98 protein-coding genes, 2 tRNA genes and 4 pseudogenes (1 of these 104 cut by a window edge) are annotated in these 114,988 nt (G+C 69.6%); 52 read left to right on the top strand and 52 right to left on the bottom strand.

Annotation, left to right across the window (positions count from 1 at the left end; all coding sequences use genetic code 11):
• From gnd to dnaA, 3 genes are all read right to left on the bottom strand, one after another.
• Positions 1–270 carry the 5' portion of a phosphogluconate dehydrogenase (NAD(+)-dependent, decarboxylating) gene (gene gnd / locus ACZ5SK_RS09595; RefSeq protein WP_334578676.1) on the bottom strand. It extends 606 nt beyond the left edge of the window, so the window shows 270 of its 876 coding nt (coding positions 1–270); its start codon is at positions 268–270; the stop codon falls past the left edge of the window.
• 215 nt (positions 271–485) lie between these two features.
• A complete protein-coding gene (dnaN, locus tag ACZ5SK_RS09590; protein WP_079661164.1) occupies positions 486–1,616 on the bottom strand; it encodes a DNA polymerase III subunit beta in 1,131 nt (376 codons plus the stop codon).
• Between the two features lie 924 nt (positions 1,617–2,540).
• Entirely contained in the window at positions 2,541–4,523 is a 1,983-nt protein-coding gene (gene dnaA, locus ACZ5SK_RS09585; protein WP_468417770.1) for a chromosomal replication initiator protein DnaA, read from the bottom strand.
• Between the two features lie 377 nt (positions 4,524–4,900).
• On the opposite strand from dnaA, the gene rpmH reads away from it, so the two are divergent.
• The 9 genes from rpmH to ACZ5SK_RS09540 all read left to right on the top strand — a co-directional run bounded on the left by rpmH (position 4,901) and on the right by ACZ5SK_RS09540 (position 11,791).
• Entirely contained in the window at positions 4,901–5,038 is a 138-nt protein-coding gene (rpmH, locus tag ACZ5SK_RS09580; protein WP_005482975.1) for a 50S ribosomal protein L34, read from the top strand.
• A gap of 21 nt (positions 5,039–5,059) precedes the next feature.
• On the top strand, positions 5,060–5,431 hold the full coding sequence (gene rnpA / locus ACZ5SK_RS09575) for a ribonuclease P protein component (protein ID WP_079661167.1): 372 nt from the start codon (positions 5,060–5,062) through the stop codon (positions 5,429–5,431).
• Positions 5,428–5,781, top strand: coding sequence for a membrane protein insertion efficiency factor YidD (gene yidD, locus ACZ5SK_RS09570; protein WP_334578674.1), 354 nt, complete (start codon positions 5,428–5,430; stop codon positions 5,779–5,781). Before rnpA ends, yidD begins: the two co-directional genes overlap by 4 nt.
• 3 nt (positions 5,782–5,784) lie before the next feature.
• Positions 5,785–7,062 carry a membrane protein insertase YidC gene (gene yidC, locus ACZ5SK_RS09565; RefSeq protein WP_334578673.1) on the top strand — a complete coding sequence of 426 codons (1,278 nt, stop codon included), beginning with the start codon at positions 5,785–5,787 and terminating at the stop codon, positions 7,060–7,062.
• Positions 7,063–7,077: 15 nt separating this feature from the next.
• Positions 7,078–7,590, top strand: a complete 513-nt coding sequence (locus ACZ5SK_RS09560) for a Jag family protein (protein ID WP_334578672.1) — start codon at positions 7,078–7,080, stop codon at positions 7,588–7,590.
• A 117-nt stretch (positions 7,591–7,707) separates the two neighbouring features.
• On the top strand, positions 7,708–8,424 hold the full coding sequence (rsmG, locus tag ACZ5SK_RS09555; RefSeq protein WP_334578671.1) for a 16S rRNA (guanine(527)-N(7))-methyltransferase RsmG: 717 nt from the start codon (positions 7,708–7,710) through the stop codon (positions 8,422–8,424).
• A 249-nt stretch (positions 8,425–8,673) separates the two neighbouring features.
• On the top strand, positions 8,674–9,747 hold the full coding sequence (locus ACZ5SK_RS09550; protein ID WP_319338153.1) for an AAA family ATPase: 1,074 nt from the start codon (positions 8,674–8,676) through the stop codon (positions 9,745–9,747).
• Positions 9,744–10,844: a ParB/RepB/Spo0J family partition protein gene (locus tag ACZ5SK_RS09545; RefSeq protein WP_334578670.1), complete on the top strand. Its 1,101-nt coding sequence runs from the start codon at positions 9,744–9,746 to the stop codon at positions 10,842–10,844. Before ACZ5SK_RS09550 ends, ACZ5SK_RS09545 begins: the two co-directional genes overlap by 4 nt.
• A gap of 329 nt (positions 10,845–11,173) precedes the next feature.
• A complete protein-coding gene (locus ACZ5SK_RS09540) occupies positions 11,174–11,791 on the top strand; it encodes a GNAT family N-acetyltransferase (protein WP_079661174.1) in 618 nt (205 codons plus the stop codon).
• 95 nt (positions 11,792–11,886) lie between these two features.
• Here the strand turns inward: ACZ5SK_RS09540 and trxA are convergent, their stop codons facing one another.
• The 7 genes from trxA to ACZ5SK_RS09505 all read right to left on the bottom strand — a co-directional run bounded on the left by trxA (position 11,887) and on the right by ACZ5SK_RS09505 (position 21,694).
• A complete protein-coding gene (gene trxA, locus ACZ5SK_RS09535) occupies positions 11,887–12,219 on the bottom strand; it encodes a thioredoxin (protein WP_079661175.1) in 333 nt (110 codons plus the stop codon).
• 41 nt (positions 12,220–12,260) lie between these two features.
• Positions 12,261–13,229 carry a thioredoxin-disulfide reductase gene (gene trxB, locus ACZ5SK_RS09530; protein WP_079661176.1) on the bottom strand — a complete coding sequence of 323 codons (969 nt, stop codon included), beginning with the start codon at positions 13,227–13,229 and terminating at the stop codon, positions 12,261–12,263.
• 178 nt (positions 13,230–13,407) lie between these two features.
• Positions 13,408–14,307, bottom strand: coding sequence for an anti-sigma factor family protein (locus tag ACZ5SK_RS09525; RefSeq protein ID WP_468575674.1), 900 nt, complete (start codon positions 14,305–14,307; stop codon positions 13,408–13,410).
• Entirely contained in the window at positions 14,304–15,035 is a 732-nt protein-coding gene (sigM, locus tag ACZ5SK_RS09520) for an RNA polymerase sigma factor SigM (RefSeq protein WP_468575672.1), read from the bottom strand. Before sigM ends, ACZ5SK_RS09525 begins: the two co-directional genes overlap by 4 nt.
• A 27-nt stretch (positions 15,036–15,062) precedes the next feature.
• Positions 15,063–16,781 (bottom strand): protein kinase family protein, encoded by a 1,719-nt coding sequence (locus ACZ5SK_RS09515; RefSeq protein WP_334578667.1) that lies wholly within the window; start codon positions 16,779–16,781, stop codon positions 15,063–15,065.
• Positions 16,782–16,919: 138 nt separating this feature from the next.
• Positions 16,920–19,226, bottom strand: coding sequence for a murein biosynthesis integral membrane protein MurJ (gene murJ, locus ACZ5SK_RS09510; protein WP_468575671.1), 2,307 nt, complete (start codon positions 19,224–19,226; stop codon positions 16,920–16,922).
• Between the two features lie 44 nt (positions 19,227–19,270).
• A complete protein-coding gene (locus ACZ5SK_RS09505) occupies positions 19,271–21,694 on the bottom strand; it encodes a DUF6049 family protein (RefSeq protein ID WP_334578665.1) in 2,424 nt (807 codons plus the stop codon).
• A gap of 258 nt (positions 21,695–21,952) precedes the next feature.
• On the opposite strand from ACZ5SK_RS09505, the gene ACZ5SK_RS09500 reads away from it, so the two are divergent.
• Positions 21,953–23,419: a CCA tRNA nucleotidyltransferase gene (locus tag ACZ5SK_RS09500; protein ID WP_079661182.1), complete on the top strand. Its 1,467-nt coding sequence runs from the start codon at positions 21,953–21,955 to the stop codon at positions 23,417–23,419.
• A gap of 110 nt (positions 23,420–23,529) precedes the next feature.
• On the opposite strand, the gene ACZ5SK_RS09495 is transcribed toward ACZ5SK_RS09500, so the two are convergent.
• From ACZ5SK_RS09495 to ACZ5SK_RS09480, 4 genes are all read right to left on the bottom strand, one after another.
• Complete coding sequence (locus ACZ5SK_RS09495; RefSeq protein WP_334578664.1) at positions 23,530–24,048, bottom strand: LppU/SCO3897 family protein; 519 nt, start codon at positions 24,046–24,048, stop codon at positions 23,530–23,532.
• Positions 24,049–24,176: 128 nt separating this feature from the next.
• On the bottom strand, positions 24,177–25,439 hold the full coding sequence (locus ACZ5SK_RS09490; protein WP_334578663.1) for an MFS transporter: 1,263 nt from the start codon (positions 25,437–25,439) through the stop codon (positions 24,177–24,179).
• 96 nt (positions 25,440–25,535) lie between these two features.
• Positions 25,536–26,618: an inositol-3-phosphate synthase gene (locus tag ACZ5SK_RS09485; protein WP_334578662.1), complete on the bottom strand. Its 1,083-nt coding sequence runs from the start codon at positions 26,616–26,618 to the stop codon at positions 25,536–25,538.
• A 44-nt stretch (positions 26,619–26,662) separates the two neighbouring features.
• Entirely contained in the window at positions 26,663–27,346 is a 684-nt protein-coding gene (locus ACZ5SK_RS09480) for a PadR family transcriptional regulator (RefSeq protein ID WP_079661186.1), read from the bottom strand.
• 352 nt (positions 27,347–27,698) lie between these two features.
• On the opposite strand from ACZ5SK_RS09480, the gene ACZ5SK_RS09475 reads away from it, so the two are divergent.
• Complete coding sequence (locus ACZ5SK_RS09475) at positions 27,699–30,371, top strand: transglycosylase domain-containing protein (RefSeq protein ID WP_334578661.1); 2,673 nt, start codon at positions 27,699–27,701, stop codon at positions 30,369–30,371.
• 130 nt (positions 30,372–30,501) lie between these two features.
• Positions 30,502–32,001: a glycosyltransferase family 87 protein gene (locus ACZ5SK_RS09470; RefSeq protein ID WP_334578660.1), complete on the top strand. Its 1,500-nt coding sequence runs from the start codon at positions 30,502–30,504 to the stop codon at positions 31,999–32,001.
• Between the two features lie 105 nt (positions 32,002–32,106).
• Here the strand turns inward: ACZ5SK_RS09470 and ACZ5SK_RS09465 are convergent, their stop codons facing one another.
• The 3 genes from ACZ5SK_RS09465 to ACZ5SK_RS09455 form a co-directional block, all read right to left on the bottom strand.
• On the bottom strand, positions 32,107–33,138 hold the full coding sequence (locus ACZ5SK_RS09465) for an alanine racemase (protein ID WP_468575667.1): 1,032 nt from the start codon (positions 33,136–33,138) through the stop codon (positions 32,107–32,109).
• Between the two features lie 84 nt (positions 33,139–33,222).
• On the bottom strand, positions 33,223–34,344 hold the full coding sequence (gene femX / locus ACZ5SK_RS09460) for a peptidoglycan bridge formation glycyltransferase FemX (protein WP_079661190.1): 1,122 nt from the start codon (positions 34,342–34,344) through the stop codon (positions 33,223–33,225).
• Between the two features lie 207 nt (positions 34,345–34,551).
• Positions 34,552–34,863, bottom strand: coding sequence for a hypothetical protein (locus tag ACZ5SK_RS09455; protein WP_079661191.1), 312 nt, complete (start codon positions 34,861–34,863; stop codon positions 34,552–34,554).
• A gap of 287 nt (positions 34,864–35,150) precedes the next feature.
• Here ACZ5SK_RS09455 and rpsF point away from each other — a divergent pair, with 287 nt between their 5' ends.
• The 4 genes from rpsF to rplI all read left to right on the top strand — a co-directional run bounded on the left by rpsF (position 35,151) and on the right by rplI (position 36,905).
• Positions 35,151–35,441, top strand: coding sequence for a 30S ribosomal protein S6 (gene rpsF / locus ACZ5SK_RS09450; RefSeq protein WP_006604399.1), 291 nt, complete (start codon positions 35,151–35,153; stop codon positions 35,439–35,441).
• A 78-nt stretch (positions 35,442–35,519) separates the two neighbouring features.
• Positions 35,520–36,122 (top strand): single-stranded DNA-binding protein, encoded by a 603-nt coding sequence (locus tag ACZ5SK_RS09445; protein ID WP_334578659.1) that lies wholly within the window; start codon positions 35,520–35,522, stop codon positions 36,120–36,122.
• An 81-nt stretch (positions 36,123–36,203) separates the two neighbouring features.
• Positions 36,204–36,440 (top strand): 30S ribosomal protein S18, encoded by a 237-nt coding sequence (rpsR, locus tag ACZ5SK_RS09440; RefSeq protein ID WP_020130672.1) that lies wholly within the window; start codon positions 36,204–36,206, stop codon positions 36,438–36,440.
• Positions 36,441–36,458: 18 nt separating this feature from the next.
• The gene (rplI, locus tag ACZ5SK_RS09435) at positions 36,459–36,905 is read left to right on the top strand and encodes a 50S ribosomal protein L9 (RefSeq protein ID WP_334578658.1); all 447 of its coding nucleotides are present in this window, start codon (positions 36,459–36,461) and stop codon (positions 36,903–36,905) included.
• 151 nt (positions 36,906–37,056) lie between these two features.
• Here rplI and ACZ5SK_RS09430 read toward each other — a convergent pair whose 3' ends face one another.
• Entirely contained in the window at positions 37,057–38,409 is a 1,353-nt protein-coding gene (locus ACZ5SK_RS09430; protein ID WP_468575791.1) for an MATE family efflux transporter, read from the bottom strand.
• Between the two features lie 444 nt (positions 38,410–38,853).
• Here ACZ5SK_RS09430 and dnaB point away from each other — a divergent pair, with 444 nt between their 5' ends.
• Both dnaB and ACZ5SK_RS09420 read left to right on the top strand, forming a co-directional pair.
• The gene (gene dnaB, locus ACZ5SK_RS09425; RefSeq protein WP_319337428.1) at positions 38,854–40,332 is read left to right on the top strand and encodes a replicative DNA helicase; all 1,479 of its coding nucleotides are present in this window, start codon (positions 38,854–38,856) and stop codon (positions 40,330–40,332) included.
• Between the two features lie 206 nt (positions 40,333–40,538).
• Positions 40,539–41,924 (top strand): serine hydrolase domain-containing protein, encoded by a 1,386-nt coding sequence (locus ACZ5SK_RS09420; protein ID WP_468417758.1) that lies wholly within the window; start codon positions 40,539–40,541, stop codon positions 41,922–41,924.
• Positions 41,925–42,008: 84 nt separating this feature from the next.
• Here the strand turns inward: ACZ5SK_RS09420 and ACZ5SK_RS09415 are convergent, their stop codons facing one another.
• Together ACZ5SK_RS09415 and ACZ5SK_RS09410 are read right to left on the bottom strand one after the other, a co-directional pair.
• The gene (locus ACZ5SK_RS09415; RefSeq protein WP_099936447.1) at positions 42,009–42,461 is read right to left on the bottom strand and encodes a GNAT family N-acetyltransferase; all 453 of its coding nucleotides are present in this window, start codon (positions 42,459–42,461) and stop codon (positions 42,009–42,011) included.
• Positions 42,462–42,471: 10 nt separating this feature from the next.
• Positions 42,472–42,942, bottom strand: a complete 471-nt coding sequence (locus ACZ5SK_RS09410; protein WP_334578656.1) for a MarR family winged helix-turn-helix transcriptional regulator — start codon at positions 42,940–42,942, stop codon at positions 42,472–42,474.
• A 142-nt stretch (positions 42,943–43,084) separates the two neighbouring features.
• Between ACZ5SK_RS09410 and ACZ5SK_RS09405 the strand changes: the two genes are divergently transcribed.
• Entirely contained in the window at positions 43,085–44,302 is a 1,218-nt protein-coding gene (locus tag ACZ5SK_RS09405) for an MFS transporter (RefSeq protein WP_334578655.1), read from the top strand.
• Between the two features lie 52 nt (positions 44,303–44,354).
• Positions 44,355–44,775 (top strand): annotated as a pseudogene (locus ACZ5SK_RS09400) (GlcG/HbpS family heme-binding protein).
• A 61-nt stretch (positions 44,776–44,836) separates the two neighbouring features.
• Here ACZ5SK_RS09400 and ACZ5SK_RS09395 read toward each other — a convergent pair.
• Positions 44,837–45,703, bottom strand: coding sequence for a GNAT family N-acetyltransferase (locus tag ACZ5SK_RS09395; protein WP_361710326.1), 867 nt, complete (start codon positions 45,701–45,703; stop codon positions 44,837–44,839).
• Positions 45,704–46,218: 515 nt separating this feature from the next.
• Here ACZ5SK_RS09395 and ACZ5SK_RS09390 point away from each other — a divergent pair.
• Positions 46,219–47,865 carry a globin domain-containing protein gene (locus tag ACZ5SK_RS09390; RefSeq protein WP_468417851.1) on the top strand — a complete coding sequence of 549 codons (1,647 nt, stop codon included), beginning with the start codon at positions 46,219–46,221 and terminating at the stop codon, positions 47,863–47,865.
• A gap of 15 nt (positions 47,866–47,880) precedes the next feature.
• Here the strand turns inward: ACZ5SK_RS09390 and ACZ5SK_RS09385 are convergent, their stop codons facing one another.
• The 5 genes from ACZ5SK_RS09385 to ACZ5SK_RS09365 form a co-directional block, all read right to left on the bottom strand.
• The gene (locus ACZ5SK_RS09385; protein ID WP_079661202.1) at positions 47,881–48,363 is read right to left on the bottom strand and encodes an NUDIX domain-containing protein; all 483 of its coding nucleotides are present in this window, start codon (positions 48,361–48,363) and stop codon (positions 47,881–47,883) included.
• An 88-nt stretch (positions 48,364–48,451) separates the two neighbouring features.
• Entirely contained in the window at positions 48,452–49,357 is a 906-nt protein-coding gene (locus ACZ5SK_RS09380; protein WP_468417755.1) for a LysR family transcriptional regulator, read from the bottom strand.
• Between the two features lie 230 nt (positions 49,358–49,587).
• The gene (locus ACZ5SK_RS09375) at positions 49,588–50,745 is read right to left on the bottom strand and encodes a cystathionine gamma-lyase (RefSeq protein WP_334578650.1); all 1,158 of its coding nucleotides are present in this window, start codon (positions 50,743–50,745) and stop codon (positions 49,588–49,590) included.
• The gene (locus tag ACZ5SK_RS09370) at positions 50,742–51,233 is read right to left on the bottom strand and encodes a low molecular weight protein-tyrosine-phosphatase (RefSeq protein WP_468575661.1); all 492 of its coding nucleotides are present in this window, start codon (positions 51,231–51,233) and stop codon (positions 50,742–50,744) included. Before ACZ5SK_RS09370 ends, ACZ5SK_RS09375 begins: the two co-directional genes overlap by 4 nt.
• A 7-nt stretch (positions 51,234–51,240) precedes the next feature.
• Entirely contained in the window at positions 51,241–51,618 is a 378-nt protein-coding gene (locus ACZ5SK_RS09365) for a phage holin family protein (protein WP_334578648.1), read from the bottom strand.
• Positions 51,619–51,676: 58 nt separating this feature from the next.
• On the opposite strand from ACZ5SK_RS09365, the gene ACZ5SK_RS09360 reads away from it, so the two are divergent.
• From ACZ5SK_RS09360 to ACZ5SK_RS09345, 4 genes are all read left to right on the top strand, one after another.
• Positions 51,677–51,994, top strand: a complete 318-nt coding sequence (locus ACZ5SK_RS09360; RefSeq protein WP_093779095.1) for a cupin domain-containing protein — start codon at positions 51,677–51,679, stop codon at positions 51,992–51,994.
• 183 nt (positions 51,995–52,177) lie between these two features.
• Positions 52,178–52,390 carry a DUF5326 family protein gene (locus ACZ5SK_RS09355; RefSeq protein ID WP_079661208.1) on the top strand — a complete coding sequence of 71 codons (213 nt, stop codon included), beginning with the start codon at positions 52,178–52,180 and terminating at the stop codon, positions 52,388–52,390.
• Between the two features lie 204 nt (positions 52,391–52,594).
• Positions 52,595–53,443 (top strand): IclR family transcriptional regulator, encoded by an 849-nt coding sequence (locus ACZ5SK_RS09350; RefSeq protein ID WP_334578647.1) that lies wholly within the window; start codon positions 52,595–52,597, stop codon positions 53,441–53,443.
• A gap of 100 nt (positions 53,444–53,543) precedes the next feature.
• On the top strand, positions 53,544–53,990 hold the full coding sequence (locus ACZ5SK_RS09345; RefSeq protein ID WP_079661209.1) for an SsgA family sporulation/cell division regulator: 447 nt from the start codon (positions 53,544–53,546) through the stop codon (positions 53,988–53,990).
• A 138-nt stretch (positions 53,991–54,128) separates the two neighbouring features.
• Here the strand turns inward: ACZ5SK_RS09345 and ACZ5SK_RS09340 are convergent, their stop codons facing one another.
• A complete protein-coding gene (locus tag ACZ5SK_RS09340) occupies positions 54,129–55,664 on the bottom strand; it encodes a YibE/F family protein (protein WP_334581262.1) in 1,536 nt (511 codons plus the stop codon).
• A gap of 748 nt (positions 55,665–56,412) precedes the next feature.
• Here ACZ5SK_RS09340 and thiC point away from each other — a divergent pair.
• On the top strand, positions 56,413–58,284 hold the full coding sequence (gene thiC / locus ACZ5SK_RS09335) for a phosphomethylpyrimidine synthase ThiC (RefSeq protein WP_334578646.1): 1,872 nt from the start codon (positions 56,413–56,415) through the stop codon (positions 58,282–58,284).
• Positions 58,285–58,392: 108 nt separating this feature from the next.
• Here the strand turns inward: thiC and ACZ5SK_RS09330 are convergent, their stop codons facing one another.
• From ACZ5SK_RS09330 to ACZ5SK_RS09320, 3 genes are all read right to left on the bottom strand, one after another.
• Positions 58,393–59,268: a hypothetical protein gene (locus ACZ5SK_RS09330; protein WP_334578645.1), complete on the bottom strand. Its 876-nt coding sequence runs from the start codon at positions 59,266–59,268 to the stop codon at positions 58,393–58,395.
• Between the two features lie 192 nt (positions 59,269–59,460).
• Complete coding sequence (locus tag ACZ5SK_RS09325) at positions 59,461–60,546, bottom strand: metallophosphoesterase (protein ID WP_334578644.1); 1,086 nt, start codon at positions 60,544–60,546, stop codon at positions 59,461–59,463.
• 917 nt (positions 60,547–61,463) lie between these two features.
• Positions 61,464–62,576, bottom strand: coding sequence for a LacI family DNA-binding transcriptional regulator (locus tag ACZ5SK_RS09320; protein ID WP_334578643.1), 1,113 nt, complete (start codon positions 62,574–62,576; stop codon positions 61,464–61,466).
• Between the two features lie 414 nt (positions 62,577–62,990).
• Here ACZ5SK_RS09320 and hisC point away from each other — a divergent pair, with 414 nt between their 5' ends.
• The 4 genes from hisC to cydD all read left to right on the top strand — a co-directional run bounded on the left by hisC (position 62,991) and on the right by cydD (position 70,366).
• A complete protein-coding gene (hisC, locus tag ACZ5SK_RS09315) occupies positions 62,991–64,070 on the top strand; it encodes a histidinol-phosphate transaminase (RefSeq protein WP_334578642.1) in 1,080 nt (359 codons plus the stop codon).
• A gap of 216 nt (positions 64,071–64,286) precedes the next feature.
• Positions 64,287–65,795 carry a cytochrome ubiquinol oxidase subunit I gene (locus ACZ5SK_RS09310; RefSeq protein ID WP_361710311.1) on the top strand — a complete coding sequence of 503 codons (1,509 nt, stop codon included), beginning with the start codon at positions 64,287–64,289 and terminating at the stop codon, positions 65,793–65,795.
• Positions 65,796–65,815: 20 nt separating this feature from the next.
• Complete coding sequence (gene cydB, locus ACZ5SK_RS09305) at positions 65,816–66,820, top strand: cytochrome d ubiquinol oxidase subunit II (RefSeq protein WP_334578640.1); 1,005 nt, start codon at positions 65,816–65,818, stop codon at positions 66,818–66,820.
• 57 nt (positions 66,821–66,877) lie between these two features.
• Positions 66,878–70,366 carry a thiol reductant ABC exporter subunit CydD gene (cydD, locus tag ACZ5SK_RS09300; RefSeq protein ID WP_334578639.1) on the top strand — a complete coding sequence of 1,163 codons (3,489 nt, stop codon included), beginning with the start codon at positions 66,878–66,880 and terminating at the stop codon, positions 70,364–70,366.
• A 61-nt stretch (positions 70,367–70,427) separates the two neighbouring features.
• Here the strand turns inward: cydD and ACZ5SK_RS09295 are convergent, their stop codons facing one another.
• The 5 genes from ACZ5SK_RS09295 to ACZ5SK_RS09275 all read right to left on the bottom strand — a co-directional run bounded on the left by ACZ5SK_RS09295 (position 70,428) and on the right by ACZ5SK_RS09275 (position 75,378).
• Positions 70,428–71,297, bottom strand: coding sequence for a Cof-type HAD-IIB family hydrolase (locus ACZ5SK_RS09295; protein ID WP_334578638.1), 870 nt, complete (start codon positions 71,295–71,297; stop codon positions 70,428–70,430).
• 89 nt (positions 71,298–71,386) lie between these two features.
• Positions 71,387–72,289 carry an LLM class flavin-dependent oxidoreductase gene (locus ACZ5SK_RS09290; protein WP_334578637.1) on the bottom strand — a complete coding sequence of 301 codons (903 nt, stop codon included), beginning with the start codon at positions 72,287–72,289 and terminating at the stop codon, positions 71,387–71,389.
• 42 nt (positions 72,290–72,331) lie between these two features.
• Positions 72,332–72,775, bottom strand: coding sequence for a hypothetical protein (locus tag ACZ5SK_RS09285; protein ID WP_334578636.1), 444 nt, complete (start codon positions 72,773–72,775; stop codon positions 72,332–72,334).
• An 18-nt stretch (positions 72,776–72,793) separates the two neighbouring features.
• On the bottom strand, positions 72,794–73,357 hold the full coding sequence (locus ACZ5SK_RS09280; protein ID WP_334578635.1) for an RNA 2'-phosphotransferase: 564 nt from the start codon (positions 73,355–73,357) through the stop codon (positions 72,794–72,796).
• Between the two features lie 212 nt (positions 73,358–73,569).
• Positions 73,570–75,378, bottom strand: a complete 1,809-nt coding sequence (locus tag ACZ5SK_RS09275) for an SDR family oxidoreductase (protein ID WP_334578634.1) — start codon at positions 75,376–75,378, stop codon at positions 73,570–73,572.
• 240 nt (positions 75,379–75,618) lie between these two features.
• Here ACZ5SK_RS09275 and ACZ5SK_RS09270 point away from each other — a divergent pair, with 240 nt between their 5' ends.
• The 6 genes from ACZ5SK_RS09270 to ACZ5SK_RS09245 all read left to right on the top strand — a co-directional run bounded on the left by ACZ5SK_RS09270 (position 75,619) and on the right by ACZ5SK_RS09245 (position 79,869).
• Positions 75,619–76,596 carry an ABC transporter ATP-binding protein gene (locus ACZ5SK_RS09270; RefSeq protein WP_334581261.1) on the top strand — a complete coding sequence of 326 codons (978 nt, stop codon included), beginning with the start codon at positions 75,619–75,621 and terminating at the stop codon, positions 76,594–76,596.
• Positions 76,586–77,494 (top strand): ABC transporter permease, encoded by a 909-nt coding sequence (locus ACZ5SK_RS09265; protein ID WP_334578633.1) that lies wholly within the window; start codon positions 76,586–76,588, stop codon positions 77,492–77,494. The genes ACZ5SK_RS09270 and ACZ5SK_RS09265 overlap by 11 nt, the downstream gene beginning before the upstream one ends.
• On the top strand, positions 77,491–78,402 hold the full coding sequence (locus tag ACZ5SK_RS09260; RefSeq protein ID WP_334578632.1) for an ABC transporter ATP-binding protein: 912 nt from the start codon (positions 77,491–77,493) through the stop codon (positions 78,400–78,402). The genes ACZ5SK_RS09265 and ACZ5SK_RS09260 overlap by 4 nt, the downstream gene beginning before the upstream one ends.
• Before the next feature lie 10 nt (positions 78,403–78,412).
• A complete protein-coding gene (locus tag ACZ5SK_RS09255; RefSeq protein WP_334578631.1) occupies positions 78,413–79,132 on the top strand; it encodes an ABC transporter permease in 720 nt (239 codons plus the stop codon).
• Positions 79,133–79,255: 123 nt separating this feature from the next.
• Positions 79,256–79,498: an SGM_3592 family protein gene (locus ACZ5SK_RS09250; protein ID WP_334578630.1), complete on the top strand. Its 243-nt coding sequence runs from the start codon at positions 79,256–79,258 to the stop codon at positions 79,496–79,498.
• Positions 79,499–79,782: 284 nt separating this feature from the next.
• Positions 79,783–79,869, top strand: a tRNA-Ser gene (locus ACZ5SK_RS09245).
• Between the two features lie 776 nt (positions 79,870–80,645).
• Here the strand turns inward: ACZ5SK_RS09245 and ACZ5SK_RS09240 are convergent.
• The 9 genes from ACZ5SK_RS09240 to ACZ5SK_RS09200 form a co-directional block, all read right to left on the bottom strand.
• A complete protein-coding gene (locus ACZ5SK_RS09240) occupies positions 80,646–81,464 on the bottom strand; it encodes an HAD family hydrolase (RefSeq protein ID WP_334578629.1) in 819 nt (272 codons plus the stop codon).
• The gene (serS, locus tag ACZ5SK_RS09235; protein WP_334578628.1) at positions 81,461–82,738 is read right to left on the bottom strand and encodes a serine--tRNA ligase; all 1,278 of its coding nucleotides are present in this window, start codon (positions 82,736–82,738) and stop codon (positions 81,461–81,463) included. Before serS ends, ACZ5SK_RS09240 begins: the two co-directional genes overlap by 4 nt.
• Before the next feature lie 691 nt (positions 82,739–83,429).
• Positions 83,430–84,362, bottom strand: a complete 933-nt coding sequence (gene pheA / locus ACZ5SK_RS09230) for a prephenate dehydratase (RefSeq protein WP_334578627.1) — start codon at positions 84,360–84,362, stop codon at positions 83,430–83,432.
• Positions 84,363–84,451: 89 nt separating this feature from the next.
• The gene (gene efeB, locus ACZ5SK_RS09225; RefSeq protein ID WP_334578626.1) at positions 84,452–85,786 is read right to left on the bottom strand and encodes an iron uptake transporter deferrochelatase/peroxidase subunit; all 1,335 of its coding nucleotides are present in this window, start codon (positions 85,784–85,786) and stop codon (positions 84,452–84,454) included.
• Between the two features lie 8 nt (positions 85,787–85,794).
• Entirely contained in the window at positions 85,795–87,897 is a 2,103-nt protein-coding gene (locus ACZ5SK_RS09220; protein ID WP_334578625.1) for a copper resistance CopC/CopD family protein, read from the bottom strand.
• 13 nt (positions 87,898–87,910) lie between these two features.
• Positions 87,911–88,384, bottom strand: a complete 474-nt coding sequence (locus tag ACZ5SK_RS09215; protein WP_334581260.1) for a copper chaperone PCu(A)C — start codon at positions 88,382–88,384, stop codon at positions 87,911–87,913.
• A gap of 5 nt (positions 88,385–88,389) precedes the next feature.
• Positions 88,390–89,049, bottom strand: coding sequence for an SCO family protein (locus tag ACZ5SK_RS09210; RefSeq protein ID WP_361709703.1), 660 nt, complete (start codon positions 89,047–89,049; stop codon positions 88,390–88,392).
• A 140-nt stretch (positions 89,050–89,189) separates the two neighbouring features.
• A complete protein-coding gene (locus ACZ5SK_RS09205; RefSeq protein ID WP_334578623.1) occupies positions 89,190–89,978 on the bottom strand; it encodes a YcnI family copper-binding membrane protein in 789 nt (262 codons plus the stop codon).
• 127 nt (positions 89,979–90,105) lie between these two features.
• On the bottom strand, positions 90,106–90,987 hold the full coding sequence (locus ACZ5SK_RS09200) for a hypothetical protein (RefSeq protein ID WP_361709705.1): 882 nt from the start codon (positions 90,985–90,987) through the stop codon (positions 90,106–90,108).
• A gap of 243 nt (positions 90,988–91,230) precedes the next feature.
• Here ACZ5SK_RS09200 and ACZ5SK_RS09195 point away from each other — a divergent pair, with 243 nt between their 5' ends.
• Positions 91,231–91,686, top strand: a complete 456-nt coding sequence (locus ACZ5SK_RS09195) for an ATP-binding protein (protein ID WP_334578621.1) — start codon at positions 91,231–91,233, stop codon at positions 91,684–91,686.
• A gap of 75 nt (positions 91,687–91,761) precedes the next feature.
• Here the strand turns inward: ACZ5SK_RS09195 and ACZ5SK_RS09190 are convergent, their stop codons facing one another.
• The 4 genes from ACZ5SK_RS09190 to ACZ5SK_RS09175 form a co-directional block, all read right to left on the bottom strand.
• Positions 91,762–92,994: an MFS transporter gene (locus ACZ5SK_RS09190; RefSeq protein ID WP_334578620.1), complete on the bottom strand. Its 1,233-nt coding sequence runs from the start codon at positions 92,992–92,994 to the stop codon at positions 91,762–91,764.
• A 115-nt stretch (positions 92,995–93,109) separates the two neighbouring features.
• Positions 93,110–94,450 carry a MocR-like pyridoxine biosynthesis transcription factor PdxR gene (gene pdxR / locus ACZ5SK_RS09185; protein ID WP_468575651.1) on the bottom strand — a complete coding sequence of 447 codons (1,341 nt, stop codon included), beginning with the start codon at positions 94,448–94,450 and terminating at the stop codon, positions 93,110–93,112.
• 104 nt (positions 94,451–94,554) lie between these two features.
• Entirely contained in the window at positions 94,555–96,048 is a 1,494-nt protein-coding gene (locus ACZ5SK_RS09180) for an aminopeptidase P family protein (RefSeq protein WP_334578618.1), read from the bottom strand.
• Between the two features lie 161 nt (positions 96,049–96,209).
• On the bottom strand, positions 96,210–97,745 hold the full coding sequence (locus ACZ5SK_RS09175; RefSeq protein ID WP_457495826.1) for a PP2C family protein-serine/threonine phosphatase: 1,536 nt from the start codon (positions 97,743–97,745) through the stop codon (positions 96,210–96,212).
• A 524-nt stretch (positions 97,746–98,269) separates the two neighbouring features.
• On the opposite strand from ACZ5SK_RS09175, the gene ACZ5SK_RS09170 reads away from it, so the two are divergent.
• Entirely contained in the window at positions 98,270–98,935 is a 666-nt protein-coding gene (locus ACZ5SK_RS09170) for a bifunctional DNA primase/polymerase (protein WP_334578617.1), read from the top strand.
• A gap of 56 nt (positions 98,936–98,991) precedes the next feature.
• Positions 98,992–99,585, top strand: a complete 594-nt coding sequence (locus ACZ5SK_RS09165; protein WP_361709715.1) for a hypothetical protein — start codon at positions 98,992–98,994, stop codon at positions 99,583–99,585.
• A 277-nt stretch (positions 99,586–99,862) separates the two neighbouring features.
• On the opposite strand, the gene ACZ5SK_RS09160 is transcribed toward ACZ5SK_RS09165, so the two are convergent.
• The 3 genes from ACZ5SK_RS09160 to ACZ5SK_RS09150 form a co-directional block, all read right to left on the bottom strand.
• Entirely contained in the window at positions 99,863–100,828 is a 966-nt protein-coding gene (locus tag ACZ5SK_RS09160) for a DUF5926 family protein (RefSeq protein WP_334578615.1), read from the bottom strand.
• Positions 100,829–100,978: 150 nt separating this feature from the next.
• Complete coding sequence (locus tag ACZ5SK_RS09155) at positions 100,979–101,617, bottom strand: ATP-binding protein (protein WP_334578614.1); 639 nt, start codon at positions 101,615–101,617, stop codon at positions 100,979–100,981.
• Positions 101,618–101,875: 258 nt separating this feature from the next.
• A complete protein-coding gene (locus ACZ5SK_RS09150; protein ID WP_079661245.1) occupies positions 101,876–102,712 on the bottom strand; it encodes a glycerophosphodiester phosphodiesterase in 837 nt (278 codons plus the stop codon).
• A gap of 283 nt (positions 102,713–102,995) precedes the next feature.
• Here ACZ5SK_RS09150 and ACZ5SK_RS09145 point away from each other — a divergent pair, with 283 nt between their 5' ends.
• The 7 genes and pseudogenes from ACZ5SK_RS09145 to ACZ5SK_RS09115 all read left to right on the top strand — a co-directional run bounded on the left by ACZ5SK_RS09145 (position 102,996) and on the right by ACZ5SK_RS09115 (position 107,717).
• Entirely contained in the window at positions 102,996–104,543 is a 1,548-nt protein-coding gene (locus tag ACZ5SK_RS09145; RefSeq protein WP_468575646.1) for a S1C family serine protease, read from the top strand.
• 201 nt (positions 104,544–104,744) lie between these two features.
• A pseudogene (locus ACZ5SK_RS09140) lies at positions 104,745–104,936 on the top strand (GNAT family N-acetyltransferase); the annotation flags it as partial.
• Positions 104,937–105,074: 138 nt separating this feature from the next.
• Complete coding sequence (locus tag ACZ5SK_RS09135; protein WP_334578612.1) at positions 105,075–105,488, top strand: VOC family protein; 414 nt, start codon at positions 105,075–105,077, stop codon at positions 105,486–105,488.
• Positions 105,489–105,584: 96 nt separating this feature from the next.
• Positions 105,585–105,662 (top strand): annotated as a pseudogene (locus ACZ5SK_RS09130) (YajQ family cyclic di-GMP-binding protein); the annotation flags it as partial.
• Positions 105,663–105,672: 10 nt separating this feature from the next.
• A complete protein-coding gene (locus tag ACZ5SK_RS09125; RefSeq protein WP_334578611.1) occupies positions 105,673–106,041 on the top strand; it encodes a hypothetical protein in 369 nt (122 codons plus the stop codon).
• Between the two features lie 602 nt (positions 106,042–106,643).
• Positions 106,644–106,730: transfer RNA gene (locus tag ACZ5SK_RS09120), tRNA-Ser, on the top strand.
• 309 nt (positions 106,731–107,039) lie between these two features.
• Positions 107,040–107,717 carry a hypothetical protein gene (locus tag ACZ5SK_RS09115; protein WP_468418963.1) on the top strand — a complete coding sequence of 226 codons (678 nt, stop codon included), beginning with the start codon at positions 107,040–107,042 and terminating at the stop codon, positions 107,715–107,717.
• Here ACZ5SK_RS09115 and ACZ5SK_RS09110 read toward each other — a convergent pair.
• On the bottom strand, positions 107,714–108,676 hold the full coding sequence (locus ACZ5SK_RS09110) for a bifunctional DNA primase/polymerase (RefSeq protein ID WP_334578609.1): 963 nt from the start codon (positions 108,674–108,676) through the stop codon (positions 107,714–107,716). The two genes, ACZ5SK_RS09115 and ACZ5SK_RS09110, sit on opposite strands and share 4 nt — an antisense overlap.
• Before the next feature lie 338 nt (positions 108,677–109,014).
• On the opposite strand from ACZ5SK_RS09110, the gene ACZ5SK_RS09105 reads away from it, so the two are divergent.
• From ACZ5SK_RS09105 to ACZ5SK_RS09080, 6 genes and pseudogenes are all read left to right on the top strand, one after another.
• On the top strand, positions 109,015–109,329 hold the full coding sequence (locus ACZ5SK_RS09105) for a hypothetical protein (RefSeq protein ID WP_334578608.1): 315 nt from the start codon (positions 109,015–109,017) through the stop codon (positions 109,327–109,329).
• Between the two features lie 249 nt (positions 109,330–109,578).
• Positions 109,579–110,490 (top strand): bifunctional MaoC family dehydratase N-terminal/OB-fold nucleic acid binding domain-containing protein, encoded by a 912-nt coding sequence (locus ACZ5SK_RS09100; protein WP_334578607.1) that lies wholly within the window; start codon positions 109,579–109,581, stop codon positions 110,488–110,490.
• Positions 110,487–110,867 (top strand): annotated as a pseudogene (locus tag ACZ5SK_RS09095) (MaoC family dehydratase); the annotation flags it as partial. The gene ACZ5SK_RS09100 and the pseudogene ACZ5SK_RS09095, both read left to right, overlap by 4 nt.
• Positions 110,868–111,010: 143 nt before the next feature.
• Entirely contained in the window at positions 111,011–112,180 is a 1,170-nt protein-coding gene (locus ACZ5SK_RS09090) for a lipid-transfer protein (RefSeq protein WP_334578605.1), read from the top strand.
• Positions 112,181–112,423: 243 nt separating this feature from the next.
• A complete protein-coding gene (locus ACZ5SK_RS09085) occupies positions 112,424–112,972 on the top strand; it encodes a SigE family RNA polymerase sigma factor (protein ID WP_319676513.1) in 549 nt (182 codons plus the stop codon).
• Positions 112,973–113,202: 230 nt separating this feature from the next.
• Entirely contained in the window at positions 113,203–114,858 is a 1,656-nt protein-coding gene (locus ACZ5SK_RS09080; RefSeq protein WP_443041340.1) for a long-chain fatty acid--CoA ligase, read from the top strand.
• Positions 114,859–114,988: the final 130 nt, after the last annotated feature.

Genomic DNA, 114,988 nt, shown 5'->3' with positions numbered 1-114,988 from the left:
CGTCCAGCGGGAGTTGCCGCCGTCCACGACGACGTCACCCGGCTCCAGCAGGTCGGCAAGCTCGTCGACGGTCGACTGCGTGGCGGCGCCGGCCGGGACCATCACCCAGACCACGCGCGGGGCCGCGAGGCCGTCCACAAGCTCTTTGAGGCTGTGGACGTCCGCGAGGTCCGGGTTGCGGTCGTATCCGACGACGGTGTGGCCGGCGCGGCGGATCCGCTCGCGCATGTTGCCGCCCATCTTGCCGAGGCCGACGAGACCGAGCTCCATCAGTTGTTCCTTAGGTCGCTGTGTGGCATGTGGGGCACCTTCGTACCCGTGTCCGAGCCTAAACCCGGACGGCCACGCACACCTGTGGGCATACGCGCTCAGACGTGCTGCCCATCTCGCCGCTCACCTGCGGCTTCGTCCACAGACCGGGGACCCTTGGGCCACAGCCTGTGGACGACCTCCGACGCCGGGGGCGACGCCGGCGCGGGGGCCGGTCAGCCGCTGAGGCGCACGGGCATGATCAGGTACTTGTAGGCCTCGTCCGCCTCCGCGTCCAGCGCCGGCTTGCCGCTGAGCAGCGCGGGCTTCGTGGACGTCGTGAAGGACAGCTGGGCGACCGGCGAGTCGATGGCGCTCAGGCCGTCCAGCAGGAAGGTCGGGTTGAAGGCGATCGAGATGTCGTCGCCCTCCAGCTGGGCGTCGACGCGCTCCACAGCCTGTGCGTCGTCGCTGGAGCCGGCCTCCAGGATGAGCACGCCCTGCTCGAAGCTCAGCCGCACCGGGGTGTTGCGCTCGGCGACCAGGGCCACGCGCTTGACTGCCTCCACGAAGGGGGCGGTCTCGATCACGGCGACGGAGTTGAACTCGGTCGGGAACAGGGTGCGGTACTTCGGGAGGTCGCCCTCCAGGAGGCGGGTCGTCGTACGCCGGCCCGCGCCCTCGAAGCCGATCAGGCCCTCGCCCGAGCCGGAGCCGGACAGCGCCAGGATGACGCTGTCGCCGCTCGTGAGGGCCTTGGCGGTGTCCAGGAGCGTCTTGGCGGGCACCAGGGCGACCGCGGAGGCCTCCGGGTTCTCCGGCTTCCACAGGAACTCGCGGACCGCGAAGCGGTAGCGGTCGGTGGACGCCAGCGTGACCGTGTCGCCCTCGATCTCGATGCGCACACCGGTGAGGACGGGCAGCGTGTCGTCACGCCCGGCGGCGATGGCGACCTGGGCGGCCGCGGAGGCGAAGACCTCGCCGGGGACGGTGCCCGTCGCGTTCGGCATCTGCGGCAGGGACGGGTACTCCTCCACCGGCAGGGTGTGGAGGGTGAACCGCGAGGAGCCGCAGACCACCGTCGCCCGTACACCGTCTGTGGAGATCTCCACCGGGCGGTTGGGCAGGGCGCGGCAGATGTCCGCGAGCAGGCGGCCGGAGACGAGGACCGTGCCCTCCTCCTCGACCTCGGCCTCCACGGAGACCCGCGCGGAGACCTCGTAGTCGAAGCTCGACAGGCTCAGCTGGCCGTCCTCGGACTTCAGCAGCAGGCCGGCCAGGACAGGCGCCGGCGGGCGGGCCGGGAGGCTGCGCGCCGCCCAGGCCACGGCCTCCGCGAGTACGTCGCGTTCCACCCGGATCTTCACTCTTGCCGCCTCCTGCTGTTGCCGGCGCTTCTCGCCCTGCCTGGCCTTCGTCATCTGTCTCGGTGTGGTCGGTCCCGTCGAGGGGAAGGACCATCGGGGACCAGTCTGACGCACCGCACTGTCAGTCGGTGCCCCTCGGGGTCAAGTCGTGACGAGGGGCGGCCGGGCAGCGAAGAGCGAGTTGTGCACAGGCCCCGCTTCGAAACGGATTCCCAGCTCTCTCTAGTTGTCAGTAGTAGTAGGGCCTGTGGATACCGTGGATAACCCCGTTTTCGCAGCTCAGAGGCTGTTTTTTATCCACTGGCCCTGTGGGCGGAGGCGGTGGATAACCGGGGTCTTCTGTGGAGAACAGAAAGTTCTGCACACCCCATGCACAGGGAGGGGCGACTTGTCCCCAGCGCCGTCCCCAGCTTTACCCGTCTTTCCCACAGGCCAACCCGGCAACTTCGTGTGACGCCTTTCACTCGACCCGGTGAGGAGGCGCGTCGGGTTGCCGAACAGTGGACAGACATGTGGAGAAGCCGGAGATCGCTGGGGACAACCGGCCTCAGCCTGTGGGTTGCCGGTGGACAACTTCATGCACAGCCTGTGGATCATTTTTTTGTCCACAGCCTGTGGAGATCCTTCGTCCACGAATCCACAGCCTGTTGACCTGGCCCGATCGTCCCTCACCCGGGACGCCTGTGGATACAGTCTGGACAACTTCCCGGTCCCCAGGGTGTGGACGGGAAAAAGTCGCCGAATCTGTGGAGAGTGGCCGTAACCCGGCCAGTAATCGAACAACGAGTGAGCGGCGGACGACCTTCGTCGAGCCCCGTCCGGCGTCGCCGGCCCCCGCTCCCGGCCCCCGGAACGACGAAAAGCGCCCCCGGATGTCCTCCGGGGGCGCTCTCGGTGAGGCTCGCGACGCGTCCTCCGGCGCCGTCAGCCGTTCTTGATGCGGTTGGTCAGCTCGGTCACCTGGTTGTAGATGGAGCGCCGCTCGGCCATCAGATTGCGGATCTTGCGGTCAGCGTGCATGACCGTCGTGTGGTCACGGCCGCCGAACAGCGCGCCGATCTTCGGCAGCGACAGGTCCGTCAGCTCGCGGCACAGATACATGGCGATCTGCCGGGCCGTGACGAGCTGGCGGCCGCGCGAGCTGCCGCACAGGTCCTCGATGGTGAGGCCGAAGTAGTCGGCGGTCGCGCTCATGATGGCCGTCGAGGTGATCTCCGGCGTGGAGTCGTCACCGCCGGGGATCAGGTCCTTCAGGACGATCTCGGTCAGCCCCAGGTCCACCGGCTGCCGGTTGAGCGACGCGAACGCCGTCACCCGGATCAGCGCGCCCTCCAGCTCACGGATGTTGCGCGAGATCCGGGAGGCGATGAACTCCAGCACCTCCGGCGGGGCGTTCAGCTGCTCCTGGACCGCCTTCTTGCGCAGGATCGCGATCCGCGTCTCCAGCTCGGGCGGCTGGACGTCGGTGATCAGACCCCACTCGAAACGGTTCCTCAACCGGTCCTCCAGCGTCACCAGCTGCTTGGGCGGCCGGTCGCTGGACAGCACGATCTGCTTGTTGGCGTTGTGGAGCGTGTTGAAGGTGTGGAAGAACTCCTCCTGCGTCGACTCCTTGTCCGCGAGGAACTGGATGTCGTCGACGAGCAGGATGTCCATCTCGCGGTACCGCTTGCGGAAGCTGTCGCCCTTGCCGTCGCGGATGGAGTTGATGAACTCGTTGGTGAACTCCTCGGAGCTCACGTACCGCACGCGCGTGCCGGGATAGAGGCTTCGCGCGTAGTGCCCGATGGCGTGCAGCAGGTGCGTCTTGCCGAGGCCCGACTCCCCATAGATGAACAGGGGGTTGTAGGCCTTCGCGGGCGCCTCGGCGACGGCGACGGCGGCCGCGTGCGCGAACCGGTTGGAGGCGCCGATGACGAAGGTGTCGAAGAGGTACTTCGGGTTCAGCCGCGCGGTCGGCTCACCGGGCCCGGCCTTTGCCGAGGACTGCGCGCCCGACGGCCCGGGACCGCCCGAGCCGCCGCGGTGCGGATGCCCGGGACCGGCCTGCGGCTCGGGCAGCTCACGTCGGCCCGGCTCGCGCTGGTCGTAGTCGGAGCGTGACGCCTCGTACTCCGCACGCTTGTGTTCGTACGGCGACGGATCGTAGGGCGGCCGCTCCATCGACTGGGGGCGGTAGTCCTGCGACGGCGGGCCGTAGGAGTCCTGCGACGGGGAGCCGTACGGGTCCTGGGAGGCCGGCCCGCCGTACTGGTCCTGCGACGAAGGCGACGCGTACGGGTCGCGCTCCGGGAAACCGAGGCGCTGCTGCTGCCAGCTGTACTCGTCCTGCTGGGGCCGCGGCCATGCACCCGGCTCGGGGCGCTGGTACTCCGACGGGTACGCCGGCCGCGCGGTGGGCAGCGGGTCCGGGCGCGAGGGGAGCTGGTCGCCGGGCGTCGGCGGCAACTGCTCGGCGCGGTGCCGGCCGTAGCCCTCGTACGGGCTGTCGTACGTCTGGTCGTATCCGCCGTCGTAGCGGCCCTCCTGCTGTCCGTCCCGCTGTCCGTCGTACGGGCCGGACGGCAGCTCGGGCTCTTCGTAGCGCGGCTGCTGCTGGACAGGGGGTGCCGGCGGGGCCGGGGGCTCGCCGGCGGAGTCGTCGACGGTGATCGCGATACGGATCGGGCGGCCGCACTCGCGGCTCAGCGTCTCGCTGACGATCGGCGCGAGGCGCCCCTCGAGGACGCCCTTCGCGAATTCGTTCGGTACGGCGAGCAGGGCGGTGTCCGCGACCAGCGCGAGCGGCTGGCAGCGCCGGATCCAGTGCTCGTCCTTCACCTCGACACCCTGGCCCCGGCCCTCACCCAGGAGCTGTTCCAGTACTCGTGGCCACACTGCGGCAAGATCGGCAGGTACGTCAGCCACAGGGCACGCTCTCTCGTGGGTCCCACGAACGTGTGGTTGTGGGACGGCGGGGATTCATATCGGGCGGGGGCAGGGACAAAGGAACGAATCGGAGTTCAGCCAAGGTAGTCAGGGCGACGGCTGCGGTTCAAGTTGTTGTCCCCAGGCTGTGGATAGTGTCTCCCCGTGACTGCCGGTTTGACCGGATGGCGTAGCCGCGCGTACCGTAACCAGGTCGAGTTGTCGATGGCTGCTGCCGCCTGCCTCCGATGGGCACAGATCGCGTCAGGTGATCGGGAAGCGGTGCACTCGGGCGTTGACCGCGAGCTACCTCGTGGGCGCACGGTGACAGCCAGGACGGCACCCCGCCACCACCGATTGATTTCTGGAGCCCCCGAGTGAGCAAGCGCACCTTCCAGCCGAACAACCGCCGTCGCGCCAAGACCCACGGCTTCCGCCTGCGGATGCGTACCCGTGCCGGCCGCGCGATTCTCGCGAACCGCCGCAGCAAGGGTCGCGCGAGCCTGTCCGCCTGATCCTGATCAGGTCATGACGTCGTGCTGCCTACCGAGCATCGGCTGAGGCGGCGCGAGGACTTCGCGACCGCAGTACGACGGGGCCGTCGGGCCGGACGCCCGACTCTCGTCGTCCATCTTCGTAGCGGTGCCACGGACCCGCACGCGCCTGGGGAGAGCGCTCCCCCGACGCGTGCGGGTTTCGTCGTGAGCAAGGCCGTGGGAGGCGCAGTCGTACGCAACCAGGTGAAGCGCAGACTGCGTCACCTGATGCGCGACCGAGTCACTCTGTTCCCCCCCGGTAGCCTGGTAGTCGTACGGGCGCTGCCCGGGGCGGGCGACGCCGACCACGCACAGCTGGCCCAAGACCTGGATGCCGCCCTGCAACGGCTACTGGGAGGGGGCGCGCGATGAAGTACCCGCTACTGGCTCTGATCAAGCTCTACCAGTGGACGATCAGTCCGCTGCTCGGGCCGGTGTGCAAGTACTACCCGTCGTGTTCCCACTACGGCTACACGGCCATCGACCGGCACGGTGCGATCAAGGGAACGGCACTCACGGCCTGGCGCATCCTGCGGTGCAATCCGTGGTCGCTGGGTGGAGTGGATCATGTTCCGCCGCGTAAGCGCCCGCGGTGGCACGAAATGTTGCGTGACGCCTGGCGTGCACGCAGGGGCGGGACCTCCGCCGCCGAAACGGCCACCGAAGAGAACCTCGCTTCGGGCTCGGCCGCAGAGACACCGTCCCATGCCCAAGGAGCATGATTAGTGGACACGATTGCCAGCCTCTTCAGCTTCATCACGACACCTGTCTCCTGGGTCATCGTCCAGTTCCACAAGGTGTACGGCGCCGTCTTCGGCCCCGACACCGGGTGGGCCTGGGGCCTGTCCATCGTGTCTCTGGTGATCCTGATCCGTATCTGCCTGATCCCGCTCTTCGTGAAGCAGATCAAGTCGACGCGGGCCATGCAGACGCTCCAGCCCGAGATGAAGAAGATCCAGGAGCGCTACAAGAACGACAAACAGCGTCAGTCCGAAGAGATGATGAAGCTGTACAAGGAGACGGGCACCAACCCGCTCTCCTCGTGCCTTCCCATCCTGGCGCAGTCCCCGTTTTTCTTCGCCCTGTACCACGTGCTCAACGGCATCGCGACGGGCTCGACGATCGGCGTCATCAACGAGTCGCTGCTCGCCAGCGCCCGTAAGGCGCACATCTTCGGCGCCCCGCTGGCCGCGAAGTTCACCGACGGCTCGGCGAAGGTCGAGTCGCTCGGCGCCTCGCTGACGGACGTCCGCGTCGTCACCGCGATCATGATCGTGCTGATGTCGGCCTCGCAGTTCTTCACCCAGCGCCAGCTGATGACGAAGAACGTCGACACCTCGGTGAAGACGCCGTTCATGCAGCAGCAGAAGATGCTGATGTACGTCTTCCCGGTCATGTTCGCCGTCTTCGGCATCAACTTCCCCGTCGGCGTCCTCGTCTACTGGCTGACCACCAACGTGTGGACCATGGGCCAGCAGATGTACGTGATCCGCAACAACCCGACGCCGGGTTCCAAGGCTCAGGCCGCGTACCTGGAGCGCCTGTACAAGCACGTCACGCACCACGGCAAGACCCGCAGCCGCGGTGAGAGGGCCATCGTCAAGGCCATCGTGGCCAAGGGCCGCGACCGCAACGACGCCGAGCGCAAGTTCATCAACGCTCTGTCCAAGGTGGGCTTCGCAGCCCAGGCCGACGGCACCGTGATCAAGAGCGAGACCCAGGCAGCCGCCCAGGCCGAGGACGGCACGCCGACCAGCGCCGCCGCCAAGCGCCAGCAGCCCAAGCGGCAGTCGAAGTCCCAGCGTCAGTCCACAGCCCCCAAGGCGGCCGGCGAGACCACCCCGACCACCTCGCTGAGCAAGTCCGACGAGCCGGAGGACGCCAAGCCCTCCGGAGCCGCGAAACCGGCCGCTCCCAAGCCCGGCACCGGAGGCCGCAGCAAGGCCCAGTCCGGGCAGCGCAAGGGCGGCCCGCAGCGCCCCAAGTCCCCGTCCAAGAAGTAAGAAGGAGCCCATCCCGTGACGGAAGGCACCACCTCCGCCGCCGCCGAGGGTGCAGACACCCTGACCCGCCTGGAGCAGGAGGGCGAGATCGCGGCGGACTACCTCGAGGGTCTGCTGGACATCGCCGATCTCGACGGCGACATCGACATGGACGTCGAGGCCGACCGCGCCTCTGTGTCGATCATCAGCGACGCGGGCACCCGTGACCTGCACAAGCTGGTCGGCCGGGACGGCGAGGTGCTGGAGGCGCTGCAGGAGCTCACGCGCCTGGCCGTGCACCGGGAGACCGGCGACCGCAGCCGTCTGATGCTGGACATCGCGGGTTACCGCGCCAAGAAGCGCGCCGAGCTCTCCGAGCTGGGGGCCAAGGCCGCGGCCGACGCGAAGAACAGCGGTGAGCCGGTGAGGATGAAGCCGATGACGCCCTTCGAGCGCAAGGTCGTGCACGACGCGGTCAAGGCGGCCGGCCTGCGCAGTGAGTCCGAGGGCGAGGAGCCGCAGCGCTTCGTCGTCGTGCTGCCCAACTGATTCGGTACGTACGTATCCCCGGCCCCGTCTGTAGCGCAGACGGGGCCGGACTTGTCAGCCTGGTAGTTCTGGTGGTCGGCGCTCGAAGCGCTGATGCGGTACGGAAGGACGGTCCCCGTGACGGAGGCAGCGGAGCTCCCCCCTGCGCCCGAAGTGGCACGTGAGGTATTCGGCGATCGCTTCGGTGATGCGGTCCGGTACGCCGAGCTCCTGGCCGAGGCAGGTGTGCAGCGTGGGCTCATCGGCCCACGAGAGGTGCCCCGCCTGTGGGAGAGGCACATCCTGAACTGCGCGGTGCTCTCCGAGGTCGTGCCCGAGGGCGTGACCGTGTGCGACGTCGGATCGGGTGCCGGCCTCCCCGGCATTCCCCTGGCGCTCGTCCGGGAAGACCTGAAGATCACCCTTCTGGAGCCGCTTCTGCGACGCACCAACTTCCTCACCGAGGTCGTCGAGCTCCTCGGCCTCGACCATGTGACGGTGGAGCGGGGCCGTGCCGAGGAGGTCATGGGCAAGGTGCCGCCGGTGCATGTGGTGACCGCCCGTGCCGTGGCGCCCCTGGACCGACTGGCCGCCTGGGGCATCCCGCTGCTGCGTCCCTACGGCGAGATGCTCGCCCTCAAGGGCGACACCGCAGAGGAAGAGCTGAAGAGCGCATCCTCGGCACTGAACAAGCTCGGTGCCGTGAGCACCTCGATCCTGCAGGTCGGCGAGGGCGTCGTCGATCCGCTGTCCACGGTGGTGCGCGTCGAGGTCGGGGAAAGCCCGGGAGGGGTGCGATTCGCGGCCAAACGGGCCAAGGCGGCCCGCACGGGCCGTACGCGCCGACGCCGCTGAGACGTACTCCACACAAGCTGCCAAACCTGCGCATCACGGAGTGTCGCGAGGATCCGGCCGCGGGCGCTGTGCATCGTGTTTCACGTGAAACGTCGCTCCCTGCTCCACGGCATTATCAGTCGCGGCCGCGCCGCGGCCGAACCCCGCGACCGCAAGCCTCTCGGTTCACTCGATGAGGTACCGGAGTTGTCCACAGAGGCGGATTTCTCCACAGAACAACAGGCCTCACTGGTTCACCACCCCGAAGACATGGGAGGCTCTGTTCATTGCGAGCCTGAAGTCGAGGAGAGTGAATCCTTGCGGTCCGACGCCAACATCGCGGGACCGATGACCGATCCGGTCCCCGGTCCCCGTACCGAGTCGTTCGGGGAGGATGTTTCACGTGAAACACCGCCCCCCATGGACGACACTCCGATCGGTCGTGCTGCCCAACTCGCGGTGGAGGCTCTGGGCCGCGCCGGCGAGGGTCTGCCACGCCCTGAACAAACCCGTGTGATCGTGGTCGCCAACCAGAAGGGCGGGGTGGGCAAGACGACGACCACGGTCAACCTTGCCGCCTCCCTGGCCCTGCACGGGGGCCGTGTCCTGGTGGTCGACCTCGACCCGCAGGGCAACGCGTCCACTGCCCTGGGGATCGACCACCACGCCGAGGTTCCGTCCATCTATGACGTGTTGGTCGAGAGCCGTCCCCTCGCTGAAGTCGTTCAGCCCGTACCCGATGTAGAAGGCCTCTTCTGCGCTCCCGCCACGATCGATCTCGCCGGCGCGGAGATCGAGTTGGTCTCCCTGGTGGCACGTGAGAGCCGTCTTCAGCGAGCGATCCAGGCATACGAACAGCCGCTGGACTACATCCTCATCGACTGCCCGCCTTCCCTGGGCCTGCTGACGGTCAACGCGCTGGTCGCCGGTGCCGAGGTCCTCATCCCGATCCAGTGCGAGTACTACGCGCTGGAGGGGCTCGGGCAGTTGCTGCGCAACGTCGACCTGGTGCGGGGGCACCTCAATCCCACCCTGCATGTGTCGACCATCCTGCTCACCATGTACGACGGCCGGACGCGTCTCGCGTCGCAGGTCGCCGAGGAGGTGCGCACCCACTTCGGTGACGAGGTGCTGCGGACGAGCATTCCCCGCTCGGTCCGTATCTCCGAGGCGCCGAGCTATGGGCAGACGGTGCTGACCTATGATCCTGGATCGAGCGGCGCACTCTCCTACCTTGAGGCAGCACGAGAGCTTGCGCTGAAGGGTGTCGACGTCAGTTACGACCCGACGCACGCCCATATCGGCGCCCAGAACAACCCGAACATGGTGGAGGGGATCCAGTGAGTGAGCGACGAAGGGGGTTGGGCCGTGGCCTTGGCGCGTTGATCCCTGCTGCCCCGACGGAGAAGGCTCCGGCGCAGGCTGCGGTCGGAGGCGGGGGATCCCCATCCCCCGCAGCCGTCCCGGTTCTGACGACGGACCGCGGGGTGGCCGCGGCGAAGGTGGCCACGCTCCCGCATGTTTCACGTGAAACAGAGGAGTTGTCGGCAACCGGCGTCCTGGAGACCCCCGCAGCGCCGATCGGCGCGCACTTCGCGGAGATCCCCCTCGACCACATCACGCCGAACCCGCGCCAGCCCCGTGAGGTCTTCGACGAGGACGCGCTGCACGAGCTCATCACCTCCATCAAGGAGGTCGGTCTCCTCCAGCCGGTCGTCGTACGCCAGACCGGTCCCGCGCGCTACGAGCTCATCATGGGTGAGCGGCGCTGGCGGGCTTGCCGCGAGGCCGGTCTGGAGGCCATCCCGGCGATCGTGCGGGCCACGGACGACGAGAAGCTCCTCCTGGACGCCCTCCTGGAGAACCTTCACCGGGCTCAGCTGAACCCGCTGGAAGAGGCAGCCGCCTACGACCAGTTGCTGAAGGACTTCAACTGCACGCACGATCAGCTGGCGGACCGCATCGGTCGATCTCGTCCGCAGGTCTCCAACACACTGCGTCTGCTGAAGCTTTCTCCGGCGGTGCAGCGCAGGGTCGCGGCGGGAGTCCTCTCCGCTGGTCACGCCCGGGCGCTGCTCTCCGTGGACGACTCGGAGGAGCAGGACCGGCTGGCCCACCGCATCGTGGCCGAAGGGCTCTCGGTGCGGGCCGTCGAGGAGATCGTGACCCTCATGGGATCACGTCCGCAGACGGCTCAGCGTGCCAAGGGGCCGCGCGCCGGTGGCCGGGTCTCCCCAGCGCTGACCGACCTTGCGACCCGGCTCTCGGACCGTTTCGAGACACGGGTGAAGGTCGACCTGGGGCAGAAGAAGGGCAAGATCACCGTCGAGTTCGCGTCGATGGAGGACCTTGAGCGCATCCTCGGCACGCTCGCTCCCGGTGAGGGCCCTGTCCTGCAGAAGGGCCTCGTGGAGGGCGACATCGAGGAAACGGAAGACTGAGCCGCGGCTCGGCCGTGGCCATGTCGGCCGTCGGATCCTCTGAGCGAGCCGTGTCCGGTGTGTACCGGAACACGGCTCGCTCTTTGCTTTCAGTCGGTATCGACGGAATCGCATCGTGGATACGATGCGGTGAGGCTTAGGCGCATCCACCTTGCAGTACCTCGGAGCGGGAGGCGGGGGGCCATGCGAACGATGAGCCGGACCGGATTGGTGAGCGCCGGACTGGGGCTGGGCGCGGTCGGCGGTTTCGTCGGCAGTCTGCTCAGAGAACGGAGTGCTCTGACGGCCGCTCGCGATGCTGCGGGCGAAGGAAGCGAGGAACAGCCTTCATGGGGCGCCGGCTCGTACCGCTCACGCTGGACAACCTTCAGGACCTTCCCAAGCGCTGTCGCTCGTGCGTCTTCTGGGAGCTGGACCCCGTCAGCGGTGCGGCCGCGGTAAAGGCGGGCACGTCCTCCCTGGAGAAGGAGTCCTGGATCTCCGCCGTCCTGCTGGACTGGGGATCGTGCGGTCGGGTCGTCTACGTGGACGACGCCCCCGTGGGTTTCGTCCTGTACGCGCCGCCCGCCTATGTCCCCCGCTCGACGGCCTTTCCCACAAGTCCCGTGTCGCCGGATGCGGTGCAGTTGATGACCGCGTTCATCATGCCGGGCTACCAGGGCCAGGGACTTGGCCGCGTGATGGTCCAGACGGTTGCCAAGGATCTGCTGCGACGGGGCTTCAAGGCGATCGAGGCGTTCGGTGACGCCCGTTGGAAAGAGCCTGCCTGCATGCTCCCTGCCGATCACTTGCTGGCGGTGGGCTTCAAGACGGTGCGTCCCCATCCCGTCCATCCTCGGCTGAGGCTGGAGTTGCGGACCACGCTCTCCTGGAAGGAGGACGTGGAGATGGCGCTCGACCGGTTGCTGGGGGCCGTCCAGAAGGAGCCGGCGCTGCGCCCGCTGTAACGCGTTGTGGGGCAGAGCGATGGGGCCGACCCTTGCGGGTCGGCCCCATCGTGTTTCACGTGAAACATCGGCCGTCGGCGGGACGGTTCAGTGCCTCACTCGGAGATGAAGGTCTCCAGGTCGCGGACGAGCGCGGCCTTGGGCTTGGCGCCGACGATGGTCTTCGCAACCTCGCCACCCTGGTAGACGTTCAGGGTCGGGATCGACATGACACCGTACTTGGCGGCCGTGGTCGGGTTCTCGTCGATGTTGAGCTTGACGATCTCGATCTTGTCGCCGTGCTCGGCGGCGATGGCCTCGAGCGAGGGAGCGATCTGGCGGCACGGGCCGCACCACTCGGCCCAGAAGTCCACCAGGACGGGCTTGTCGCTCTTGAGGACGACCTCATCGAAGTCGGCGTCGGTCACATGCTTCAGGGTGCCAGCCACAGGGGGCTCCTTAATTCCTTGTGCGGTGGGGAGGGAGGGGGTCAGACGGCGGTCTTCTCGGGCTCGGCCTGCTCCTCGTCCGCGAGGGCGGCGAGGTAGCGCTCGGCGTCAAGGGCGGAGGAGCAGCCGGTGCCGGCCGCGGTGATCGCCTGGCGGTAAGTGTGGTCGACCACGTCACCCGCGGCGAAGACACCGGTCAGGTTCGTGCGGGTGGAGGGGGCGGCGACCTTGAGATAGCCCTCCTCGTCGAGGTCGAGCTGGCCCTTGAAGAGCTCGGTACGCGGGTCGTGACCGATCGCGATGAACAGGCCGGTCACCGGCAGATCCGAGAGCTCGCCGGTCTTGAGGTTGCGCAGCTTCAGCCCGGCCAGCTTCTGATCGCCCTGGACCTCGGCGACCTCGCTGTCCCAGACGAACTTGATCTTCGGGTCGGCGAAGGCGCGCTCCTGCATCGCCTTGGAGGCGCGCAGGGTGTCACGCCGGTGGACGATCGTCACGGACTTGGCGAAGCGGGAGAGGAACGTGGCCTCCTCCATCGCGGTGTCCCCGCCGCCGATCACGGCGATGTCCTGCTCCTTGAAGAAGAAGCCGTCACAGGTGGCGCACCAGGAGACACCGCGGCCGGACAGGGCGTCCTCGTTCGGCAGGCCGAGCTTGCGGTGCTGGGAGCCGGTCGTCACGATGACGGCCTTCGCGCGGTGGACCGTGCCGGCGGTGTCCGTGACGGTCTTGATCTCACCGGTGAGGTCGACGGAGACGATGTCGTCGGGGATCAGTTCGGCGCCGAAGCGCTCGGCCTGGGCGCGCATGTTGTCCATGAGCTCCGGGCCCATGATGCCGTCCTGGAAGCCCGGGAAGTTCTCCACCTCGGTGGTGTTCATCAGGGCACCGCCCGCGGTGACGGCTCCTTCGAACACCAGCGGCTTCAGCGACGCGCGTGCGGTGTAGAGGGCCGCGGTGTAGCCGGCGGGCCCGGAGCCGATGATGATCACGTTACGGACGTCGCTCACGGCTTGTTTCCTCGTCTCTGGACTGCGTCGGTCGACCGGGGGAGCTTCTTGGACTCTCACCCCACCCAACGGATCCTAAGGGGCGCGCATTCCCGGTGTGTCCGGGCACACGGAGCGATGACACCGGAGGGGATGCCACGCGGAATACGAGCGCGGGAAGGAGACGAGCCGTCGACCGTCAGCGACGCGTGTAGGAGTGCGTCAAGAGAACCTTCGCAGGGCTCGACGACGGATGCTTCACACAGGTCTTGTCCATGATGTAGACCCGGACCCGGGTGCTGTCGGAGGCGTCGGACAGCACGACAAGCAGGGCTTCCGTCCCCTGGTACCTGCCATCCTCGACGGCGAGCGCCTCATCGCTGCGTCCGATGCCCTGTTGGACGCACGGGGGCACTGCGGAGGGCTGCAGGAGAGTCCTGTTCTGCGGGCTGCCGGACTGGCCCTCAACCTTCACGCCCTCCGATGCACGGGAGCCGCCGGCGTTGGCCAGGAGATCGGTGACCTGTGACTCCAGCTTGCTCGCGGAAAACGTGTCCGGCCCGGTGGACTGATGGGCCGAACTGCCCGGCCCGGAGCCCGTGAGCGATGACACGAGGACGGAACCGAGCCCCAGCGCCGCGGCTGTGAAGACCGCGCCGAGGACGGCGACCTTGCGGCGTCCGGCCCGCTTGCGGTCCTTGCGGCCCGGGCCTGTGGTGGTGCGGGCATGTCCCGCAGGTCGGCCCTTCGCCGTCGTTGTTTCACGTGAAACACGGAGTGCGTCCACGTCGGCGTCGGCCGCACCGGTGGAACTCTTCGGAGCATCATCGTTCTCCGAGGGCGTGGCGTTCAGCAGGGCCTCGGCGGCGAGTGCGGCGTCGATGCGGTGGGCGACGTCATCAGGCATCCGCGGCGGGCCGGGGAGAGTGCCCAGAAGACCGCGGATCTCCTCCAGCGAGGCGTGGACGTCCGCGCAGAGTTCGCAGGTGTCCAGATGCCGACGTACATCGGCGCTTCGGGAGGGAGCGAGCAGGCCCTCGGTGAGGTCGGAGATCTCCGCGACGTCCGGGTGCCCGGTCGTGTCCGTCGTCGATGTCACGCTCGCCCACCTCCGCCCTTCACAGCAGCTGAATCGCCTGTCCCGGCGTTGCCCGGCCCCTCGTCCCGAGGTTCCGCTGCCGGTGGGACGGATGTCCCCTGCGCACGGTTCCGTCCTGCGCGGGTTTCTCTGTCGCCGCCGCCGGCGGCGGCGTTCGGCCGTAGATGGGTGAGCAGCGGCAGAAGTCTGGCTCTGCCCCGGGCACAGCGGCTCTTCACGGTCCCGGTGGGCACGTCGAGCACGCGCGCGGCTTCGGCGACCGGGTAGCCCTGCATGTCCACGAGGACGAGGGCCGCCCGCTGATCGGGCGGGAGGGTGCCGAGTGCTTCGAGGAGCTGGCGGTGCAGGTCGTTGCGTTCCGCGGGGGCCGACGCCGCCTCATGCGGCTCAAGCAGCTGCTCCAGTCGCTCGGTGTCGTCGACCGGCGAGGTCTTGCGGGAAGCCGCTTTGCGGGCGCGGTCCAGACAGGCGTTCACCGTGATGCGGTGCAGCCAGGTCGTGACGGCGGACTGGCCGCGGAAGGTGTGGGCGGCCCGGTACGCGGATACCAGGGCGTCCTGGACGGCGTCAGCGGCCTCCTCGCGGTCTCCCAGCGTGCGCAGTGCCACCGCCCAGAGCCGGTCGCGGTGACGCCGCACGAGTTCGCCGAAGGCGTCGGGGTCGCCCTCGACGTGGCGAGTGAGGAGGTCCTGGTCGCTCACTCCGTCATATCCGGCGCCTTCCGCCATCGGACCTCCTCCCCCTCCGGTGAGACGTCAGCCCGTGAACTTCACGTCGGTGATGGCCTGCTTGTAGCCTTCGCTGCTGTACTCGTCCTGCCCCGAGCGCGGCGCGGCGGTGATCCATACGAGAACGTACCGCGTCTTCACGGGCGACTTGGCGGAGATCTTCAGTTCCGTCCCCGAGGTCTGAGCGGCGGCGATCTTCGTCATGGAGCTGAGGGGAGCCGACGACGAGAGTGAATCGGCCGCGTACAGGGTCGCCGCGGTGTAGCTGCCTCCGTAGTGAAGCCCTATTGAGGCGGCCGAAACGCTGTGCTCCGAACCCAGGTCGTAGACGATGCCCACGCCCTTCTTGAACGGCGCGAGCACGGGCCCGTCGTCGAACGAATAAGTCCGCCAGTACGTGGAGCTGTCACCGTCGTAGGTGAGCTTCGCGTCGCCGGCGTGCTGGGGGTTGCCGTCCGGGTAGTACTCGGCGGCGTCGTGGATCTTGAGCGCCTTGACCGGCTTGGGCGCGGCGCTTCCCTTGTCGCCGTCGTCCGTCGTCTGGGTCTGGTTCGTGTCGTCGGACCCGCTCTGGTTCATCAGGGCGTCCGCGAGCTGCCAGCTGCCCAGGCCGAGGGCGGCGATGAGGAGGGCGGAGACCGCCCACTTCAGAGCCTTGCCGGTGCGGCTCTGCAGCGGGGGCGGCGGGGCCGGCACGGCCTGGGTGACGCCCGGGTGCGCCGACGGCCGGCCGTACGTGCCCTGCTGGTACGTGGTGCGCTGGTACTCCGGCGGCGCCGCGAACGAAGGCTCCGGCGGGCGGATGCGGGGCATCTCGCCGATCGCCTTCACCAGCTCCTCCGGCGTGGTGCAGGCGGCCTCGTGCCGGGAGGCGGTCGCGCCGTCGTTGGCGAGGGCGCGCATGGCCAGCTCCGACAGGCCCCGGTGGATGCCCGCGCGCACCTGGTCGGGGGCGATCAGCCCGATGTCCTTGGGCAGCCCGGACAGGCCGTACGCGTCGTTCTCGTACGGCCAGCGCTGGGTGAGCGCCGCGTACAGCAGGGCGCCGATCGCCTCGGTGTCGGTGCGCTGGGGGGTGTCGGTGGTGATGCCGCGCAGGGCGGCGTTCACGGCGAGGCCGCGGATGCGCCACTGACCTGAGGAGGTGCGCAGTACGGCATTCGGGTTCAGACGCAGATGCGACAGGCCTTCGCGGTGGGCGGCGGCCATGGCGGACGCGATCTGACTGACCATCTGGTAGGCGTCGTGCGGCTCCAACGGGCCGGCCGCGAGCAACGCGGTCAGCTCGGTGGCGTCAGGCAGCCATTCGTGGACGACGTAGACGAGGTCGTTCTCCTCGACGGCGTCCAGCACTTGGACGAAGCGGGGATCGCCGAGCAGGGCCGAGGAACGGGCCGCGGCCAGCACCGAACGGGCCCGTGCGTGGTCCGCGGGCAGGATGTGGACGCCCACGGCACGACGGAGTTTCTCGTCGACCGCACGCCAACTGCTGAAACCGTCCAGACGGGTGACGCACTCCTCTAGGCGATAGCGTCTGGCGAGCTTGTGACCGCTGTGCAGCTCCGGCGGTGAGGCCTTCTTCCCGGGACGCTCCGCCCCGCCGCTCCCCTGTGCCTCGTCGCTGTCCGTGTCCTGCTCCCGGTTCTTGACCACCCCGTCGGCCGTGGACTGGTCCGCTTGTGCGGTCAGCGGCTCGTCACCGCTGTTGTCTGCCACGTCGACGGCAGCTGTGCTCCGTTCCGCCACCGTCGTTCCTGCCTCCCCATCCAGTGCGCGCCGTCCGACCTCGTGCGCGCCGTCCGACGCCGAACCCAATTGTGCCCACAGTCCGCCGCTATGCACGACACGCGGCGGCGGACGATGGTTGTGCGCCTGCCTCCCGACTCAGCGACCCAGTCGTCCGCGGACCATACCGACGAGCGAGTTGAGCTCCTCGATGCGCATGCGGCGGGCGGCGACGAAGAAGACGCCGAGCAGCAGGGCTCCACCAGCCATCAGCGCGGCGAAGGAACCGAGGACGCCCTGGCCCAGGCTGTGGCCGATGCCGTAGCAGGCGAGGCCGCTGACCACGGCGGCCGGTACGGAGGCGATGCACAGCCGGGCGTACGTGCGCAGCACGTGGGAGCCGTCGAGGTCGCCGCCGAGCCGCTTGCGCAGCCGGTTCCAGGCGACGCCGACGCCGATCGCGTACGCCAAACCGTAGGAGGCCGCCATGCCGACCACGGCCCACCGGGCCGGAAGGACGAAGTAACAGACCGCCGAGGCGCTCGCGTTGACCGCGGCCACGATGACCGTGTTGTAGAAGGGCGTCCGGGTGTCCTCGTAGGCGTAGAAGGCGCGCAGGACGACGTACTGCACGGAGTAGGGGATCAGGCCGAGGCCGAAGGCCATCAGCATGAAGCCCATGTTCGTGGCCTCGCTGGTGCCGGAGGAGCCGAAGATCAGCGTACACATCGGGATGCCGAGCGCGAGGAAGCCGAAGGCGATCGGCACGATCGCGACGGCGGTGGTGCGCAGACCCTGGGAGATGTCGTCGCGGACCGCGCCGGCGTCGCCCTCGGCCGCCGAGCGGGAGATGCGGGGCAGCAGGGCGGCCATCAGCGAGACGGTGATGATGGCCTGCGGCAGGCCCCAGATCAGCTGGGCATTGGCGTAGGCGGCGAAGCCGGTGCCGTCGACCGGCGAGTCCTTGCCGGCCGACGTGGACAGCTGGGTGACGACGAGGGCGCCGGCCTGGTTGGCCAGGACGAACAGGACAGTCCACTTGGCGAGGGTCGCCGCCTTGCCGAGGCCGTGGCCCTTCCAGTCGAAGCGCAGCCGCAGCCGGAACCCGGTCTCGCGCAGGTAGGGGATCATCGCGAGGGCCTGGACGACCAGGCCGAGCAGGACCCCGATGCCGAGGAGCCGCTCGCCCTCCGGCGGGATGGTCGTGACCTTCATGCCGGAGTCGGCGGCGGTGCCGTAGACCCAGATGAACATGCCCAGCGTCACGATGATGACGATGTTGTTCAGGACCGGCGTCCACATCATCGCGCCGAACTTGCCGCGCGCGTTGAGGATCTGGCCCATCACCACGTGGACGCCCATGAAGAAGATCGAGGGCAGGAAGTAGCGGACGAAGGTGATGCCGACCTCGTTGGCCGCCGGGTCGCTGGCGACCGAGTCGGACAGGAGGCGGATCAGCACCGGCGCCGCGGCGATCGCGGCGACCGTGAGCACGCCCAGCGCCACCATCACCAGCGTCAGCAGGCGGTTGGCGTACGCCTCGCCGCCGTCCTCGTCCTCCTTCATGGCCCGCACGAGCTGCGGTACGAAGACGGAGTTGAGGCCACCGCCGACCGTCAGGATGTAGATCATCGTCGGCAGCTGATAGGCGACCTGGAAGGTGTCGCCCAGCAGACCGACGCCGAGCGCCGAGACGATCAGCGCGGAGCGGACGAAGCCGGTGAGGCGGGAGACCATGGTGCCCGCCGCCATGACGGCGCTGGACTTCAGCAGTCCCGAGGCACGCCCGCCCTTCTTCGCGGCGGGGGCGGCAGCCGGCGCGGGGTCCGCGGCCGGCGTGGCGGTGAGGTTCATGGTCTGGTCGGTCACGGGCGAGGGGGCCGCGGCCTGGTATTGCGGTGCCTGGTACTGGGGGGCCTGGTACTGCGGGGCCGCTGCGTGACCGCCGGGAGCCTGGGCCGGGCCCGGTACCGCCGGGGGCTCCGTCGGGCCGCGGGAGCCGCTCTGCTGCTGGTCCCGGAAGAGATGGGCGAACGCGTCCGGCTGGTGCTGCTCCTCGCCGGAGTGCGTCACCAGGTCGTCCACGCCCACGAACTGCGTCGTGCGCGGATCGTCGCCGTACGGCAGGTACTGGGTGGGACCCTCCGGCTCGGGCGCCGGGGTCTGCGCCCACACGTGCGGGTCGGGGGCGTACGGGGACTGTGGCGGTCGGCCGTACAGCGGCTGCTGCGGCTGGTACGTACCCGGGGGCGGTGGGGGGTGCGCGGCGCGATCGTAGAGCGCCTCGGCGACCGGGTCCTGCGCGGTGAGGTCCTGGGCCCGGTAGGGGTCCTGGTCGTAGGCGTCCTGGAGATACATGTCCGCGGGGTGCTGCGGCGGCACCTGGCCGTGCTCGGGCGGCGGGCCCTCGGGGTGGCCCGAGCCGCCCGCGGCCTGGCCGCGGTCACCGTCGTACGGCGCGTTCATGGTTACCCCACCTCATCGTCCCCGGCCCACCGGCCACGACATCCTCAACGGTCCACTCTCTCACCCGTGGCGGACGGGTCGGCGTTTTCCGCTGCGGTGTCCGGTGTCTCGTCACTCGGCTGCTCCGGGTCGCCTGCCCCGGCTCGGGCGTCGGACTCTTCCTTGTTGCGGTTCACGGGATGCTCGGGGGTCTCCGGGCCGTCGGCGGGCTCTTCCGCCTCGTCGGCGCCGTCCTCCGCTTCCCCGGCGGACTCGCCGTTTTCGCCGGCATCCTCGGCCTCCCGGGCCGCGGCACGCTTGCGCTGGGTGTACATACGGAACCCGGCCAGCACGAGCAGGAGGACGCCGCCGCCGATGACCAGCATCACGGTGGCCGTGATCTCGGTGACCTTCACGTCGAAGGTGACCGGGTCGCCGTACTCCTGGCCGTCCTCGGTGTACAGCTGGGCGATCACCGTCGTCTGGCCGTTGACGTTGGCGGACGTGGGGAACTTCACCGTCGTGGTGTGCCCGCCGGAGACCTCGATGCGCTGCTCCGCGTAGACGTCGCCGTTGATCTCCAGGCGGGTGTCGTTGGTCGAGGTGAGCCGCAGCACCAGATGGTCGACGCCCTGCACCAGGTTGTTCTGCACGGTCACGGGGATGGTGGCGCTGCGTCCGGAGAGCTTGGTCTCCGACTTGTCGATCAGCTTGACCTGGCCGGTGAGACTGTCGAGATACGCCTGCACGTCCTGCCGGAACGTGCTGGTGGCGGTGGTCCGGCCGCGCCACGACGTGGACATCTCACGGTTTATGGCCCGCCCGAAGGGGGTCACGACCCGGGCCTCGTTGGTGAGGATCACCTTGAAGTTGTCGAGCTTGTCCTGCGTGTCCGCGATCTGCTCGAACGCCGACCGGGGCAGCTCCTGCTTGCGCAGCGAGGACGGGTACGCCGAACTCGACGGGACCTTTGTGGCGGCACTCGGGTCGGGCTTGGCCTTGGCGGTCGCCGCGAGCTGCTGGGGCTGCGACCAGGTGGCGCCCTGGAGCAGGGTGACGGCCTGCGCCAGCGACCGGGCCTGGCTCGCGGTCGGCATGCGCTGCGGGGCGACGACGATGCTGCGCTGCTTGCCGGTCTGCAGGTTCAGCTCCAGGCTCTGCGCGAGGAACTCCTGCACCGCGAGCGTGGACGCCGAGGCCCGCACCAGATCGCCCTGGAACGCCGTCGACAGCCGCGCGTCCGCGACGACCGCCGTGGTGCCGCCGCCGATGGGCCGGGCCGCGGACGGGGTGTACGAGAGGTCGCCGGTCTCCGCCAGGCTGTCGCTGCGCGCGATCACCTTGTCGGCGCCGGCGGAGGTGGCGACCTTGACGATCGACGGGTCGACGGCGCCGTCCACCGGCCAGGTGAAGTCGGTGCTCGGAGTCACATGGAGCACGGTCTCCACCGTGGTGGCGGCGACATCGGTGGCCGCCTTGAGCTGGCTGAGAGAGCCGGCGACGCCCGTGCCGTTGTGGGCGAGGGAGGCCAGGTCGGGATCGGCGAAGGGCAGCGCGACGACCTCCTTGCCGGTCACCGCGTCCTGTAGGTCGTCGAGCCACTGCTTGGCGATCGCCTGGTGGGTGCCCGCCGTGGTGGTGTCGCCGTCGCCCCGGATCCGGTAGCTGCCGGTCATGGCGTCCACGGACGCCAGCAGGTCCGGGTCGATCACCCAGGTGACGTCGAGTTCCCTGCCCAGGCTCAGGAGCTGGTCGAGGCGGCCGCCGGGAGCGATCTCCGCGGCCAGGTCGTCGTTGAGGAAGACCGGCGTCTGCTGCGCGTTCGAACCGGTCTCCGCCGTCATGTGCACGGTGGACATCAGCGGCCACAGCACGGTCGTCCTGGTGCGGGTGTCCGCCTCGTCGGGCTGCCAGGGCAGGAAGGTCCGCTGGATGCCCAGCACCTTCTCCCAGGGCTGCGCGGACGTCTCGCCCGAGAGAGCGACACCGATCGGGTAGACGCCGTCGTCGCCGAGGTCGAGCTTGTCGACCGGGACGGCGATGCTGAAGTGCTGGGCCACGCCCGGCGTGAGCTTGGCGAACTTGGCGACGTAATTCCCGCCCACTTCGGAGCCGTCGTTGCCGGTGAGGGCGTCCGCCTGCTTGGCGACTCTGTCGATCGCCGAGCGGGTGGTGAGCGCGGAACCCACCTGCAGGCCCACATGGGCGTCGGTGACGGCTCGCTTGCCGTTGTTGGTGACCGTGCCGGAGACGGTCAGGGTGTCCCCGTCGGAGGGAGCGGCCGGGGTCAGGGAGTCGACGGATACGGCCACGGTGCCCGTGTCGGAGGCCTCCTTGACGGAGGCCTGGCCGGCGGCCACCGCGGGGGCGGCGGGCAGCTGGAGGAGACCGGCCAGCAGAGGCGCCCCGGCGAGCAGTGCGCCGGTGCGCCGCAGCCACCGGCGGGCAGGTGAGGGACTCATCCCCGGGAAGTCTGCCGCCTCGGCCACGCGTTCGCCCGTCCCTCGTCGTCGTCAGTGGTCGTCGGATGTGCGTCCACGCATGGTAACGATGCGCGCTGAGGGGAAGTGCCGCGGTCTGCTCCACAAGATCGTGGAAGGCCGACGGGTCCGTCCGCTATGTATGCGTATGAAGAGAAGAGTCGGTGGCGGCGGTAAGAGACAGCCTTGCACTCCTATCGGCGGAGATATCCGCTCGCCCTGAATGGGGGCGCCCTCGGTTCGCCGGGCCACGTACCCTCTTCTGTTGTGCCGAACGCCAACGAAGACAACCTCAGCGTCCTGAGCCAGGTGCAGCACCGTGCGGTGAGTGAACTGCTACGGGTCGCCCCTGTCGCCGACGACCTCGCCCGCCGTTTCCAGGAGGCCGGGTTCTCTCTCGCCCTGGTCGGCGGCTCGGTCCGGGACGCACTGCTCGGCCGGCTCGGCAACGACCTGGACTTCACCACCGACGCCCGGCCCGAAGACGTCCTGAAGATCGTGCGGCCGTGGGCGGACGCGGTGTGGGAGGTCGGGATCGCCTTCGGCACCGTCGGCGTCCAGAAGGATGCCCGTGTCGGAGACGTCGATCGAAGCTTTCAGATCGAGGTGACGACGTATCGCTCCGAGGCCTACGACCGCACCTCGCGCAAGCCCGAGGTGTCGTACGGCGACTCCATCGAGCAGGACCTCGTCCGGCGTGACTTCACCGTGAACGCCATGGCCGTGGCGCTTCCCGAGAAGGAGTTCATCGACCCGCACGGTGGCCTGGAGGACCTCGCGGGCCGGGTGCTGCGCACCCCGGGTACGCCCGAGGAGTCCTTCTCGGACGACCCGCTGCGCATGATGCGGGCGGCGCGCTTCGCCGCCCAGCTCGACTTCGAGGTCGCCCCCGAGGTCGTCACGGCGATGGGCGAGATGGCCGGCCGTATCGAGATCGTCTCGGCCGAGCGGGTCCGGGACGAGCTGAACAAGCTGATCCTGTCCGCGCGTCCGCGCAAGGGCCTGTCGCTCCTGGTCGACACCGGCATCGCCGACCATGTGCTGCCGGAGCTGCCCGCGCTGCGGCTGGAGAGCGATGAGCACCATCGGCACAAGGACGTCTACGAACACACGCTGATCGTTCTGGAGCAGGCCATCGAGCTGGAGGAGAGCGGTCCCGACCTCACTCTGCGGCTCGCCGCGCTGCTGCACGACATCGGCAAGCCGCGCACCCGTCGCTTCGAGAAGGACGGACGGGTCTCGTTCCACCACCACGAGGTGGTCGGAGCGAAGATGACGAAGAAGCGGATGACGGCTCTGAAGTACTCCAACGAGCTGGTGAAGGACGTCTCCCGCCTGGTGGAGCTCCACCTGCGCTTCCACGGATACGGCACGGGCGAGTGGACGGACTCCGCGGTACGTCGTTATGTACGCGACGGGGGCCCGCTCCTCGAACGCCTCCACAAGCTGACCCGCTCGGACTGCACGACGCGCAACAAGCGCAAGGCGGTCGCTCTCTCACGGGCGTACGACGGGCTGGAGGAGCGCATCAGCCAGCTGAAGGAGCAGGAGGAGCTGGACGCGATCCGTCCCGATCTCGACGGCAACCAGATCATGGAGATCCTGGGCATCGGCCCCGGGCCTGCCATCGGCAAGGCGTACAAGCACCTGCTGGAACTGCGCCTGGAGCACGGTCCGATGGGGTACGACGCGGCGGTGGAGGCCCTCAAGGAGTGGTGGGCCCAGCAGGACTGAGGCCGTGAAACCAGTCATGTTTCACGTGAAACATGACCCGGGTGGCACGGCAGGCGGACAGGCGAAGGGGCGGTGTTTCACGTGAAACACCGCCCCTCTCCACAGCTGCCTTACTTCTTGGCGTAGTCCTTCAGGCAGAGCAGGAAGTTACTGCCGTCGCCGCTCTCGGTGTACGAGTACTGGAAGTCCTTGGCCTTCTCCTCGCACTTGCTGTCGGCCGTGACAGCGGTGTACGTGCCCTCGACCTTCGCCAGCACGATGTACTGCGCCTGCGAGGAGTCGCACTTGACGACCTCGAGGTCGGGGTTGTCGTCGTTGCTGCTGCCCCGGTGCATGCAGTCGCCGACCGCCGCTGTGTCGGCGTCGTCCTGGCTGGATATGTAGCCGCCGATGGCCACACCGGCAACGGCGAGAACGATGACGACGTTCTTGATCAGCTTGAAGCTGACCTTGCGGCGGGGCTGCTCCGGCGGAACCGCGCCGTAGGGGGCGGTGGGGTAGCCGGGCTGGCCGGGCTGCTGGGGGTAACCGCCCTGCGGCGGGTACGGGGCCTGGCCCTGGGGCTGGCCGTAGGGCTGCTGGCCCTGCTGCGCGAACGGGTTCTGGCCCTGGGGCGGCGGAGTCGACACTTGGGGGTCCCCCTAGAAAACTTGGACGTGTGGCGCGAAATCAGCGCGCGAGGTAAGACGCACGTAAGTTACCGGGACCCACTGACAACCTTGTAGCCGAGGGGGAGTCTGTGTCATTGATGTGACACTTACTGGCGTTCAAAGCGGGCCATAGCGCCAGCAATTGCTCCGTAGATAACGGCGACCGTGATCACCAGCGCTGCTGAACGGCCATCAGGCGGCAGCATCAGGGCGGCGACCCCGGCGGCGCCGACGAAGGCGACGTTGAACAGGACGTCGTAGAGAGAGAAGATCCGGCCGCGGAAGCCGTCCTGCACGGAGGACTGGACGATGGTGTCGGTGGCGATCTTCGCTCCCTGGGTGACCAGCCCCAGCACGAACGCCGCGATAAACGTGGTGACTTGGGTGAACGGCAGCATCAGGGCGAGCTCCAGGACCGCGGCGGCCGCCGAGCAGACGACGATCCAGCGCTGCGGGCCCAGTCGGCCCGCCGCCGGCGGGGTCACCACCGCGGCGACGAAGAAGCCGACACCGGAGATGCCCACTGCCAGCCCCAGGAGAGCCAGTCCCTTGTCCGGGTCGGACGACCAGGCGTACCGGCACAGCATCAGCACCATGACGGTCAGGGCGCCGTAGCAGAACCGCATCAGGGTGATCGAGCCGAGTGCCCAGGCCGCCTCCCTGCGCTTCGGCTCGGCCAGGTGGCGTACGCCGGCCGAAAGGCCACGGGCGGTGCCCCTGAGCGCGGTCGCCAGCCGGGGCTGGACCAGGTCACGGTCGGGCCCGAGCAGATCCGCGGTCATGGTCAGGGACATCAGCGCAGAGCACAGGTACAGCACGCAACCCAGCAGCACCACCGCGGCGTCGGAATCCGCGATGACCAGTCGGACGACGAAGGCGAGGCCGCCGCCCGCGATCGCGGCGAGCGTGCCGGCCGTCGGGGAGAGGGAGTTGGCCAGCACCAGGCGCTCGCCGTCGACCACGCGCGGCAGAGCCGCCGACAGCCCGGCGAGGACGAAGCGGTTGACCGCGGTGACGCACAGCGCGGAGGCGTAGAAGAGCCAGTCCGGCACGTGGGCGATCATCAGGACGGCCGTCGCGGATGCCAGCAGGGCGCGCAGCAGGTTGCCGTAGAGGAAGACCTGTCGGCGGCGCCAGCGGTCCAGCAGGACGCCGGCGAAGGGGCCGACCAGCGAGTACGGCAGGAGCAGGACCGCCATGGCGGAGGCGATCGCGGTGGCCGAGGTCTGTTTCTCCGGGGAGAAGACGACGTAGGTGGCGAGCGCGACCTGATAGACGCCGTCCGCGCACTGGGACAGCAATCGCACGGCGAGCAGACGCCGGAAGTTTTCCAGGCGCAGCAGGACGCGCAGATCACGGACGACGGCCATGGGGCACAGCCTCACACACGGGGAGGGGCCCCGGGTCGTGCGACCCGGGGCCCCTTCTCAGCCCTGGCAGGAGCGAATTTTCCGGTCCGGGTCGAGCTAGCGCTCGACCTCGCCGCGGATGAACTTCTCGACGTTGGCGTAGGCCTCGTCGTCGAAGTACTGGACCGGCGGGGACTTCATGAAGTAGCTCGACGCCGACAGGATCGGGCCGCCGATGCCGCGGTCCTTGGCGATCTTCGCGGCACGCAGGGCGTCGATGATGACGCCGGCCGAGTTCGGGGAGTCCCAGACCTCGAGCTTGTACTCCAGGTTCAGCGGGACATCGCCGAAGGCGCGGCCCTCGAGGCGGACGTACGCCCACTTGCGGTCGTCCAGCCAGGCCACGTAGTCCGACGGGCCGATGTGGACGTTCTTCGCGCCCATGTCGCGGTCGGGGATCTGCGAGGTGACGGCCTGCGTCTTCGAGATCTTCTTGGACTCGAGGCGGTCGCGCTCCAGCATGTTCTTGAAGTCCATGTTGCCGCCGACGTTGAGCTGCATGGTGCGCTCAAGACGGACGCCGCGGTCCTCGAACAGTTTCGCCATCACACGGTGCGTGATGGTGGCGCCGACCTGCGACTTGATGTCGTCGCCGACGATCGGGACGCCCGCCTCGGTGAACTTGTCCGCCCACTCCTTGGTGCCGGCGATGAAGACCGGGAGGGCGTTGACGAACGCGACCTTGGCGTCGATGGCGGCCTGGGCGTAGAACTTCGCCGCGTCCTCCGAGCCGACGGGAAGGTAGCAGACGAGGACGTCGACCTGCCTGTCCTTGAGGACCTTCACCACGTCGACCGGGGTCTCCGCGGACTCCTCGATGGTCTCGCGGTAGTACTTGCCGAGACCGTCGAGGGTGTGACCGCGCTGAACCGTGACGCCCTTGTTCGGGACGTCGCAGATCTTGATGGTGTTGTTCTCACTGGCACCGATGGCGTCCGAGAGGTCGAGGCCGACCTTCTTCGCGTCGACGTCGAAGGCGGCGACGAACTCGACGTCACCGACGTGGTAGTCCCCGAACTGCACGTGCATCAGGCCCGGGACCTTCGACGCCGGATCGGCGTCCTTGTAGTACTCGACGCCCTGCACCAGCGACGCCGCGCAGTTGCCCACGCCGACGATGGCTACGCGAACCGAACCCATTCCGGTTGCTCCCTGTGTGTACGAGTGAGGCCCTGAGTGGGCGCTCACGTGGCGGTTTCGTCGGGCGTATCCGCCTCGGGGGTGTCCCCGGGACGGGGCAGGCCGCCCGACGATCCAGATGTGGTGTTCTGCTGAGCGGACTCCCCGGAGGCGGAACCCTTCAGGTCCCGTCCGGCCCGCTCGCTCTCGATGAGCTCGTTCAGCCAGCGCACTTCGCGCTCCACGGACTCCATCCCGTGGCGCTGGAGCTCAAGCGTGTAGTCGTCGAGGCGCTCTCGCGTGCGTGCCAAGGAGGCGCGCATCTTCTCCAGGCGCTCCTCCAGCCGGCTGCGCCGGCCTTCCAGTACACGCATGCGAACATCGCGCGACGTCTGCCCGAAGAAGGCGAAACGAGCGGCGAAGTGCTCGTCCTCGTACGCGTCGGGGCCCGTCTGCGAGAGCAGGTCCTCGAAGTGCTCCTTACCCTCCGCCGTCAATCTGTAGACGATCTTGGCGCGACGCCCTGCGAGTGGAGCGGCGAGGGCGTCCTCAGAGGTGTTTCCCGGCTCTTCGATCAACCAGCCATTGGCGACCAGCGTCTTGAGGCAGGGATAGAGCGTGCCGTAGCTGAACGCACGGAACACGCCCAGTGACGTATTGAGTCGTTTGCGCAGCTCATAGCCGTGCATCGGGGACTCGCGGAGAAGGCCCAGGACGGCGAACTCGAGGATCCCGGCACGCCGGCTCATGTTCGCTCCTCTCGTCCTTATGTCGCTCCGATGTATCGACTCGATACATCACGACGATAGAACGGCCTTCCGGATGCGACAAGAGGGGGGATGGTGAACGGGATCACATCACTGATTCGTTGCAGGTGACTTGCCCGATTTGGGGTGAACTTCGGGCCTAGGCAGGTTTTGACGGTGCGTAGTCTGTGCGCCATGCACACCACCGGGACCCATGAGACGCCGGGGGGCGTCGAGGTCCTCGGTGCAGTACGGGTGAATGCGCGACCGACCGCATCCGTACATCGGGGGGACAGGAAACCAGCCGCCCTTTCCAGGCGCGCACGGATGCGCCTGCCCGAGGAGTAATCGTTCGATGAGCGAGCACCGTCGCAAACCGCCGCAGCCGCAGGGAGGCGGACGTGCCGCGGCCCGACGCGGCCAGTCCGGTCCGTCCTCCGGCCGCCGCGCGGCACCGCGAGGCGCCACCGGATCTCCTTCCGACTACGGGTTGGGTACCGGGGCCGCAGGCGAGGAACTGCCGAACGGCAGCCGCACCGAAGCCCGGCGCGCGTCCCCGAGAAACTCGGGCGGGCGGCGCAGAGCGGCCGAACCCGCAGCGGGCCGCCGTGGCGCCCCGACCGGCCCCGGACGGGGCAGAGGGCGCACGGCCTCCGACCGTAAACGCCTGATCGACTACCCGCGCGCCGACAAGTACGGCTGGCAGCGCTGGATGCCCTCCTGGAAGCTTGTCGCGGGCCTCTTCGTCGGCTTCGTCGGCAGCCTGGTGGCGGTGGCGGGCATCGGATACGCCATGGTGGGCATCCCGGACATCGCCAAGACGGCCACTGCGCAGAACAACGTCTACTACTGGAAGGACGGCAGCCAGATGGTTGCCACCGGTGGTGAGACGAACCGTCAGAACATCGACCTCTCGCAGATCCCGGAGGAGATGCGCTGGGCGGTGATCTCGCAGGAGAACAAGACCTTCTACGACGACAGCGGCATCGACCCCAAGGGCATCGCCCGCGCCGTGTTCAACATGGCCCGGGGCGGACAGACGCAGGGTGGTTCGACGATCACCCAGCAGTACGTCAAGAACGCCATGCTGAACGACCAGTCGCAGACGATCTCCCGGAAGTTCAAGGAGATCTTCGTGTCCATCAAGGTGGGCGCAGAGGTCGACAAGGACGAGATCATGGCCGGCTATCTGAACTCCGCGTACTACGGGCGCAACGCCTACGGAATCCAGGCCGCCGCCCGCGCCTACTTCAACAAGGACGCGATCAAGCTCAACCCGGGCGAGTGCGCCTTCCTGGCCGCCATGCTGAAGGGCGCCACGTACTACGACCCCGCCGGCGCGACCTCCGTCGACCCGACCGGCGCCACGCCCGCGGCCAACAGCAAGCGGGCGCTGCGCCAGATGCAGGACACCCTGAACAAGATGGTCGAGTACGGCCACCTCAACGCCTCGAAGCGGGCCCAGTACACGAAGCTGCCCAAGTGGCAGAACCCCCGGTCCAACACCGACCTCAAGGGGCAGATCGGCTACCTCGTCGACCTCGCCAACGGCTACCTGGTCACCCACAGCAAGGACACCGGGATCACCCAGGACCTCCTGCAGCAGGGTGGCTACTCGATCTACACGACCTTCGACAAGAACAAGGTCAAGGAGCTCGAGAAGTCGGTGACCAACGTTCAGAAGGCCAACATCAAGCCGGAGAAACGGCCGGAGGACACACACGTCCAGTTCGGCGGGGCGTCCGTCGAACCGGACACCGGTGCCATCCGGGCCATCTACGGCGGCGAGGACGCCACCAAGCACTTCACCGACAACGCCGACCAGACCGGTGCCCAGGTCGGTTCGACGTTCAAGCCGTTCGTGCTGGCGGCCGCGATGACCTGGGGCGTGCGCGACCCGGACCTGGGGTCCTCGCAGGCACAGGACGAACGCACCATCGTCTCGCCCAAGAGCCTGTTCAGCGGGAAGAACAAGCTCAAGATCGAGAACTATGACCGCACGGTCTGGAAGAACGAGAAGGGCGAGGAGTGGCTGCAGACCAATGACGGCAACGTCTCCGTCGGCAATCCGCCCGACTACAAGATCGACCTGCGGGAGGCGATGCGCGAGTCGGTGAACTCCGCCTTCGTGCAGCTCGGCATGGATGTCGGTCTGGACAAGGTGAAGGAAGCCGCCATCAGCGCGGGCCTGAAGGACTCCAGCCTCACCAACAGCGGCTTCCCGTCTTTCTCCATCGGCATCTCCGACCCGAGCGCGATCCGGATGGCGGGGGCATACGCCACCTTCGCCTCCAGCGGCAAGCAGCGTGATCCGTACTCGGTGGAGAAGGTCACGAGCGAGAAGGGTCAGATCTTCACGCACGAGAACCAGACGAAGCAGGCCTTCACCTCGAAGGTCGCCGACAACGTCACCGACGTCCTGAAGACCGTGGTCGAGGACGGCACCGGTACCAACGCCCAGCTGCCCGGCCGCCAGGTCGCGGGCAAGACCGGTACCACCGACGGCAACAAGTCGGCCTGGTTCGTGGGCTACACCCCGCAGCTGTCGACCGCGGTGACCATGTTCCGCTACGACGACGACGAGTCGAAGAAGAACCGTACGTTCTTGGAGATGTTCGGCACGGGTGGCCAGAAGAAGATCCACGGTGCGTCGTTCCCGGCGCAGATCTGGCACGACTACATGGCCGAGGCGCTGCAGGGCACGGAGCCGAAGGACTTCCCCGAGCCCGAGCCGATCGGTGAGGTCGTCAACGCGGAGCCGTCCCCCACCCCGACTCCTTCGGCCACCGAGACCGAGGAGGAGAAGCCGTCGCCTTCCCCGTCTCCCAGTGCGACGGAGGTCGAGCCGTCGCCCTCGGCAACCGAGACGTGCTCCGGCTTCTTCTGTAACGGCAACAACGGTGGAACGACCAACGGAAACGACAACGGCGGAACGGGGGACGTCACCCCGACGCCGACGATCACGGAGACGAACGGCAACAGCAGAGGCAACGGCAACGGCGGCATCTTCGGAGGTTCAAACGGCTAGCCGCGCTGCGCCCAGCTTGGGTGTTTCACGTGAAACATGCGCATGTTTCACGTGAAACGAGGGCCGCTCCACCAGACCAGGTGGGGCGGCCCTCGGCGCTTTCCTAGGCCGGTACGGCAGGATGTCGCCCATGCCCAGTGGAGAATCGACGCCGACGCCCGTGCACGAGCCGGATCCGGTGAGGCCGACCAGCGACGACCCGGTGGCCGCGGCCGGCAGTGAGCTGATCGGCGGTCCGCTCGGCCGCCGGGCCCTGCTGGGGACGTCCTGGTGGACTCCCGTGCGGATCGTCGCGCTCGTGGCGATCGGGATGTTCGCCCTAGGACTGATCCAGAAGGCGCCGTGCTACGACGGAGGCTGGTTCTTCGGTGCCACCTCCCAGTACACCCACGCCTGCTACTCGGACATCCCTCACCTCTACCAGGGACGCGGCTTCGCCGACGGGCTCGTGCCGTACTTCGACAAGCTCCCCGGCGACATGGACTACCTCGAGTACCCGGTGCTGACCGGTGTGTTCATGGAGGTGGCCGCCTGGCTCACGCCCGGCAGCGGCAGCATCCAACACCAGGAACAGTGGTACTGGATGGTCAACGCCGGGATGCTGATGGCGTGCGCGGCCGTCATCGCCGTCTGCGTGGCCCGGACGCACGCGCGGCGTCCCTGGGACGGCCTGCTCGTCGCCCTCGCACCCGCTTTCGCGCTGACCGCGACCATCAACTGGGACCTGCTGGCGGTCGCTCTGACGGCCGCCGCGATGCTCATGTGGTCGCGGGGCCGGTCCCTGGCCTTCGGCGTCTTGTTGGGGCTCGCCACGGCCGCCAAGCTCTATCCCGTCTTCCTGCTCGGCCCCCTGTTCGTTCTGTGCTGGCGCGCGGGGAAATGGCGGGACTTCGGCAAGGCCTTCGGCGGTGCGGCCGTCGCCTGGCTGGTGGTGAACCTGCCGGTGATGCTCTTCGCCTTCGAAGGGTGGTCGAAGTTCTACCGGTTCAGTCAGGAACGGGGCGTCGACTTCGGCTCCTTCTGGCTGATCCTGGCCCAGAACTCCAGCGATCCCCTCACTACGGACAGCGTCAACACCCTCGCCACGTTGCTCGTCGCGCTCTGCGCCGTCGGTATCGCGGTGCTGACCCTGACCGCGCCCCGTCGACCCCGCTTCGCCCAGCTGGCGTTCCTGATCGTGGCGGCCTTCATCCTCACCAACAAGGTCTACTCACCGCAGTACGTCCTGTGGCTGGTGCCGCTGGCGGTGCTGGCCCGGCCGAAGTGGCGGGACTTCCTGATCTGGCAGGCCTGCGAGGTCGCCTACTTCCTGGGCATCTGGATGTACCTCGCGTACACGATGAGCGGAGACGCCCACAAGGGCCTGCCGACGGACGGCTACCACTGGGCCATCGGCGTGCACCTGCTGGGGACGCTCTACCTGTGCGGGGTGGTCGTGCGCGACATCCTGATGCCGGAGCGGGACGTGGTGCGACAGGCCGGAGACGACGATCCCTCCGGCGGGGTGCTCGACGGGGCGGAGGACGTCTTCGTCCTCGGCGCCGCGGCCCACCCGCCGCGGCATGCCTCCCACTTCGACGGACCGCAGGTGGAATGGGGCAGGCAGGACGCCACGGAAGGTTCGCCCTGAGCGAACACCGGGCTGCGGGGCGCCATACGTCACGAGGAAGGGCCGCGCACGGAGACTCCGTGCACGGCCCTTCCTCGTGTTGCGTCCGTTCAGCGGCCCCGACGGTCAGCGGTCCACCAGCCGGTCGAACTGCGTGGTGGTGTGCCGCAGATGGGCCACCAGCTCGTCGCCCACGTGCGGTTCCGGGGCGTCCGAGGGTACGAACAGGATCGACACCTGCATGTGCGGTGGCTCGGCGAACCAGCGCTGTTTGCCGCCCCAGACGAACGGCGAGAGGTTCCGGTTCACCGTGGCGAGGCCGGCGCGGGCGACGCCCTTGGCGCGCGGCATGACGCCGTGCAGGGCCTTCGGGGCCTCCAGACCCACCCCGTGCGACGTTCCGCCCGCCACGACCACCAGGAAACCGTCCGAGGCCGCCTTCTGCTGCCGGTAGCCGAAGCGGTCGCCCTTGGCGACGCGCGTGACGTCTAGGACGGCCCCGCGGTACTCGGTGGCGTCGTGGTTCCCCAGCCACAGCCGCGTGCCGATCCGGGCGCGGAAGCGGGTCTGCGGGAACTGCTGCTGCAACCGGGCGAGTTCGTCCGCCTTGAGGTGGCTGACGAACATCGTGTGCAGCGGCAGCCGGGCCGCCCGCAGCCGGTCCATCCAGCCGATGACCTCCTCGACGGCGTCGGAGCCGTCGGTACGGTCCAGCGGCAGGTGGATGGCGAAGCCCTCCAGCCGGACGTTCTCGATCGCGGAGTGCAGCTGCGCCAGGTCCTGCTCGCTGATGCCGTGCCGTTTCATCGACGACATCACCTCGATGACCACGCGGGCCCCCACGAGGCCGTACACGCCGTCCACCGACGACACCGAGCGCACCACGCGGTCCGGCAGCGGGACGGGCTCCTCGCCGCGCCGGTAGGGCGTCAGCACCAGCAGATCGCCGCCGAAGAAGTCCTTGATGCGCGCGGCCTCGTAGGTCGTGCCGACAGCGAGGATGTCCGAGCCCAGCCGGGTGGCCTCCTCCGCCAGCCGCTCGTGCCCGAAGCCGTAGCCGTTGCCCTTGCAGACCGGGACGAGTGCCGGGAACTGCTCCTGCACGTGCTTGTGGTGCGCCCGCCAGCGCGCGGTGTCGACGTAGAGGGTGAGCGCCATGGCCGGACCTGGGACCTTTCTCGTGGCTGCGGTGTGGGGAAGTGCGTCAGGGGTTCAGAGGTATGGAAGCACTGAAACGCGACGTCAGCGGCGCGACATGTAGATGTCGAGCGCCTTGTGGAGCAGCTTGTTGAGCGGGAAGTCCCACTCGCCGAGGTACTCCGCGGCCTGTCCGCCCGTGCCGACCTTGAACTGGATCAGGCCGAACAGGTGGTCGGTCTCGTCCAGAGAGTCGGAGATGCCGCGCAGGTCGTAGACGGTGGCGCCGAGCGCGTAGGCGTCCCGCAGCATCCGCCACTGCATGGCGTTCGACGGGCGGAACTCACGGCCGATGTTGTCCGAGGCGCCGTAGGAGTACCAGACGTGTCCGCCGACGATCAGCATCGTCGCCGCCGACAGGTTCACGCCGTTGTGGCGGGCGAAGTACAGCCGCATGCGGTTGGGGTCCTCGGTGTTGAGGGCCGACCACATGCGCTGGAAGTACGACAGCGGGCGTGGCCGGAAGTGGTCGCGCACGGCCGTGATCTCGTACAGCCGCTGCCACTCCTCGAGGTCGTGGTAACCGCCCTGGACGACCTCGACACCGGCCTTCTCGGCCTTCTTGATGTTGCGGCGCCACAACTGGTTGAAGTTCTTGTGGACCTCTTCGAGCGAGCGGTTCGCCAGCGGCACCTGGTAGACGTAACGCGGCTGGACGTCGCCGAAGCCGGCACCGCCGTCCTCGCCCTGCTGCCAGCCCATACGGCGCAGCTTGTCGGCCACCTCGAAGGCGCGCGGCTCGATGAAATCGGCCTCGATGTCGCGCAGCCGCTTCACGTCCGGGTTCTGGATGCCCGCCTTGATGGAGGTGGCCTCCCAGCGCCGGATGATCACCGGCGGGCCCATCTTCACCGAGAAGGCACCCTGCTGCTTGAGGTGCGCGAGCATCGGTTCCAGCCACTCGGTCAGATTCGGCGCATACCAGTTGATGACCGGACCCTCGGGCAAATAGGCCAGGTAGCGCTTGATCTTGGGCAGCTGACGGTAGAGGACGAGACCCACGCCGACCAGTTCACCGGTCCGCTCGTCGAACCAGCCGAGGCTCTCCGACCGCCACTCGGCCTTGACGTCTGCCCAGGCCGGAACCTGCATGTGGCTCGCCGAGGGCAGGCTCTGGATGTATGCCAGATGCTGCTCGCGGCTGATCGTCCTCAGGGTCAGGCTCATTCGGGGCGCTCCTCGGGCTGGTGTGTCCCCATGGGTACAGGGGCTCCGGCTCTCGCGCCGAAGCCTACTGCGCCTTGCGAGCGCCCCGACTGGGCGTACGGCACCTTCGCCCCGGCCCGTGCGCGGCCGGGGCGTTCCGTCAGGGTTCGTAGGTGTTCTACGTGTCTCTCGGTGCGGACGGTGTCCCCGGTGCCGGCACCGGCCGGGTCACCAGACCCCGCCGAAGAGACCCCCGTGGGCCATTCCGATGAAGAAGCCGACGCCCGCGGCACCGAGACCCAGGATCAGACCGAAGCGCTCACGGGTGGTCTCGGAGATCCACTGTCCGTACGCTCCGGTGAGGATTGCCACCAGGCCGGCCCAGGAACTGAGCAGATGCAGGCTGTGGAAGAACGATGTGATGAAGGCCGTCACACCGAGCACCAGCGTCACCGCGAGCAGGGTGTCCTGGAGCGGATGGGGTTTGCCGTCGGTGGCGAAGAGAGATCCGGCGGTATTGGGTCGCAATGCCTGTGCCATGTGGCACCTCCTGCGGAAGGCGGCGCATCGTAGCGCCATACACACCCGACGTGTACAGATTGACGCTCACCCACGCCGGATTTCAACCGGAAGCACGTGTGCAGGTAGTCTGTACCGTCTGCACCGGTGTCTGCCCAGGCAGAGCCAGGGAGTCCGCCCAGCTCAGGACGGGGATGTCGCTTGCCGATCCCCGATTGTCAGTGGCGGCCGATACCGTTGCGTACGCATCACAACCCTCCTGCCACGGATCGACCGTGGCCGCTGAGTCCAAAGGAGGTGGGTTCCACATGCGTCACTACGAGGTGATGGTCATCCTCGACCCCGATCTCGAGGAGCGCGCTGTCTCCCCGCTGATCGAGAACTTCCTCTCCGTCGTCCGTGAGGGCAACGGAAAGGTGGAGAAGGTCGACACCTGGGGCCGTCGTCGTCTCTCGTACGAGATCAAGAAGAAGCCTGAGGGCATCTACTCGGTCATCGACCTGCAGGCCGAGCCTGCGGTCGTCAAGGAGCTCGACCGCCAGATGAACCTGAACGAGTCGGTCCTCCGGACCAAGGTCCTCCGTCCCGAGACCCACTGAGCTCGCACGCTCAGCTGATCTCGGGATTCTGAGTAGCAGCACAAGCAGCCAGCAGCAAACCCGCCGAGAGGTTCCCCCATGGCAGGCGAGACCGTCATCACGGTCGTCGGCAATCTTGTCGACGACCCCGAGCTGCGCTTCACCCCCTCCGGTGCGGCGGTCGCGAAGTTCCGTGTCGCGTCCACTCCCCGCACCTTCGACCGTCAGACGAATGAGTGGAAGGACGGCGAGAGCCTGTTCCTGACCTGCTCGGTCTGGCGTCAGGCGGCGGAGAACGTCGCGGAGTCGCTCCAGCGAGGCATGCGCGTCATCGTGCAGGGCCGGCTGAAGCAGCGGTCCTACGAGGACCGTGAGGGCGTCAAGCGCACGGTCTACGAGCTGGACGTCGAGGAAGTCGGCGCCAGCCTGCGCAGTGCCACGGCCAAGGTCACCAAGGCCTCCGGCCGCGGTGGCCAGAGCGGCCAGGGTGGTTACGGCGGCGGTGGCGGCCAGGGTGGCAGCGGCTGGGGCGGAAGCTCCGGCGGCGGCCAGCAGGGCGGCGGCGCTCCCGCCGACGACCCGTGGGCGACCGGCGCTCCCGCCGGTGGTCAGCAGGGCGGCGGTGGCGGCGGTGGCGGCGGCTGGGGTGGAAACTCCGGCGGCTCCAGCGGCGGCGGCTACTCGGACGAACCCCCCTTCTAGGCCCTCGGGCCCGGGTGTCCGGGCCCGATCGGGTCGAAGGCGGGTCGAATCCCAACTTCTTGATCACACAGGAGAAACACCATGGCGAAGCCGCCTGTGCGCAAGCCTAAGAAGAAGGTCTGCGCTTTCTGCAAGGACAAGGTCACGTACGTGGACTACAAGGACACGAACATGCTGCGGAAGTTCATTTCCGACCGCGGCAAGATCCGTGCCCGCCGCGTGACCGGCAACTGCACGCAGCACCAGCGTGACGTCGCCACGGCCGTCAAGAACAGCCGTGAGATGGCGCTGCTGCCGTACACCGCCCAGGCACGATAAGGGAAGGGTGACCGACAAATGAAGATCATCCTCACCCACGAGGTCTCCGGCCTCGGTGCCGCGGGCGACGTCGTCGACGTCAAGGACGGCTACGCTCGCAACTACCTGATCCCGCGGAACTTCGCGATCCGTTGGACCAAGGGTGGCGAGAAGGACGTCGAGCAGATTCGTCGCGCTCGCAAGATCCACGAGATCCAGACCATCGAGCAGGCCAACGCTGTCAAGGCCCAGCTCGAGGGCGTCAAGGTCCGCCTGGCCGTCCGCTCCGGCGACGCCGGTCGTCTCTTCGGTTCCGTCACCCCGGCCGACATCGCCACGGCGATCAAGGCTTCCGGTGGCCCCGAGGTCGACAAGCGCCGTATCGAGCTCGGTTCGCCGATCAAGACCCTGGGCGCCCACGAGACGTCCGTGCGTCTGCACCCCGAGGTTGCCGCCAAGGTCAACATCGAGGTCATCGCGGCCTGATCGCTGCGCTCGGCTTGAAGAGCTGAGAAGGGGCCGCACCCGCTGGGTGCGGCCCCTTCTGCTTGCTCTGTTTCACGTGAAACGTCAGTTTCACGCGATACGGGTTCTGCCGAGCCTGGGTTTCGCGACCCGTCGGTTTCACGTGAAACGGTCAGCGGCTCGCGCCGGTGACGACCCAGCGGCCCGACCGGGCGCGTAGCCAGAGGGTCAGCATCCGTACGGCCATCATCAACGTCATCGCTCCCCACACCGCGGTGAGGCCGCCGCCGAGAACCGGCACCAGCAGGGCCACCGGAGTGGAGACGGCCAGGGTCAGTACCATGGCCCAGGCGAGATAGGGGCCGTCTCCCGCGCCCATCAGCACACCGTCCAGCACGAAGACGATGCCGCAGACAGGCTGGCCGAGTGCCACCACGAGCAGAGCGGGCAGCGCCGCCTCCTTCACTGCCGGGTCGCTGGTGAAAAGCGGCAGGAGGAGTGGTCGGCTGATCACGACCAACAGACCGAGCGCGACACCCACGGCGATGCCCCACTCGACCATCCGGCGGCAGGCGTCACGAGCGCCCTGGGTGTCGTCGGCACCGAGATAACGCCCGATGATGGCCTGCCCGGCGATGGCGATGGCGTCGAGGGCGAAGGCGAGCAGGCTCCATAGGCCCAGGGCGATCTGGTGTGCCGCGATGTCGTCGTCCCCGAGACGGGCTGCCACGGCGGTGGCGATCATCAGGATCGCCCGCAGCGAGAGCGTGCGGACCAGCAGAGGCACCCCCGCCTGGGCGGATGCCCTGATGCCGGAGGCGTCGGGGCGCAGGGACGCGCCGTGGCGGCGGGCTCCCCGGATCACCACCGTGAGGTAGACAACGGCCATGGCGTACTGCGCGATGACGGTTCCCCAGGCGGAGCCGGCGATGCCGAGGTCCGCACCGTAGACGAGTCCCACGTTCAGGGCGGCATTGGCGATGAAGCCGGCGACGGCGACGTAGAGCGGTGTCCTCGTGTCCTGGAGTCCGCGCAGGACACCGGTCGCGGCCAGGACGACGAGCATGGCTGGTATGCCGAGTGCAGAGATGCGCAGATAGGTGGTCGCATAGGGGGCGGCTGTCTCCGAGGCGCCGAAGAGCTCCACGAGCGCGGGGGCGGTGGGCAGGACAGCTGCGATCACCGCGGCGCCGAGCAGCAGTGCCAGCCAGATGCCGTCCATGCCCTGGCGGATGGCGGCCGGGAGGTCGCCGGCGCCCACCCGGCGCGCGACGGCGGCGGTGGTGGCGTAGGCGAGGAAGACGAAGACGCTGACGGCTGTCATGAGGAGTGCGGAGGCGACTCCCAGCCCAGCCAGTTGGGCGGTGCCCAGGTGGCCCACGATCGCGCTGTCGGCCATGACGAAGAGGGGCTCGGCGACGAGTGCGCCGAAGGCCGGCACGGCCAGTGCGACGATCTCTCGATCGTGCTGTCGCCGAGTGGCCCTGGGGGGCGCTGGAGCCTGTGTCATGGCCACCAATCTAATCGTCCACAGGTAAGAGATGCAATCGCATAATGACCCTTACCTTATGTGGCACTCCGTGTCCTCCGGCGCGCCGTTCGAAGGGATCTCGGCCCGACTGGGCAACTTTTTCTTCTGCACAGCCAGTGGATGGGGAACGTGCAGGTCAGGGGCGCTTGGCAGGAAAAGACGAGGGCTTGTTCACAGCACTGTCCACCGAGTCGTGCACAGGTTTTGCGGAGTTCTCCACAGCATAGGGGCCGTCGTCCACATGGCCTGTGGATAACCAGATTGGCTGACGGTGCCCGCGGGCCTACCGTGGTCCGGCGCCCGCTCCGTCCGTCGGTCGAGAAAACCCTTACAAAACCGACGCGCCACAACCGGAGTTGGGCCTCTCAGTTGTCAGTGCCGTGCCGTAGAAAAGAGACACGGCGAGGTCCGCTCGGCGGACGGGAGGAGGTGGCTCGGTTGAGCATTTCCGAGCCCTTGGACGACCCGTGGGCCGACAGCGGTCCCAGTGATCGTCTGCCCTCTTCCCGCCGGCGCAGTGACGGCGGGCGCGGTCGGGACGAACAGCATGATCGCGGCCGGGACAGCGGTGAGTGGGAAGGCGGAGGCACCGCCTTCGAGCGGGTACCGCCGCAGGACCTCGATGCCGAGCAGTCCGTCCTCGGCGGCATGCTCCTGTCCAAGGACGCCATCGCCGACGTGGTCGAGGTGCTCAAGGGCCACGACTTCTACAAGCCCGCGCACGAGACGATCTACCAGGCGATCCTCGACATCTACGCCAAGGGCGAGCCGGCCGACCCGATCACCATCGCCGCCGAGCTCACCAAACGCGGCGAGATCAACAAGGTCGGCGGCGCGTCCTATCTGCACACCCTCGTCCAGACGGTGCCCACGGCCGCCAACGCCGAGTACTACGCGGAGATCGTTCACGAGCGTGCGGTGCTGCGCCGCCTGGTCGAGGCCGGCACGCGTATCACCCAGATGGGATACGCGGCCGACGACGACGTCGACGAGATCGTCAACCGCGCCCAGGCGGAGATCTATGCGGTCACCGAGCAGCGCACCAGCGAGGACTACCTCCCGCTCGGCGACATCATGGAGGGCGCCCTCGACGAGATCGAGGCGATCGGCTCACGCAGCGGCGAGATGACGGGTGTGCCCACCGGCTTCACGGACCTCGACTCGCTCACCAACGGTCTGCACCCGGGCCAGATGATCGTGATCGCGGCCCGTCCCGCCATGGGCAAGTCCACGCTCGCGCTGGACTTCGCCCGCGCGGCGTCGATCAAGCACAACCTGCCAAGCGTCATCTTCTCCCTGGAAATGGGGCGCAACGAGATCGCGATGCGTCTGCTCTCCGCCGAGGCCCGCGTCGCCCTGCACCACATGCGGTCCGGCACCATGACGGACGAGGACTGGACCCGCCTGGCCCGCCGGATGCCCGAGGTCTCCTCCGCGCCGCTCTACATCGACGACTCCCCGAACCTGTCGATGATGGAGATCCGCGCGAAGTGCCGCCGACTGAAGCAGCGCAACGACATCAAGCTCGTGATCATCGACTATCTTCAGCTGATGCAGGCCGGTGGCTCCAAGCGCTCCGAGAGTCGTCAGCAGGAGGTTTCGGACATGTCCCGTAACCTCAAGCTGCTGGCCAAGGAGCTGGAGGTCCCGGTGATCGCGCTCTCGCAGCTCAACCGAGGTCCCGAGCAGCGCACGGACAAGAAGCCGATGGTGTCCGACCTGCGTGAGTCCGGCTCCATCGAACAGGACGCCGACATGGTGATCCTGCTGCACCGTGAGGACGCGTACGAGAAGGAGTCCCCGCGCGCGGGCGAGGCGGACATCATCGTGGGCAAGCACCGTAACGGCCCCACGGCCACGATCACCGTGGCCTTCCAGGGCCACTACTCGCGCTTCGTGGACATGGCGCAGACCTGATCCCCGGAAGCAGTACGCCTCGACGTGGACGCCATCATGCCGGTGGTTGCCGCAGTCAAGGCGTACATAATCGACGCGGCGCATCGGGAGATCGCCGAGCGGCGTGCTGAGCGCGCCACCGGGATGCGACCACGCCTTCCGGATCGGCCTCGACTTCCTGGTGAAATGAGCTCGACGTCGGCCGCGCGGGCGGGTGGACTGGGCCTATGACGACACCTCAGGAAGAGCTGCTCCCCGGCACGCGGCGGGCGCTGCTCCACCGGATCGCCGTAGCCCAGACCGAAGGGCGTTCCCCCTCGTTGGTCGCCGCGGTCGTACGGGACGGGCTGGCCGTGTGGCACGGGGCACGGACCTCGGTCGACGGTCACGCGCCCGATGGGAACGTGCAGTACCGGATCGGCTCCATCACCAAGACCTTCACCGCAGTCCTTGTGCTGCGGCTGCGCGACGAGGGGGTGCTCGACCTCGGGGACCCCCTGGAGAAACACCTGCCCGGCACCGGCGCGGGGGAGGCCACGGTGGCCGAACTGCTCGCCCACACCAGCGGGCTGCCGGCCGAGGCGCCCGGACCGTGGTGGGAGCGGACCCCGGGCTCGCTACGGCCCGAACTCGCCGACGTCCTCGGTGACCAGGCCACCCCGCACCAGGCCGGCCGCCGCTACCACTACTCGAACCCCGGTTACACCCTCCTGGGCGCTCTTGTGGAAGAGCTCCGTGGAGCGTCCTGGGAAGAGGTATTGCGGCGTGAAGTGCTCGAACCCCTGGGGCTCAACCGCACGAGTGTCCGATCGCAGGCGCCGGCTGCGGGCGGGTGGGCGGTGCACCCGTGGGCGGACGTGATGCTGCCGGAGCCGGCCGAGGACTTCGGGCGGATGGCCCCGGCGGGGCAGCTCTGGTCAACGACCGGCGATCTCGCGCGATTCGCCGCCTTCCTGATGCGGGGTGACGACCGGGTGCTGAGCGCGCAAACCCTGCGCGAGATGTGGACGCCCGCGGCTCCGCCCGGGCTGGCGGATGTGGCGGACGGCGCCACGTACGGACTCGGACTGCAGGTTCAGCACCGGGACGGCCGACTGCTCGTGGGGCACTCCGGCTCGGTTCCCGGATTCCTGGCGACCCTCACCGTGGGCGTGGCGGACGACGTTGCCGCGGTGGTGCTCGCCAACTGCACCTCCGGCCTTCTGACGACCCAGGTGGCCGCCGATCTCGTACGCATCGTCGCCGAGGCCGAGCCACGGATTCCCGAACCGTGGCGTCCGCTGCGAGAGGTCGACTCTTCCGTCTTGGAACTGGCGGGCCAGTGGTACTGGGGTACGAACCCCTTCGCCCTGCGTGTGACGGCCGACGGGCTCATCTCGCTGGGGCCGCTGTCCGGCGGCGGTCGGCGCTCCCGGTTCCGGCCGAACGGGGACGGTACCTGGACCGGTTTGGAGGGCTACTACGCCGAAGAGCTCCTGCGGGCCGTACGACGGCCGGATGGGAGCGTGGACCACCTGGACCTCGGGTCGTTCGTGTTCACGCGTCAGCCGTACGACGAGGAGGCGGCTGTCCCCGGCGGCGTCGACCCGGAGGGGTGGCGGGCTATCGGCTAGCCGCACCTGACGCACGGAAGCGCGCTGTTTCACGTGAAACAGCGCGCTTCCGGCCCGGAACGGTTCTCCCGGCACACCGAGCCTTCAGAGCTGCAGCTTGAATCCCACATGCGAGGCCACGAAGCCCAGCCGCTCGTAGAAGCGATGGGCGTCGGTGCGTGTGGTGTCGGAGGTCAGCTGCACCAACTGGCAGTTCTCCCGCCGGGATTCCTCCACCGCCCACTCGACGAACCGCGTGCCCAGACCGCTGCCGCGCTCGTCGGCGTGTACCCGCACGCCCTCGATGATCGACCTGGTCGAGCCGCGGCGGGACAGACCCGGGACGATCGTCAGCTGGAGGGTGCCGACGACGCGCCCCTTGCGGACAGCGACGACCAGGCGCTGGTTCGGGTCGGCGGTGAGCCGTTCCAACGCGGTCAGATACGGGCTGAGGTCGTCCGGCGACTCGCGCTGTGCGCCCAGGGGGTCGTCCGCGAGCATGCCGACGATTGCGGGGATGTCCTCGGCGACGGCCGCCCGTATTTCAAGATCTTCCATGCCCGCGACCCTATGCACCCAAGGCGGCGGGTGCCTTCAGTGACTCCACGACCTGTACCAGCGGGGCCAGTTCCGGGTTCTTCGCGGCTTCGTCGAGTGCCTCGCGCAGGGCGGCGTCGTTGGTCGGGCGGGCGTCGGCGAGCAGCTTCAGACCGGCTTCGGTGACGTTGGTGTAGATGCCGCGGCGGTCGGTGGGACACAGATAGCGCTCGAGCAGGCCGCGGTCCTCGAGCCTGGTCACCAGTCGGGTGGTGGCGCTCTGGCTGAGGACGACCGCGTCGGCCACCTGCTTCATCTGCAGATGCCCGCCGTCGCCGTCGTGCTGTCGGCTGAGCACGTCGAGCAGGGAGTACTCGCGCACGCTCAGGTCGTGGCGGGCCTGCAGTGCGCGCTCGATGTGGGCCTCGATCCTCCCGTGCAGCAGGGAGAGGGCGCACCAGCTCTGGGCGAGGGCGGTGAGCGCGGGGTCCGTCGCAGTCATGGGTTTCTCCTCGGTCCCGGAGCGGCTGACACCAGGATAGAGCAAATACGAAATAGACGGCGGTTGCATTTAGCCCGCGTGTGCAACTATTGTCAACGCACGCAAAGCGCACGTGCAATCTTCTCGGAAGGTGTCACCCCCTATGCCTCTCGCGCTTCTGGCCCTCGCGATCGGGGCCTTCGGAATCGGAACGACCGAATTTGTGATCATGGGCCTGCTCCCCGAGGTCGCGGGTGACTTCGGCGTCTCCATTCCCACGGCCGGCTTCCTCGTGACCGGCTACGCGCTCGGGGTCATGTTCGGAGCCCCGCTCATGACCGCCCTCGGCACCAAGGTCGCCCGCAAGCGAATGCTGATGCTGCTGATGGTTCTGTTCATCGCCGGCAACCTGCTCTCCGCCGTCGCCCCCACCTTCACCGTCATGCTGATCGGCCGTGTGGTCGCCTCCCTCGCCCATGGCGCCTTCTTCGGCATCGGCTCGGTCGTCGCGTCCGAGCTGGTCGCCGCCGACAAGAAGGCGGGGGCCATCGCGATGATGTTCACCGGCCTCACCGTCGCCAACGTCGTCGGCGTCCCGCTCGGCACTCTCGTCGGCCAGAACGTCGGTTGGCGCGTCACCTTCGCCGTCGTCGCCGCGCTCGGCGTCGTCGGCCTGGTCGGCATCGCCAAGCTCGTGCCCGAGCTGCCCCGGGTCGACGGCGTCCACCTGCGGCACGAGTTGGCCGCCCTCAAGAACGCCCAGGTCCTGCTCGCCATGGCGATGACCGTCCTCGGCTTCGGCGGCGTCTTCGCGGCCATCACCTACATCTCGCCGATGATGACCCATGTTGCCGGTTTCACCGACGGCTCCGTCACCTGGCTGCTGGTTCTCTTCGGTCTCGGCATGGTGGGCGGCAACCTCATCGGCGGAAAGTTCGCCGACCGCGCCCTGATGCCCATGCTGTACGCCTCGCTGGGTGCCCTGGCGGTCGTCCTGGCCCTCTTCACGGTGACCGCCCACAACAAGGTCCTCGCGGCCCTCACGATCGTTCTGATCGGCGCCCTGGGCTTCGCCGCCGTCCCGCCCCTGCAGAAGCGCGTCCTGGACCAGGCGCACGGAGCCCCGACCCTGGCCTCGGCGGTGAACATCGGCGCCTTCAACCTCGGCAACGCACTGTCCGCCTGGCTTGGCGGACTCGTCATCGCGGCCGGCCTGGGATACACCGCGCCGAACTGGGTCGGCGCCGCCCTCGCCGCGAGCGCCCTGCTCCTTGCCTTCGTCTCGGCCGCCCTGGAACGCCGCGACCGGGCCTCGGGCGTTCCCAGCGCCGTCGTCGCGGGCGGCACGCCCGTCGGGCGGCAGACGACTGCCCAGCGTTGAACTCGGTCCGTTCGCCCGGCCGCCCTTCCCGCACCACTAGGAGAACCCCCTGATGAGCATCGCCGCCGTCGCGCCTCTGACCATCGACGACGCTGAAGCCCTCCTCATGGCTGCCCGCACCGCCGCCGAGGCCGCCGGGGGTCGCGGTCGGTGTCACCGTCCTGGACGCAGGCGGCCATCTGCCGGCCTTCCGGCGGGACGACCGGGCCGTACTGATCTCCGGAGAGACAAGCACGCGCAAGGCGTATACGGCGCTCCAGCTGAACACCCCCACCGCCGACCTCGCCGACGCCGTGCAGCCCGGCGGTCTCTTCCACACCCTCCCGACGGCGCTCGACAGGCCGCTGCTGTTCATCGCGGGTGGGGTGCCGGTTCGACGCGACGGCCGACTGATCGGCGCGATCGGGGTCGGGGGCGGGGCCCCGGAGCAGGACCACGAAATCGCCACGACCGCCGTGGAGACGCTCGTCTGACAGCGGCAGTCCACGAAGAACGCCGACTTCCCGGGCAACAGGGGAACGGCGTCGCGTGTCCTCAGGCAGCCGCGACCGTCAGAGGGGTGAAGCGGCGGCGCCAGTCGCCCGGCAACTCCGTGATCCCGTAGGTCATCACGGAGTTGAAGGCAACGGGCTCCAGCCCACGTGCCTTCACCCACGTCAGCAGTTCCTCGTGCCGTACGTCGATGTCGGTGCGCAGCGGGCGGTCCGTGTGGGCGGCGAGGGAGGAGAGAAGGGCCTTCGCGGTCGCCGTGTCCCGGGCGATCAGCGGGCCCACGACCTGGGTGTCCATGTTGGGCCAGGCGGCCGCGTAGCCGATGATCCGGCCCTTGTCCTCGGCGACCCGCAACTGGTCTGCGAAGGCCGGCAAGCGGGTGATCATGTGCGTGCGATCGATGCCGAAGACCTCCTCGTCGAGCCGGAGGATCGAGGACAGGTCCTCGGCAGTGGCCGCACGGGTGGCGACGCCTGGAGCCCGTTCGTCCGGCGTGAAATGACCTCGCACCATTTCCGCCCGGCCCGTGCACTTGAAGCCCAGCTCCTCGTAGAGCGGACGTCCGTTCGGTGTGGCATGCAGCGTCAGAGGGGTGGCACCCATCACGGAGACGACATGACGCATCAGCCTACGGCCGACACCCTGCCGGGCGTGCCGCTCAGCGACCAGCACCATGCCAATGGCGCCAAGAGCGGGACTGTCGTACGGGCCGTACTCGGTGACGACGCAGGCGCAGACGAGCCCCCCGTCGGGGTCGTCGATGCCGTATCCCTTGCCGGCCGAGAGGAGGAGGCCCCACTTGTGTTCCTCGCGTGGCCACCCCCGATCCTCGGACAAGTCGGCGCAGGCGGTGAGGTCCCGGTGCGTCAGACGGCGGATGGGTAGAGCGGTGAGGGGAGGAGTCGGCACGCAGGTCAGGCTGTACGACCGGCACCGTCGGCGTCCACCGGTTTCCCCGTGGACATACGTGCTTTTGGCCATGCTGCGGCGACTGCGCAGTACGTCGCCCGCGATGGCATGTTTCACGTGAAACAGAGGGGTCGAGCAAAGCCGCTGTTCCGCGAGGAAAGGCAGGACTTGTGCCGCGAGCGGCGGCCGGTATGGTCGACTCCGGTTCGCTTCCGGGACGAGACGCGCCTGACGTGATGCACATTCCGTGCGAGCCGAGAGCAGGGCAATGCAGCCTAACGGGACGGAGAGATCGAAGACCCGCATTTCCGGTGATGTGACCGAGGCGCCTGCACAGGATGGGATGCTGCGGTGAGAGCGCTGCGCCCCATGTCACGCTCTCGCCTTACGTGTTCGCGGGGCGGAAATACGGGTGGACCGCGGATGTCGCGGTTGCGGAACCGAAGGGGAAAGCAAGCCGTCTGCGGGGAAAGCAGGCACCTTCCGATCCAGGAAGTGCGCAGACCGACCGAATGATGTTCGAGGCGAGGCACACCATGGACGCTCCGACCACCAGGTCGGCCGACAACGGCACGTCCGGCGGCGGGGACGGATGGTTCACGCCGCGTAAGCAGCCGGAACCGGCTGCCGGGGGCGAGCAGGGGGCTTCAGGGGGCCGCCGTCTGGCCGCGCTACGCCCGGTGGGCCGGAACGCGACCGACTCCCACGCCGGCGCACCCCCGGAGGGCACCACGGACGCCGGGCCCCGAATACCGCCGGGCCCGAGGCCCCCCGCCGCGACGGGCGCCCCAGCGGGCGCACATCCCGAGCCGCTGACCGAACCGCCCTCGCTCCTCGACGCTTCGAACCCGGTCGAGGCACACACCTCCGTGGAGCCCTGGACGCCCGCCCGGCGGGAGGACCCCTCCCCACCTCAAGCGCCCGTCCAACCGCAGGCCCCTGACGAGTCGCAAGCGACCGTGGACTCGCATTCTCCCGCGCAACAACTCACTGCCTCGCCCCTTGAACCCCTCGTGCCCGCCCAACGGTCCGCACCCGACACGGAGGCGTCGCCGGACGCCATCCTCATCCGGCGCACCATGGCCGAGGTGACCCCAGTGGCCGACAAGGTCACGTCGTACTTCTACGCGATGCTCTTCGTCCGCCACCCCGACCTGCGCTCGCTCTTCCCGCCCGCGATGGACGCCCAGCGGGACCGGCTTCTCAAGGCCCTGCTCACCGCCGCCGAGCACATCGACAACACCCCTGTCCTCGTCGAGTACCTGCAGAACCTCGGCCGTGGCCACCGCAAGTACGGCACCCGGGCCGAGCACTACCCGGCCGTCGGCGAGTGCCTCATCGGCGCGCTGAGCAAGTACGCCGACTCCGTGTGGGACGCCGGGACGGAGGCGGCCTGGGTCCGGACCTACACCACGATCTCCCAGGTGATGATCGACGCGGCGGCCGCCGACGAACTGCGCGCACCGGCGTGGTGGTACGCGGAGGTCGTCTCGCACGACCTTCGGACGCCGGATGTCGCCATCCTGACCGTCCGCCCCGATCAGCCCTATCCGTTCCTCGCCGGGCAGTACACGAGCCTGGAAACGCCGTGGTGGCCGCGGATCTGGCGGCACTACTCCTTCGCCTCGGCGCCGCGCTCCGACGGTCTGTTGACGTTCCACGTGAAGGCCGTCCCCGCGGGATGGGTCTCCAACGCCCTGGTGCACCGCGCACGGCCGGGCGACGTCATCCGGCTCGGGCCGCCGGCCGGTTCCATGACCGTCGATCACACCAGGGACAGCGGACTGCTCTGTCTGGGCGGCGGCACCGGCATAGCGCCCATCAAGGCACTCGTCGAGGACGTCGCCGAGCACGGCGCCCGCCGTCCGGTGGAGGTGTTCTACGGCGCCCGCAGCGACCACGACCTGTACGACCTCGACACGATGCTCAGACTCCAGCGGTCCCACCCCTGGCTGGAGGTGCGCCCGGTGGTGGACCGGCACGGTCTGCTCCAGCTGCCCGAAGCGATACGCACCTTCGGTCCCTGGACCGGATACGACGCCTATGTCTCCGGTCCGCCCGGCATGATCCGCAGCGGCGTGGACGCTCTGCGCGGTGTCGGCATCCCCGCCGAACGCATACGCCACGACTCCGTCGAGGAACTCGTCGCCGCCGGGAGCTGACCCGATGCCCTGTGGTCAGCCGAGGTCGGGAGCGTGCATGGCGCGGACGCCCTCGATGTTGCCGTCGAGATAGTGCCGTAGGGACAGCGGGACGAGGTGGACGGAGGCGATTCCGACCCGGGTGAACGGCACGCGGACGATCTCGTACTCACCGGCGGGTTCCTCGATCTCGGGGCCGTGCCGCTGGGACGGGTCCATGGACTCCAGGTGGCACACGAAGAAGTGCTGCACTTTGACGCCGGTCGCGCCTCCGTCGTCGCCGATGTGCTCGACGGTGTCGACGAAGCAGGGCACGACGTCGGTGATCTTGGCGCCGAGTTCCTCGTGGACCTCACGGTGCAAGGCGTCCACGACGGTTGCGTCATCGGGCTCGACCCCGCCACCGGGCGTGACCCAGTAGGGATCCACACCGGGCTTGGTGCGCTTGATCAGGATCAGGTTGTCGCCGTCCAGCAGAACGGCTCGTGCGGTGCGCTTGACCACGGGTCGGACGGTCATGGGAGAAATGTGGCCCGGCTGGTTCCACGTGAAACATCGCGAAACGTCACCGGTCGAGCTCATGCCGTGATCTGGTATCGGAGCCGGCTCAGCACCACTCGGCGGCTGCCTCCAGCAACCATGCGTGGGCTCGTGCGACATGCGGCATCGCCAGCGTTCCGGTGCGCACCACCAGGACGTACGTCCGCAGCGGCGGCACCGCCGGCTCGTGCAGCGCTACGACGTCACCGCGTTCGAGAGCGGCCGCACACAGATAGCGGGGCAGAACGGCCAGGCCGGCGCCCGCGACCGTGCAGGCGAGCACCGCACGAAGGTCGGGCACGATGACGGTGCCCGAGGCGGCGGGACGGGAGTTGAAGACGGAGGCCCAGTAACGGGAGACGAGGGGCAGCGACTCGTGAACCTCGACGACAGGGAGGGTCTCCAGTGCGGACGCGCCCTTGCGGCACAGCTTCCCGGTGTCGATCCGTTCGTCCCACTGCGGGGCGGCGACCAGGACATGCTCCTCGTCGCACAGCAGGGTGGCTGTGAGCAACGCTCCGCGTGGCCGAGCCGTACTGATGGCCAGGTCGTGGCGTCCGGCCGCCAGGCCCTCCAGGACATCTTCCGCGTTTCCGAAGGAGGCGCGCAGGGCGAACCCCTGTCCGTCGGCGCCGGACAGCTCGGTGAGCGCGGGAAGAGCCCGTTCAGCGGTGAACTCGAGAGGACCGGCGAGGTGCAGCGTCCGTAAGGCGGATTCGTCGTCGAGGCCGGTCTCGGCGATCTCGACGAGGGCGTCGAGGTGGGGGGCGGCCTTGTGGGCGAGCTCGTCCCCGATGCTCGTCGGCGTCACCCCGCGGGCCTGGCGCAGGAACAGGGGGCGGCCGAGCTGCCGTTCCAGCGTGCGAATCTGGGAGGTGACGGCCGGCTGGGACAGACCCAGCAGAGCGGCGGCGCGGGTGAAGGAGCCGGCCCGGTGCACGGTCACGAAGGTGCGGAGCAAGGCCAGATCCATGGAGTGTCCTCCCCCTTCCCAGCTCTTTCCTCCGGCTCCGAGGCAGGGCCCAACTATAAATAAGTCGATAGGTCTGTGTCGCTCCAGTGATTGGACACTGACACAGAGTCAATTAGCCTTGTTCGCGCGGTTCTTCGCGCGCAGAACCGAGGACGGTCCGAGCCACGAGGGGGGAGGCTCGGACCGTCCGCTGTGCTGAGCGGGACTGCGTAGGGGCGCGCGTAAGCCGGTCATCGTGCCGACTCCGCAAGCGCGCGCAGCACATCCGCCACCAGGTCCTCGGGGTCCTCGGCGCCGACGGAGAGCCGGATGAAGCCCTCCGGCACCGCGTCTCCGCCCCAGCGCCCGCGCCGCTCCGCGGTGGAGCGCACCCCGCCGAAGCTGGTCGCGTCGTCCACGAGGCGCAGCGCCTCGAGGAAACGCTCGGCACGCGCGCGCGTGGGCAGCGTGAAGGAGACCACGCACCCATAGCGCCGCATCTGCTGCGAGGCGACCTTGTGGGAGGGATCGTCGGGCAGCCCCGGGTACCTCAGGGCGCTCACCCCGGGCCTCCCCCGTAGCGCCTCGGCCACGGCCAGGGCACCGGCGCTCTGCCGGTCGACACGCAACTGCAGCGTGGCGATCGACCGATGGGCGAGCCAGGCCTCCATGGGCCCGGGGATGGCTCCGACGATCTTGCGCCAGCGCCGTACGGCCCTCATCGGCTCGCCGGCCCGGCCGGTGACGTAGCCGAGCAGGACGTCGCCGTGGCCCGTGAGCTGCTTGGTGCCGCTGGCCACCGAGAAGTCGGCGCCGAGCTCCAGCGGACGCTGCCCGAGCGGGGTGGCGAGGGTGTTGTCCACGGCCACGAGCGCACCACGCGCGTGTGCCGCCTCGACGAGCCGACGGATGTCGCACACATCGAGCCCGGGGTTCGACGGTGACTCGATCCACAGCAGCTTCGCGCCGTCCAGGACTTGCAGCTGGGCATCGTCACCGGTCGGCGCGGTACGCACCTCGATGCCGTACGCCTCCAACTGCGCCCGCACCAGGGGCAGTACCTGGTAGCCGTCGGCAGGCAGCACGACGGTGTCTCCGGCCCGCAGCTGGGAGAACAGCACCGACGAGATCGCGGCCATGCCGGAGGCGAAGACGAGCGTCTCGACGCCGTCCTGCCCCGGCGCCTCGAGCTCGCCGATGGCGCGCTCCAGATGGGTCCAGGTCGGGTTCTCGTCACGGCCGTAGGTGTACGGGCCCGTGGGCTCGCCGGGCAGGTGGAAATGCGCCGCGAACACCGGACCGGGGAGGGTCGGCTCGTACTTCACCGGCTCGGGCAGCCCGGCCCGCACCGCGCGCGTACCCTCGCCGTCGCCTCCCTCAGGCCCTCCCTTCGGAGCGGAATCGTTCATGCCACCTGTCCTTCCACGTCGTCACGCACCGCGGCGAGCAGACCGGCGCTCGCCTCCTCCACCATCTCAAGGCACTCCTCGAAACCGTCCCGGCCACCGTAGTACGGGTCGGGGACGTCGAGATCGTCGCAGGCCGCGGGGTCGAAAGAGCGCAGCAGCCGTACCTTCGCCGCGTCCTCCTCGGTGGGTGCGAGGAGCCGCAGGGCCTTGAGATGGCTCGAGTCCAGCGCGATCACGAGGTCGAGGCGGGCGAACCAGGCCGGCTCGAACCGTCGAGCCGTGTGGTCGAGGGCGTATCCGTGCTGCTCCAGGACGGACAGGGTGCGCGGATCGGAGTTCTCGCCCTCGTGCCAGTCGCCCGTGCCGGCACTGTCGACCTCGACCAGTGCGTCGAGGCCGGCGTCCGCCACGCGCGCGCGGAAGACCGACTCGGCCATCGGCGAGCGGCAGATGTTGCCGGTGCAGACGAAACAGACACGGTAGGTCATCGCGGACTCAGTCCCCGTCGGGCAGGACGACGTTGAGCGCCCAGGAGACGACGGAGATGATCAGGCCGCCCAGGACCGCTGTCCAGAAGCCCTCCACATGGAAACTGACGTCGAGCTTGTCGGCCAGCCACGAGGTCAGCAGCAGCATCAGGGCGTTGACCACCAGGGTTATCAGACCGAGCGTGAGGATGAACAGGGGAAAGGTCAGCACCTGCACGACCGGCTTGACCAGGAAGTTCACCAGGCCGAAGAGCAGTGCGACGACGATGAGGGTGCCGATCTTCTTGCCCGTGCTGTCACCTGTCAGAGTGATCTTGTCGAGCAGCCAGACGGCGACCGCCAGGGCGCCCGCGTTGGCGATCGTCTTGACTACGAAATTCTTCATGTGTCTGATCGTGGCAGAGAGATCGCAAACGAGCACCGGACGAGGGCGGACAAGGTCGATGAAGGCATTCCGGTTGGATGAACTGGAGGCGGAGCGAGCCGCCAACGACGGCGCCTACCTGCAGTTTCTGCGTGAGCGGAACATGTCCGTGGGGTTGTACGCGCTCGATGCCGGCACGCATGATCCACAGAACCCGCACAACCAGGACGAGGTGTACTTCGTCGTGAGCGGGCGCGCCTCGATCACCGTCGGCATGGAGACCACGCAGGTGGCACGCGGCAGCGTGGTGTACGTTCCGGCCGGCGTCGCCCACAAGTTCCATCACATCAGTGAGGATCTCCGGGTCATGGTGGTGTTCTCGCCGCCCGAGGGCTGAGCGTCTCCGCCTCGCAGCCGATCCGTGGCCTCGGGGTTCCCTAGGGGATCGGTCAGGGGAGGACAAGGGACGCGACGCCCCCGTAGGCACCCTCTTCGGACCTAGCATCGACGGCAGGACATCGAACGGATCCGGCCCGACAGGGGTGCCGGACATCGACCGAAGAGGATGAGGACAAGGGCGATGCGAGAGATCTTCGCGGGACTGCCGTGGTGGGTGAAGTGGGTTGCGGTGCCGGTCATCGCGCTGGTCGTGTTCGGCGGGCTGATAGCCAGCGTCGTCGGGTTCGTGATCGGCCTGCTCTTCAAGCTGCTGGTCTTTGTGGCGCTGGTCGGCGGACTCATTTACGTCGTACGGAAGTTCATGTCGAGTTCGTCGTCGCGAAGCGACTGGTAAGCGGGCCGGGAGGCCGGTGATCGGTAACAGGAATCACCGGTTCCCTCGGCCGGGGGAAGTTTTCCTGACAGCCCGTCTGCAAGCGGTGGCGGACGGTTAAAGTCCGGAATTCGACGCGGGGACGACCCCGCGAGCGGCGTACACCCCCCTCCCGTGTTCCCCCGCACGGACCGCCCCCTCGCGCTTCGGGAGTGACCCTTGGCCATGGTTGACACCGCATCCGCACAGCCGTACGCACCCCCCACCCGCCCGCTTTCCTCCACACCCCCACTTCAACGCCCGCCGAGCCCCGAGCATCCCCACCCCGCGGCCACCCTGATCGGCTCCGTCCAGCGCGCGATGCGCTTGCTGGAGACCGTCGCCGAGCACGAGTACGGGGCTCCGGCCAAGCAGCTCGCCCGGGAGACCGGCCTCGCGCTGCCCACGGCCTACCACCTCCTGCGCACCCTCGTGCACGAGGGCTATCTGCGCCGGGACAAGGGGCTGTTCTTCCTCGGCGAGGCCGCCGAGCGGCTCGGCAGCAGCGGGGCGGCGCAGAAACGTCGCAGCACCGTCGCCGACACCCTCGCCCAATGGCGCGATTCGATCGGTGTCCCCGTGTACTACGCGCGATACCGCAACGGCGAGATCGAGATCATGTGCGTCTCCGACACCCCGGGCAACCCCGCGGTGGAGGAATGGGCCGACTTCCGCGAGACCGGACACGCGCACGCCGTCGGCCAGTGCCTGCTCTCCCAGCTGGACGAGGACGCCCGCCGCGACCACCTGGACCGCTACCCGGCCCAGTCGATCACCCCGTACACCGTGCGTGACAACCACACCCTGCTGCGGCGTCTGGAGCGGACGCGGCGCATGGAACCGGTCGTCGAACGGCAGGAGTACGCGCTGGGCGCGGTGTGCGCCGCGATCCCGATCACCGTGGGCGCCACGGCGGCGACGATGGCGATCTCTCTTCCCTCCCATCACGGCGACCGCCTGCTCACGGCGGCGCGGCAACTGCAGAGCGAAGTCGGTCGGTCGCTGGGGTCAATCGCGATCTCTATCAGTATCTGAAAACTCACTCCTTGTGATCTGTTGTGTACTTTCAGCAAGATGCGGTGCAGTGTCAGGGGTTGATTACCGGCCATTCGACAGCAAATGACGGGGTAACGCGATGCGCGAGTCCGTACAGGCAGTACAGGCAGAGGTCATGATGAGCTTTCTCGTCTCCGAGGAACTCTCGTTCCGCATCCCGGTGGAGCTGGGTTACGAGTCGTGCGATCCCTATGCCGTGCGACTCACCTTCCATTTGCCCGGTGACGCCCCGGTGACCTGGGCCTTCGGGCGTGAACTGCTCATCGACGGGGTGGGTCGGGCGTGCGGCGAAGGGGACGTCCGTGTCTCGCCCGTCGATCCCGACGTGTTGGGAGAGGTTCTGATCCGGCTTCAGGTCGGGGGTGACCAGGCGTTGTTCCGCTCCTCGGCGGCTCCCCTCGTTGCGTTTCTCGACCGCACCGACAAGCTGGTGCCGCTGGGCCAGGAGGGTGCACTCGCCGACTTCGACGCGCATTTGGACGAAGCGCTGGACCGGATCCTGGCCGAGGAGCAGAGTGCCGGCTGACGCGTCGGCGGCACGGGGGTGACGGAACACTTCGTCATGGGTGGGGCCGTGCAGGAACGCTTCTTCTCGGGCGGTGAAGAAAGTGGCGCGACCGCCCGAGAGCCGACCAGTGCGTTCGGCTCCCGGGTGCCGGTCGGCTCAGCGCTTGCGTCGCCTGCCTCGGCCGCCACGGCCCTGGGCGGGACCCGCGGCCGTCGCTACTGCCGTGACCCCCGCAGCCGCTGGAGACGTCTCCAGGGTCGGAATGGGGGCCGTCGCGGTGCCCGGACGGTCGGCGGAGACCACCAGGGCGGCCAGGGCCGTCGTGACGGGCACCGAGGCGACCAGGCCGATCGATCCCACCAGCGTGCGCACGATCTCTTCGGCGACCAACTCACTGTTGGCGACGCCGCCCACACTGCTCTGGGCGATCGAGAAGAGCAGCAGCAGCGGCAGCGCGGCACCGGCGTAGGCGAGGACGAGCGTGTTCACCACGGACGCGATGTGGTCGCGGCCGATGCGGATGCCTGCCCGGTACAGCCCGCGCCAGCCCATCGACGGGTTCGCCTCGTGCAGCTCCCAGACCGCCGACGTCTGGGTGACCGTCACATCGTCCAGGACACCGAGCGAGCCGATGATGATGCCGGCGAGCAGCAGACCACTCATGTCGATCGACGGGTACAGCCCGTGGATCAGGCCCGTGCTGTCGTCCGTGTTGCCCGTCAGCGCGGCCCAGTCGATGAACAGCGAACCCAGGACGCCGATCAGCAGCAGCGAGATGAGCGTGCCGAGCACAGCGACCGAGGTGCGGGCCGAGAGACCATGACAGAGATAGAGCGCGATCAACATGATGGCGCTCGCCCCCACCACCGCCACGACCAACGGGTTCGAGCCTTGCAGGATCGCGGGCAGGACGAAGAAGTTCAGCAGCAGGAAGCTGATGGCCAGTGCGACCAGCGCCATGACGCCCCGAAGCCGCCCGACGACCACGACGGCGACCGCGAAGACGAGGGCGAGCACGGTCATCGGGACGCGGCGGTTCACGTCGGTGACCGAGTACTGCAGGTCCTTCGGCGCGGAAGGCTCGTAGGCGACCACGACCTTCTCGCCCTGCTCCAACTGCCGTGACTGGTCCGGCTGGACGATCTCGGTGAACGTCCGGCCCTTGTCCTTGCCGGTGGCCACACGGATCGTGGCCTTCTTGCAGGATCCGCTCGCCTGCTGCTGTGCGGAGGATCCCTCGGCCGTGGAGGTGTCGCCGGTCGGTGTCTCGCGCGAGGCGTTCACCGACGCGCAGCTCACGCTCACGACCTTGGTGACCGTGGCCTGCTGGGTCTGCCGGTCGAAGCCGACCCCCGTGCGCTCGTGCGCCGGCGCCCCACCGGGCCACAGCACCACGAGCCCGACCACCACGGCCACGCCGAACGGGATGAGGATGGCCGCGATGACCTTGCGCAGGTGCTGGGAGACGGGGGCCGCAGGGCCATGGCTGTGGCTGTGCGAGTGCCCGTGTCCACCCCCGGAGCCGTGGCCGTGGCCCTCGCCGGGCCCCGGGCCGTGCCCGTTTCCGGAATCGTGACGTTGCCCGTGGCCGTGCCCCCCGTGCCCGTGCCCGTGTTCGTCGCCCGGGCCACGTTCCTGGCCGTCACCAGGTCCCGCGCCAGGTCCCTCGCCAGAGCCGCGCCTGGTGCCGATTCCGGGGCCGTTGCTGGGGTCTCCGCCGTGACCATGGTCGGGATTCTGTCCATGACCGTGCTCGCCGCGCCCGAGGCCGTATCCGTACTCGGTGCCGGCACCGTAGCCAGCGCTGGCGCCGGTGTCCGCGCCGGCACCGGCGCGAGGGTCGTATCCAGGACCGTATCCGGGTTCGTACCCGTACCCTCGCCCGTTACCGTCTCCCTGCTGGTTCCCCGGCGCGGGGCCTCCGCCGGGCTCCTGTGCCCGGCCTCTGGGATTTCCACCGCGCCCCAGCCGACCCAGCCCGCCCAATCCACCGGCGTACCCCGGTCCGTGATCGGGGCTCTGCCCGTGATCACGCCCGCCCTCGTGACCGCTGTGGACATCGCGGTCGTTCCCGGGGCCGCTTCCGGAGCCGCCGCCAGGACCGGGGCCATTGGCGGGGCCGTTTCCGGAGCCCGGCCGACGGGGCGGCTCGGGGGGCGGATACGGGGGCTGGTGTGTCGTGGTCACCGACCGATCATCGCAAGAACGACAGGGGCCCTCTGTTCACCGCGCCCGAATTGACGCTAGCGTGGAGGCACCTTTGCACACGCGGGAGCTCGGAGCACCGGGCTGAGAGGGCGCTGACCTCCGTCTTAGCGATGTTTCACGTGGAACGTCTCTCGAATCGAGTGATGTTTCACATGAAACGTCGGCAGACGGTAGCCGCTGCGTCGACCGCCGAACCTGTTACCGGGTAATGCCGGCGTAGGGAGTAGGTCTCATGACCAACAAGGACGTACGCACGCCTGCCTTCACGCAGAACGCGACCAGCGAAAACGAGGTCGACGCGAACACCGCGAACACCGCGAACACCGCGAACACCGCGAACACCGCGAACACCGTGGAGGCCGGGAAGTCCATCGGCTGGCACAAGGGGTACGTCGAGGGCACTCGCCCCGACCTGCGGGTGCCGGTCCGTCAGGTGCACCTCACGAACGGGCAGTCGGTCACGCTGTACGACACCTCCGGCCCGTACACCGATCCGCTCGCCGACACCGATGTCCGCAGGGGGCTGTCGCCGCTGCGCGAGAACTGGATCATTGCCCGCGGGGACACGGAAGAATACGCGGGCCGTCCGGTCCGTCCCGAGGACGACGGCCTCAAGCACACGTCGCCGCGCGGCGGTCTGCGCAACCTCGACGCGGTCTTCCCCGGGCGGCCGCGCCTGCCGCGTCGCAGCAGGGACGGCGCGGCGGTCACCCAGCTCGCGTATGCGCGCCGGGGGGAGATCACGCCCGAGATGGAGTTCGTGGCCATCAGGGAGAACGTTTCTCCGGAGGTCGTCCGCGAGGAGATCGCGGCGGGCCGCGCGGTGTTGCCGGCCAACGTCAACCACCCGGAGATCGAGCCGATGATCATCGGTAAGCGGTTCCTGGTGAAGGTCAACGCCAACATCGGCAACTCGGCGGTGACGTCCTCCATCGAGGAGGAGGTCGAGAAGATGACCTGGGCGACCCGCTGGGGCGCCGACACGGTCATGGACCTGTCCACCGGCCGGAACATCCACACCACCCGTGAGTGGGTGCTGCGCAACTCCCCCGTCCCGATCGGCACGGTTCCGCTCTACCAGGCATTGGAGAAGGTGGACGGCCGGGCCGAGGAACTCACCTGGGAGATCTACAAGGACACGGTCATCGAACAGGCCGAGCAGGGTGTGGACTACATGACGGTCCACGCCGGCGTCCGCCTTCCGTATGTCCCGCTCACCGCCAATCGGAAGACCGGCATCGTCTCGCGCGGCGGCTCGATCATGGCGGCCTGGTGCCTCGCGCACCACAAGGAGTCGTTCCTCTACGAGAACTTCGAGGAACTCTGCGAGATCCTCGCCGCCTACGACGTCACGTACTCGCTGGGCGACGGGCTGCGGCCGGGTTCCATCGCGGACGCCAACGACGAGGCGCAGTTCGCCGAGTTGAGGACGCTCGGGGAACTCAACCGGATCGCGAAGCGTTTCCATGTACAGACGATGATCGAGGGCCCGGGACATGTCCCGATGCACAAGATCAAGGAGAACATCGACCTTCAGCAGGAGATCTGTGATGAAGCTCCGTTCTATACGCTCGGCCCGCTGACGACGGACGTCGCGCCGGCGTACGACCACATCACCTCCGGCATCGGTGCCGCGATGATCGCCTGGTGGGGCACGGCCATGCTCTGCTATGTCACGCCCAAGGAACACCTGGGCCTGCCCAACCGTGACGACGTCAAGACCGGCGTCATCACCTACAAGATCGCCGCCCACGCAGCCGATCTCGCCAAGGGGCACCCCGGTGCACAGGAATGGGACGACGCGCTGTCCGACGCCCGCTTCGAGTTCCGCTGGGAGGACCAGTTCAACCTCGCCCTCGACCCGGACACGGCACGGGAGTTCCACGACGAGACACTTCCGGCCGAGCCGGCGAAGACGGCCCACTTCTGCTCCATGTGCGGGCCGAAGTTCTGCTCGATGAAGATCAGTCAGAGCATCACCGAGCGGTTCGGCGGTGGGGCGGCCGACGGGGCCTCGGCGGAGGAGATCGCCGAGGGGATGCTGGAGAAGTCGAAGGAGTTCGCGGCGAGCGGCAACCGGGTCTATCTGCCGCTGGCCGACTGACAGACCATTCGCCTGCCTGCCTGCCTGCCCTACCCTGCCGTGCCTGTCTGCCCGGCGTACGGCTTGCGCTCCCCTCGGCAAGGGTCGGCGGGGGCGCAAGCCGAGTGCCTATTCCGGCCGGTTCTCCGGGCCGCCGAAGTCCGGGCTCGTGTAGTCCGGGCTGCTGAAGCTCGGGCGTGGGCCCGTCGAACGGCCGTCGTCCGGGCTGGTGAAGCCCGGCCGGTCGTAGCCGATCTTCGGAAGGCGGCCTGTGACCGTGGGCGGGACCGGGTCGGTGTGCAGGGCGGTTGCCGCACCGGGGGCGGCGAGTGCCTCCCGGAGGAACGGCAGGATGCCGCGTTCCAGCAGGGCCTCCCGCCAGGCCTCCCTGGCCGCGGCGACCTCCTCGCTCAGCTCGCCATACGGTTCGGCCTCCAGGGAGGGCCGGTTGCGCAGGGCGGCGAGCAGCAGCGCGACGGTGGCGACGAGGATCGCGGCCACGGCCACGGCCCCGAACGCCCACCCGGCGGTGAGCATGGTCCGGGCGAACGCCTGGTCGGGGTCCAGTGCCCTGAGGAGGTAGCCCACGAGCAGGAAGATCACCGCGGCGGTCCCGGCGAGAACGGGGGTGAGGACGGCGGCGACGGCGCCCGCCCCGGCGGCCTCGGCGGCCTGGGCCGCCTCCCCCATGGTGGTGGCGAGCCCCATCGCGGTCGCGCCCGGCTCGGCGGGGCCGGTCTCGGACGTGGACGACGGGGTGGACGGCGCGGGGTGGCGCAGTTCCTCGCGGACCTTTATGTAGTGCTGGTACTCGGACGCCGCGGCCACCGTGATGAGCGCGGAGGCGTTGAGCGCCATGGTGCGCAGCTGTTCGGGGTTGAGCCGCTGTCCCACAGCGGCCAGTTCCGGGTGGTGTGGTGCGGAGCGCAGCGCCTCGTCGAGGATCCGCTCGTACTCCTGGCGGTCCTCGCTGTGCAGGTGCTGCGGAACGCTGTTCATGTGCATCCCCCGATGCTCCGTAGGGCTTGGGGCTCGCATGCCAACGAGCCGTCGGGCAGAAACGGAGGGGAGCCTGCTACGGATAGACCGATGGTAGAGCGGCGACGGCATGAGGTGACAGGGGGTTTGCCGAAATTGGCCTCTGGCCAGCAGCGTCGCCGAGGTGTCCGAACGGGGCCCTGGCCGGCCCCGGATCGCTCAGATATTCAGGGGCAGTTGCTGGACCAGCAGTTTTCCGGCCATCGTCACGCCACCGTCCATCGCGATGGCCAGCCCGTCGGCGTAGAGGTGCGGTCCTTCGACGTGCGGACCGCCGTTGTCCTCGCCGTCCTCGGAGCCGACTTCGCCCAGCAGATAGGGAATTGGGCTGTGGCCGTGAACGATGCGGGTGCCGCCGTACGTATCGAGCAGGGAGCGGACGGCGTCCGCGCCGCCCTCGTCGCGGAAGGAGAAGCGCTTGGTGAACTTGCGGAACAGATCCCACACCTCGTCCGCGTCGTTGCGGGTGATCGTCTCGCGGACGGTGTCGTTGACCGCCTCGATCGAGTCCCCGTAGTCGAGGTAGGCGGTGGTGTCGGAGTGGACGAGCAGGTGGCCGTCGACCTCCTCGACGGCGTCGAGGCGGGCCATCCACTGCAGATGGTGGTCCTGGAGACGGTCCATGTCGTACTTCTGGCCGCCGTTGAGCAGCCAGGCCGCCTGGAAGGTGGCGGTGCCCGCGCCGGAGTTGACGGGGGTGTCGCCGAAGCGTTTGGCGCCGAGCAGCAGCAGCTCGTGGTTGCCCATCAGGGCCTTGCAGTATCCGCCGGCCGCGGCGGCCTCGGCGGACAGCCGCATGACGAGGTCGATGACGCCGATGCCGTCCGGGCCGCGGTCGGTGAAGTCACCGAGGAACCACAGCCGGGCGGTGCCCGCGCACCAGTTGCCTGCGGCGTCGATCAGGCCCTTCTCCTGCAGTGCGGCCACCAGTTCGTCGAGGTAGCCGTGCACGTCGCCGACGACGAACAGCGGGCCCGGCCCGGTCGCGGGCAGCGGAGCCTGGACGGCCGCCGGGTCCACGGCCACCTGAAGGGTGTCGCCGCGACGGTTGATGACGGGCAGATCGCGCTGGGTGGGCGTGTAGCCCTCCGGATGCTCCAGCGGCTCCTCGAGGGGCGGCGCGGCGTTGCCAGGGTGCGCGCCGTGGTCGTACGGACCGGTCTCGTGGACGTACGCGGGCACCCGGAAGTCACGCAACGTCGCCGTCCGCTCCGCCTCGGGTCCCTGACCGGCCCCCTGAGTCATCAGACCCCTCCACCATCGCGCCGCATCTGCACTCTTCGGGCTGCCTGGTCGCAGCGGCCCGCGGTGCCGTGCGCCCATCATAGGAATGCGGATCGTGCCGTGTGATGACCCAGGGGTGGTGAATCGGAGCAAGGGACCTGTTCATCGCGGCTTTCGCCCCGATTGGGCCGGGCTTCGGCAGCCCACACTCACCCGCCACTCACCGTGCCCACACCCGCACCCCACGCCTCAAGGGCGGCTCGGCCGCGTTGAGCGGTGGACTGTGTCGGCTGAGGAGAGTGAAATTCGAGCGGCTTCCGCGCCAGGCGATGCGGACAAGGCAGCGCGGCCCGAGGCGATACGGCCGAGGCGCGGGGCATTTCTTCGGATCCGTGACGTTATCGGCTGATATCGAAGCGCCTTCGAGGGCTCGGCAGGAAGGCGGTAGCCGCCTTTTCGCCGCCGCTTGAGGCGGGGGCGCCCTGCCCCCGCCCCCGCTGCGTGCTGACTCGAGCGCCTCGGAGATGGCGTCCCACCCTGCGTATAGCCGCGATCAAGCGCGACGTCGCAGGTGGCGGGAGACGGCCGACGCGGACGTCCCGGGCGACCGGGGGAGAGCCGGTCTACGGCGTTCCCTACGGCGGAGTCGAGTGGAAGGGGCGCGGCGTCCGCCGGGGGCGTGGGCACCCCGGACCTCTCGGAGAAGCGGCCAGACTCCGCCCGGAGCTCTCGGCTTCCGGGGAGAAGCCGGGGCCTCTCAGGCGCCCCGGAGGGCGTCGGCTTCCGCTAGGCGTCCGACGCCGTTGGAAACCGCCCGTTCGTGTCCTCTCGCCAACCTGTGTTGACGCGCACCAGGGGCCCCGGCCGCCCAGCTCAGAAACCGCCGCCCCCTCCCCACCCCACGTCGGTTCGTGGGCCAGGGAGGGGGCGCCGGTGGGTTACTTCTCTTCCGGTGCTCGGGGTGGGCTGACCGTTGTTCGTGGGGGGCGTCGCTGGGACGATGTCCGCACGATCAGTTCGGTCGGTATCACCTGCTCGACCGGTCGGTCCGACTCCACGCCCTCGATGGCGTCGATGAGGAGTTGGACGACCGCCGTGCCGATACGGCGCGGTTTCAGCGAGAGGGTGGTGACGGGCGGCTCGGTGTTGGCGTACACCGTGGACTCGCTGCAGCAGACGATCAGCAGGTCCTCCGGGACGCGCAGCCCGTAGCGGCGGGCGGCGGCGAGGAGGTCGGTGCCGTTGGGGTCGAACAGGCCGTAGACGGCGTCGGGGCGGTCGGGGCGGGCCAGCAGCCGGTCGGCGGCCACGGCGCCCGCGCACGGGTCGTGCGCGGGGTAGGCCTCGTAGACCGGGTCCTGGCCGACCCGCTCGCACCACTGCAGATACGCGCTGGTCGACAGGTGTGTGTACGTGTCCGTCGTGGTGCCGGTGAGGAGGCCGATGCGGCGGGCGCCGGCGTCGGCCAGGTGGTCGAGGATGTCGAGGACGGCGGCCTCGTGGTCGTTGTCCACCCAGGCGGTGACCGGGAGCGGGCCGGCCGGGCGGCCGTCGGAGACGACCGGTAAACCCTGCCGGACCAGCTCGCTGACCACCGGATCCTGGTCGGAGGGGTCGATGACGACCGTGCCGTCCAGGGCGACGTTCGACCACACGTCGTGGCGCGAGGTCGCGGGGAGGATGACGAGGGCGTAGCCGCGGGCGAGCGCGGCCGAGGTCGCGGCGCGCGCCATCTCCGCGAAGTACGCGAACTCGGTGAAGGTGAAAGGTTCATCCCCGTACGTGGTGACGGTCAGGCCGATGAGTCCTGACTTGCCGGTACGAAGGGTTCGGGCCGCCGCGGAGGGGCGGTAGCCCAGTCGGTCGGCGACCTCGCGGACATGGCGTCGGGTGGCGTCGGGGAGCCTGCCCTTGCCGTTGAGGGCGTCGGAGACGGTCGTGATGGAGACTCCGGCGGCGGCGGCCACGTCCCTGATGCCCGCCCGGCCCGGCCGGCTGCCTCGGCGTGAGGTTTCCGCGCGGCTCACCTGGTGCTTCCCTGCTGCTGTCATGGCGAGCCGATAGTAGGGCTCATTCGGTGGGGTAGGGCGGACGCATATGCACGCGTTGACAGGCACGTTTCTGCAAGGTCATAACGGGTCAAGTGCTTTAGAAATAAAGGTAGTTGATGGTCCAAATGCCAGGACGTGACGTGTCGGCACGGATGAGCCTGCCAAGGCATCGATGTTTCGAAGAGGTCTCAACTCACCTGCACGAGGGATGCGCGCTACGGCGTGAGCCACCGGCGCATAGATATATGTACAGCGCGCCCCCTGGCGGGTACGCCTTCGTATGCCTTCGTCCCCAGAAGTCACGCTCCTGCGTTTCGGACCGAGGCTCCTGGTCGCCTACGCACTTCGCACCCGCGGCGAATCCTCATAAGGTGAGCAGTATTGAAGCCGGTGGTGGTCAAGAGGAGGACTGCGGTGAGCGAGACGAGCCCCAAGCTGCGCGCCGAGCTGGAGGGGATCCCCACCTACAAGCCGGGCAAGCCGGCCGCGGCCGGTGGTCCCGTTGCCTACAAGCTGTCCTCCAACGAGAACCCCTATCCGCCGCTGCCGGGCGTGATGGAGACCTTGACGGCCGCTGCCGCGTCCTTCAACCGCTACCCGGACATGGCCTGCACGGCGCTGGTGAACGAGCTCGCCGAGCGCTTCGGGGTCCCCGCCTCTCACCTGGCCACGGGCACCGGTTCGGTCGGCGTCGCCCAGCAGCTCGTCCAGGCGACCTCGGGGCCGGGTGACGAGGTGATCTACGCCTGGCGGTCCTTCGAGGCGTACCCGATCATCACGCGGATCAGCGGCGCGACTCCCGTGCAGGTGCCGCTGACGGCGGGGGACGTGCACGACCTGGACGCGATGGCCGCCGCGATCACCGACCGGACCCGGCTGATCTTCGTCTGCAACCCCAACAACCCCACGGGCACCGTCGTGAAGCGGGCCGAGCTGGAACGATTCCTCGACCGGGTGCCGCGTGATGTGCTGGTCGTGCTCGACGAGGCCTACCGGGAGTTCATCCGCGATCCCGAGGTGCCGGACGGCGTGGAGCTGTACCGGAACCGGCCCAACGTCTGTGTGCTGCGGACCTTCTCCAAGGCGTACGGCCTCGCGGGTCTGCGCGTCGGTTTCGCCATCGCCCACGAGCCGGTGGCGGAGGCGCTGCGCAAGACGGCGGTGCCGTTCGGCGTGAGTCAGCTGGCGCAGGAGGCCGCGATCGCCTCGCTGCGTGCCGAGGATGCGCTGCTCGGCCGGGTCGGGTCCCTGGTGTGCGAGCGCCTGCGCGTGGTCGAGGGGCTGCGCGGGCAGGGCTGGACGGTGCCCGAGACGCAGGCCAACTTCGTCTGGCTGCGGCTGGGCGAGCACACGGTGGCCTTCGCGGCGGCGTGCGAGCAGGCCGGCGTCGTGGTGCGGCCGTTCCCGGGCGAGGGCGTGCGGGTGACGATCGGCGAGAACGAGGCGAACGACATCTTCCTGAAGGTGGCGGAGGGGTTCCGCAAGGAGCTGTAAACGACGCCCACGAGCTGCGGGGCGCCTTGGTTTCACGTGGAACCGAGGCGCCTTTCGTTTGCCAGGGGCCGAGCGGTCCAACCCTGCTGGGCCTGCCGGTCCGAGCTGGGGACCCCCCGCCTATTTGGTGTCGAACGGCCATGCGTCATACTGGCTTGTGAATGTGAACGCTTTCACAAGCGTGATCCGCAAGTCTGTGAGCAGAGGAGTGAGGACGTGGACCTGGCTTTGGCGCCGGAGACACTGGCGCGCTGGCAGTTCGGCATCACCACCGTCTACCACTTCCTCTTCGTCCCCCTGACGATCTCCCTCGCGGCCCTCACCGCCGGGCTGCAGACCGCCTGGGTGCGCACGGAGAACGAGAAGTACCTCAGGGCGACGAAGTTCTGGGGCAAGCTCTTCCTGATCAACATCGCGATGGGGGTCGTCACCGGCATCGTGCAGGAGTTCCAGTTCGGCATGAACTGGTCCGACTACTCGCGCTTCGTCGGTGACGTCTTCGGCGCTCCGCTCGCCTTCGAGGCCCTGATCGCGTTCTTCTTCGAGTCAACCTTCATCGGTCTGTGGATCTTCGGCTGGGACAAGCTGCCGAAGAAGATCCACCTGGCCTGCATCTGGATGGTCTCGATCGGGACGATCCTGTCGGCGTACTTCATCCTCGCGGCCAACTCGTGGATGCAGCACCCGGTCGGCTACCGGATCAACAAGGAGAAGGGGCGGGCCGAGCTCACCGACATCTGGGCCGTGCTGACCCAGAACACCACGCTCGCCCAGGTCTTCCACACCATGTCCGCGGCCTTCCTCACCGGCGGCGCCTTCATGGTCGGCATCGCCGCCTTCCACCTGTACCGCAAGAAGCACATCCCGGTGATGAAGACCTCGCTGCGGCTCGGCCTGGTCACCGTGGTCATCGCCGGCCTGCTCACCGCCATCAGCGGCGACACCCTCGGCAAGGTCATGTTCAAGCAGCAGCCGATGAAGATGGCCGCCGCCGAGGCGCTGTGGGACGGCGAGGCACCCGCGCCCTTCTCGGTCTTCGCCTACGGCGACGTCGAGAAGGGGCACAACAAGGTCGCCATAGAGATCCCCGGCCTGCTGTCCTTCCTCGCGAACGACGACTTCACCTCGCACGTTCCCGGCATCAACGACGTCAACAAGGCCGAACAGGAGAGGTTCGGGCCCGGTGACTACCGGCCCAACATCCCCGTCGCCTACTGGGGCTTCCGTTGGATGATCGGCTTCGGTATGTCGTCCTTCGCCATCGGCCTGGCCGGACTCTGGCTGACCCGCAAGAAGTTCCTGCTGCCCCAGCACTTGAGGGTCGGCGAGGACGAGGTGCCGCATGTGGTGCTCTTCAGGAACAAGGCGCTCAGCCCCAAGCTCACCAAGCTCTACTGGCTGGCGGCGATCTGGACCCTGGGCTTCCCGCTGATCGCCAACTCCTGGGGCTGGATCTTCACGGAGATGGGCCGCCAGCCCTGGGTCGTCTACGGCGTCCTGCAGACCCGCGACGCGGTCTCCCCCGGGGTCTCCCAGGGCGAGGTCCTCACCTCGATGATCGTCTTCACCACGCTGTACGCGATGCTCGCCGTCGTCGAGGTCAAGCTGCTGGCGAAGTACGTGAAGGCCGGCCCGCCCGAGCTCACCGAGGCCGACCTCAACCCGCCCACGAAGATCGGCGGCGACTCCCGTGACGCCGACAAGCCGATGGCCTTCTCCTACTAGGCCGAGGGAGCTGCACAGTCATGGAACTGCACGACGTCTGGTTCGTCCTGATCGCCGTCCTGTGGACCGGCTACTTCTTCCTGGAGGGCTTCGACTTCGGGGTCGGGATCCTCACCAAGCTGCTCGCCCGCAACCGGGTCGAGAAGCGGGTGCTGATCAACACCATCGGACCTGTCTGGGACGGCAACGAGGTGTGGCTGCTCACCGCGGGCGGCGCGACCTTCGCCGCCTTCCCTGAGTGGTACGCCACGCTCTTCTCCGGCTTCTACCTGCCCCTGCTGCTGATCCTGGTCTGTCTGATCGTGCGGGGCGTCGCCTTCGAGTACCGGGCGAAGCGGCCCGAGGAGAACTGGCAGCGCAACTGGGAGACCGCGATCTTCTGGACCTCGCTGCTGCCCGCGTTCATGTGGGGCGTCGCCTTCGGCAACATCGTGGGAGGCGTCAAGCTCGACCAGAACTTCGAGTACGTGGGCGACGTCTGGGACCTGCTCAACCCGTACGCGCTGCTCGGCGGTCTGGTGACACTGACGCTGTTCACCTTCCACGGTGCGGTCTTCACGGCGCTCAAGACCGTCGGGGAGATCCGTGAACGGGCGCGGCAGCTGGCGCTGAAGGTGGGACTTGTGACCGCCGTGTTCGCGTTGGTCTTCCTGCTGTGGACGCAGATCGACAGCGGTGACGCCAAGAGCCTGGTCGCGCTGGTCGTGGCGGTCGGCGCCCTGGTCGCGGCGCTCGTGGCGAACCAGGCGGGACGTGAGGGCTGGTCGTTCGCCCTCTCCGGCGTCACCATTGTGGCCGCCGTGGCGATGCTCTTCCTGACGCTCTTTCCGAACGTCATGCCGTCCACGCTCAACTCGGACTGGAGCCTGACGGTGACCAACGCCTCGTCCAGCCCGTACACCCTGAAGATCATGACCTGGTGCGCGGGGATCGCCACGCCGATCGTGCTGCTGTACCAGAGCTGGACGTACTGGGTGTTCCGCAAGCGCATCGGCACGCAGCACATCGCCGACGCCGCGCACTGAGTCCGATTTAGGGCATGTTTCACGTGAAACATGCTCTTTGAGGAGAGGGTGTTTCACGTGAAACCGATCGACCCGCGCCTGCTCCGGTACGCCCGAGCCACTCGCCTCTTCCTGGTGGCGGTCGTCGGTCTGGGCGCCGTCGGAGCAGCGCTGGTCATCGCTCAGGCGATGCTCATCGCCGAGGTGGTCGTCGGTGCCTTCCAACATGGCATGGCGGTTGCCGAGCTGCGCACTCCCCTGCTGTTGTTGGTGGCCGTCGCGGTCGGCCGTGGCCTGGTCTCCTGGCTCACCGAGCTCGCCGCGCACCGTGCGAGCGCCGCTGTGAAGTCGGAGCTGCGTGGACGGTTGCTGGAGCGGGCCACCGTGCTGGGGCCCGGCTGGCTCAGCGGGCAGCGCACCGGTTCGCTGGTCGCCCTCGCCACGCGGGGTGTGGACGCGCTCGACGACTACTTCTCGCGCTACCTGCCGCAATTGGGGCTGGCGGTGGTCGTGCCGGTCGCGGTGCTCGCGCGGATCGTGACCGAGGACTGGGTGTCCGCCGCGATCATCATCGGCACCCTGCCGCTGATCCCGGTCTTCATGGTGCTGATCGGCTGGGCCACGCAGTCGCGGATGGACCGTCAGTGGCGGCTGCTGTCCCGGCTCTCCGGACACTTCCTGGACGTTGTCGCGGGGCTGCCCACGCTGAAGGTGTTCGGGCGGGCCAAGGCGCAGGCCGAGTCGATCCGGCGCATCACCGGCGAGTACCGGCAGGCGACCATGCGGACGCTGCGGATCGCGTTCATCTCGTCGTTCGCGCTGGAGTTGCTGTCGACGCTCTCGGTGGCCCTGGTCGCCGTGACGATCGGCATGCGGCTCGTGCACGGCGAGATGGACCTGTACATCGGCCTGGTGATCCTCGTGCTCGCCCCCGAGGCGTATCTCCCGTTGCGGCAGGTGGGGGCGCAGTACCACGCGGCTGCGGAGGGGCTGGCGGCCGCCGAGGAGATCTTCGAGGTGCTGGAGACGCCGGTGCCGGAGTCCGGCGCGGTCGCGGTGGCCGAGGGCGGGGTGACTTTCGAGGGCGTGACCGTCCGCTACCCAGGCCGTTCCGGCGAAGCCGTCTCGGACGTGTCCTTCACCGTCGAACGCGGTGAGACGGTCGCGCTCGTCGGTCCGAGCGGTGCGGGCAAGTCGACGTTGTTGAACGTGCTGCTGGGGTTCGTGCGACCGGGCGAGGGCCGGGTGCTGGCCGGGGGAGTCGACCTCGCGGACGCCGACCTGGAACAGTGGCGGTCGCGGATCGCGTGGGTGCCGCAGCGACCGCACCTCTACGCCGGGACGATCGCCGAGAACGTACGGCTGGCGCGTCCCGACGCCGACGACGCGGCCGTGCGCAGGGCGCTGGCGGATGCCGGGGCGCTGGAATTCGTCGACGCCTTGCCCGCCGGGGTCGGCACCGTGCTCGGCGAGGACGGGACCGGTCTGTCGGCCGGGCAGCGTCAGCGGCTCGCGCTGGCCCGGGCGTTCCTCGCGGACCGGCCCGTGCTGCTGCTGGACGAGCCGACGGCCGCGCTCGACGGGGAGACCGAGGCGGAGGTAGTGGCGGCCGTGCGGCGGCTGGCGGCCGGGCGGACGGTCCTGCTGGTCGTGCACCGGCCGGCGCTGCTGGCGGTGGCGGACCGCGTGGTGCGCCTGGCCGAGACCGAGACGCACAGGCCTGCGGAGGCCGCGGTCGGCGATGCTCCCGCCCCGCTGGAAGAGGCGGCGGCCGTGTCCGTCGCGGGGGAGCCGGCGACGGGGATCGCCACGAGCGGTGCCGGTGCCCTCGCGCGCGTTCGGGCGACGGCCGGTGCCCGGCGTGGCCGGCTCGCGCTCGCGCTGCTGCTGGGCAGCCTCGCCCTCGGCAGTGCCGTGGGGCTCATGGCCACCTCGGGCTGGCTCATCTCGCGGGCCTCGCAACAGCCGCCGGTGCTCTACCTGATGGTGGCCGTGACGGCGACTCGCGCGTTCGGTATCGGGCGGGCGGTGTTCCGGTACGCGGAGCGGCTCGTGTCGCACGACGCCGTGCTGCGGATGCTGGCCGACACCCGGGTCGCCGTCTACCGGCGACTGGAGCGGCTGGCGCCCGCCGGCCTGCGGACGACCCGGCGGGGCGATCTGCTGACGCGGCTGGTCGCCGATGTGGACGCGCTGCAGGACTACTGGCTTCGCTGGCTGCTGCCGGCCGGTGCCGCCGTTGCCGTCTCGGCCGGGTCCGTGGCCTTCACGGCGTGGCTGCTGCCCGAGGCCGGGGCCGTGCTCGCCGCGGGGCTGCTGACCGCCGGGGTGGGGGTGCCGCTGATCACCGGAGCCGTGGCGCGCCGCGCCGAGCGGCGGCTCGCCCCGGCCCGAGGAGCGCTGGCCACCCGCACGGCCGATCTGCTCACCGGCACCGCCGAACTGACCGTCGCGGGCGCGCTGCCCACCCGTACCGCGGAGGTGCGTGCCGCCGACTCCGTGCTCACCCGGATCGCCTCGCGCGCGGCGACCGCCACCGCGTTGGGCGATGGACTGACCGCGCTCGTCTCCGGGCTGACCGTCGTGGCCGCCGCGCTCGTGGGCGCTTCTGCGGTCGCCGACGGGCGGCTGGCCGGTGTGACCATGGCGGTGGTCGTCCTGACCCCCCTGGCCGCCTTCGAGGCCGTCCTGGGGCTGCCGCTGGCCGCGCAGTACCGCCAGCGGGTGCGCAGGAGCGCGGAGCGGGTGTACGAGGTGCTGGACTCCCCCGAGCCGGTGCGCGAGCCGCAGCGGCCCCGCCAGGCGCCCGCGTCGCCGTTCCCGCTCGTCGTCAAGGGGCTGGCCGCCCGGCACGCCGGACAGGGCCGGGACGCGCTCGCGGGAGTAGACCTCACCCTGACGCGGGGACGCCGGATCGCCGTAGTGGGACCCTCCGGGTCAGGCAAGACCACGCTCGCGCAGGTGCTGCTGCGGTTCCTGGACGCCGACGCGGGCTCGTACACGCTCGCCGGCGTGGACGCCCACGCCCTGGACGGTGACGACGTACGGCGGCTCGTGGGGCTGTGCGCGCAGGACGCGCACCTTTTCGACAGCTCGGTTCGGGAGAACCTGCTGCTCGCCAAGAAGGGGGCGAGCGAGGAGGAGTTGCGGGACGCGCTGGCCCGAGCACGGCTGTTGGAGTGGGTCGACGGACTGCCCGACGGACTCGACACGCTCGTCGGCGAGCACGGGGCCCGTCTCTCCGGCGGGCAGCGGCAGCGACTCGCGCTGGCGCGGGCGCTGCTGGCCGACTTCCCGGTACTGGTGCTCGACGAGCCCGCCGAGCATCTGGACCTGCCGACCGCCGACGCGCTCACCGAGGACCTGCTGGCCGCCACCGAGGGCCGTACGACCCTGCTCATCACTCACCGGCTGGCCGGTCTCGACGCGGTCGACGAGGTGGTCGTGCTGGACGAGGGCCGGGTGGTGCAGCGCGGCGCGTACGCGGAACTGACCGCCGTTGAGGGGCCGATGCGGAGGATGGCCGAGCGGGAGGAGGCCGCGGAGCTGCTGGCGGCGGCGCGGTGACCGTCGAGCCCACTGGTACAGGACCGGCGGCCGGGGGAACTTCTCGGCGAACGCCCCGGGGTCACACCCGCTCGGAGAGCAGTTGTTCGATGATGACGGCGACGCCGTCCTCGTTGTTGGCGACGGTCTGTCCGGAGGCCGCCTTGAGCACGTCCGGGTGGGCGTTGCCCATCGCGTAGGACCGGCCGGCCCAGGTGAGCATCTCGACGTCGTTCGGCATGTCCCCGAACGCGACGACCTCCTCGTGGGAGATGCCGCGTTCCGCGCAGCACAGGGCGAGTGTGCTGGCCTTGGAGACGCCGGGGCCGCTGATCTCCAGCAGGGCGCTGGGGCTTGAGCGGGTGACGTCGGCGCGGTCGCCGATGGTCAGGCGGGCGAGGGTGAGGAAGGCGTCGGGGTCGATCGTGGGATGGAACGCGAGGATCTTCAGCACCGGCTCGTCGGCCCCCGGTGCGTCCGGCGCCAGCAGTTGCTCGGCCGGCGCGAGGGTGTCGGGGATCTCCATGTGCATCTTCGGATACTCCGGCTCCTGGTAGAAGCCGTACGTCTGCTCGATGGCGTACATGGTCCCGGGCGCCGCGTCGCGCAGCAGCCGTACGGCGTCCAGCGCGTTCTCCCGCGCCAGCTCGCGCACCTTCACGAACCGGTGGGCGCCGGGGCCGCCGTGCAGGTCGACCACGGCGGCGCCGTTGCCGCAGATCGCCAGGCCGTGCCCGTGGACGTGGTCGCTGACGACGTCCATCCAGCGGGCCGGCCGACCGGTGACGAAGAAGACCTCGATACCCGCCTCCTCGGCGGCGGCGAGGGCTGCGACCGTGCGCGGGGACACCGACTTGTCGTCGCGCAGCAGAGTGCCGTCGAGATCGGTGGCGATCAGCCGGGGCGGGAGGGCGGCGGCCGGGGTCTCGGGCTGTCGAGTCGCTGAGGTCACCGGGCCATTCTCGCGTATGCACCCGCACGACCGTGCGAGAGCCTGCACACATGAGGCACAGGCAGGGCACAGCTGACTTGATGCCGAGGTCAGCGCAGTTGCGCCGCCGCCCCCATGGCGATCTGCTCGAATACCTTCTCGTCCGCGGCGAAGTCGGAGTCCGGGATGGGCCAGTGGACCACGATCTCCGTGAAGCCGAGCTCCTGGTGCCGGCCCGCGAAATCGACGAAGGCGTCCAGGGACTCCAGGGGCCGGCCGCGGTCCGGGGTGAACCCGGTGAGCAGGATCTTGTCCAGCTCCTTCACGTCCCGTCCGCGCTCGGCACAGGCGTCGGCGAGCTTCTCGGCCTGCCCGCGAATGGCCTGAACCGACTGCTCGGGGGTGCCGCTCTCGTACAGCTTCGGGTCGCCCGTGGTCACCCACGCCTGCCCGTGCTGGGCGGCGAGCCGCAGCCCGCGCGGTCCGGTCGCGGCGATCGCGAACGGCAGCCGGGGACGCTGGACGCAGCCGGGGATGTTGCGCGCCTCGTGCGCCGAGTAGTGGTCGCCCTCGTAGGACACGGAGTCCTCGGTGAGCAGCCGGTCCAGCAGCGGTACGAACTCGCCGAGCCGGTCGGCGCGCTCGCGCGGCGTCCAGGGTTCCTGGCCGAGGGCGGTGGCGTCGAAGCCGGTGCCGCCCGCGCCGATCCCCAGGGTCACCCGGCCGCCGGAGATGTCGTCCAGGGAGATCAGTTCCTTGGCGAGGGTGACCGGGTGCCGGAAGTTCGGCGAGGTCACCAGCGTGCCCAGACGCAGGCGCTCGGTGGCGGCCGCGGCGGCGGTCAGCGTCGGGATCGCGCCGAACCACGGGCCGTCGCGGAAGCTGCGCCAGGACAGGTGGTCGTAGGTGTACGCCGTGTGGAAGCCGAGTTGCTCGGCCCGCGTCCAGGCGGAACGGCCGCCCTCGTTCCAGCGGAGGTACGGGAGGATCACGGTGCTCAGGCGCAGACTCATGTCATCGAGCGTATGCGGCCGACCGTGTTTCACGTGAAACAGTCACCGTACGCGGCCGGCCAGCCACGGACTGAGGCCGACCGGGATGAACTCCTTGTGCACCCGGTCACCCGGCAGCGGAACCATCAGGATGTGGCTCGGCGGGAATCGGCGCGCCTTGACCCAGGCGTGGCCCTCGTACAGGGAGCGGAGGAAGGCAGGCACGTCGTCGCGGTCCACGTCGGGGCACTCCACCCCGTCGACGGTGATCAGAGCGTCGTCGTCCGGGTACAGCCGCACGCTCACACTCGGCCGACCGCCGAGCTCGACATGGGCCTCGTGCGGCAGCGAGCCGTCGGGGTCGGTGGTGACGCCGACGCCCGCGGCGGTGCGCCGGGAGGTCTGATCGGCGCCGATGTCATGGGCAACCTCGATCTCGAGGGCGTAGGCGTCGGCGATGCCACGGAGGGCGGTGACGGCGGCCTCGGTGGTGGGAAGGTGCTCCATATCACTGATCATGCAGGGTCAGTGGGACTCGGGGAACCGCAGATACTGCGGCGGCACCGCCTTCGTCAGCCACACCCCGTTGGCGCTGATGTGGAAGACATGGCCGTCGCGATGCATGGCGCCGGCGTCCACGGAGAGGATCACGGGGCGGCCCCGGCGGGAGCCGACGCGCGTCGCGGTCTCGCGGTCGGCCGACAGATGCACGTCGTGCCGGTTCATGGGCCGTAGCCCCTCGGCCCGGATCGCGTCCAGAAAGCGGGCCACGGTCCCGTGGTAGAGGTATGCCGGCGGGGTGGCCGGGGGCAGCCCGAGGTCGACCTCGACGCTGTGGCCCTGGCTGGCGCGGATCCGGGTGCCTTCGATCGCGAAGCGCTTCTTGTCGTTGGCGGCGACGACATGGTCCAGTTCGTCCCGGGTGAAGCGGAAGCCGTGTGCGGCGCACGCGGCGATCAGCTCGTCGATCTCCACCCAGCCGGCCTCGTCGAGGGTGAGGCCGATGCGCTCGGGCTGGTGCCGCAGATGCTTCGAGAGGTACTTCGACACCTTCACGGTGCGTCTTTCGTCTCTGTCCTTTTCGTTCATCCGCTCAGCATGAAGGGAGAGACGTGGATCACGCATGCAATTTTGGGCCGGAGGTTTGATCCACAACCAACTGTAGTTATCCACAGGCTAATTGGCGATTCTGTGGACAACTGGCAGCCCGGTAAGGGGGGGTCGCCAAGTTCACCCGAAAGTCGGCGACTTGACGCGAAGCGGCCCAAGTCTCGGGCCCTCAACACCCGTTCGGCGGTGTCTCAGAGTGGCGGATTCACCCGCGCCAGCGCTCTCAACGCCCTGGGCATGAACCGTGACAGGGCATATGAGACCTTCGCCTCCGAAGTGACGGGAACGACCGCCTCGTTGCGTGCGACCGCCCGCAGGATCGCCTCAGCCACCTTCTCCGGCGGGTAGTTGCGCAACCCGTACGCGCGCGCGGCACGCTTCTGACGGCGCCGTTCCTCCGCCGCGTCCACTCCCACGAAGGTCGCCGTCGAGGTGATGCTGGTGTTCACCAGGCCTGGGCAGATCGCGGTAACTCCGATGTCCTGCCCGGCGAGTTCGGCACGCAGGCATTCACTCAGCATCAGGACCGCCGCCTTGGAGGTGCTGTACGCGGGCAACGCCTTGGAGGGCAGATAGGCGGCCGCCGAGGCGGTGTTGACGATGTGGCCGCCCTGTCCGCGCTCCGCCATCTGACGACCGAAGAGACGGCAACCGTGGATCACGCCCCACAGGTTGACGTCCAAGACCCTGCGCCAGTCCTCGGGCGTCGTGTCGAAGAAGGAGCCCGACAGACCGATGCCCGCGTTGTTCACCAGCACGTCCACCACCCCGTGGTCCGTGTGGACCTTCGCCGCGAGCTTCTCCATCGCCTGCTCGTCGGAGACGTCCACCGCCTCCGCCCAGGCCCCGGACGCGCCCTTGCGAAGGGACAGTTCGGCGGTGCGGGCCGCGCTCTCCGCATCCCGGTCGACGGCGATCAGGCGCGCGCCCGCCTCGGCGAACGCGAGCGCCGTGGCCCGCCCGATGCCACTGCCCGCCCCGGTGACCAGCACCAACTGCCCGCCGAAGCGCTCGGCGTACCGTCCGGTGGCGGTCTTGCGGACCGGCTCGCCGCCGTGTTCCAGGTCCTTTCCGGCTGCCGCGCCCTGCTGTTCGTGCTCCGACTCCACCGAGGTGACGAAGTCGACGATCCACGAGGTGACCTGGTCGGGACGGGTGCGCGGGATCCAGTGTCCGCCCGGCAGCCTGCGCCGGGTCAACCGCGGGGCCCACTGCTCCAGTTCGTCGTACAGCCGCTCCGACAGAAACCTGTCCCCCATGGGGGTGATGAGCTGCACGGGCGCGTGCGCGTGCGCGTCGGGACGCGGACTGCTCAGCCGGCTGCGGATGTTGTCCCGGTACAGCCACGCGCCGTGCGCCGCGTCCGAGGGCAGTGAAGCCGTCGGGTAGTCGCTGCCGGGCACCTTCTCGAGCCGCCGCATGATGCCCGGCCAGCGTTTGCCGAGCGGGCCGCGCCAGGCGAGTTCGGGCAGGGCGGGCGTGTGCAGCAGGTACACGTACCAGGATTTGGCTCCCTGGCCGAGGAGTTGGCCGACCCGGCGCGGAGTCGGCCTGGTCAGGCGCTTGTTGAGCCAGTGGCCGAAGTGGTCGAGGGACGGCCCGGACATCGACGTGAACGACGCGATCCTGCCCTGGGTGCGCGGCACGGTCACGAACTCCCAGGACTGCACCGAGCCCCAGTCGTGCCCCACCAGGTGCACCGGCCGGTCCGGGCTGACCGCGTCCACGACCGCCAGGAAGTCGTCCGTCAGCTTCTCCAGCGTGAACCCGCCCCGCAGCGGCCTCGGCGCGTCGGAACGGCCGTGACCCCGCACGTCGTACAGCACCACATGGAAGCGGCCCGCCAGCCGGGGCGCGACCTGCGACCACACCTCCTTGCTGTCCGGATAGCCGTGCACCAGGACGACCGTGGGCCGCCCGGGGTCACCCAGCTCAGCCACGCACAACTCGATCCCACCGGTCCGCACCCGGCGCTCCCGCGCACCCTCCAGCATCGTCACTTCCCCCTCGTCCCACCGGTTCGCGTCGACTGCGGTACGTGTCCGTAACGTGACCCCGCCCGAATCTGGCACTTGTTAGAGGAAGCGTCAATAGGGAGGGGCGCACGCCGGGGTGAAGCCCGGCCGTAACTCTCAGGCAGGGGATCCCCTACGGGCCCGTACATCTGAGGTCTGACGCGAAAACGGCTCTTGGGTCTGACGATTTCCGTGGCGTGCGTCACTAAATTCGACGCTGTGACTGTGATCGCGACCGAAAGCCTGAGCAAGCGGTTCCCCCGGGTGACCGCGCTTGACCGGCTCTCCGTGGACGTCGGGCCCGGTGTGACCGGGCTCGTCGGAGCCAACGGAGCCGGCAAGTCCACACTGATCAAGATCCTTCTGGGTCTGTCGCCCGCGACGGAGGGCCGAGCCGAGGTGCTCGGCCTCGACGTCGCGAGCAAGGGCGCCGACATCCGCGAGCGGGTCGGCTACATGCCGGAGCACGACTGCCTGCCGCCCGACGTCTCGGCCACCGAGTTCGTCGTGCACATGGCCCGCATGTCGGGCCTGCCGCCCACCGCCGCGCGCGAACGCACCGCGGACACCCTGCGCCACGTCGGGCTCTACGAGGAGCGCTACCGCCCCATCGGGGGCTACTCGACCGGCATGAAGCAGCGCGTGAAGCTCGCCCAGGCCCTCGTCCACGACCCGCAGCTGGTCTTCCTGGACGAGCCCACCAACGGCCTCGACCCGGTCGGACGCGACGAGATGCTGGGCCTCATCCGCCGCATCTACACCGACTTCGGCATCTCGGTCCTGGTCACCTCCCACCTGCTGGGCGAACTGGAGCGCACCTGCGACCACGTCGTGGTCGTCGACGGCGGCAAGCTCCTGCGCTCCAGCTCCACCACCGACTTCACCCAGACCACGACCACCCTCGCGATCGAGGTCACCGACAACGACGACCACCCGGACGGCACCCGCGCGGTCCGCGAGGCGCTCCACGCGCGCGGGGTGGACATCCTGGACAGCCAGAGCGGCCTGCCGGGCGCCGGCCACGTCCTGCTGCTGACCGCACAGGGCGAGGACACCTACGACGTAGTCCGGGACGTGGTCGCAGACCTCGGCCTCGGCCTGGTGCGCATGGAACAGCGCAGGCACCACATCTCCGAGGTCTTCACGGACGGCGACGCCACCAACGACCAGCAGCGGAAGGAGGCCGTCGGCCATGGCAGTTGAGCACCCGGTCACCGCCCCCTCGGGCGACCAGACCCGCATCCACAACATCGGCTACCGCAGCTACGACGGCCCCCGCCTGGGCCGCGCCTACGCCCGCCGCTCCCTCTACTCGCAGTCCCTGCGCGGCGCCTACGGCCTCGGCCGCTCGGTGAAGTCCAAGGTGCTGCCGATGCTGCTGTTCGTGGTGATGTGCGTGCCCGCGGCCATCATGGTCGCCGTGGCGGTCGCCACGAAGGCCAAGGAACTCCCCCTGGACTACACGCGGTACGCGATCGTCCTCCAGGCCGTCATCAGCCTGTACGTCGCCTCGCAGGCACCGCAGTCCGTCTCGCGCGACCTGCGCTTCAAGACGGTGCCGCTGTACTTCTCGCGGCCCATCGAGACCGCGGACTACGTGCTCGCGAAGTTCGCCGCGCTGGCCTCGGCGCTCTTCGCCCTCACCGCGGCCCCGCTGCTGGTGCTGTACGTGGGCGCGCTGCTGGCGAAGCTCGACTTCGCCGACCAGACCAAGGGATTCGCTCAGGGACTCGTCTCCGTGGCACTGCTCTCACTGCTCTTCGCCGGCCTCGGCCTGGTCATCGCCTCGGCGACCCCGCGACGTGGCTTCGGCATCGCCGCCGTCATCGCCGTCCTGACCATCTCCTACGGCGCCGTCTCCACGCTCCAGGCCATCGCCGACGCGCAGAACAGCACCGGCTCCATCGCCTGGATCGGTCTGTTCTCGCCGGTCACGCTCATCGACGGCGTGCAGTCGGCCTTCCTGGGCGCCACCTCCGCCTTCCCGGGCGGAATCGGCCCCTCCGACGCGGAGGGCGCGGTCTACGTCCTCGTCGTCCTCGGCCTGATCGCCGCAAGCTACGGCCTCCTCATCCGCCGCTACCGGAAGGTGGGCCTGTGACCACGCTCAGCATCGACCACGTCTCCCGCTGGTTCGGCAACGTGGTCGCCGTCAACGACGTCACCATGACGATCGGCCCCGGCGTCACCGGCCTGCTCGGCCCCAACGGCGCCGGAAAGTCCACCCTCATCAACATGATGGGCGGCTTCCTGGCACCCTCCACCGGCACGGTCACCCTCGACGGACAGCCGGTCTGGCGCAACGAGGAGATCTACCGGCACATCGGCATCGTCCCCGAGCGCGAGGCGATGTACGACTTCCTCACCGGCCGCGAATTCGTCGTCGCCAACGCCGAGTTGCACGGCCTCGGCGCCAAGGCCGCACAGAAGGCGCTGGCCACCGTCGAGATGGAGTACGCGCAGGACCGCAAGATCTCCACCTACTCCAAGGGCATGCGCCAGCGCGTGAAGATGGCGAGCGCCCTCGTCCACGACCCCTCGCTGCTCCTGCTCGACGAGCCCTTCAACGGCATGGACCCGCGCCAGCGCATGCAGCTCATGGACCTGCTGCGGCGCATGGGCGACGACGGGCGCACGGTGCTGTTCTCGTCGCACATCCTCGAAGAGGTCGAGCAGCTCGCCTGGCACATCGAGGTCGTCGTCGCGGGCCGGCACGCGGCCAGCGGCGACTTCCGCAAGATCCGCCGCCTGATGACCGACCGACCGCACCGCTATCTGGTGCGCTCCAGCGACGACCGGGCGCTCGCGGCCGCGCTCATCGCCGACCCGTCCACGGCCGGCATCGAAGTGGACCTCGCCGAGGGCGCGTTGCGCATCCAGGCCGTCGACTTCGCACGCTTCACGGCCTTGCTGCCGAGGGTCGCCCGCGACCACGGCATCCGGCTGCTCACGGTCTCGCCGTCCGACGAGTCCCTCGAGTCCGTCTTCTCGTATCTCGTCGCGGCGTAGGAGGCCCCAGATGTACGACCCCACAGTCGCCCGGCTCACCTACCGGGCCCTGCTCGGCCGTCGCCGGGCCCTCATCCTGGGCGCCCTGCCCCTGCTGCTGATCGCGATCTCCGTGGTCGTGCGCGGCCTCGCCGGAGCCGACGACCAGACGGCGTCCGACCTGCTCGGCGGGCTCGCGCTCGCCACGATGGTGCCGATCATCGGCGTCATCGCCGGCACGGGCGCGATCGGCCCGGAGATCGACGACGGCTCCGTGGTGTACCTGCTGTCCAAGCCGCTGAAGCGGCCGACGATCATCTTCACCAAGCTGATCGTGGCGATCGCGGTGACGATGGTGTTCTCCGCGCTGCCCACGCTCATCGCCGGCTTCATCCTCAACGGAAACGGCCAGCAGATCGCCGTCGCCTACACGGTGGCCGCGCTGGTCTCCTCCATCGCCTACGCGGCCGTCTTCCTGCTGCTGGGCACGGTGTCCCGGCACGCGGTGGTCTTCGGCCTCGTCTACGCCCTCGTCTGGGAGGCCCTGTTCGGCTCCCTGGTGGCGGGCGCGCGCACGCTCAGCGTCCAGCAGTGGTCGTTGGCCGTCGCCCACAAGGTCGCCGGCGGCGACCTCGTCACCTCCGACGTCGGACTGACGACGGCGACGGTGCTGCTGGTCGTGGTGACGGTGCTGGCCACCTGGTACGCGGGACAGAAGCTGCGGTCGCTGACGCTGGCGGGCGAGGAGTGACCGGCCGTGCCGGGGCCCGGGCCGGTCGGCCTTGACGGTGGCTTCACCTGCGTCCCGGCACACTGGGCGGAATCGGAACTGCATCGGAACTGGGCGGAATCGGACCTGGCTTGGAGGACGGGGATGGCGGACGACAACGCGGTGAGCGGCGGTCGCGGGCGGGCCGAGGGCGAGGTCTGGGACGGCTTCGTCCTGGACGACGAGTTCATACGGGCCGCCGAGACGTCCGAGCCGTCCGCCCGGGCCCGGATGCTGGCCGCGCGCTGGCGGACGGAGGAGCCCGAGCCGCAGCCGTGGCGCTCCGACGAGCCGCCCGCGGGCTGGTTCTTCAGCAAGGCGCGGCGCCGCAGGTGGCGCCGCCGGTAGTCGCCGCTCGGCCTGCTTTTCGCACGGCTGTTTTATTCGGTGGCGTCCAACTCGTCCCCCGGGCACAGTGGTTGTACCCCGCAGCGCCGGAAGGGTTCCGGCGCCACCGACCGGGAGAGGAGCGGGACAATGCCCATGCACGGCAGTACGTCCAGCTCCCTTCAGGGCAGCCGGGGGCGGGTTCCGGAGTAGTTACCCCTCCGTCGAACCCGTCCCGCACAGGGGAGCTGCCCGGGGCGGCCGCTTCGAGCACGCGATGTCGCTCTCGCGTGGGCCGCCCACCCGGAGGATTGGCCGAGTGGCAAGGCACCGGTTTGCTAAACCGTGGTCGGGGGTGACACCCCGCGCACGTTCGATCCGTGCATCCTCCGCGAGACGTTGTCACTGGGACTTGGCCGGGGTTTTGGCCAGGGGTACGTGGAGCGGGGTTCGGGTGGGTTCTGCGGGTGCGGAAGTCGTTCGGGCCCGGAAGCCGTTCAGGCTCGGAAGTCGTTCGGGTGCGGGAGCGTCGGGGCTGGTCGCGCAGTTCCCCGCGCCCCTGATCGCCTGCGGCGATCGTTGCGCCCGCCGGCCCGCCCGCCGACGCCAGGCCGTCAGCCCAGTTAGGCCGCCAGCTCGCCAGCCTGGTCAGGCCGCTGGCTCGACACGGCGTCAGCCCGGCCGCACGCCGGCTCGACAGCCCAGTGAGGGTGCCAGCCCGGCCGCACGCCGGCTCGACAGCCCAGTGAGGGTGCCAGCCCGGCCGCCCGCCGGCCCGGCAGGCCGCCAGCGGGCTCGACAGGCCGTCAGCTCGGCAGCCCGCCAAGCCGTCAGCTAGTGCTGTGACCGGGAAGGTTCACCGGCTCGCGACGCCCGGCACGGCTCCCCCACGCTCGGCTTCGCTCGCGCGGGAGGGGCCCCCACCGCCGCGTTGTCGCATCACCCGAGTACATCCAGTACACGGGCGATGCTCCGCCTTGCGATGCACCGCACCGGACGCCGCGAGCTTTCCGGCAAACCTTCCCGGTCACAGCACTAGGCAGCCCGGTGAGGGTGCCAGCCCGCCGGTCCGGCAGGTCGCCTGCAAGCTCGACAGGTCGTCAGCTCGGGGAGGGTGTCAGCCCGGCAGGGCGTCGGCTCGCCCGTCGGCTTGGCAGGGTGGGGCTGGTCAGGGGAGTAGTTGTTCCAGTACTGCTGCGATGCCGTCGTCCTCGTTCGAGGTCGTCACCTCGTCGGCTACTGCCTTGAGTTCCTCGTGGGCGTTGGCCATGGCTACGCCGTGTGCGGACCAGGTGAACATCGGGATGTCGTTGGGCATGTCGCCGAAGGCGATCGTGTCGGCGGCCTTCAGGCCCAGGCGGCGGGCCGCCAGGGAGAGGCCCGTGGCCTTGGACAGGCCCAGCGGGAGCAGCTCCACGATGCCCTGGCCGGCCATCGCGACCGTGACGAAGCCACCCGCGGCCCGGCGGGCGGCCTCGGCCAGCGCGTCGTCGGACAGCTCGGGATGCTGTATGTAGATCTTGCTCAGCGGTGCGGACCAGAGGTCGGACGCGTCCGTGAACGGCGTCGACGGCAGTGCGCCGGTGACCGCGTAACCGGGGCCGACCAGCACGTCTCCGTCCAGGCCGGCCCGGCTGGCCGCCAGGTACAGCGGGCCGACCTCGGCCTCGATCTTCGCCAGGGCCACCGCGGCCAGCTGTCGGTCCAGGGTCACCGACGTCAGCAGACGATGCTCGCCGGCGTCGTACACCTGTGCGCCCTGGCCGCAGACCGCGAGGCCGTCGTAGCCGAGATCGTCGAGGATGTGCCGGGTCCACGGGACCCCGCGGCCCGTCACCACGATGTGTGCGGCGCCCGCCGCGGTGGCCGCGGCGAGGGCGTCACGGGTGCGCCGCGAGACCGACTCGTCGGAGCGCAGCAGCGTTCCGTCGAGGTCGGTCGCGATCAGACGGTAGGGGAGCCCTCCGGCGGGAGACGCGGCGCTCACTTGGCCACCGGCTCCAGGACCTCCCGGCCGCCGAGGTAGGGGCGCAGCACCTCGGGCACGTACACGGAACCGTCGGCCTGCTGGTGGTTCTCCAGGATCGCGACGATCGTGCGCGGGACGGCGCACAGCGTGCCGTTCAGCGTGGCCAGCGGGCGGACCTGCTTGCCCTCGCGGACGCGGATCGACAGACGGCGGGACTGGAACTCGGTGCAGTCCGAGGTCGAGGTCAGCTCGCGGTACTTGCCCTGGGTGGGGATCCAGGCCTCGCAGTCGAACTTGCGGGCGGCCGAGGAGCCGAGGTCACCGGTGGCGACGTCGATGACGCGGAACGGCAGCTCCAGCGAGGACAGCCACTGCTTCTCCCAGGCCAGCAGGCGCTGGTGCTCGGCCGTCGAGTCCTCGGGCTTGACGTACGAGAACATCTCGACCTTGTCGAACTGGTGGACGCGGAAGATGCCCTTGGTGTCCTTGCCGTGCGAGCCGGCCTCGCGGCGGAAGCAGGGCGAGAAGCCCGCGTAGCGCAGCGGCAGCTTGTCCGCGTCGATGATCTCGTCCATGTGGTACGCGGCGAGCGGGACCTCGGAGGTGCCGACCAGGTACAGGTCGTCCTTGTCGAGGTGGTAGACGTCCTGGGCGGCCTGGCCGAGGAAGCCGGTCCCCGCCATGGACTGCGGACGCACCAGCGCGGGGGTGAGCATCGGCGTGAAGCCGGCGGCCGTGGCCTGCGCGATCGCCGCGTTGACCAGGGCCAGCTCCAGCAGGGCGCCGACGCCGGTGAGGAAGTAGAAGCGGGAGCCGGAGACCTTCGCGCCGCGCTCGACGTCGATCGCGCCGAGGAGCTGACCGAGCTCCAGGTGGTCCTTGGGCTCGAAGCCCTCGGCGCCGAAGTCGCGGATCGTGCCGTGCGTCTCCAGGGTGACGAAGTCCTCCTCGCCGCCCACGGGCACGTCGGGGTGCACGAGGTTGCCGAGCCGCTGCAGGAGCTCCTGGGTCTCGGCGTCGGCGGCGTCACGCTCGGCGTCGGCGGCCTTGACGTCGGCGGCGAGCTGGCTCGCCTTCTTCAGCAGCTCGGCCTTCTCGTCCGCGGAGGCCTTGGGGATGAGCTTGCCGAGCGACTTCTGCTCGGCGCGCAGCTCGTCGAAGCGGACGCCGGACGACCTGCGCCGCTCGTCGGCGGACAGGAGAGAGTCGACGAGCGCGACGTCCTCTCCACGGGCGCGCTGGGACGCGCGCACACGGTCGGGGTCCTCACGGAGCAGGCGAAGGTCAATCACGCGGCCAAGGCTACCCGTGCGGGGTTGCCGCTCACGACTCACCATTCCGAACCGTAGGCCGAAGGTTCCGATTCATGGCTTACGTTCAGTTATGAGGGAATTGCCGCACGTGTCAATGAAAAGTGTCTCACTCCCTGGGACGGGGCATGTGATGGGCGTCTCGTTGACTCGATTTCCTTGTGGAGGAGGGGACTTGGGGGTGGCGTTGTCCACAGGTATCCACACCCCCGGGACGGTTATCCACAGGGTGTGCGAAAGATCTGTGGACATTGGAATTGATCATTCCGATAGTGCGGTGGGGGGCGGTCAATTCCTTGCCCAAACCGTCTGGCGACCCACTTTCGGGTGGAAATGGGTCGCCCCAAAGGATTGATCGAAGGAAACAGGTGGACGAAGGGTGACGCGCAGGTTGCGAGTCGCCCTGGTGTCGTGGAGGCCGATTTGTCGACTGGGTGGGGCTTCGGTGATCGACGTTGTCGACTTGTCCCCAGGTCGAGATGCCGCCCTGTGGATAACTTCTGTGGATAACGAAGATACGCAGATAGGACCGGCTTGAATGACAGCCAGGACGGCGTGAACGACAGCCACAACCGGCACCGGATCGGCAGCGGACCGACAGCCGACCGACAGCCGACCGGTTCCGGAACGGCTGCGCATTGCGTTTGGCTGTGGACCGGCCGCGGACCTGCTGCTAGAACCGGCCGTCCTGGCAGCGGGCCACCCAGTCCGACGCCGCCACGAACTCGCCGTCGGAGGTCCCCGGCAGCGGAGTCGGCACGTCCGCCGGGCTCACCTCCGCGCGCGGGTACGAGCCGAGGAAACGCACTTCGCGACAGATGCGCTTCAGCCCCATGAGCGCCTCTGCCATCCGCCGGTCCGAGATGTGTCCCTCGGCGTCGATGCAGAAGCAGTAGTTGCCGATGCCCGCGCCCGTCGGCCGGGACTGCAGCAGCATGAGGTTGACGCCCCGGGTGGCGAACTCGCCCAGCAGGTCGCGCAGGCCGCCGGGATGGTCGTCGCGCTGCCACAGCACGACGGACGTCTTGTCCGCGCCGGTCGGCGCGGCGGGCCGGGCGGGCCTGCCCACCAGCACGAACCGGGTCTGAGCGTTCTCGGCGTCGTGGATCCCGGTCTCCAGGGCCGTCAGGCCGTAGCGGGCGGCCGCGAACTCGCCCGCGAAGGCGGCGTCGTACCGGCCCTCCTGGACCAGTCGGGCGGCGTCCGCGTTCGAGGCGGCCGACTCCCACAGGGCGTCCGGGAGATTCCCCTTCAGCCAGTTGCGGACCTGCGGCTGCGCGGCCGGATGCGCCGAGACCGTCTTGATGTCCGCCAGCTTCGTGCCCGGCCGCACCAGCAGCGCGAAGGTGATCGACAGCAGCACCTCGCGGTAGATCATCAGCGGCGCGCCCGCGACCAGCTCGTCCAGGGTCGTGGTGATCCCGCCCTCGACGGAGTTCTCGATGGGCACGAACGCGGCCTCGGCCTCGCCGGTGCGCACCGCGTCGAGCGCGGACTGCACCGACACATAGGGGATCAGCTGCCGGGTGGCCGCCTCCGGAAGCGTGCGCAGGGCGACCTCCGTGAAGGTGCCCTCGGGGCCGAGATACGCATAGCTCGCTGGCATGACCTCACCCTAATGGCCCTTGCCTATCCGGACGTATGCGTCTCACGACAGCCGCTCGCAGGAATGAATCCGCACGACGGGCCGTAACTTCACGACTCCAGCAGTCGCTGGCCCACGTACTCCCCCTCGGCCGCGCCGCCCGGCACCGCGAACAGGCCGCTCGACTCGTGGCGGATGTACTTCGACAGGGCGTCCCCGCGGTCCAGCTTGCGCTGCACGGTGACGAAGCCGCGCAACGGGTCCGCCTGCCAGCAGACGAAGAGCAGGCCCGCGTCCGGAGTGCCGTCCGGGTCGATGCCGTCGTGGTAGGAGAAGGGCCGGCGCAGCATCGCCGCGCCGCCGTTCTGGTCGGGGCGGGTGATACGGGCGTGCGCGTTGATCGGGACGACCAGATCGCCGCGGGCGTCGGTCTTCTCCAGGTCCATCGCGGTCGTCTCGCCGCCCCCCGAGAGCGGCGCCCCGTCGGACTTCTTGCGCCCGATGACCTGCTCCTGGGCCTTGAGCGACAGCCTCTCCCAGTCGTCGAGCAGCATGCGGATACGGCGTACGACAGCGTAGGAGCCGTTGGCCATCCACGCCGGGTCCTTGGCGCCGGACGCCGGGACGAAGATGCGCTGGTCGAAGTCGGAGTCGGTCGGCTTGGGGTTGCGGGTGCCGTCCATCTGACCCATCAGGTTGCGGGCCGTCATGGGGTGGGCGGTGGCACCCGGCGTCCGGTTGAAGCCGTTCATCTGCCAGCGGACCTTCGCCGCGCTGCCCGCGTCCTTCTGGATGGCGCGCAGGGCGTGAAAGGCGACCAGGGCGTCGTTCGCGCCGATCTGCACCCACAGGTCGCCGTTGCTACGGGCCTTGTCCAGGTGGTCGGAGGAGAAGTCGGGGAGCGGATCGAGGGCGACCGGGCGCTGCTTCTCCAACCCGGTGCGGGCGAAGAAGCTGTTGCCGAAACCGAAGGTGACCGTCAGCGAGGAGGGGCCTGCGTCCCGGGCCACGTCCGTGTCGTCGTTCGCCGCCGCCTCGCCCGCCATCAGCCGCCGAGCCGTCTCCGACCAGCGGCGCAGCAGCGCGGCGGCCTCCTTGCGGCCCGCGCCGGCGGCGAGGTCGAAGGCGACGAGATGCCCGCGGGCCTGGAGACCCTGGGTGATGCCGGGCTGATGTTTCACGTGGAACATCGCCTCGTCGGCGCCGATCGAGGACAGCGGCGTGACCTGTGAGGGCGCCGCGGCATAGCCCACGGCGCCGCCGGCCGCGCCGAGCACGAGCCCGGTGGTGCCGGCGGTGCCGAGCAGCTTGCGCCGTGTCAGCCCCTCGGGGGAGCGGGACTTCGAGGGCGCGCCTTCGTCCACGGAGGTGTGGGTCTCGGGCGTACGGGACTCGGGCGTACCGGTCTGGGGCGTACGGGCCTCGGGGAGGGACTGGTCGGGCATGGTGCGGTTCAGCCGATCTGCGCGTTCTTGGAGACGGTCACCTGGTCGATGTCGGAGGTCCGCACGGTCACGGCGATCTTCCACTCGCCGGCCAGGGGGAGCTGTACTCCGGTCGCCGACCAGTGGCCGGTCGTGATGTGGTCGGGGGAGACGGGCAGCGGCCCGATCTTCTTGGCTTCGAGGGTGAAGGCGACCTTGACCTCGGGCACGTCGAAGGCGCGGCCGTTGGGCCGGGTCACATAGACGTGCATCTCGTTGGCGCCGGCCCGTGCGGGGTCGAGGTCGACGCTGACCACACCCTTGCCGTCCGTGCCGCCTGTGTCGAACGACATGTCCAGCGTCAGGGCGCCGGAGGTGGAGTCCCCCGAGGAGGACGAAGAGGAAGAGGAAGAGGAGGAGGACTGGGTGGCCTTGGCGGCGTCCTGCTCCGTGCGGCCGGGTTCCGTCGACGTCAGGATCGTGGTGACGCCGAGCAGCACGACGGCGACGCCGGCCTCGGCGAGCACCGAGCGGCGCAGGCCGAAGCGGCCCGGATCGGAGTCCCGCAGCCGCTTCTGCCGGGTGGCGTCGACGGCGGCCTGCTGCCGGGCGAGCTGCGCGGCCCGCTTCGCTCCACCGGATCCGGCCTTGGCGGCCCCGGCCCCGGCTCCAGCCCCAGTTCCGGTCCCGGATCCGCTCCCGGCCGCCGCCGTGACGTGCTCCTTCTCGGGCGCAGACTCGGCCGCGGAGTCGAGGGCGGACTTCGGGGCGGCCTCCTCGACCGTGGACCCATCGACCGTGGACCCGTCGACCGTCGCCGTCTCAGCTGTGGACCCGTCGACCGTGGCCGTCTCGGCCGTGGGCCTTTCGGCTGCGGAGTTCCGGGCCGTCGTCTTCGTCGTCGTGTCCGCCAGCTGGGCCGTCCAGCGTCGGGAGATCCACGCGATGCCGACGAGCAGCGCCACGAGCCCGATCTTGATGAGCAGTAGTTGTCCGTAGCGGGTGTCGGTGAAGGCGGACCAGGAGCCGAGCTGACGCCAGGACTGGTAGACGCCGGTGGCGACCACGGCCAGGACGCTGCCGAAGGCGACCTGGGAGAAGCGGCGGACGACGGCTGCTTCGACGGGCCGGTCGGCGGGCGCCCGGTACAGCGCCATGAGGAGCGCGGTGAGCCCGCCGAGCCAGGTCGCGACCGCCAGCAGGTGCAGCACGTCGACCGGCATCGCGATGCCGGGCTGCAGCCCGGTCGAGGCGTGCTCGGCCATGGCCCAGCTCGCCGCGAGCCCCGCGGCGACGACGGTTCCGCCGGTGGCGAGCCCGAAGGTCAGATCCCGCTTCTCCTCGTCCTCTCGCTTGTCGTACGCGCCGAAGAGCACGGCGATGAACAGGGCGGCCGCGGCGAGCAGCAGCAGCCGGGAGACCAGGGCGGCGCCGGTCTTGGTCTGCAGGACCTCCCCGAGGAGGTCGAGGTCGAAGACGTCGCCGAGCTTGCCCGAGCTGGTGTAGGAGCCGCGCAGGAGCAGCAGGAACAGGGTGGCCGCGGTCATCGCGAGCCAGCCGGAGACGATGAGCCGCTGCACGGCCCGCACCCCGGTGCCGCGCTGCCAGCAGGCCAGCACGAAGGCGGCCCCGCCGGCCATCACGATGAACCCGGCGTACGACACGTACCGCCCGAAACCGTAGAGCCCGCCGACGATTCCGCCGCCGGCCCCCTGGTCGGACACCGAGACGCTGGTCTTGGAGGGCGCGCCGATGGAGAAGGTGTAGGCGCCGGCGACGGGATGGCTGTCGGCGGACACCACCTGGTAGGTCACCGTGTACGTGCCGTCGGGCAGCCCCGAGTGCAGCTGCACGGCGTACGACGTGCCGCTGGTGTTGGTCGGCTTGCCGCTGTCGACGCGGGTGCCCTTGGGGTCGAGGACGCGCAGCGAGTCGTCGTTCATCGAGACGGTCTCGGAGAAGGTCAGCGTCACCTGGGTGGGCGCCTTGTCGACCACCACCCCCTGCGCGGGGTCGCTGCCGGTCAGCGCGGCGTGCGCGGATGCGGGTCCGGCGCCGGCGAGAAGCGTGCCGGTCACCGCCAGGAACAGCAGCACGAACATGCGGACGCGGGGGGCGATGGTCTGCGTCAAGGTGGTCCCTCCCTCAGTGGCCGGTCTTCGGGGTGTACGTGGCGGACTCGACCGGAATCTCGACCTCGAGGGGGTCGGATGCGGCGAAGTGCAGTTCGACGGCCACCGTCTGGCCCTGCACCGGCTTGCTCTTCAGCTTCTCGAACATCAGATGGTTACCGCCGCTCTTGAACACGAGTTGACCATGCGCCGGCACATCGAGGGACGTGACCTCCTCCATCGACGACCCGACGGTCTCGTGGAGGGTGACGCTGCCCGCGGTGGCACTGGTGACGGAGGTCAGTTCGTCCTTCGCACCGCCCTTGTTGACGATGGTGAGGAAACCGGCGGCCATGGTGTCGGAGACGGGCTGCGGTATGTAGGCGGCCCGGACGGACAGTTCGGCCCGTCCGTCGGAGTCCGACCCGCAGCCCGCCAGCAGCAGCGCCCCGGTGACGGCGGTGGCGGGCAGGGCGAGGAGCCTCGCGGGCCGACGCGCCGGCCGCACACGCCTCACGGGTTCTCGCCCTTGATGATCTTGGGGAGGTCCTTGGTGTAGTCGTCGACCGTGGCCTCCTCGCCGTACAGGAGGTAGCCACCGTTCGTCTTCGGGGAGAAGGCGACGACCTGGGTGCCGTGGGTGGAGACGATCTTGCCGTTCTTGTCCTTGTGCGGCGCCTCGACGGAGATGCCGAGGGTGCGGGCGGCGGCCTGGATGGTCGCGAACTTGCCGCTCAGGCCGACGACCTGGGGGTCGATGCCCTTGAGCCACTTGCCGAGCGCGGCCGGGGTGTCCCGGTCCGGGTCGGTGGTGACGAACACGACGCGCAGCGCGTCCTGCTCGGCCTTGGGCAGCTGCTTCTTGGCGACGGCGATATTGCTCATCGTCAGCGGACAGACGTCGGGGCAGTTGGTGTAGCCGAAGTAGATCAGCGTCGGCCGGCCCGCGGTCTCCTTGCGGAGGTCGTAGGACTTCCCCTGGGTGTCGGTGAGGACCAGGTCGGGCTTGGTGAAGGGCTGGTCGAGCACGGTCGCGGCCTGCTTCGAGGCGCCGTCCTCGGAGACGGCGGCGACGGAACTGTCGCCGCTGTCGCCGCTGCCGCTGCCGCAGGCGGAGAGGGTGAGGGTGGCGGCGGTGAGCAGCGCGGCCACGGCGAACGTCTTCTTGCGCATAGAAAAATGTCCCAGATGTGTGAACTCCGGCGTGCACCGGGGGCGCACGCACGGGTGCGTGCGTGTCCCCGGTGCACGTCGCGGACGAGCAGGAGTCGGGCGCCGGGCCACAGGGCCGCCGGTCCGACGTGGGGTGGGGCTCAGGCCTCGGTCGTGGTCCGGCGGCGGCCGGCGAGCACGCCGTACGCCACACCGGCGGCGCCGACGACGATGCCGACCACGCCGAGGACCCGGGCGGTCGTGTCACTGCCGCCGGAGTCGGAGGCGGCCTCGGTCGTCTTCGCGGCGGAGGCCTTGGCGTCGGCGGAGGACTCGTCGGAGGCGTCCTCGGCGCTCGTGCCGTGGTGGCCGCCCTCGGAAGCGGCCGACAGGGCCAGCACCGGGGCCGGGTTCTCCGGCTCCTCCGCGCCGTCCTCCTGGACCTCGATCCAGCGCACGACCTCCTTGTTGGAGTACGTCTGGATCGCCTTGAAGACGAGTTCCTCGGCGTCCTCGGGCAGCGCGCCCACGGAGACCGGGAACTTCTGGAAGTAGCCGGACTCGATGCCCTTGCCGGTGGCGGTCCAGGTGATCTTGGAGACGGCCTCGGAGATCTGCTTGCCGTGCACCGTGAGGGGCTTGGCGAGCTTCGCCTTGGTGACCTCGATCTTCCAGCCGTTGATCGGCTCCGGCATCGCGGAGGCCAGCGGGTGGTCGGTCGGGAAGGTGACCTCGAGCTTGGTGGTCGAGGCGTCGTCCCGCTCGTTGGGGACCTTGAAGTCGACGACGGCGTAGCCGCCCTTGGCGGCGGCGCCCTCGGCGGCGACGCTGACGTGCGCGAAGGCGGGCGCGGACAGGGCGAGAACGGCGCAGCCGGCGACGGCAGCGGCGGCGGCGACGCGGGAGGTGACGCGGGAGGTGACGCCGGAGGCGATGCGAGAGGCCTTCATGACAGGGAGCACTCCACTCTGAGTGAATCTGCGGGTGAGGAGAGGCGCGCACACGGTGGTGTGCACGCGCGCGTGCCGCACGACGGCGGCCGCCCCCCGGGTGTGGTGGAGTGCTGGTCGTGTCGCGTCAGGCAGCGAGGACGAGAACGGATACGGCCGGCGGTCCTCGTCTGATCACCGAGTGCTGGAGCGCGACGGTGCGGGGCGCGGACGGCGCGAGCAGGGCGGTGTGCGGGACGCGCGGCCTTGCGCCGGGCAGGCCGGGCAACCCCGCGAGCAGGGCGCGCACCAGCGCCAGCGCCCCGCGCAGGGACCGTACGAGCGCTCCCTCGGCGACGCCGTGCGCCGACAGCGCGAGCAGTCGCAGCAGGGCCGTGTCGCCGCGCCGCAGCAGCCATCCGGCGGCGACGGCCGCCAGGAGGTGGCCGAGCAGCATGGGCACGGACGGCAGCAGGGACATCGACGACCCGGCGGTGGACAGGGCGTCCGCCGGATGGTGCGCGGAGCCCATCCCGCTCATGCCGCGCATCCCGCTCATGTCCGTCCCGGCGCCGCTGACGGCGCCCTGGGGACGGTAGAGCCGCGCGTCGACGAGCAGCTTCTGTGCCTGGGCGGGGCTGATCGCCGCGGCCGACGCCCCGCACACCAGCCGTGCCGCGCGTTCGACGAGCGTGGCGTCGGACGCGGACAGCGCGCCGGAGCCGGCGGTAGCGGTGGCGGTCGTGGCGGCGGTGGCGGTGTGCTGACCGAGGCCGAAGAGGGTGTGCAGCACGGTCTGTCCGAGCGCGAGGAGCGCCGCGATGCCGGGCAGCGAGCGCGTGCGTCCGGCGAGCGGCAGCACGACCGCGAGGGCGCCCAGGAATCCCGCGCCCAGCGTCCACGGCGCAACCGTGGCGCAGGAGGCCATGGTGTGCCCGGCCGCGGACAGCACGACGCAGACCGCGGCGAACACCGCGGCCCGCAGCAGCCGTAGATCGCGTCCGGAGCGCTCACCGTGGGGGGCAGTCATGGCGGGCTCATCATCGCACTGGCCTTACCGCGCCCATACGGCAGGTCCACAAGGTTCCCTACGATATGGAAGATCACCTTCTGGTTCCGACTGGTGTGACTGGTGCTGTTGGGTCCCACATACACCGATTACTGGTTTGCGTGCATCCCCCATATGGGCGGCATCACGCGGAAATCGCGCTTACATACGGCGTTGGGCGGCAATACGTATCGGTATGTCGAGCCGCAGCCAGGAGGCTGGAGCATGAGCATCTGGTGGTCACTCCATCTCCGGCGCGAAGCCGCGAGCGTTCCGCTCGCCCGCCGCCTGCTGATCGGCACCATGGAGACGGCAGGCGTCGATCCCGACGTCAGCTACGACCTGTCCGTCGCCCTGAGCGAAGCCTGCGCCAACGCCGTCGAGCACGGTGGGGACACCGCGCACGGCGGCTGTTCGGAGGCGTACCGCGTCACCGCGTACCTCGACGGCGAGAAGTGCCGCATCGAGGTCGCCGACTCGGGCCCGGGGTTCACGGGCGGGAGCCCGGCCCCCGCCCCGGTCCGTACCAGCACCGACGCCGAGCAGGGCCGCGGCCTCTACCTCATCCAGGAACTCGCCGACCACGTCCACATCGGCAACAAGCCGGGGCTCAGCGGCGCGGTGGTGAGCTTCGACAAGATCCTCAAGTGGCGCAAGGACGCGCCCCTCATCGCCGTCTGAGCGCCGGTCACTTCAGCTTTGCGTCGCGCCCTCGCGGTGACCGGCGGCACGGTCGCGCCCGCACGCCCGCTGCCGTCAACTCGCCGGTATCAGCCGGGTCTCCGGCGTCTGCTGTCGCTCCCGGCTTGTCGCGGCCCTTCGGGCCGCTGGGCCCATTGCGTGCGATGCCGCGATCATGGCCGCGCCCAGGAGCAGCCAGCCGGGTGTGCCCCATTCGATGAGCAGCCAGGTCAGGGCCAGTGGGCCGAGGGTGCGGGCCACGGTGACGCCGGTGCCGAACAGACCTTGGTACTCCCCGACCCGGTCGGCCGGGGCGAGGTCGAAGGAGAGCTGCCAGGAGCCCGCCGACTGGGCCATCTCCGCCGCCACTTGAAGCACCGCCCCCAGCACCAGTGCGCCCGCCGCCGTCCACGGTGAGGCGCCCGCCGACAGTGCGAACACCGCGCACGCGGCGCACATCACCCAACCCGAGCGCCGCACCGCGCGCGTGGCGCTCGCCAGTCCGCTCACGCCGCGTGCCGCCCGTACCTGGAACGCCGTCACCGCGGCGGTGTTGAGCACGAACAGGGCGGAGACCAGCCAGGCGGGCGCCGCGGTCCGCTCGGTGATCCACAGCGGCAGTACGAGGCTGAGCAGGGGCAGCCGCAGCAGCAGGACCGTGTTGAGGAGCGCCACCAGCGCGTACGGCCGGTCTCGCAGCACCCCAAGGCCGTTCCCGCGCGGGCGCCCTGCGCCGGACACGAGCCGGGGCAGTCCGACGAGCAGCAGCGCGCACACCAGGAAGCTCACCGCGTCGACTGCGAACACGCCCAGATACGCCGCCCGCGTTCCCGCGTGCAGTGCGAGTCCGCCGAGCCCGGCGCCCACCGCCAGACCCGCGTTCAGCGTCGCCTGGAGGCGTGCCAGGAGCCGCGTCCGCTCCCCGGCGGGCACCAGGCCGGCCAGCAGCGCCTGCCGCGCCGCCGCGAGCCCCGACTGCGCGGCCGCGTATCCGCATGCCACGAGGACGAACGGCACGAAACCGCGCACCAGGGTGAACGACGCCACCGCGAGCCCCGTCGCCAGCGCCAGCAGCACCGCCGTACCGCGCGCCCCGCGCCGGTCGGCCAGTCGCCCCAGCGGCACCCCCGCGAGCGAACCGACCGCCCAACCGACGGTCAGCCCGAGCCCCACGCGCGCGGGGGCGAGTCCGATCACCTGGGTGAAGTAGAGGGCCGATGTCGTGTAGTACGCGCCGTCCCCGACCGAGTTGCTCAACTGGGCCAGGGCGAGCAGGCGTTGCGGGGAACTCTTCGTACTGTTCGTCATACGGACGACGTTAGAAGCGCAGTGGACCCCTCAACAGCGCCAATCACCCACCATATGACTGGCCCAATGAGCCCAATGAGCCCAATGAGCCCGATCAGCCCGGCCGGTGCACCCGTCAGCTGCCGTCCAGCACCCTCGCCAGCGCCTCCAACGCCTGCGGATACACCCGCTCCCGGGGCGTGCCGTACCCGATCACGAGGCCCTGGAGGTGGTCGCCGGACGGCTCGTGCCAGTGCTCGCCGAGTCGGCCCACGGCCAGGCCCGTCGCGGCCGCGCGCGCCAGCACCTCCGCCTCGTCGCCGACCTCCACCAGCGCGTGCAGCCCAGCCGCGATCCCGCGTACGCCCCGGCGCGCACCGAGCCGGTCGAGCAGCAGGTCGCGGCGCCGCCGATAGCGCAGCCGGCACGCGCGCACGTGGCGGTCGTAGGCGTGACTGTCGATCAGTTCGGCGAGGGCGAGCTGGCCGATGGTCTCGGTGTGGTGGTCGCTGTGCAGCTTGGCGTCCGCGACCGCGTCGACCAGGTGCGGCGGCAGCACCATCCAGCCCAGCCGCAGCGCCGGCCCGAGGGTCTTGGAGGCGGTGCCCAGATAGACGACCTGCCCCGGCGCCATGCCCTGGAGCGCGCCGACGGGTTGGCGGTCGTAGCGGAACTCGCCGTCGTAGTCGTCCTCGACGATCAGTGCGCCACGCGCGCGTGCCCACTCCGTCAGCGCCCGCCGCCGCCCGGGATGCAGCGTCACGCCGGTCGGGTACTGGTGGGCCGGCGTCACGACCACGGCCGCCACGTCGCCCAGTTCCCCGACCCGCACCCCCCGCTCGTCGACCGGCGCCGGCGTCACGCGCCCGCCGCCCCGCCGTACGACCTCGCGGTGGAAGGGCAGCCCAGGGTCCTCCATCGCGACCCGGGCGCCGTCCAGCACGCGGGTGAGGAGCGCCAGGCCCTGCACGTACCCGGAGGTGATCACGATCCGCTCCGGCGGCGCGATGACACCCCGGGCCCGCCCCAGGTACCCCGACAGCGCGGTGCGCAGCTCGATACGGCCTCGCGGGTCGCCGTAGTCGTACGCCAGTGAGGGCGCCGTCGCGATGGCGCGGCGCAGCGCGCGCAGCCAGGCCGCGGCCGGGAACGCCCCGACGTCCGGGCTGCCGGGCCGCAGGTCGAAACGCGGCGCACGCGCGCGTGCGGCGGCCTCCGGCGGTTCGGCGGTGACGGGGGGCAGCGGCGCGACCTGTGTGCCGGACCCCTGGCGTGCGGTGAGGTAGCCCTCGGCGACGAGCTGGTCGTAGGCCGCCTTGACCGTGTTCCGTGAGATTCCGAGCTCGCCCGCGAGCCGGCGCGTCGCGGGCAGCCGCGTCCCGGGCGACAGCCGCCCGTCCCGCACGGCGTCGCGCAGGGCCCGCTCAAGCCCGGCCCGCCGCCCTTCGCCGGGATCCGCTTCCACATACAGGTCCACACCAGCCCCCCGACCCGTAGACCGCCCGTAGACCGCCCGTGGACCGCTCCGCTGGACCGCAATGTGGCCGGGCACCCCTCGGGTACCCGGCCATCGATCCGACGTCAGCCCTTCAGCGCGGCCATCCACCTTTCGACCTCGTCCGACTGCCGAGGCAGCGCACCGCTGAGGTTCCGGTTGCCGTCCTCCGTGACGAGGATGTCGTCCTCGATGCGGACGCCGATTCCCCGGTACTCCTGCGGCACCGTCAGGTCGTCGGCCTGGAAGTACAGCCCCGGCTCGACCGTCAGCACCATGCCGGGCTCCAGCGTGCCGTCGACGTACGACTCCACGCGCGCGGCGGCGCAGTCGTGGACGTCCATGCCGAGCATGTGACCGGTGCCGTGCAGCGTCCAGCGGCGCTGCAGGCCGAGCTCCAGGACCCGCTCGACGGGGCCCTCGACCAGTCCCCACTCGACGAGCCGCTCGGCCAGCACGCGCTGCGCAGCGTCATGGAAGTCGCGGTACTTGCCGCCCGGCCGGACGGCCTCGATACCGGCCTCCTGGGCGTCGTACACCGCGTCGTAGATCTTCTTCTGGATCTCGGTGAAGCGCCCGTTGACGGGCAGCGTCCGCGTGACGTCCGCCGTGTAGTACGTGTGCGTCTCGACGCCCGCGTCCAGCAGCAGCAGGTCGCCGGAGCGGACCGGGCCGTCGTTGCGCACCCAGTGCAGTGTGCAGGCGTGCGGTCCGGCGGCGGCGATGGTGCCGTAGCCGACGTCGTTGCCCTCCACGCGCGCGCGGAGGAAGAACGTGCCCTCGATGTAGCGCTCGGAGGTCGCCTCCGCCTTGTCGAGGACCTTGACCACGTCCTCGAAGCCGCGGACCGTCGAGTCGACGGCCTTCTGCAGTTCGCCGATCTCGAAGTCGTCCTTGACCAGGCGGGCCTCGGAGAGGAAGACGCGCAGCTCCTCGTCGCGCTCGGCGGTGACCTTGTCGGTCAGGGCCGCCTCGATCCCGGCGTCGTACCCGCGTACGACCCGCACCGGACCGGTGGCCTCGCGCAACGTGTCGGCCAGCTCGCGCACGTCGGAGGCGGGGATGCCGTGCAGCTGCTCCGCCTCGGTGAGCGAGTGCCGGCGGCCGACCCACAGTTCGCCCTGGCCGGACAGCCAGAACTCGCCGTTCTCCCGGTCGGAGCGCGGCAGAAGGTAGATCGTGGCCCGGTGGCCGTCGGCGACCGGCTCCAGGACGAGCACGCCGTCCTCGGTCTGGTTGCCGGTGAGGTACGCGTACTCGACGGAGGCCCTGAAGGCGTACTCCGTGTCGTTCGAGCGGGTCTTCAGGTTGCCCGCGGGGATCACCAGGCGCTCGCCCGGGAAGCGCGCGGAGAGCGCGGCGCGGCGGGCGGCGGTCTCGGCGGCCTGGGCGATCGGCTGCAGGTCGTGCAGCTCCGTGTCGGCCCAGCCGGACTTCATGCTCTCGGCCAGCTCGTCGGACACGCCCGGGTACAGGCCGTTCTTCCGCTGCTTGATGGGCTCCTCAGACTCAACTTCCGGGCCCGCTGCGTCAGCAGCAGAATCGGATACTGCCGGGGTGAGCTCCTCCGCCACGGTCATCCTCCTAGATACGGCACTGGACCCCCTCCATCGTACGGTCGTACGTAAGGGGGCCCAGGGGGGAAGGACCTGTTACCGGACTTGTTACCGGACTTGTTACCGGACCTGTCACCGAGCCTCTTGCCCGCTGCCACCGGCACGTTGCACGCTGTCACCGGCGCCTACTCGAAACGGGCCGCCAGCAGGACCACGTCCTCGTCGCTGTCCTGCTCGGCGAGTCCGTCCGGCAGGACCGTGCGCAGCACGTGGTCGGCGATCGCGCCGGGGTCGTGGCGCAGCGGCTTGGGCACCCCGGCGGCGGCCGCGTGCAGCCGGGCGAAGGCGCGGTCGACGGGGTCGCCGGTGCGGTGCAGCAGGCCGTCGGTGTAGAGCAGCACCGTCTCGCCGGAGTCGGCCTCCAGTTCCACGCTCGGCGCCTCCCAGCAGGCCAGCATGCCCAGCGGTGCGGAGACGGAGGTCTCGGCGAACTCCGTGCGCCGCTCGCCGACCAGCAGCGGCGGGCAGTGCCCGGCGCCGGCCAGGGTGATCTTGCGCAGGGCGGGTTCGCAGTAGGCGAACAGGGCGGTGGCGGAACGGGCCGGCTCGGTCAGCCGCAGCAGCAGCTCCAGGTCGGACAGGACCGCGACCGGATCCTCGCCCTCCATCACGGCGTACGCCCGCAGGGAGGCGCGCAGCCGCCCCATCGCGGCGACGGCGCTCGGCCCGGACCCGGTGACGGACCCCACGGCGAGGCCCAGTGCGGCGTCCGGCAGCGGCAGCGCGTCGTACCAGTCGCCGCCCCCGCGCGGGCCGGTGCGGTGCCGGGCGGCGAGCTGGACGCCGGGCACCCGCGGCAGGCGGGAGGGCAGCAGCTCCTCGGTCATCGTCTTCATGCACGCGCGCGTGCGCTCGACCTCCAGCAGCCGGGCCAGGTGCTCGGCGGCGTGGCGGACGTACAGGCCGACCAGGTGGCGCTGGCGCTCGCCGGGTTCGGCGGGCTCGTCGTAGAGCCATACGGCCGCGCCGAGGCGGCCCGGCGCGCCCTCCGCCTCCAGGGGCAGCGCATAGCTGGCGGCGTAGCCGAGGCGGGCGGCCACCTCGCGGTGGCGGGGGTCCAGGCCGGCCTCGGCGAACAGGTCGGGTTCGGCGATCTCGCCCTCGCCGCCGGGCAGCCCGTCGAGGATCCGCCCGAACGACAGGGCGCTGCGCGGGACGGTCTCGATGTGGCCGAGGTCGGCGCGGCCGAGGCCCAGGCCGATGGTGGTGTCCGGTCCGAGCCGGTCGGCGGGCTCCAGGACGACGAGCCCGCGCCGGGCGCCCACCAGGGCGGCTCCGGCGTGCAGCAACTCCGTCAGGGCCGCGGACAGCGTGTCCGTGCGGACGAGGCGTTCGGTGAGCTCATGGAGGGTCGTGAGGTCCGAGACCCAGCCGGCGAGCCGGTCGGTCAGGAGGGCGGCCGGCACGGGGGAGCCGGGGGGGACGGGGGCGGCCGAGGGGACCGTCGGGGACCCCGGGGTGACTGGCGCGGGCGCGACAGTGTGTGCGGGCGAGGGAACCGTTGAATCGATTCCAGCCACTTTCGGAGGGTGAGGGGCGTTCATGGCGTCCGGCTCTCGGACCGGAGCGTATTGCTCAAAAGCATCGCAAACCCCCATGTCATTCTGCGCCGCTAGCGGTGTCTCCACATGTACACGCACTCGTGAGGGGATGTCCAGCATTGTCCTGCTGGGATTACTGGTGTCCGTGGGCTCTTTGGGAGAATCACGCACGGTTCTTCCGGCTCCCTTGCGAAATTGCGAAGTTGGCTTAAAACTGACTCGGGTAACGGGTGTTTGCGGTCGACTGGCCTTGTTCCACGGAGCGTCACAGCGGTCGTGATGGGTACGTACTCGGTAAGGGCCAGGGGTCGTTGGGAGCTCATGGGGAGCCTCCCGGAACCTGGTGACCGGTCCGGGCGTCATAGTCATCGACGACCGTGCCCCATCCTCCCGTGGCGGAGGCGGAGAGAAATACGCGCGACGTTAAACGCCAGACTTCGCCACCCCACGCCACGCCCAGGCATTAGATGGACGCAAGTCGGACGGAGTGGCCGCGGAAGCAGCCACCGCTCGACCCTGAGGGGTTCCCCCTGTCTCGGACAGGGGTGTGATGCGCCAACAGGTACGCACAGTGAAGTGATCGACGCATGGTGTGATGTGACCCACGGTGTTGCCAGCGGTGCAACGGAAAGGAACGAGCGCTCATGCGCGAGATCCTCGGAAAGCGACGCAGGCTCCTGTCCCAGCGAAGCGACGGGCGGCCCGAGTTGATCGACTCGGCCCTGACCTTCGCGACGGAATGGCAGTGGCCCGTCCTCCCGGGGGCGGCGGCGGATCAGCGGAGCACGTCCCGCTGCAGCTGCCCCGACCCGGAGTGCACGGTCCCCGGTGCTCACCCCTTCGACCCCGGCCTGCTCGCGGCCACCACCGACGAGCGCATGGTGCGCTGGTGGTGGACCAACCGGCCCGCCGCACCGATCGTCCTGGCCACCGGGGACACGGCCCCCTGTGCGGTCAGCCTCCCCGCCCTCGCGGCCTCGCGCGCGCTCGTGGCGCTCGACCGGCAGGGCATGCGCCTCGGGCCGGTCGTCGCCTCGCCCACCCGCTGGTTCCTCCTCGTACGGCCCTACACGATGGAGCAGCTGGGTGAACTGCTCTACGCCAAGGACTTCGTGCCCGGCTCCCTCCGCTTCCACGGCGAGGGCGGCTACATCCCCCTGCCCCCGTCCGAGACCGGCCGCGGCGACATCTGGTGGGAGCGCGCGCCGCTGCCCGGCTCGGCCTCGCCCTGGGTGCCCGACGTCGAGGCCGTGGTGGACGCCGTCGTCGACGCCCTCACTCGTACGGGTGTGAGCGCACCCGAGTTGTAGGGGTGTCGGGCGCGCGCCGGGCGGGACGCCCCGGTTCGCCCTCTATCTTCCGCTACATGAACCTTCGTCTCCTCGCCCTCGGGGGCGCCGTGGCAGGCGCGATCGCCCTGCCCCTGGCCATGGCGTCCGCGGGGCCGGTCGGCGACGAAGGGCGCGCGGCTCAGCCGGCCGGTTCCCCCGCGGCCGACACCCGGCCGGCCGACGCGGGGGATGGGGAGGACGCGCGATCCGCCGCCCGTACGGACCCCAAGGCGCCTCCCGGCAAACCCTCCCGGCCTCCGCTGCTGCTCGGCCTGGGCCTGGCCACCGCCGCCCGCTGCGGCCCCGAACTCACCTCCCCCGACGGTGTGGAGGCGCAGACCTGTGTGCTGTCCCAGGGCGAGGACACCTGGGCGCGCACCTACTACCGCAACGCCACCGGACGCGCCCTGGACGCCTTCCTGAGCCTCATGGGGCCCGCGGGGCGCACGGTGCGGACTACCTGTGCGATGGCCGCCGAGGACGAGCCGGAATCCTGCGAGACGCCGCACGAGCGGAGCCGGGGGGAACTGGCGGCCTACACGGCGGTCGCGGAGTTTGCCGGAGCGACCGTCGACGGACCGCTGCTGCTGCGCTCCGGGAGCAACTCCCGTGCGGACACGGGCAGTTGACGTGCGCTGGCACCGTGTAAACGGAGTCGCGCACAGAAAAACCCGGTTGCTGGCGACGGGGGATGCACCAGCAACCGGGCTACTCGAACGGTAACAAGAGATCGGCGTTACGCAAATTCGATCTCTTGATTTCATCGGCTTTCCGGACATCGGCGAATCGACTCTTCTGGCGTCGACTCGCCTTGCCCGTACGGTAGTTGTGAGCCCAGTCACGACGGCCGCCGACACCCGACCGGCTGACCGGTCGGTCAGTGCGGCCGGGTTCGCTCCCTGTGCGTCAGCTGAGCGTGACCTGCCGGTTGGTCAGGCCGCCACGCGCGCGCCGCTCGTCGGCCGTGAGCGGAGCGTCCGAGGCCAGCGCGGTGGCGAGGCGCTCGGCGAACTCTGCGGCCGGCTTCTCCACGTCGTCCGCGGTGATCGCGCTCGGCAGGTCCCAGACCGGGACCGTCAGGCCGTGCGCCCGGAAGGAACCCACCAGACGCGTGCCCTCGCCGAGGCTCGAACGACCCGCCGCGTGCAGCCGCGCGAGGGCGTCCAGAAGTTGTTCCTCCGGGTGCGGCATGACCCAGCGCAGATGGTTCTTGTCCGGGGTCTCGCACCAGTACGCGGCGTCCACACCGGTCAGCTTCACCGTCGGGATCGCGGCGGCGTTGGCCCGCTCCAGGGAGGCGGCCACCTCCGGCGCGGCGTTCTGCGGGTCCGGCACCCAGAACTCGAAGCCGCTGTGGACAACTGGCTCGAACGCGCCTTCGGGATCGAGTAGATCCTGCATCCGCGGACCGTCGGCCGGGGCACGGCGCGCCTGCACCGGCGTGCCGGGGTCCGCCTCCAGGGCCCGCTGCAAAGTGTCCGCCAGGTCGCGGCTGATGTCGCCCGACGGCGTGTCGTTCTGCAGGCCGAGCAGCACCGAGCCGTCGTCGCGGCGCAGCGCGGGCCAGGCCATCGGAAGCACCGTGGCCAGCACGACCGACGGGACGCCCTCGGGCAGTCCGGCCTTCAGGGTCAGCTCGACCGTGGCGGCCGGCACCAGTTCGCGCAGCGCCACCCAGTCGCCCTCGCCCGGCAGGCCCTCGAAGGGACGCTGCACCAACTCGGTCACGGCATGCGCGGCGGCCCGGCCGTGACAGGCCTTGTAGCGGCGGCCACTGCCGCACGGGCAGGGCTCCCGCGCGCCGACGACCGGGACCTCGCCGTCGGTGAGCTGCGGCCGTCCGGCCTTCGTCTGGGGTCGCTTCTTGGCCATCTGGCTGTCTCCCGGGTACGGCTCGTCTGTACGGGCGGGAGCCTAGCCGCTCGTACGCTCCGTCACCGGGACCTGTGGACAACCCGGTGTTCGGGGACGGCCCGGAGCCTGTGGACAACCAGCGGGCCGCAACCTGGCTGGGCAGTACATCTAGTCCAGCTCGTCGAACGCGTCCGCGAACTCCAGGTCGGGCATCGACGCCACCGACGGGGCGGCGACCCGGGACGCGAAGTCGTCACGACGACAGCCGGCGTCGGGGTCGTACACGTCGGCGTGGACGACTACCCACACCGTGACCTCGCCGCGCGCGTCGTCCCGGACGCCCCAGTCGTCGGCCAGGGCCGTGATGATGTTGAGCCCGCGGCCGCCGTGCGCGGTGACGGAGGGTGTCGCCGGGGCCGGACGGGTCGGGCCGCCGCCGTCGGTCACCTCGACCACCAGCCGGCCACCCTGATCGACACGCCACGCGGCCCGGACGTCGCCGTCCCCGGCCAGGGCATCGCCCAATGGCCTGCCGTGCTTGCACGCGTTGCTCAAAAGTTCGGAAAGGATCAGTACGGCGTCGTCGATGACCGATTCCGACACCCCGCCGCTGCGCAACTGATCGCGCATACGGTGTCTCGCGTTCCCCACGCCCGCAGGACCATGGGGTACGGCCATGCTCGACGACGCGGGCACCTCCTGTGCCACCACCAACGCCACCCCCGAGACCTCCTTCGCCCCACGCCACGGTGTGGATGCCCCATTGGCCTGTACCGGAAACCGGCCAATGCGGGTCCCGTGACGCATTCGAAATGGTCGGACACGGACCGAACGCGCCGGTGCACTCCCTGTGAGGGGCCTGTCAGGAGTGGCTTGATTTGGATGATATGGCCGAGAAAGGAGGATGCTGTAGGCGCGCTGTGAGGTCAAGAGGTGCGGATGGGACTTGAGGTGTTGTTGGGACTTCTGGTGCTGTTGATGCTGATTAGTACTTCTGATGCCACTGGGACGATCTTGGGGCTTCTGTGAAGTCGAGATTCTTGTGAAGTCGAGGGGTGGGCGGGATCAGCGGCCCAGCCGTCGCAGCACCGCGCGCGGGCGGTTGGTGATGATGGCGTCGACGCCCAGCTCGACACAGAGATCGACGTCCTCGGGTTCGTTCACCGTCCACACGTGCACCCGGTGACCGGCCCGCTTCAGACGCTCGATGTACGCCGGGTGATTGCGCACGATCCGGATCGACGGACCGGCGATCTCCACGCCCGCAGGCAGCCGCCCGTCGCGCAGCCGTGGCGAGACGAACTGCATCAGGTAGACCGTCGGCATCGTCGGCGCGGCGGCTCGCACGCGATGCAGCGAACGCGCCGAGAAGCTCATGATCCGCACCGGGGACTCGGCCGCCGAGGCCGGCGCGTCCAGACCGAACCGCTTCAGCAGCACCAGCAGCCGCTCCTCCACCTGTCCGGCCCAGCGTGTCGGGTGCTTGGTCTCGACGGCGAGTTCCACCCGGCGCCCCGCGTCGGAGACGAGCTCCAGCAGCCGCTCCAGTGTCAGCACCGACGTCTCCTCGCGGTCCTCGGGCCGCACCTCCCAGTCGGGATCCTCCACGCGCGCGTGCCAGGCCTCGCGCGCCTCCCGCGTCTTCCAGGAGCCGAAGTCCAGCGCCGCGAGATCGGCGAGTTCCAGGGCGGAGACCGCGCCGCGGCCGTTGGACGTACGGTTGACGCGACGGTCGTGTACACAGACGAGATGGCCGTCGGCGGTCAGCCGTACATCGCACTCGAGGGCGTCCGCACCGTCCTCGATCGCCTTCTTGTACGCGGCCAGGGTGTGCTCGGGGGCCTCCTCGGAGGCGCCGCGGTGAGCGACGACTTGAATATGGTGCTGCCGTGCGTGAGTCACCGCGTCATCGTGCCACCGGCGCGCCGCCGTCTGAGAACCCTCTGAGATGTTTCGAGGATGCGCACTTATTGTACGTAATGACCCTTATAAAGAATGGCCATGGACCCACAGCCACCGCTTATGGTGCTCTGACGGCCCGTGGGAAATGCTGAGACGTACAAAAGCACATGCACAGCTTCAGCGCGCCGGGTCGACGACAATGCGTGCGACGAAGCGCGACGAGCGCCGACGAGCGTGACCCAGTGCGACCGACGACAACAGCCGTGGATCGAGGAGAAGAGCTGTGAGCACCGAGAACGAGGGCAAGAACGAGGGCACCCAGGTACCCCCAGCCCCGTCCGCACCCCCCGTGCCGGTGGAATCTCCCGCGGCCTCCCCGCAGGCGCCGGAAGCCGCCCCGGCCACCCCGGCGGGCCCGCCCGAGGCCGGCTGGCCGCCGCCCACCGCGCCCCAGGGAGCACCGGCCCCGGCCGACGGCGACTGGCCGCCGCCGACCGCCGCACAGGCGCCCTCCCCGGCCCCGCAGGGGCCCCCGGCCACCCCCGGCGACGACTGGCCGACGCCGCCTCCGGCCACACCGCTGTACGCCGACCCCGGCGCGGGCACGCACGCGTACGGCACCGCCGGCGCCGGAGAGCCCGGAGCAGGTGGCGCCGGTGGGGCGGACGGGACCGGCTGGGGCGCCGCCTACCAGCAGCCCGCACCCAAGCCGAACCGTGGCCGCGGCGGACTCGTCGCCGCGATCCTGGTCGCCGCGCTGGTCGCGGGCGGCCTGGGCGGCGGCCTCGGTTACACGCTCGCCAAGAACGACGACAGCAGTGGCTCGACCACCGTCTCCGCCTCCACCAGCGGCGGTGACGTCAAGCGGGACCCGAGCACGGTCGCCGGGGTCGCCGCCAGGGCGCTGCCCAGCACGGTCACCATCGAGGCCGAGTCCAGCAACGGCGAGGGCGGCACCGGCACCGGCTTCGTCTTCGACACCCAGGGTCACATCGTCACCAACAACCACGTCGTCGCGGACGCGGTCGACGGCGGCAAGGTGACGGCGACCTTCCCCGACGGCAAGAAGTACAACGCCGAGGTCGTCGGACACGCCCAGGGCTACGACGTCGCCGTCATCAAGCTCAAGAACGCTCCGTCGGACCTGAAGCCCCTCGCCCTCGGCGACTCCGACAAGGTGGCGGTCGGCGACTCGACGATCGCCATCGGCGCCCCCTTCGGCCTGTCCAACACGGTCACGACGGGCATCATCAGCGCGAAGAACCGCCCGGTGGCGTCCTCCGACGGCACCAACAGCACCTCGTCCTACATGAGCGCCCTGCAGACGGACGCCTCGATCAACCCGGGCAACTCCGGCGGCCCGCTGCTGGACGCCTCGGGCAACGTCATCGGCATCAACTCCGCGATCCAGTCCACCGGCGGCGGAGGCCTGGGCGGCACCACCCAGTCCGGCTCGATCGGCCTCGGCTTCGCCATCCCGATCAACCAGGCCAAGTACGTCGCCCAGCAGCTGATCAAGACGGGCCAGCCTGTGTACGCCAAGATCGGCGCGTCCGTCTCCCTTCAGGAGTCCACGGGCGGCGCGACGATCACCGACAAGGGTGCGAACAACGCCCCCGCCATCGAGTCGGGCGGCCCGGCGGACCAGGCCGGCCTCAAGCCCGGCGACGTCATCACCAAGCTCGACGACATGGTGATCGACAGCGGCCCCACCCTCATCGGCGAGATCTGGACCCACAAGCCCGGCGACAAGGTCACGATCACCTACGAGCGCGGCGGCAAGTCCCACACCGTCGACCTCACCCTCGCCTCCCGCAAGGGCGACAGCTGACCGTAGGGGCCCATGCCCGGATCTCGCCTACTCGGCAGTTCATAGACGTACTGGTCAGAAGGGGTGCCTCTCACTGAGGGGCACCCCTTCTGTATGGGGCCTGTCTATGGGTGGACGTGACCCGGGAACTTGCTGGTCAGCGGCCTGGCCCAGCCATTCCCTTTCGGATCACTCTCATGGGCGTGGGATAGCTCGCCCGCCATGGCTGAGTCAGGACCCGTCGCCTGGCCACCTGCCCCGATCAGGACCGAACGGCTCGTGCTCCGCGAGTCCGAGGCCCGGGATCGCGCGGCGTTCATCGAGCTGCTCGCCTCACCGGAGGTGCATACCTACCTCGGTGGCCCTCGACCGCGTGATGAGGATGAGGGGGACGCGGGTACGCCGCCGAGGCGTGCGCGGCGGTGCTCGGCTGGTTCGCCGACGGTGGGGCACCGAGCAGTGGTTCGGTGTGCGTTCCTCGGTGACGCCGTCTGGCTGAGCCAGGACTTGTCTCACAGTCCGGCTCATTTGATCTTGTGGAAAGATCGCGGAATGCTACGACTAACCGACTTCATCATCGACTGCCCGGACACGATGAAGCTGGCAGCCTTCTACTCCGAGGTGACGGGGCTCCCGGTCAAGGAGGACAGCAACGAGAACTGGGCCGGTATCCAGTTCGGCGAGATCGAACTGGCCTTCATCCAGGTGGAGGACTACCGCGCCCCGCAGTGGCCCGACAGCGAGCACCCCAAGCAGTTCCACCTCGACTTCGAAGTCGACGACATCGAGGCTGAACAGCGCCGCGTCCTGGCCCTCGGCGCGACCCTGCAGCGGGACTGCATCGGCCCCGACGGCTACGGTTTCCGCGTCTACGCCGACCCCATCGGCCACCCCTTCTGCCTCTGCCGCAACAAGGGTGTCATCTGGACCGATCAGGGCCTCAGCTGGCCCAAGCGCGACCAGTAGGTCGTTTCGCAGCTTGGACCATGCCGGGGAGGAAGCGGAACAGGACTGCGATGCCGTGGCCTGCCCTGCGTGCGACCTCTGCCGGAACGACGCCGGACGCAGGACCGGGTGAACGCCGCCCTCGACGTCTTCCGGTCCAAACTGACCAAGCGCGGGATCTCACTCAAGGCACTGCACTCACCCGGTGCGCGCGGTCATCGACGACCAGCGCACGTGGCTGTTCGAGGTGCTCCGTGATCTCTCTGCCGACCTGGGCCACCCGGACCCCGAGCACGCCGCACGCGTACGCGTCCTGCTGCACGACGGCGCGTTCCAGGCCGCCGAACTCGGTGACCCGGCGGTGGTCCGCGAAACACTGCGCCGAGCTGTTGACGAGGTGTTCCCCGCTCAGGTGCGCCCGCCCGGCGAGGAGGACCGAACCGAGCAGACCGGACGGGGACGAACCCGTGCACCATGGCGCACCAGAACAAACGGGGAACAGCGGGGAACCACGGTGAAAGCAGCCGAGCCCGACAAGGCTGCTCGCCCACAGTTCACCCAGGTCAGCGCCTGAACCGGCCTCAAGTGACCGCAGCTTCCCAAGCTCAGTGATCTACGTCGGCCCGCCCCAAGTCCCCGTGTACTGCTCGCCGTCATCACCGACAAGATTCGCCGCCAGTTCTGCGGTGAGGTCGGCCAGGGCAGTCCTGTCAACATCAGGGGCATGGGCGCCGGACAGAGTCACTTGTCCCTCGTCCCAATGGAGCCCGACAGCGCCACCTCCCGGACTGATCCAAGTGAACGCCGGCTGTCGGCCGAGGTCAGCCAGGTCGAGGTACCCCTCTTGCTCACCGGGCTCCGTCTCGGTTTCCGTCTCATGCAGCGCCGTTCACGACCGTTGAGGCGGAACCCGAAGCCGTCCCGACGTCGACGACCAGCCGTCCATGAACCCAGGTGAATGGCCCCGCACGCGGCCCGCCGCCCTACCACCCCAGTTGAAAGCGTGTTGGGTAAGCTGCGGCGGCACTCGCATCCCCCCCCATGGAGGATGAGCGGGGGTGGACACCGCCAGGGGCGGGTGGCAGCGGCCAGTGGACCCCGTGTGGACCATGCCCCCCGTGAACCGGCCGCGCCCGGTACGCTGTACCCGCTCCGTCCCAGGTGGGCAGGGGCACAGGTGGGTTGCCCGAGCGGCCTAAGGGAACGGTCTTGAAAACCGTCGTGGCAGCGATGTCACCGTGGGTTCAAATCCCACACCCACCGCAGGTGAACGGCCCCTGACCGGGTGAATCGGTCGGGGGCCGTTTTCATGCACGACTGTTCGGCGACTACGAGTCCCGCCAGTCGTCCGTTGCCGTGGGCAGTGGCTCAGGGGACGTGTCGCGCTGCTGGGCAGCACCGTGCTCTCGTTGACCGCTTCTTCCGTCTCGCCCGTCCGGGCTCCGTGACGGCTTTGTCCCGGCTGTGTGACGTAAGGGCTTGCTGTGCTGCCCTGTGACCAGGGGCGTTGTTACCGTCCCGCCTCGGGAGCGGCCGGTCGAGTGGCCGCCTGTGAACAGGGGGGACGTCCCAATGAAGGTCAACCGGCTGAGATCCGTCGTCGGTGTGCTGGCCGCCGTCACGTTGAGCACTGTGCTCGTCGGGTGTCAGGGGAGTGGGGCCGGCGGCGGGGCGAAGGCGGGTGCCGCGGTTGCGGGGTCGTCGTCCGGTCCGGCGGCCGGGGGCGCCGCAGACGCCCACTCCGGTGCCACCCCCGCTGCCGCTTCACCGGCCGCCGCCGCGCCCGCCGCTCCCGCTGCGCCCGCTGCTTCCGCCGCTCCCGCCGCGCGCGCTGGGTCCGTCGTCTCCGGGGCGGCCGTCGCCGCCTCGCCTGCCGGTGGTTGCTCCGACGCGACCCCCAGCCCCGACGACGTCGACCCCGACGAGTTCGCCGTCTACCGGGTCGAGGAGCTGGACGGGAGTACCGGCAAGGTGAACCTCGTCATCCAGCACGGGGCCTGGGGGTGCCCCGGGAAGGACACGGACGGTGCGCCGTTCGTCGTCACCGGGGAGGAGAGTCGGTGGGCCCTGGACCAGGCCGCGTATGTCACCGCCACCAACCCCATCACCGCCGGCGCCGGGAACCAGCGCATCGGCGTGCAGGAGCTGATCGACTGGATCGACGCGCACCCCGACTCCGGTCTCGTGTTCCGGTACGAGACCGGCGACGACGGGGCCATCCACCGGCTGGAGCAGGTCTTCGCGCCCTAGGTGGCTCCAGGCGTGGTGTTCCAAGTCATGCGGGCCGCCGAGGCGACCGTCGCCCGTGCCTCTCGTGGCGTCAGGCCGGTTCGTACGGCCGCGTCGACGAGGTCCTCGGACAGCTCCGGGCCGATCCCGTCCTCGTAGGCCCGGCAGGCCGCCCAGAACAGGCGGGTGTTGCGCTGGCCCTCGTGGGCGGCCAGGACGAACTGGACCAGGCCGCGGCCGTGTGCGCCGCCCGCCGTCGAGTCCGCACCCGCCGGTCCGCGGTGGGGTGTGCGGGGCGGCGGGAGGAGGAGGCGCAGGAGTGAGCGGGGGCACGGTGCCGGGGTGAGGTGGGCGGTGCCGGGGGCCGTGGCGTAGGCGCCGTGGGCGGTGCGGGAGCCGGGGCCGACCAGGTAGCCGCCGGCGCCCCGGATGTCGATGCCGGGGGCGAGGCGGCCGGCCGAGTTGGGGACGACGACGTCCGGCGGGCCGGTGAGCCAGAGGTGGCGGCCCCCGGACGGGGTGAGGACGACGATCGTGGGCGGGATCGTGAAGAGGTGCCGCAGGGCGAGCTCGCGCAGGGCGGCGGTGGAGTCCGTGTCCGACTTGATGTCCAGGTCCACGCCGATGAGGTGGTGCGGGGGCAGGCCGCAGGCGATGCCGTAGCCGGTGGCCCAGGGCGTGGCGGCGAACATCTCGCGGATGCGGGCGGGGTCGGCGGAGGCGTCGTACACGCCGTGGCCGAAGCGGCCGCACTCGCCGCGGCAGGGCGGCCCCGTCGGTCCTGTGGGTCCCGTCGGTCCTGGGGGTCCCGCGGGTCCCGCCCGTTCCGTCGGTTCCGGGGTGTTGCGGTGGGGGGAGCGCAGGGCCGGGAGTTTGGTTCGGGACAGGGGGATGACGGCCAGGCCGCGTTCTGCGGCCGACAAGGCGTGGGCGAGGGCCAGCGTGGTGGCCTGCCGGGGGTACCGGTCGGTGGTGGCCATGAATCCATGTTCGTACGAATGTTCGAAAAAGGAAAGAGGGGTAGGCGGTGACGCGCCCGGGGGCGGTCGATCGGGCGGGAAAAATGCCGGAACGGTTCGTCCCTTGTGGGGCCTGAGGGGCTGGTGTCTGAGTTGCCGGGGATTATGGGGGCACGGGCAGGAAAAGTGGTGCTAGGGGTTTATCGACTTGTCATCACGCTTGAGTGCTAATCGAGGCTTCCGGGGTGGTTCGCCGGGGATTCGGTGGGCAACTCTGGTCTCGCGACGTCGTCACAAACGCCGGGACGGTCGGCCAACCGGCCTGGTGGAACCCATACTTCGCGCTCTGGAGGAACAACATGGCAAGCATCCGTACCGCCCGCGTCATCGCCGCCGTCTCCGCCCTCCCGCTGGCAGCCGCCCTCTTCACCGGCGTCGCGACGGCGGACAACGGCGGCTTCGCGGACGACGGATCGAACGCGGGTGTCGCGAGCATCGTCGGCAGCGGCGTCGGGCATGACAACAAGGGCAACTCGTCCACCACACAGCAGAACGCCGTCGGATCGGGCGCCTCGAATCAGAGCAATACCGCGCAGGTCAACGGGTCCGCGTTCACGGCCGTCAATCAGGGCAACAGCAACGTGGCGGTGTCCTTCGCCCCGCTGTGGTGGTGATCCGAGGGGGTCGGCGCCGCGCGCCGGTCCTGCGGGGAGGTCGTTCGGGGGTGGGGTTCGCGGGTCGTAGCTCGTAGCTCGTAGTACGTGGGGTGCAGTACGTGGGGTGCAGTACGTCTGCGCGGCGGTGCTTCGGCGCCGCCGCGCAGACGCGTTTCCGAACGTCGCTGAAGCCTTTATTGACAGGCCGTCATATCTGACGGACAGTCAGAAACCTGCTCCGGCAAGGGACCTGAAGGGAGTGCACCGGTGGACGAGGACCCGCTGTACCCACGGCTGAAAGCCCACGTGGGCCGCCCCGCCGCGGTCGCCGGCACCGGCCGGGACCCTGTCAACGTACCTATGATCCGGCACTGGTGCGAGGCGATGGGCGACCTCAACCCGGCGTACACCGGACCTCGCGCGATCGCCCCGCCCACCATGCTCCAGGCGTGGATCATGGGCGGCCTGAGCGGTCACCAGGGGCGCGCGCAGGCCTACGACGAACTGCTCTCCCTCCTCGACGAGGCGGGCTGCACCTCGGTCGTCGCGACCGACTGCGAGCAGGAGTACCTGCGCCCGCTGCGACCGGGGGACGAGGTCGCGTTCGACACGGTGATCGAGTCGGTCTCGCCGCGCAAGACGACCAAGCTGGGCACCGGGTACTTCGTCACGACTCGAACGGACGTCCGCGTCGGTGAGACCCTTGTCGGCACCCACCGTTTCCGCATCCTGAAGTACGCCCCGGCCGCACGAGAGCAGCGCGCACAACCCCAGGAGCTGCGCCCCCGCCCCGTCGTCAACCGTGACAACGCCGGTTTCTGGGAGGGAGTCCGGCAGCACCGCCTCCTCATCCAGCGCTGCACCGCCTGCGACACCCTCCGCTTCCCGTGGCTCCCCGGCTGCAACGCCTGTGGCGCGGTGCGGTGGGACACCGTCCAAGCGGGCGGCGAGGGCACGGTCTACTCGTACGTCGTGATGCATCACCCGCCCTTCCCGGCCTTCTCCCCGCCCTTCGCGATCGGGCTCATCGAGCTGGCCGAGGGCGTCCGGATCATCAGTGACGTGGTCGACGTGCCGTACGACAAGGTGCGCATCGGGATGCCGGTGGAGCTGGAGTTCCGGGCCTACGACGACGAACTGGTGCTGCCCGTCTTCCGCGCGCGGGAGGTGGCCGCGTGAAACCCGGGGACGAACTGCCGCCGCTGGAGATCGAGGTCACCCGCACCCTGATCGTCGCCGGCGCGCTCGCCTCGCGCGACTACCAGGACGTCCACCACGACCCCGAGGCGGCCCGCGCCAAGGGCTCCCCGGACGTCTTCATGAACATCCTCACCACCAACGGCCTGGTCGGCCGCTACATCACCGACCTCTTCGGCCCCGGCACGGTCCTGCACAAGGTCGCCATCCGGCTCGGGGCGCCCAACTACCCCGGGGACACGATGGTGTTGCGGGGCACGGTCGAGGACTTACGCGACCCGGACCTGATCGTCGTACGGATCACCGGCGACAACGGCATCGGCCGGCACGTCAGCGGGACCGTGACGGCCACGATCCCGGGGTGGCGCGCGACGGACCCGACGAGCGGCATCGGAACCGTGACGGTCACCATCCCGGAAGGGCCTGATGGGCCTGATGGGCCTGAAGCGTCTGAAACGTCTGAAGCGCCTGATGGGCTTGTAGGGCCGGAAGGGGCCGGGCGATGAGTGTCAGGACGCGGGACGCCCTGGGCGGGCGGGCGGCGATCGTCGGTGTCGGGGCCACGGAGTTCTCCAAGGACTCGGGGCGCAGCGAGCTGCGGCTGGCGGTGGAGTCGGTCCGGGCCGCGCTCGCCGACGCGGGGCTCGCGCCCGCCGACGTGGACGGTCTGGTCACGTTCACGATGGACACGAGCCCCGAGATCACCGTGGCGCAGGCCTGTGGGATGGGCGAGCTGTCGTTCTTCTCCCGGGTCCACTACGGGGGCGGGGCGGCCTGCGCGACCGTCCAGCAGGCGGCGCTCGCCGTCGCGACGGGCGTCGCCGAGGTCGTCGTCTGCTACCGCGCCTTCAACGAGCGCTCCGGGCGCCGTTTCGGCTCGGGCGTACGGCATCGCGAGCCCTCGGCGGAGGGGACGGCGCTCGGCTGGACGCTGCCGTTCGGGCTGCTCACGCCCGCGTCCTGGGTGGCGATGGCGGCGCAGCGGTACCTGTACACCTACGGGCTGACCCCTGAGGAGGCCTTCGGGCCGGTCGCGGTCACGGCCCGTCGCCACGCGGCGGCGAACCCCGCGGCGTACTTCCACGGCCGTCCGATCACCCTCGCCGACCATGCGGCCTCCCGCTGGATAGCCGAACCGCTCAGGCTGCTGGACTGCTGTCAGGAGACGGACGGCGGCCAGGCGCTGGTCGTCACCTCGGTGGAACGGGCCCGCGACCTGCCGCATCCGCCCGCCGTGGTCGCCGCGGCGGCCCAGGGCGCCGGGCGGGCCCAGGAGCAGATGACCAGCTTCTACCGCGACGATCTGACGGGCCTGGCGGAGATGTCCGTGGTCGCCCGCCAGCTGTGGCGGAGCTCCGGGCTGGCGCCGGCCGACATCGACGTCGGGATCCTGTACGACCACTTCACGCCGTTCGTGCTGATGCAGCTGGAGGAGTTCGGCTTCTGCGCGCCCGGCGAGGCCGCGGCCTTCGTGGCGGCGGACCGGCTGCCGCTGAACACGCACGGCGGCCAGCTCGGCGAGGCGTACCTCCACGGGATGAACGGCATCGCGGAGGCCGTACGACAGCTGCGCGGCACGTCCGTGAACCAGATACCCGACGCGAGCCGGACCCTGGTGACGGCGGGGACCGGCGTGCCGACCTCGGGCCTGGTCCTGACCTCGGACGGGTGAGCACCCGGACTGGACGGGCGGGCACCCGGACTGGACGGGCGGGCACGGGCCCGGACCGGGCTGCGAGCCCGAGTCCGGTCCGGGCCCGTCGGGGGTCACCCCAGGGGTCATCCCGTAGTAGTCGACGCCTGTTCGTCCACCTTCAGGAGGTGGGGCAGGCACCACCCCTACAACCTGAGACGGACTTCCCTTCGGGACCTGCGGCCGATCCGCCCGAGCGGCAGTCGAACCTAGCGTGGAGACATGACCACACCCGTCTGCACCAGCGCTTCGAACGGCATGACGCGGCCTGCTCCGTACCCGTCCTTCGCGTCGTACGTCAGGGCCCGTCAGCCGGTGCTGCTGCGCACCGCACGGTCGCTGACCGCGAACCCGAGCGACGCGGAGGACCTGCTGCAGACCGCGCTCACCAAGACGTACGTCGCGTGGGAGCGGATCGAGGACCATCGGGCGCTCGACGGCTACGTCCGCCGGGCCCTGCTGAACACCCGTACGTCGCAGTGGCGCAAGCGCAAGGTCGACGAGTACGTGTGCGACGAGCTGCCGGAACCGGAACCGGCTCCCGGCGGGGACGACCCGGCCGAGCAGCAGGCGCTGCACGACGCCATGTGGCGGGCGATCACGAAGCTGCCCGCGCGGCAGCGCGCGATGGTCGTCCTCAGGTATTACGAGGACCTCAGCGAGGCCCAGACGGCGGAGGTGCTCGGCGTCTCGGTGGGCACGGTGAAGTCGGCGGTGTCGCGGGCGCTCGGCAAGCTGCGCGAGGACCCTGAGCTGGTGCTTGTCCGATAGCGGCGCGGCGTGGGGTGTGACGCGGGGCGTGACGCGGGGTGGCGTGGGGCGTGACGCGGGGCGTGACACCGGGGGAATGCATGGGGCATACATGGGGCGACGTGGGGTTTTGGCCTGACGGCGTGACCCGATCGTTCACCGCTTCCTAGTGACATACCGAGCGGTATGTGAGCAGAATCAGCACAACCGTTACCACCGCGTAGGCAATGTCGCCGCCCTGGGAGGACGCCGTGCTGAGCACCATGCAGGACGTACCGCTGACCGTCACCCGCATCCTCGAGCACGGTGTGCTGGTGCACGGCCGGTCCCGGATCACCACGTGGACCGGTGAGGGCGAACCACAGCGGCGCAGCTTCGCCGAGGCGGGCACGCGCGCGGTGCAGCTGGCGAACGCCCTGCGCGACGACCTCGGCGTCCACGGCGACGACCGGGTGGCCACCCTGATGTGGAACAACGCCGAGCACGTCGAGGCGTACTTCGCGATCCCCTCCATGGGCGCGGTGCTGCACACCCTGAACCTGCGTCTTCCGGCCGAGCAGCTGGTGTGGATCGTCAACCACGCCGCCGACAAGGTCGTCATAGTCAACGGCTCCCTGCTCCCGCTGCTCGCGCCGCTGCTGCCGAAGCTGCCCACGGTCGAGCACGTCGTCGTGTCCGGTCCCGGTGACCGCTCCCTCCTCGACGGCGTCCACGCGCGCGTGCACGAGTACGAGGAGCTGATCGCGGACAAGCCGACGACGTTCGACTGGCCGGAGCTGGACGAACGCCAGGCCGCCGCCATGTGCTACACCTCCGGCACCACGGGTGACCCCAAGGGCGTCGTCTACAGCCACCGCTCGATCTACCTGCACTCCATGCAGGTCAACATGGCCGAGTCGATGGGCCTGACCGACCGGGACACCTCGCTCATCGTCGTCCCGCAGTTCCACGTCAACGCCTGGGGACTGCCGCACGCCACCTTCATGACCGGCGTGAACATGCTGATGCCGGACCGCTTCCTGCAGCCCGCGCCGCTCGCCGAGATGATCGAGAGCGAGAAGCCGACCCACGCGGCCGCCGTCCCCACCATCTGGCAGGGCCTGCTGGCCGAGCTCACCGCGAAGCCGCGGGACGTCTCCACCCTCACGCAGGTCACCATCGGCGGCTCGGCCTGTCCGCCCTCCCTCATGTCCGCCTTCGACGAGCTCGGCATGCGGGTCTGCCACGCCTGGGGCATGACGGAGACGTCCCCCCTCGGCACGATCGCCCGCCCGCCGGCCTACGCGGTCGGCACCGACGAGGAGTTCGGCTACCGCCTCACCCAGGGGCGTTTCCCGGCCGGCGTCGAGGCCCGCCTCACCGGTCCCGGCGGCGAGCGTCTGCCCTGGGACGGCGAGTCCGCGGGCGAGTTGGAAGTGCGCGGCACGTGGATCGCGGGCGCCTACTACAACGGGCCCGACGCTGAACCCCTGCGCCCCGCCGACAAGTTCAGCGAGGACGGCTGGCTGAAGACGGGCGACGTCGGCACCATCTCCCCCGACGGCTTCCTCACCCTCACCGACCGCGCCAAGGACGTCATCAAGTCCGGCGGCGAGTGGATCTCGTCGGTGGATCTGGAGAACGCGCTGATGTCCCACCCCGACGTCGCCGAGGCCGCCGTCGTCGCCGTCCCGGACGCGAAGTGGGGCGAACGCCCGCTGGCCACGGTCGTCCTGAAGCAGGGAGCCACCGCCGACTTCGAGACCCTGCGCGCCTTCCTCGCCGAGGAGGGGAAGATCGCCAAGTGGCAGCTCCCGGAGCGCTGGACGATCATCGAGGCGGTCCCGAAGACGAGTGTGGGCAAGTTCGACAAGAAGGTGCTGCGCAGGCAGTACGCGGCGGGCGAACTGACCATCACCCAGCTCTGACCCGGGCCCCGGGCCGGGCCTCTGACCCGGGCCTCGGGCCGGGCCTCTGACCCGGGCCTCGGGCCGGGCCTCTGACCCGGGCCTCGGGCCGGGCCTCTGACCCGGGCCTCGGGCCGGGCCTCTGACCCGT

The organism is Streptomyces sp. NPDC031474 (assembly GCF_055581185.1).
The sequence above is the reverse complement of the archived record's forward strand: the minus strand, read 5'-3'. Positions and strand labels throughout refer to the sequence as shown.

Excerpts from the sequence above, each read along its gene's own strand:
- thiC (WP_334578646.1), top strand. The coding sequence starts at position 56,413 with ATGACCAACAAGGACGTACGCACGCCTGCCTTCACGCAGAACGCGACC.
- ACZ5SK_RS09485 (WP_334578662.1), bottom strand. The coding sequence starts at position 26,618 with ATGGGTTCGGTTCGCGTAGCCATCGTCGGCGTGGGCAACTGCGCGGCG.
- ACZ5SK_RS09480 (WP_079661186.1), bottom strand. The coding sequence starts at position 27,346 with ATGAGCCGGCGTGCCGGGATCCTCGAGTTCGCCGTCCTGGGCCTTCTC.
- femX (WP_079661190.1), bottom strand. The coding sequence starts at position 34,344 with ATGAGCCTGACCCTGAGGACGATCAGCCGCGAGCAGCATCTGGCATAC.
- rpsF (WP_006604399.1), top strand. The coding sequence starts at position 35,151 with ATGCGTCACTACGAGGTGATGGTCATCCTCGACCCCGATCTCGAGGAG.
- ACZ5SK_RS09470 (WP_334578660.1), top strand. The coding sequence starts at position 30,502 with ATGCCCAGTGGAGAATCGACGCCGACGCCCGTGCACGAGCCGGATCCG.
- ACZ5SK_RS09415 (WP_099936447.1), bottom strand. The coding sequence starts at position 42,461 with ATGGAAGATCTTGAAATACGGGCGGCCGTCGCCGAGGACATCCCCGCA.
- ACZ5SK_RS09385 (WP_079661202.1), bottom strand. The coding sequence starts at position 48,363 with ATGACCGTCCGACCCGTGGTCAAGCGCACCGCACGAGCCGTTCTGCTG.
- murJ (WP_468575671.1), bottom strand. The coding sequence starts at position 19,226 with ATGAACGCGCCGTACGACGGTGACCGCGGCCAGGCCGCGGGCGGCTCG.
- ACZ5SK_RS09445 (WP_334578659.1), top strand. The coding sequence starts at position 35,520 with ATGGCAGGCGAGACCGTCATCACGGTCGTCGGCAATCTTGTCGACGAC.
- ACZ5SK_RS09155 (WP_334578614.1), bottom strand. The coding sequence starts at position 101,617 with ATGCGTCACGGGACCCGCATTGGCCGGTTTCCGGTACAGGCCAATGGG.
- cydB (WP_334578640.1), top strand. The coding sequence starts at position 65,816 with ATGGAACTGCACGACGTCTGGTTCGTCCTGATCGCCGTCCTGTGGACC.
- ACZ5SK_RS09410 (WP_334578656.1), bottom strand. The coding sequence starts at position 42,942 with ATGACTGCGACGGACCCCGCGCTCACCGCCCTCGCCCAGAGCTGGTGC.
- ACZ5SK_RS09135 (WP_334578612.1), top strand. The coding sequence starts at position 105,075 with ATGCTACGACTAACCGACTTCATCATCGACTGCCCGGACACGATGAAG.
- ACZ5SK_RS09290 (WP_334578637.1), bottom strand. The coding sequence starts at position 72,289 with ATGAGTCTGCGCCTGAGCACCGTGATCCTCCCGTACCTCCGCTGGAAC.
- ACZ5SK_RS09285 (WP_334578636.1), bottom strand. The coding sequence starts at position 72,775 with ATGGAGCACCTTCCCACCACCGAGGCCGCCGTCACCGCCCTCCGTGGC.
- ACZ5SK_RS09390 (WP_468417851.1), top strand. The coding sequence starts at position 46,219 with ATGTTCGAGGCGAGGCACACCATGGACGCTCCGACCACCAGGTCGGCC.
- ACZ5SK_RS09325 (WP_334578644.1), bottom strand. The coding sequence starts at position 60,546 with ATGACTCAGGGGGCCGGTCAGGGACCCGAGGCGGAGCGGACGGCGACG.
- ACZ5SK_RS09350 (WP_334578647.1), top strand. The coding sequence starts at position 52,595 with ATGGTTGACACCGCATCCGCACAGCCGTACGCACCCCCCACCCGCCCG.
- rpsR (WP_020130672.1), top strand. The coding sequence starts at position 36,204 with ATGGCGAAGCCGCCTGTGCGCAAGCCTAAGAAGAAGGTCTGCGCTTTC.
- ACZ5SK_RS09115 (WP_468418963.1), top strand. The coding sequence starts at position 107,040 with ATGAAGGTCAACCGGCTGAGATCCGTCGTCGGTGTGCTGGCCGCCGTC.
- ACZ5SK_RS09370 (WP_468575661.1), bottom strand. The coding sequence starts at position 51,233 with ATGACCTACCGTGTCTGTTTCGTCTGCACCGGCAACATCTGCCGCTCG.
- ACZ5SK_RS09160 (WP_334578615.1), bottom strand. The coding sequence starts at position 100,828 with ATGGCCAAGAAGCGACCCCAGACGAAGGCCGGACGGCCGCAGCTCACC.
- ACZ5SK_RS09490 (WP_334578663.1), bottom strand. The coding sequence starts at position 25,439 with ATGGCCGTCGTCCGTGATCTGCGCGTCCTGCTGCGCCTGGAAAACTTC.
- rplI (WP_334578658.1), top strand. The coding sequence starts at position 36,459 with ATGAAGATCATCCTCACCCACGAGGTCTCCGGCCTCGGTGCCGCGGGC.
- ACZ5SK_RS09320 (WP_334578643.1), bottom strand. The coding sequence starts at position 62,576 with ATGACAGCAGCAGGGAAGCACCAGGTGAGCCGCGCGGAAACCTCACGC.
- ACZ5SK_RS09175 (WP_457495826.1), bottom strand. The coding sequence starts at position 97,745 with ATGCTGGACATCCCCTCACGAGTGCGTGTACATGTGGAGACACCGCTA.
- ACZ5SK_RS09345 (WP_079661209.1), top strand. The coding sequence starts at position 53,544 with ATGCGCGAGTCCGTACAGGCAGTACAGGCAGAGGTCATGATGAGCTTT.
- ACZ5SK_RS09550 (WP_319338153.1), top strand. The coding sequence starts at position 8,674 with ATGGGAGGCTCTGTTCATTGCGAGCCTGAAGTCGAGGAGAGTGAATCC.
- ACZ5SK_RS09360 (WP_093779095.1), top strand. The coding sequence starts at position 51,677 with ATGAAGGCATTCCGGTTGGATGAACTGGAGGCGGAGCGAGCCGCCAAC.
- ACZ5SK_RS09250 (WP_334578630.1), top strand. The coding sequence starts at position 79,256 with ATGGCGGACGACAACGCGGTGAGCGGCGGTCGCGGGCGGGCCGAGGGC.
- ACZ5SK_RS09420 (WP_468417758.1), top strand. The coding sequence starts at position 40,539 with ATGACGACACCTCAGGAAGAGCTGCTCCCCGGCACGCGGCGGGCGCTG.
- ACZ5SK_RS09330 (WP_334578645.1), bottom strand. The coding sequence starts at position 59,268 with ATGCACATGAACAGCGTTCCGCAGCACCTGCACAGCGAGGACCGCCAG.
- ACZ5SK_RS09405 (WP_334578655.1), top strand. The coding sequence starts at position 43,085 with ATGCCTCTCGCGCTTCTGGCCCTCGCGATCGGGGCCTTCGGAATCGGA.
- ACZ5SK_RS09540 (WP_079661174.1), top strand. The coding sequence starts at position 11,174 with ATGGGGCGCCGGCTCGTACCGCTCACGCTGGACAACCTTCAGGACCTT.
- ACZ5SK_RS09265 (WP_334578633.1), top strand. The coding sequence starts at position 76,586 with ATGGCAGTTGAGCACCCGGTCACCGCCCCCTCGGGCGACCAGACCCGC.
- ACZ5SK_RS09475 (WP_334578661.1), top strand. The coding sequence starts at position 27,699 with ATGAGCGAGCACCGTCGCAAACCGCCGCAGCCGCAGGGAGGCGGACGT.
- ACZ5SK_RS09255 (WP_334578631.1), top strand. The coding sequence starts at position 78,413 with ATGTACGACCCCACAGTCGCCCGGCTCACCTACCGGGCCCTGCTCGGC.
- ACZ5SK_RS09465 (WP_468575667.1), bottom strand. The coding sequence starts at position 33,138 with ATGGCGCTCACCCTCTACGTCGACACCGCGCGCTGGCGGGCGCACCAC.
- ACZ5SK_RS09355 (WP_079661208.1), top strand. The coding sequence starts at position 52,178 with ATGCGAGAGATCTTCGCGGGACTGCCGTGGTGGGTGAAGTGGGTTGCG.
- yidD (WP_334578674.1), top strand. The coding sequence starts at position 5,428 with ATGAAGTACCCGCTACTGGCTCTGATCAAGCTCTACCAGTGGACGATC.
- pheA (WP_334578627.1), bottom strand. The coding sequence starts at position 84,362 with ATGCCAGCGAGCTATGCGTATCTCGGCCCCGAGGGCACCTTCACGGAG.
- sigM (WP_468575672.1), bottom strand. The coding sequence starts at position 15,035 with ATGGCGGAAGGCGCCGGATATGACGGAGTGAGCGACCAGGACCTCCTC.
- ACZ5SK_RS09455 (WP_079661191.1), bottom strand. The coding sequence starts at position 34,863 with ATGGCACAGGCATTGCGACCCAATACCGCCGGATCTCTCTTCGCCACC.
- ACZ5SK_RS09180 (WP_334578618.1), bottom strand. The coding sequence starts at position 96,048 with ATGACCGTGGCGGAGGAGCTCACCCCGGCAGTATCCGATTCTGCTGCT.
- ACZ5SK_RS09380 (WP_468417755.1), bottom strand. The coding sequence starts at position 49,357 with ATGGATCTGGCCTTGCTCCGCACCTTCGTGACCGTGCACCGGGCCGGC.
- ACZ5SK_RS09090 (WP_334578605.1), top strand. The coding sequence starts at position 111,011 with ATGAGTGTCAGGACGCGGGACGCCCTGGGCGGGCGGGCGGCGATCGTC.
- ACZ5SK_RS09105 (WP_334578608.1), top strand. The coding sequence starts at position 109,015 with ATGGCAAGCATCCGTACCGCCCGCGTCATCGCCGCCGTCTCCGCCCTC.
- ACZ5SK_RS09210 (WP_361709703.1), bottom strand. The coding sequence starts at position 89,049 with ATGCGCAAGAAGACGTTCGCCGTGGCCGCGCTGCTCACCGCCGCCACC.
- ACZ5SK_RS09170 (WP_334578617.1), top strand. The coding sequence starts at position 98,270 with ATGCGCGAGATCCTCGGAAAGCGACGCAGGCTCCTGTCCCAGCGAAGC.
- ACZ5SK_RS09195 (WP_334578621.1), top strand. The coding sequence starts at position 91,231 with ATGAGCATCTGGTGGTCACTCCATCTCCGGCGCGAAGCCGCGAGCGTT.
- ACZ5SK_RS09365 (WP_334578648.1), bottom strand. The coding sequence starts at position 51,618 with ATGAAGAATTTCGTAGTCAAGACGATCGCCAACGCGGGCGCCCTGGCG.
- ACZ5SK_RS09200 (WP_361709705.1), bottom strand. The coding sequence starts at position 90,987 with ATGACTGCCCCCCACGGTGAGCGCTCCGGACGCGATCTACGGCTGCTG.
- ACZ5SK_RS09205 (WP_334578623.1), bottom strand. The coding sequence starts at position 89,978 with ATGAAGGCCTCTCGCATCGCCTCCGGCGTCACCTCCCGCGTCACCTCC.
- ACZ5SK_RS09190 (WP_334578620.1), bottom strand. The coding sequence starts at position 92,994 with ATGACGAACAGTACGAAGAGTTCCCCGCAACGCCTGCTCGCCCTGGCC.
- ACZ5SK_RS09280 (WP_334578635.1), bottom strand. The coding sequence starts at position 73,357 with ATGAACGAAAAGGACAGAGACGAAAGACGCACCGTGAAGGTGTCGAAG.
- ACZ5SK_RS09165 (WP_361709715.1), top strand. The coding sequence starts at position 98,992 with ATGAACCTTCGTCTCCTCGCCCTCGGGGGCGCCGTGGCAGGCGCGATC.
- ACZ5SK_RS09375 (WP_334578650.1), bottom strand. The coding sequence starts at position 50,745 with ATGAACGATTCCGCTCCGAAGGGAGGGCCTGAGGGAGGCGACGGCGAG.
- efeB (WP_334578626.1), bottom strand. The coding sequence starts at position 85,786 with ATGCCCGACCAGTCCCTCCCCGAGGCCCGTACGCCCCAGACCGGTACG.
- ACZ5SK_RS09085 (WP_319676513.1), top strand. The coding sequence starts at position 112,424 with ATGACCACACCCGTCTGCACCAGCGCTTCGAACGGCATGACGCGGCCT.
- ACZ5SK_RS09110 (WP_334578609.1), bottom strand. The coding sequence starts at position 108,676 with ATGGCCACCACCGACCGGTACCCCCGGCAGGCCACCACGCTGGCCCTC.